This is a genomic window from Mammaliicoccus sp. L-M44 (genome assembly GCF_022386355.1).
Taxonomy (GTDB): Bacteria; Bacillota; Bacilli; order Staphylococcales; family Staphylococcaceae; genus Mammaliicoccus; species Mammaliicoccus sciuri_A.
Map to the genome: position 1 here is coordinate 1 of NZ_JAJNIU010000004.1, position 115,343 is coordinate 115,343.

Genomic DNA, 115,343 nt, shown 5'->3' on the forward strand with positions numbered 1-115,343 from the left:
GTGCTGCCATGAATCTTAAAAAGTTGGCAATGTGGCTCGTAAAAGAGCCACAAATAGCCTAGATTAAACGTAGTTTAATCATGATTTTAGTAGAAAATATTAATCCATATAAAAAAACAAACTGAACTTATAAATTTAAGTTCAGTTTGTCCACAGTCTGAAACGCTAAGACAAATGGCTTTGTCTTAGCGTTTTAAATTACTCTATTTTTTCTTACTCATTGCATAATAAATCACAACTAAAATGACTAATGCTAATTGTGGTATCAATGTTTCGTATGTTGGATAAAATCCTATTAAGTCTATGAATGGTAAGTGATTAATTGTATGTTGTGGTACTATGTTTAATATTTGTAATGTATGGATACTTACGCCTAATATTTTAAATGCCAATATAAATATGAATAATGACATGATAAAGAATAAGCGATGTATTGGTATCCATTTTGTAATTTGGTTAAAGAAGATTGCGATTAACGCCAGTATGACGGATGCGACGATAATTCCTAATATTAATGACCATGTTGAGATTTTCCCAACGATACCTAAATAGAAGATAATCGTCTCTGCACCTTCTCTAAATACAGATAAGAATGCGACTAACCCGAAAGTAACGATACTTCCTGTAGACATAGCTTTATCCATATTTTTATTGATGAAGTTCTGCCACGAATCTAAACTTGATTTAGAGTGCAACCAGATACCTACGATAATCATTAATATCACAGATCCAATACCTACTATACCTTCTGTTAATTCTCTTGTTGAACCTAGGTTTTCAAATATCGCTTTAAATATGAAAGCTAACGCAATACTTAATACAACACCGATGACACTGCCTGTAACAATCCATTTTGATGCTTTTCTTTGTTCAGATTTACGTGTTACAGTAAGCAATGCCATAATAATGAGCAGTGCTTCTACACCTTCACGTAATAAGATTAAAGCTGCATCCCAAAATGTATAGCTCGTCTTAGAAATGGTTGATTTAATTTCTTGATTGAGCGTTTCTAACTAGCTACCAATGTCATCTTTATTATCTGCATCAAGTTGACCTGCATATTGAGGAATTTTCTGTTCTATTTTAGTGTACAACGCACCATTTCTCGTGCTAATTTCACTCTCAACATTTGGCCATGCAATAATAAATTGTTGTAAAGCTTGCTTTGATTTAGCTAAATCATCATTTTTTATATTTTTAATCGCAGTATCTAAATGTTCATTTAGAATATTAACATCTTGATCGCTTGTTTTAGCATCTGATTTTTTCCCTGCATGATAATCATCAAGTTCTTTTTTCAATTGATCAACTTGCATTTGTGCACTACTAGCGTCTACTTTATCTTTCGTTAATTCAATTCTTGTAAACATTAATGCAGTTTCAACTTGACCATATCTGCCAATATCTTCTTCTCGCACAATTTTTTCATTCTTTGTCCAAGTCGCATTTAATTGATTGTTAATCGTTTTTGCTTTTTCAAAATCTTTATCTGAAATCGCCTTTGTTATATTTTTAATCAATGGTTGCATTTCATTTTGTAACTGATCTCGTTTCTTCTGTTTATCAACAGGATTTAATACTTTTTCATAATGAATTAAATCAGAAGTCAGTGTATTTAGCGCACTTTCTCTATCTTTTTGAGACGTTGTTTTTTCAACTTTTTCAATATCTTGATCTATTTTTTTCACAAGTTTATGGTCTTTTTTATTCGTACTTTGCCAATTATCTTTAATCTCTTTGAAATGCTTGTCGAATGCCTTTTCGTCTTTATCTTGTATCGCCGATTTGGCATCTGTCACACTAATATAAATATCGCTTAAGCTCGTTTCTGCTTTAGCGGTCAAAGATAGTAGCATAAATAGTATTGCGACTAAACTAAATACGATTGAATAACGTTTCACCTAAATATCCTCCTTCTTGGACACCTGGTAAACATAGAAAAATACCTGAACCTCGATGTGTAATATATTCATTTAATTTATCAATAGCCCCCATTTTACTTTGGATTTTAATAAATTGTTCCGGTGATTTTTGAAATGCTAGGAAGAGTAATCCTGCATCAAAAGCACCTGTATTTGCGTTTATACCATCTGAATATGAAAAAGATCTTCTTAATAAATTCGTTTTAGATGCTTTTGCTAAACTGACATGTGATTCTTTTTCTATCAAGTTCTCGCCATTTTTATCTTTAATATCAGGGTCAAATGTATCAAATTCTTTTTCTTTACCAATTGGCGCACCAGAATGACGGTATCTACCAAATGTGGCTTCTTGTTCACCTAAAGCCGTTCTATCCCATGTTTCTAACAACATTTGAATTCTTCTTGCGACTAAATATGACCCATTTTTAGCCCAGCCATCTTGTATAAAGACGTATTCATTCAAATCACTTTTATTTTGGACATTAGGATTACCTGTTCCATCTTTAAAAGAGAATAAATTTCTAGGTGTTTCTTTCTAACCATCTTTTTCTTCAAATGAGTTAAATCCTGCTTGGCTCCACTTCATTGAAACTTCACCTTTAGCCACTCTAATTAAATTTCTAATGGCATGAAAATTAACTTGTGGATCATCTGAGCATGCTTGTATACAAATGTCTCCACCTGAATAGTTGTCATCAATTTGATCTTTAGGAAAATGTGGTAAATCTTTTAATAAATCTGGTTTATGCTTTTTCAATCCAACTTTTTCAAAGAATGAAGGACTTATACCAAAAGTAAGAGACAGACGACTGGCGTCTAAGCCAATCGTCTCCCCTGTATCTGGACTAGGTAACATTTTGTTTTTACCAAGTTCTTTTACAAATTCACCATTCATTAAATGAACACTATAATTTGTCCATATTTTAAACATTTCTTTAACATCTGAAATTGACATTTTGTTAATGCTCAGAACGACAAAGTATACATGTTTTTGTTGTTCTGTCGTGATGCCAGACTGATATTTACCATAGAAATTGATTTTATTTTTACGCCTGTTTTATCTTTAGCAAAGTATTGAGATGCAAGAAAAGTACCGCCTACACCTGTAAACCTATCAGTAATCCTGCGCCACCAACACCAGCGATCTTAAGAAAATCCCTTCTAGCTATATGATTTTCATTATTAGACATCAATCATCACTCCGTAATAACAGCCATTTGACTTAAAGATTCCCCTAATTTATCAACAGCTTCAGAAAGTTTTTTCGTTTCATCTTTAGATAATTTCGTATAGTCTTCATATCCACCATCTTTAGTCTTATATTGATCTAATAATTTATTAACATTATCAAATCTTTCTTGAGTTGTATCAGCAAGTTTTTTATCTTTATCTGCTACTTTATCTTTAAATATTTCAAAGATTTTTTCTGCACCTTCGATGTTAGCTTTAAAGTCATATAAATCTGTGTGTGAATAAATTTCTTCTTCACCCGTAATTTTAGAACTAGATACTTCATTTAATAAGTCGATTGAACCTTGTAACATTAATTTAGGTGTAACATCTACTGTATCTACTTTTGCACGTAACTCTTTAGTGTCTTTTAATAATTGATCAGCAACTGGTGCCATACCTTTAGTTGTATTATCTTCCCATAATGCTTTTTCAATTTTGTGATAACCTGACCATTCGTCTTCTTTATTTTCTTCTTTCATATCTGCTAAACGTGCATCAATTTTTGGATCTAAATCACCGAAACTTTCAGCAACTGTCAGCAACTGGCTCAGATCTTTCGTAGTACATACGAGCTGTAGGATAAATTTCTTTTGCTTTTTCGATATCGTCTGCTTTAACCGCTTCAACGAATTTTTCAGTATCGGCTAAGAATTTATCTAATTGTTCTGTTGTAAAATCTTTATAAGCTTTTGTTTCTTTAGAGAAATCCGCTTTTTCAGACTTTTTCGTTTCCTTTGTTTCTTTTTTATCTTCATTTTCTTTCTTATCAGCGCTATTCCCACACGCTGTTAAAATTAAAGTACTTGCTAATAAAGTTGTTGCTAACTTTTTCATCATAACACTTCCCATCTAATTGATTATCATTATCATCTTTAATTTATGCCTATAATATGTAATATTCAATAAAAATTTTATAGAATTAATCAAAAATACAAATACAAGACTTTACCTACAGTGTTTATGTAATCAAAAATTTTTCAGACTTCTTCTGAATTATTAATTGAGAATGATAATCATTTAATGAACATAAAAAAACATAGGATAAAATGAATTATCCTATGCTCTATAATAAATTAATCTGTTTCTTGTTCTAGTATTTCTTTAGACTTAGCATCAATTGTAAAATCTGTTGATTCTTTATTACCTTCTTTTAGTTCAATAGAATAAACAAGTTTGCCGTTATCTTCACTTAATGACCATTCTTTAATATCACCTTTAGCTTTGTCTTGTGCTACTTTAAGTACATCTTCAAATTTAGCAACATCTGATAATTTGAATGTTTGATCATTATCATCGCTATCTTCTTGTTCTTTTTCAACATTCGTAACAGATTTATCATCTGCATTTATCAGTACTTTATTTTCATTTGTTCCATCAACTAACTCAACTTTATAACTCCACTCGCCTGTTTCTTTTTCAAATGATAGATCTTTAAGTTCACCTTTTGATTCTTTTTGTGCAGCTTTCACAGCATCTTCAGGAGAGACTTTAACGTCATCCCATTTCACTGTATTTTCAGTTGCTTTGTCTGAACTTTGATCATCATCTGTGTTTTGATCATCGTTACTATTTTCTTTAGTTGTTTGTTCAGTTTTTTCATCATTTTGATTATCTTTTTTATCATTGTTATCATCGTCACTATTACCACATGCTGCTAACACGATACCTGCTGACAATAATAAAGAAAGCATTTTATACTTCATATTCTATTCCTCCTATGCTTCATATTCATTTAATATATAGACCTTCTTAAAATTTTTAAACATTTAGATTTTAAAAAATAGACAAAATACAATTAATTCGTTATGATAAAGAAACAATAAAATAGCTCGTAGTCTTATTAAGAGTAGGCGGAGGGAATTGGCCCGATGAAACCTCAGCAACAGGCGTATGTACTGTGCTAAATCCAACAAGTTTAACTTGAAAGATAAGAAGATTCTCTAAACAGCTCTTCTTAATCTTAAGATGAGCTGTTTTATTGTAACTATCAAATTAGGAGGCAATAAGTATGAGAACAAGAGACGATATTTTATCAGAACTATTAGAATTAAAGGCAAATCCACCAAAAAGCTTTTCAGGCTCAATAGCTAAGACCCAGAAGAAGAACGCTTTAATCCAAGAGTTATGCAGAGTTGAGAACACAATACTTCAACCAACTTCAGATTCTGAACATCAAAATGTTCAATTCGGTGACTTTGAAATTAATATTAAAATAACTAAAAAATAAGCATAATAAAGGAGTAGGACTATATTTTTCGTCCTACTCCTTTTATTTATGATTCCATAATGATTTGCATTGCTACAAATTTTGCGACTTGATTACCATTTGCTGCTGCGTCTATAAGTTGAGATGCCATGAAATCTTTACTTTCACCCGCTACAAATAACCCTGGTACAGATGATTCACCTAACTCGTTAATTTTTATTTTTCCGTTATCTTCTCTTTCAATATTGAGCGCTTTTAAAAATTCAAAATCAGTATCCCACTTCACACCAATTATTGCACCACTTCTATTGATACGTTCACTATTTTTAAAGATAACTTCATTAATTTGTCCTTCATAATGTTTAAATTCCGCTACTTCGCTTTCCACTAATGTGATATGTTTACTTTCAATAAACGCTTTATCTTCTTCAGTTAATAATGAAAAATCACGACTACTTATAACGATATCGTCTGTCCAATTGTTAATGAGCATCGCCATATGTTTCACATGTTCAGGTTGAACAGCTACTAGTAATGGTTGATGTCTCAATTCATACCCATCACACCATGGACAATAAAAGACAGATTTGCCGTAACTTTCTTTTAACCCTTCAATTTCTGGTAGTGTTTCTCGCAATCCTGTACATACCATAATTTTTTTAGCTTTATACTGTTGATTGGCTGTTTCAACAATAAAATAATGCTCTTCTTTCAATATGTTTAACACAGTGTCATTGATACGTGTTACATCATCATATTGATCAACATCATGTTCTCCTTTAGCTCTCAATTCTTCAGGTCTTACACCGTCTTGTGTTAAAAATGCATGTGAATGCTGTGTCACTTTATTTCTCGCATTATTATTGTCTATAACTAATGTCTTCTTCAAAGCTCTTCCTAATGTGAGTGCACTCGCTAATCCTGCTGGCCCTCCACCTATTACGATACAATCAAACATAGTATTTCCACCTTTCATAACTATTATAGAGTCGTAATATCTATAATTGATAGATAAAAAAAGATTTAACTTACATTAAATCTTTTAAAGTTTTATTTTTTAAAGCTTGCGTCATTTCATCTTCAGCTGTAGTTAATATCGCTTGTATTTTACATTCTGGACCGTGATCAAAACTATCTTCAAGCGTACTTTGATGACCATCAATTGCTGTAATAATATCATAGACAGTTATGTCTTCCCAATTATTAACTAAGTAATAACCACCTTTTGCACCAGATGCAGATTTAATAACACCTGCTTTTACTAATTGCGTTAATATTTTAGATAAATATGTTACAGATACATTTAACGTTTCAGATAAACTTTTAACATTGATGGGTTGTTGGTCTCTTTTAGCAATTAAATATGCCAATGCATGTAACCCATAATCTGATCCTTTAGAAATCTTCATGTTACACCTCTTAATCATAGATATTACCACTCTATAATAACAGCTTTGAAATGAAAGTCTATTATTTAGCTCAAAATATAAAAATACAGAGACCTTTTTCTTCAAAAAGATCTCTGGTAATATGTTAAAATTCATCGATTTGTTCAAACTGTGACATGTATAAATCTTTGTATTTACCACCTTTATCCATGAGTTCATCATGACTGCCCATTTCTTGAATTTGACCTTGTTCGATATATACAATTCTATCGACATGTCTAATTGTACTCAGTCTATGTGCAATAATCAGTGAAGTTCGACCACGTGATAAATTCTTAAATGCTGATTGTATTTTATTTTCTGTTTCAACATCTAAAGCACTTGTTGCTTCATCAAGAATAATAATTGGCGGATTCTTCAAGAACATTCTCGCAATTGAAATACGTTGCTTTTGTCCACCAGATAGTTTTGTACCGCGTTCCCCAACAACAGTATCTAAACCTTCTGGCAATTCATCTACAAACGTTCTTAATTGTGCTTGGTCAACTGCGTAATTAATTTCTTCTTCTGTCGCATTTAAATTACCATAAATAATATTATCTCTTAATGTTCCACCGAAAAGAAATACATCTTGTTGTACGATACCAATTTGTTTTCTTAATGATTCCAACTTATAAGATTTAATGTCTCGATTATTGATTTTAATCTTACCTTGTAACGGGTCGTAGAACCTTGGTAATAACGAACAAATTGTCGTTTTACCTCCCCCACTCGGTCCTACTAGTGCTATTTTTTCACCTTGTTCAATTTTGATAGAAAGCTGATTTAAGATTAATTTCTCTGAATATTTGAATGATACACCTTCATATTCAATTGTATCTGGTTCATCTATAAATTCGATAGCGTCGTCATTATCTTTAATTTCTGGATCCATATTTACAATTTCTTTGAAATTTTTGAATCCTGCAATACCTTTAGGAAATAGTTCAATAACCATATTAATAGACTCTAACGGTTTAAATAACAGATTTGTAATCATAATAAACGCTACAAATCCACCATATGACAACGATCCATTTAATACAAAATAACTTCCTAAAATCAGCACAAAGATTAACGTTAATTTTTGAGCAATATGACTAATTGACAAGTTCCAAGACATATATGAATATGCTTTTAATTTTGTCGCTCTAAAATTATCATTGACCTTTTTAAATCTTGCTAATTCGTGACCCTCATTTGTAAATGCTTGTACAAGACGCATACCACCAACATTATCAGCAATAAGCTCATTAAATCTCGAAACATTGCTAAATAAGTTCTTAAAAGCACCTGACATCTTTTGATTAAAGTAAATCGTTAATACAAAAATAATCGGTACAACACAGAACGTAATAAGCGCAAGTTTCACATCGATCGTCAACATAATGACAAATGAACCGACTAGCGTCATCACAGCTACAAACACATCTTCAGGTCCATGGTGAGCAACTTCTCCAATATCCATTAAATCGTTCGTTAATCGCCCAATGATTTTACCTGATTTTTGGTTATCAAAGAATCCAAAATTCATTTTTTGAATATGCTCATAAAGCTCATTACGAATATCTCTTTCAATATTAGTCCCCAGTTTATGCCCCCAATACGTCACGATGAATTTTAATACAGATTCAACAACGTATATGAATAATAAAAGAAAAACAAAAATCACAATCCAATTCCAATTCTTAGTTGGCAATAGCTGGTCAATAAATATACTCGTTATAAGTGGAAACACCAATTCGAGAATACCTACGAAAACAGCCGAACCAAAATCTAAGAAAAACAATCCTTTATAGGGTTTATAATATTGGAAGAATTCTTTCATAATGGACCTCCTAAATAAATTTCGACCAAATTTAATTATACTATAGAATTATATTTTTTCTGCACTTTTTAAGAATTTATTTAAAATTGTTTTTGTATCCGAAATAAAAGTGGTAACGAGTGACGGGGGTGGATTTTCGGGTCGATATTTATCTTTATCGACCTGTAAATCCTGTTTTCGGGTCGATAATTTATTTTATCGGACTGTAAATCCCGTTTTCGGGTCGATAAATTTTTTTATAGGCCTGGTAATTCCATTTTCGGGTCGATAAATTTTTTTATCGGTCCATATTTCCCGTTTCTGGACCGGTAAATGGAATTACCGGTCCAGAAATCACACAACACAAAAAGGAAGAGGCAACGCCACCTCAGCGTTGCCTCTTCATCTCAAACTTCTATATTAATGCGTCGTTTCCTTTTTCTTGTTCTACTAATTTTTTATCATATATCTTAATAAATGGGAACCAAATTAAGAATGCTACAAATCCACAAATTAATGAAACAAGTACTGCCATTAGACTTCCTGCTGTTCCAATAAATGCCCCAAATCCAATCGGTGATGGCCATGGTACTTGTGCAATAATTGGTTTCACAAGTTCTAATTTAATTGTCCAATACCCTATTGAAGCTGATACCATTGGTGCTAGGAAAAATGGAATGGCTAAGAATGGGTTATAAACAATTGGTAATCCAAATACAAGTGGTTCATTAATGTTAAATAATCCTGGTGCTAATGATGCTTTTCCTAATACACGTAGTTGCTCTGATTTAGCTAAAAATGCGATAAACACACATAGTCCTAATGTCGCACCTGATCCACCCATAACAACGAATGAGTTCTGGAATTCTCCTGCAAATGGAATATTCGCTCCTTCAATATTTAATTGCATGTTTGATAAAACAATTGGTGTAATAAAAGCACTGATAATATTTGCGCCGTGAATACCTACAATCCAAAGTGCATGAATTAAGAAGTAAATCACGAGTATACCAATCCAACTACTTGTTAAGTTAACAACAAATCCAAATGGTACAGCAATAATTTTGAAAATATCCGTATCAAAAGCTACTAATATTCCCGTAAACGCCAGTATAACGAAAGCAACTAAGAATGCTGGAATTAATGCTGTAAATGATCTTGAAACCCCTTCTGGTACCGCTTCTGGCATTTTAATAATCCATTGACGTTTCACACATAGTCTATATAATTGAACGGCTATAATAGACATGATAATTGCTGTGAATATCCCAGTCGTACCTAGCCTACTGACACCATCACCAGACATTTCCCAACCATTAAAGATATTGACATCTTTTTTCATAATATTAACTAAGACCATTTTACCGTCATCCATTACTAACTGTGGAATGGCCATAAAGTAAGCAAACATAGACAATAATGCACCGTTAAGTGGATTAACATCTAAATCTTCTTCATCTGCGTAAATTTTAGTATATTCATAACCAATAACTAAACAGAAATACAGGGCTAGTATCCCCATCGTTGCTTTATTGGCTAACATGTACAAATCACCAATTTTTAAAAATGTACTATTCCAAAATCCTTCTAAAAACGTAAAAGTCTGTGGAATAACGTTTAACACTAAAAACATTGACCCTACAATTGTAAAAGGTATACATGCCATACCAGCTGCCATAATTGCTCTTACAATTCTAAATGAAGCAATTTTCCCCATTGGACCCATTAAATACTTCTCTAAAAAAGCAAAAACTTTATTTTCTGATCCCATATCAAGACCCCTTTTCTTTGATTAGTTTATTGCATTTTCAAATCTTTGTAGTCGTTTATAATGCCAGTCTTTATCATGTCGAATATTGTGTAATCTAAATAAGATGAATCCACTGATGCATAAACCACATACCAATATGCCAACTACGAAAAGTCGAGATGCTGATTGATCCACAATAAATGGATATAAATATTGGAATAATGGTGTGAATAATATAATTGGTATAAGCAATAGATTGACTGCGCTTATACTTAAAAAGCAATAATAAGTATATTTCGCTTGATTTGTATGATTACCATACATTCTGACTTGTTCTGCAACGCTGATCAAAATCACAATCATCAACACAAGTGGCAGTATCAATGCTAAAGAGCGACTCATCACAAGCGTAAAAAACCAATATAAATTAGAAAAGAAGAACAAAGCAGACATATATCTCACTAATAAAAATCGATTGAAGTACATAGCTTTGAGACTTGTTTCTCTTCTATTTTTTTCAATTTTATTTTTTGTTTCTTGATCCATTTTTCATCCCTCGTTTATACTGCATCATTTACTTTTTGATACAAATACAACATCTCAATTGCGACTTCTTTTAACGTCATTGTTGTCATAAGATGATCTTGTGCATGAACCATAATAATTTCCATATTAATAGACTCACCTGATGCATATTTTTGTAGTAAATCCGTTTGAGATTGATGCGCTAACGTAATCTCTTGGTTTGATTCATCTAATAGTTGTTCCGCTTCTTCATAGTTGTTTTCACGCATCTTTTTAAAAGCATCATGTATATTTGTACGCGCAGTCCCACTATGTAAAATAATTTCAAAAGCAACAACTTGAATTTCTTCTTGTTCCATAGACTAACTCCCTTTACTTGTGATATTGACCAATCATATAGTTTTTAAAGCTGTTATAATCCTTACAATTCATAAGTTCAGAAATTTTGTCATCTGAATCTATGAGGTTCACGATAATATCGATGATCGTTTTGAGCTCATTGTCGTTATATTTTGAAGGTGATAACATAATGATTAGCTTAATATTTGGAAACTGTTCATTCCAATACACCCCGCCAGGCACAAGTGCTACGGCTATACTTGAATAATCTCCAACTGGATGTGCTGTATGTGGAACAGCTACTTCATCACTGAATACAACTGTACTCAACTCTTCTCTATACCGAAGTTGTCGTTTCAACTTCTCTTCAAAACAAGGCTCTTCTTTAATACTTAATTGCTTGATCAAAAGCTGATATAGCTGATGTTTAGTGATTGGTTCTTCGATATAATTAAACGCATGTTCACTACAATATTGACTAAAGAAAGAACTATATTGTTCAAGTGCCATATTCTCTTCTAACACATGATTATATAAGAATTTTGAATCATGATGATGAACAAATGTATTAATTTTCTTAATATCTTGATCATTGAGTAATACATTCACTTGTATGACAGGTACTTTAAATACGATGGTTGATAAATCAATAGATGAAATAATTAAATCAATATTTTCTAATTTTTCGTCTGTTATTTCATAGTAACTAATCACATCAATGATATTCATCTGCAAACTAAATTCTTTTTCTACTCGAACCTTTAACATCTGTGCACTACCATAACCAGTTGCACAAATAACGAGGACATTTAACTTTTCTCTTTGGTAATATTTTTCAATAGCTGCAAGTAAATGTAATGTTAAATACGCCCATTCCCCTTCACTGACATCTTGGTCTTTTAACTCTTCTAATTCACCAAAATATTTTTTTGTCATCGTAAGTGACGCTTCATTTTGTGATTTAATGTCATTCAAAATCGGATTTTCCAAGTGGATATTATTGCGAATCCGTTTAATCAACGGTTGTAAATGGGTAACAAGCCCATACAATAATTGACTGTCTGACGACATTGGAAATCCAAAATCTGTTTCTATTTTTCCTAATATTTGAGACACACGATGAGATAAATCACTCTCTTCATCGCTTTCTTGTTGTTTTGAACCTTTGCTCATAATATGCAAACTGATATACTTCGCTTCTTCTTCTGGAAACGATATTTGATAAATACGTTCAACACGATTTAAAATTTTTCTCGCGACTGACAATTCATTTTCTGTTAATACCTCTTCATTAGAAGCAATTGTTTTTAAACAATGCCCATCTAACAGTCTTCTAATCATCAGTCCTAAATGTAGTACAAGATTTTGGAGTATATAATCTGATAAATATACTTTAGATTCTCTCGTTTCATCTACAACAATGATTGCCAACTCTTCCATATTAATTTGCTGCAAAAGTGGCGTATCTTGAAAATATTTATTAATAGAATGAAAAAACCTATTTCCTAAGAAATAATCCATTATAAAATGTCTTTTATCTCGTTCATCTCCACCAATTACAATTCCATGTTGCTGTTTACTCACGAGTTCTAAGTTATATTGTCCAATAACCTTTTTTATATTTGCGATATCGTGAGATATTGTGGATCTCGAGATAAATAATTGTTCGCTTAATTGCTCAATCGTAATAGCTGTCTTATTAAAAAGTAATAAATTCAAAATATAATATTGTCTATCTTTTGAATCATTGATACTTTCTTGATTCACAGATTTAGTGCTTAAATATCTTTTTAAAAAGTTTTCAAATTCAATCATTAAATTGATTTTGAGTTGATAACCATATCCTTGTTTAGCAATCAAAGTTGCACCATTTTTTTCAATTTCAGGTTTAAGGGTTTTGATATATTTTCGAATCGTTCTATCTGAGAGTTGCAAGATCGTTGCAATTTCTGAGCTTTTGACAAATTCATTACGTCGCTGTGATAAATAACTGAGTATATCTATTTCTCTTTGACTAAGCATAAGCTTCCCTCATTTCATAGAGAATATTATACTGATTATTCTATGTCTTGCAAAATTACACTTGCCAATTTTTCAATGCCCATTGGAATCGGAACATACGCTTGTGGCGGGATATTTACTACTGGTTTATTAACTCTATCTCCAGCTTCTTTTAACTTTTTAAAATACATTTTAGTTTGTGGACTCACTAAATATAAATCGAAAGATTGTTTTTCAATCATTTTCCCGCCTTCATTTGCTGAAACGGCATCGACTTCAATATCATGTCCTTTTTCTTGTAAGTAACTCGTTGTTTTTTTAGCCATAAGTGATGATGACATACCTGCTGCACATATAATTAACGCTTTTTTCATAATAAAAACCTCCAAATGTTATAATTGTTCTCCGTTACTTGCAATAACTTTTTTGTACCAATAAAATGAATCTTTTTTAGAACGGTCTAACGTACCATGACCTTCGTTATCTTTATCTACATAAATAAAGCCGTATCTCTTTTTCATCTCGCCCGTTCCGGCAGATACTAAATCTATACAACCCCATGGTGTATATCCCATTAAATCGACACCATCTTCATCGACAGCTTTGATAAATTGTTCGATGTGTGTTTTTAAATATTCAATTCTATAATCATCATGAACAATGCCGTCTTCACCAAGTTCATCAATTGCACCGAAGCCATTTTCAACAATAAACAATGGTAAATGATACATATCTGTAAACCAGTTCATCGCATATCTTAAGCCTTCAGGGTCAATTTGCCATCCCCAATCCGAAGCTTGTACATAGTCATTTTTTACTAAATCACGTGTTTCAACATAATCATATTTTTCGTTAGATTTTTCATGTGAAATTGCGAATGACATGTAATAACTAAAGCCAATGTAGTCTACTGTGCCTTGTTTCAAATCTTCAATATCTTGATCTGTAATATCTAAATCGAAAGATTTATCTTTGAAATACTGTGTCATATAACCTGGATATGCACCATGAACATGGACATCCGTAAAGTAATATCTCTTTTGCATCGCTTTTTGAGCCATTAAGATATCTTTCGGATTACAAGTTGCTGGATATATTGGACACATTGCTATCATGCACCCTATTTCAAAGTCTGGATTAATGTCATGACCAATTTTTGTTGCTTGAGCACTCGCAACCAATTCATAATGTGCTGCTTGATACATAATTTGTTCACGATTTTCACCAGGTTGATATTTCACGCCTGAATTCGTAAATGGCGCAAAATCTTCATCAAAGTTAGCTTGGTTATTAATCTCATTGAAAGTCATCCAATATTTAACTTTGTCTTTATATCTTTCAAAACAAACTGTTGCAAATCGAACGAAGAAGTCAATCACTTTCCTATTTCGGAAGCCACCATATTCAGTTACAAGATGATAAGGTAATTCAAAGTGAGACAATGTTACGACAGGTTCAATCCCATACTTCAAACACTCATTAAATAAATCATCATAGAATGCTAAACCTTGTTCATTTGGTTCTTGGTCATCACCTTTCGGAAAAATTCTCGACCATGCGATTGAAGTTCTGAAACATTTAAAGCCCATTTCACTAAACAATTGAATGTCTTCTTTATATCGATGATAAAAATCAATCGCTTCATGGTTTGGATAATATTTACCTTCAATAACGCCGTCTGTAATTTCTCGATTTTTCCCGTGAGAAGCTGCAGTCATAACATCTGCAACACTGATTCCTTTACCATCTTCTTGCCAAGCACCTTCAAGTTGATGCGCCGCTACAGCACCTCCCCATAAAAAATCCTCTGGTAGTTTTGACATTGAAACCTTCCTCCTTTAATCAAACATTTCTTAATACAATTTTATTGTAAACGTTTTCATAAACAAGTAGCATATCGAAAAGTTCCGTAGTATTACGGAAGTCTTTTATAATAGGTAGATTTTATGCATATTTGGATGAATTATTATGGTGAATGGGCAGCAGATTATAGTGAGGTGAAGTTTTCGGGTCGATAATTTTATTTATCGGCCTGAAAATTACGTTTTCGGGTCGCTATTTTTATTTATCGACCTGTAAATCTCGTTTTCGGGTCAATAATTTATTTTATCGGTCCATATTTCTCATTTCTGTACCGATAATTTTTCGTATCGGTACATATTTCTCTTTTCTGGACCGATAATTTTTCGTATCGGTCCATATTTCCCATTTCTGGACCGATACTACCTTTCCAATCAAATATGAAAAGGATGAGACAGCCCACACTGTCTCATCCTCTCCAACTTCCCATTTATCTATTGATTGATCTTGCTATTCTAGATACTGTATGGCGTTGCCCTCTAATAGCTTTACTTAATGCATATATATTTTCGACTGGTGCTAATCCACCATATCCTGCATCACCTATATGTTGAATATCAACGCCTAATGTTTTATTTTTAATAGCCATTTCTCTAATCGTCGCCTCATCCGAACCTTCTTGAGATGTACCGATTGCACTCATCACTAGTGCGCCATGTTTATGCGCTACTTGAACAGCTTCTCTCACTTCTTCTTCACTGACACCCCAAACTGTTCCTACTGCCGGCACTAATATAATATCTGCTCCAGCTTCTACAAAATTCGTTATAGCTTCTAAATTAACGACAGGCTCATCTACACCTGATCCGTGCATCTTACCAGCAATAATAAGTCCATTAAAATGAGATTTCCCTACTTTAATCGCTTCTAAAATATGATTGTTTGTAACACCAGTTGCTGGATTCCCAGTTAAACATACAAAATCAAAGCCTAATTTTTCAGCTTGTATAAAAGTTTCTTTAGTCGCTTTTCTACCAGCAGAAATATCCAGTTTGACTTCTGCCATATTCGCTTTATCATCAACTGGTTCTAAATTTACACCAATAGGTCTTCCGACAAGTTTCTTTAAATCCTGAACAGCATTGCCAGTACCTTGATAAGCATCATGGTATAGACCTTTAATTTCTGGTTCATTGACATCTAAAGCATTCAGTAAAATCATATCCGCTCCAAAAGCAGTCGCCATTTCCGCATTTGTAATATCTTGCACTAAAGCAGGCGTATGTACGACAACATTCTCACTAAGTACCGTTCTACCTTCACTCGCCTTAATACTTTGCTTCAATTCCTCTGATGAAAAGCTCAAAATATCAGACGTATTTGCACTAATTAATCGTTTAACCAAAATATTCACCCCTTCTTTTACTAACACAAACCAAAGATATATTTAAAAAATAACAAAGTCAAATTAATTTAAAAATAAAATATTGAATAATTAATGTTGATTCCTATAATTTAAATGATATTGATTATCATTATCATATTTTTGGGGGGTTAATTTATGAAAAGATTATTAGTTTTTTGCTTATGCTTATTATTTTTCTTAGCAGCTTGTAATAGCTCAGATACTAAAGAAAAGTCGTCAGAAACAAAATCGGATTCTTCATCTGATACTAAAGTATTTAAACAAGATGATGGGGAAAAAATCAAAATACCTAAAGATCTGAAAAGAATTGTTGTATTACATCCGACATACATAGGTGCATTAGTTGAATTTGGCCATAAACCTGTTGGCGTCATAGATTTTGTGAAACAAAATAAAACTTTATCTGATGCTACTAAAGGTGCAAAAATGTTAGGTCAAAATAATGTTGAAGATATTGCTAAAACAAAGCCGGATTTAATCATTACTACTAAAGAAGATAAAAACATTAATAAACTCAAAAAAATTGCACCAACTGTCCAAATGGATGCTATGAAATCAGACTACAAAGCTGCTACTAAAGAACTCAGGGAAATTGTAAATGAACAAGACAAAGCCAAAAAATGGATAAAAGATTGGGAAGAAAAACTTGAAAAAGATAAAAAATCTTTAGGTGATAAAGTAGACGGGAAAACTATTACAGTCCTACAATCAACACCAAAAGGTTTAACAGCTTTCGGTAAAAACTATGGACGTGGTACAGAAATTGTTTACGGTGGTTACGGAATGACACAACCTGAAAAATTAGAAAAAGAAACAAAGAATGCTTATATGGCAACGCCATCTGAAGAAGAACTTTCTGATTATACGGGTGATTATATTATACTAGCAACAATGGGAGAAACACCACAATTCACACAAACAACTAACTGGAAAAACCTTGATGCAGTCAAAAATAATCATATTATCGAATTAGATTTACAACAAACGCAATATAATGACCCAATTTCTCTTGAAAAACAAAGAGAAATTATTTTAAAACAACTAAAAGAAATGAAATAAAATATTACTGAGTATCGCTTTTAGCACACGTATAAAGTTTTCAACTTTATACGTGTGTCTTTTTATAAATATTAACTTGTTCTACCTCTTCTACTTTTTCTTTGCTTTTACTAATAGAAATGGTGGGAATTGTTTCAACTTATTAATACGAGCTTGATCGTACATTTTAAATACTTCCTCAGACTGCCCGAGGTCTTTTACACATTGAATTTCAAAGTCATTTTCTATTAAATTATTGAAGATTGTCTCAATTGTATGATGATATTTATAAACATCCGCACCTAGCCAATTTGCTGAACGAGATGACTCATCAAAATAATGTTCCATTCGTAAAAATATACCTTTGTCATCTTCTAGTGCAACTTCTGGATCTTTAGTGGCTGTTTGTATAGGATGTTCCATTGTAAAGAGTAACGTGCCACCACTATTTAATAGCTGATTCAACTTCTTAGCGCATCTCTTAAAATCTTCAATATAATGAAACACAAGTGAAGATACGGTGACATCATATGTTTCATTCGTCTCAAAATCCATAAATGATTCATGATATAACGTGACATTGTTAGTATTAAATTTTTCGCGACTTGCGTTAATCATATTGAGTGACTCATCTATTCCGGTAATGTGTTTAGAATGTAATTTCAACATATACGCAATCAAATGCCCCATACCACAGCCAATATCAAGTACTGTTTTGCCATTTAAATCTGGCATTAACCGTTTCATCTCAGGCATTTCAACGACTTCGTTATAACTTAATGCATGATTTCTTTTTTGTTTATAGCCTTCAAAGAAATCATCTTGATCATAAATATTCGTCATCTTAACATCCCCCTTTTATTAAATTTAGTATAGCAATCATTTATATAAAAAAGAACCTGAGACCACGTCGGTCTCAGGTTCTTTACTTTAATGTGCTAACATTTCTTCTTTTACTTCGTCTTTAGATAATTTAGATGGATAATATGTTGGCCAGTTATCTAATTCTTTTAAGACTTTATCTTTATCATTGCCTGTGAATATATGGAAATGTGCAGCTTTTTTAGGATAAATATTGTGATCGCTAAATTGTACATATTTCGGTAAGTTATCGTTTGATTCACCTTTTAATTTAAATGTGTATCTTACGCCTCTATTACCTTTTTCATATTTCAAGATATCATAGACATCGTACTCATATTCGCCAGTTGTTGTTTTGCCTTCTTTAGTGAAACTGATTTTATTGCCTTCAATTTTGATGTTTTCGACATCTGTTTTATAGCCTTTATCATAATAAGCTTTATATTCTTTTTCAGACATCTTGCCATCTTCTTCAGCTTTATGTTCGAAGACTTCATCAAGTGTGCCATCTTTTAAATATGGATATACTGATTGCCAGTCACCTTCATAATCTGATAGTTTACGGTCTTTTACTTGTGAATCTTTGAAATACCCTTTTTCAATTGCTTTATCATGAGCTGCAGCTTTCTTGTCATCTTTTGTTGTAATCTTGTCATTTAATGATTTTTCGATATTTTTAATATTTTCCTTCATTAATGATTGATATGAAAAGTCTTTTTCTTTTAATTGTTCTTTCGTTAAAGATTCCATATTATTAAATGTTAATGGCTTAGCATCTGTTTCTTTACGAATTGTGTCTGTAATTTTTGATGAAATATTGCTTTCATATAAGATGTATTTCGCATCTGTATCTTTAATTTCTTTAACAATTTCAGTTAATTCTTTTTGTGATGGATCTTCAGCATTCATACTTTGAACACCTTTTTGAACAAATCTATAACGATTTGCTAAGTAACCTAAAGATTCATGAGAGATAAATACTGTATGGCCTTCATGACCTTTAGTAGCATCTTTTAATGATTGATCGATATCCGATAATTCATTATTTAATTTTTTATAATTTTTCTCATAATCTGCTTTATGGTCTGGGTCTTTCTTAATTAATTCATCTTTAATTCCTTTGATCATTTCTTGGTCGATTTTAGGATCTAACCATACATGAGGATCAAATCCACCGTGGTGATGATGTTCATGTTCGTGTTCATGATCTTCATGGTCTTCTCCATGTTCATGATGTTCATCTTCGTCATCATGATCTTCCCCGTGCTCGTGACCATGTTCATGTTGATCTGTTAAAAGTTCTGATTGATCCATACTATTTTGAAGTGATAATTTTTTATCATCTTTTTTAATAGTTGAGGCAATTTTCTTTGCTACTGGATCTAAATCATCTCCTGTATAAACAAATAAATCCGCTTTACTCGCGTTTAAAATATCTTTTTGAGTTGGTTCATAACTATGTAAATCTGTTCCTGCAGGATAAATTGATTCTACTTCTACATGCTTACCGCCAATTTGTTCTATAAAAGATTTCAATGGGTAAACCGTCGTCTTAATCTTTAATTTATCAGAATCATTATTTTTGCTATCTGTTTGATTACAGCCAGCTAATACCATACAAATTGCAAAAACAACTGTTAGTACCCCAATCCATTTTTTCATCTCGTACACTCCTTATACAAATAGTAACGTTTACGATTTAAAATTATATACGTATATTTATTAAAAAACAAGACCCTATTTAGAATAATTTTTTATAGTATGTTTATTTTGTTTAGTTGAAAACGCTTTAGTATAATGACATCAAGACATACATTAATTAAGAGGACGTGTTTAAATGTTACAAAATAGAAAAATCATCATGGATTGTGATCCTGGGCATGACGATGCTATCGCATTAATATTGGCTGGTGCTCAATCTAGCCCATTAAATATCTTAGCAGTGACAACTGTTGCGGGAAATCAATCAGTAGATAAGAATACAACAAATGCGTTAAATGTATTAGATATTATGAATAGAGGCGACATTCCTGTTTCAGTCGGTGCGGACAGACCTTTAATCAAGAAAGCTGCATTTGCTGAAAGTATTCATGGTGAAAGTGGCTTAGATGGTCCTGAATTACCGAAAGTTCCAAACTTAAAGCCTACAAATCAGCATGGTGTAAATGTCATAATTGATGAAGTACTAAACAGTAACGAACCCATTACACTCGTAGCAACAGGACCATTAACAAATGTTGCGATGGCGCTTATCCAAGAGCCTAAAATTGCTCATAATATAGAAGAAATCGTCATTATGGGGGGGGGAACGTTTGGAAATTGGACTCCTACTGCTGAGTTTAATATATGGGTTGATGCAGAAGCAGCGAAAAAAGTATTTGAAAGTGGCATCCCAGTTGTAGTATTCGGATTAGATGTGACGCATCAATTATTAGCAGATGATGCTGTAATTGAAAGATTTCATCAAATCAATAATCCAATTTCTCATTTCGTAGTTGAGCTCTTAAAGTTCTTTAAATCTACTTATAAATCGCAATTCGATATGGACGGTGGTCCAATCCATGATGCTTGTACAATTTTATATTTACTGCACCCTGAAATATTCACATTACAAAAAACATTTATTCAAATCGAACATCAAAGTGACCTCACATATGGCACAATGTCTGTTGATTTGCATAATACTTATAAACAAGAACCTAACGCCTATTTCGCTACAGAAGTAAATGTAGACTTAGCTTGGGACATCATGGAAAAAGCTTTAAAAAGTTATGAATAAAAAATAAAAGGCTAGGATATCATCGATATCCTAGCCTTTTCTATTTAATCAACCACGTTATACTTCTTCTTTCAACTCACCATCTACCATTTTAAATACTTTATCACAGTATGATGTCAGTCTTTGATCGTGCGTTACGATAATACATAATTTATTTAATTCTTTTGTTTCTCTTCTCAATATTTCCATAACTTCTATTGCATTTTCTGTATCTAATGATGCGGTTGGTTCGTCTGCTAGTATAACGGATGGATTTGTGTAAAGTGCTTTAGCGATAGCCACTCTTTGTTTTTGACCACCCGATATTTCACTTGGTAATTGGGATAAAATTTTATCCAAACCGAGTTGTTTCAATAACCTTGTATGTTCTTCTTCATTCATAACGTCTTTTTTCACTTTTTTAAGTAATTCAAATTGTTGTTGTATGGTTAAAAACGGTATTAAATTACTTGTTTGAAGTATAAAACCGATTTCTTTTAATCGTAGTTTAGATAATTGTTTTTCATTAAATTGATTGATATTTTGACCGTTTAAAGACACAGTACCTTCTGAGGGTAATTGCAAGGCACCTGCCATTGTTAACAATGTACTTTTCCCTGATCCTGATGGTCCAATAATGGCAACTAGTTCGCCTTTTTCTAATTTAAAGTTGGTTGATTTTACTGCTTCTATCGTTCTATTACCGTCTTTAAATGACTTTGTGACATTCTCAAATGCTAACATGTTTCCGCCTCCTAACTAATGACTTTCAATGGTTCTACTTTTCGTATACTTAATACTGAGAATAAACTACCTAAAATTGCGACGATAATAAGCACGATACCGTATAATAACATTGTTAAATAATCAAATTTAATAGGCACTGCTTCTGGTAAGAACGAACCTGTTAACACCGTTAATCCAAAGCCAATCAATGTACCGATTAAAGCGATAATAATCGTTTGGCTCATGACTGAACGTGCTAAAAAGCCATTCGTTAATCCTTGCGCTTTTAAGACACCAAATAAATTTCTCTTTTGTAACGTAATAATGTATAAGAATATACCAATAACCATTGCTGAAATCGCAAATAAGAACACAATCATAAAGTTTAATGTTAAATTTTGCGCTTGATAGCCTGGTAATTTCGTAATAAATGATTCAATGTCATCTACTTCTAAATCTTTGTTTAATTCAACATCTTTCCAATTTTTATCTTTAACGACTAGCGCATTGATTTTATCGCCTTTCAGCATCGGATTTAATTTCCCAATCGTTTCATTATTTGTAAATAAGACAGGTGATGCATTAAATTTAGAACTCACTGAAAAACCGACAATTTTTAATTCTTCATCACTATTTGAAAGTGTTAATGTGTCCCCGATTTTAAATCCTTTTGTTTTTAAAGTATGATCTGCAACGACTTCATTATTCTTCTCAAACAGTTTGCCGTCTTCTATTTTAGGCATTAAGAAACCTTTTCCATCGATACCAAAGACTGTCGCATTCTCTTTGTTTTTACCGTCTGAAGCTATAACAGCCGTTTGCTTTAATCCTTCACTTTTATCAAATTTGCCTTTAACATCATCTGTATTAATAGATGATTGTGCAACTGTTTGATTGGCATCTTTATTCAATACAATCGCATCTGCTTTCCATAAATCGACTGCTTCCCTATTCATATTCATTAAACCGTTTGCTAATCCTGATAATAAGAATAAAAGATAGCTAATCATAACTAATACGCCAATGATCAGACCAAACTTCGTCTTATTTCGTCTCATTTCATTCCAAGCTAAAAACATACTTCCAGCCCTTTCCTGAATCTAAATTTTCTATTATTTAATTATAACATTATTATTTAATTATCTTAAAATAATAGCAACATTGTATTTATAAAAACGTTCATGTATTATTGATAACGATTATCAATTAAGGAGGTGTCAAATTGGCACAAAAAGAAATTTGCATCATTGGTACGCCACATATTCGGTTAGACCAAAGCAATCAATATTTTTTAGAGACTTATCAACGATACTTAGAAGACGCTACCGTCATTTTGAATAAATTAGAGCAATACAATCCAGATTTAATCGCAATTGAATGGGATATTAAAAATAAAAATCAATTAGATAAAGACTTTAATCAACTATCCCGTAAACATTTGCCGCTTCAACTCAACGAACATCATTTTTTAGCGATACCACTCGCATTGAAATTAAATTTACCAACTGTTATTCCAATCGACAACAATCAAATGCAAACACGTAAGATTCGTGCAGCATTTGCAGATGAATACCTTGAAAATGATAACCCTATACTATACCAACATTTAAACGAAGCAAAACAAAGTCATCAAAATAAAAAGGGACAAGATTTATCATTATATGAACAATTAACTGAATATCAGGATTCAGTCATTCCTTTAGAACAAGTTTTTGCCATTCGTTCACTTGCAGATAGTCCAAGTATCGCCTTTTCACTTGAATGGTTAGAACGTAATCAATTTATGGCCAACCACATCATGAAAAATGCGCTCAACCATGATAGAACAGTTGTCTTTACAGGTATGAGTCATGTCAGAATTTTAAAATTCATGTTAGAATCAACAGGTTTATTTAAAGTCGTTCCATCTATAGATATATTAAAATAAAGGAGCATACATATGAAAAAGTTACTTTTATTAATGGTCATCACACTTATATTAGCAGCATGTGGTCAAACAAAAGGAACAAGTGATTCAGACAGCAAGAAAGAAACAGTCACAGTTAACCAAAAATATGAATTACGTGGTAAATATAAAGACGGTAGAGATGCAGAACAGAAAGACGAAAAAGTTAAAATCACGAAAGATCCTAAAAAAGTCGTTACATTTGATTACGGAGCAACAGACATCATTAAAGCACTCGGTAAAGAAAATAATGTAGCCGGTATTTCAATAGGTTCAAGTGATTCTATGCTACCTAAAGAATTAAAATCTTTTACGAAAGATAAATATACAAATGTCGGTGAATTAGGAAAACCAAATTTTGAAAAAAATAGCTGAAATCGATCCAGATTTGATTATCTTTTCAAATCGTACAGAAACATTAAAAGAATTTAAAAAAGCTGCCCCTAACGCATCACTTCTTTATATAGGTTCAGATGATAATGCCGTCGTAAAATCCGTTTCAGATAATACGACGAAACTCGGAAAGATTTTTGGAGAAGAAAAGAAAGCTAAAGAACTTACAGATCAACTTAAAAATGAAGAACAAAAAGCTAAGAAATCAGTGAAAAATATAGATAACAGTGTCATGCTGATGCTTACAAGTCAAGGTGAATTATCAACATACGGACCAGGCGGAAGATTCGGTGGCCTACTCTACGATCAACTTGGATTTAAACCAGCAGATAAAAAAGTGAAACCAAATCCACACGGCCAACCCGTCAGCTTTGAATACGTCGCTTCAAGAGATCCAGAAGTCATATTCGCTATGGATAGAGACAAAGCAACAGATGGAAAAGGAACAAGTAAGAAAGTACTAGGAAATGACGTACTTAAAGACGTAGATGCCATAAAAAATAATAACATCATTAACTTAGACGCAAAATCATGGTACTTCTCATCAGGTGGAATCAAATCTACAACGAAACAAATACAAGAAATACAACAAATCGCGAAGAAATTACAATCACAGAAATAATAAGTGTGGATGGTGATGTTGAAGTTGTGGCTAACTTCCACTATTCGGAATTCTGGTAATTAGAACGTTGTAACTTCCATTATTCGGAATTCTGTCCCTTACAGCATGCAAACTTCGACATCTTATACGACAAAAAACGCCACTGACTCCTTCCAGTGGCGTTTTCCTTTATCTATTCTGTTTCACTTTCATAATATATCCAAACAATCCGATTCCCCATAATAAAAATAGTGGATCCCACACGAATGCTTGTCCGAAGGCTGTAAAATAGTTATGGTTTTTGATTATTTTACACATTTTCAATATGCCAATTATCATGTTTAATCCACCATAAATCATTAGAAAAATACTGCCTATTAAAGATATGATATATATTTTCTTATCAAAATGATTGGTTAATGTTAATGGCACGATGGTCGCTAAAAATTTAAATACACCTATTAGCAACAGCGCGATATTAATCCATATTCCAAACTGTGCACTTAACGTGAAGACCCATGAGCCAACTGTTATGAGACCCGCTTCTCCACCAAGTCCCCAATACAATGAAAATAGTGCATGCACACTTCCTGCTATGATAAATAATGATATATACTTTTTCATTCAATCACCTATTTATAATCATAAATTTTCTTCGATATATATTTTTATATTTCGATAACTTGTATTGTATTTTTAATTTCAGTTGCTAAATCAGTCGTTCGCCATTCTCTTTGATAACCGAGACATGGACATATATATTGAATACCACTTTCTTCTATTATATTACGAAAATGCACATGCCCCATAATACTGTATTTGATTGGATATGCTTCATAGAACTTATCAAAGTCTGATGTACCTATAAATGCATTAAAATAATCAAATATTCTATGTGGCATTGGAACTGCAAATTTACGATTGGTCACAATATGCGTCATTAATATAATGTTTTTATCTTTCACCTGTTCTAAATCATTTTTCACGGATTCGGCAGCTAATCGCGACATTTCTAAGTCTGACTTACCCCAATCGATATGTTCTTTATCTAACCATGTAGAGCCGTAATATTTTCTACGTTCTAATCTTTCCAAACTAAATTTGTTTTGATCTGCAAAGCTATAATCATACCATCCACTATGCCCGACAATCGCCCAATCTTCATTCACAATATATGGACTTGCTATAATACTTTCAGGTTGTGCTTTATAATATTCAAAAATTTCATATGAACTTTTTTCTTCTTGATCTTTTTTCCAATAATCATGATTGCCTGGTATAAACAGCACTTCAACTTTAGAATGACGCTTAACATTATTTACAAACTGCATCGTCTGTAAATAATGATTTGAAACATCACCTGCTATTAATAAAAGGTCTAAATTCAAATGTGTAATTTCTTGCGCTAAAATATACTCAAAATCTTGAGGATAGTAATCTTTACTTCTATCTATATGCAAATCTGAAATGGTACCAATTCTCATATGCATGACCTAGCTTTCTTTAAAATAACGTTGTATATCAATTTTATATTAACATATTCTACCCATGTATCCTTTATAATAGAATTAAGATTTAAATGGGAGGTTTTAAGTTGAATATTTTACAATTTGAAGACTACTTAAAAATAGATACAGAATCTTTTAATCAAATAGATTTGCGCACTTTGAACCACTATATCGAAAGATTCATGTACACTGTACCTTTTGAAAATATTAGCGTTCAAAATAAAGAACCGATTTCAGTGAACATTGATGACTTATTTAATAAAATTATACAACGCCATCGCGGTGGATTTTGTTATGAATTAAATACGATTTTTCAATATTATTTAAAAGAAAAAGGATTTCACGTCGAGCGTGTGTCAGGAACGATTCATACACCAGATGACAATTGGAGTAGAGATGGTTCACATATGTCGACAATCGTACATTTAGATCAATCTTATATTGCAGACGTGGGATTTGGTGACTTACCAACAAAAGCTATTCCAATTTCTCAACCAGATAATATTCAAGTCATTGATGATGTTAATGGTCATTACCGTGCTATTTTAGATGAGGATAGTGTCATTCATCTTCAAAAACAGTTAGATGACCAATCATGGCGCACATCTTATTTAACAAATGAAATCAGTAGAACGTGGGACTTCTTTATAGAACATTTAGATTATAATGAACACAATCCTGATTCAATATTCGTTCAGAAACTAATTATTACAATGGCTAAAGAATATGGTAGAGTAAGCATGTCTTATGATCATTTAACCATTACGTCTAAAAATCATAAACAAAAAGAAATCTTCAAACGTGATCAATATAAAACCATATTAAAAAAATATTTCGGAATAGATGAAACAATTCATACGTTGGAAAGTTGAGGTTTTAAGTGTGATATCAAATAGTGAATTACAAGAACTAGATTTATTTGATTTAATCAGTGAACGTCACGGACTTGTACGTTCAAGATTAGAAAATATGTGGAACGAAACACATGACATGCATATTTCAGGATCTGAATGGTACATTATGGCTAAAATTTATAAACATAAAAGAACGATGGCATATATTAACAAGCACGTTAATATCTCTAGACAAGCCGTTCATAAATTTGTAAAACAATTAAACAACAAGGGCCTAGTCGATATACAAGATGTTGAAGGTAACAAGAAAGAAAAGTCCCTACAATTAACTACTCTCGGTGAATCTTGTTATCTTGAAAGTAAACAACATAAAGCGTTGTTAGAACAACAAATTATAGAAACAATTGGTGAAGATAACGTTCATAAATTAATAGAAATTATGAAAATGGATTGGAAAATAGAATAACTTTTTTGTAAACCTAGTTGACAATATAACGAAATTTCTGCTAAAGTAAATGAGTTATTATTTTAATAATAATACTAATAATTCAAACTATGCTTTTGCTAGTTGCATACGCTCTCAGCAAAATATTAATACACATTCATCGTGTATTCACTAGTAGAAGGAGATTAAAGAATTCATGATCAAAGCAGAAGTAGAAGTTAAAAGTCCAAAAGCAATGGCCTTAATATTAATGTTAGGTGCATTTATAGGCTTATTTGGAGAAACAGCATTAAACATGGGTTTAACAAATGTTATGGAAGATTATCATATAAGTGCACCACTGGCACAATGGTTAACAACTGGTTATCTATTAGTACTTGCTATACTCGTTCCAATTTCCGCCTATTTAACACGTTGGTTTACAACACGTCAGCTTGTTTTAGGTGGATTTATTATTTCATTGATCGGTACTTTGCTTGCAGCCTATTCACCTATCTTTGCCATATTGATGATTGGCCGTCTCATTCAAGCTATTGGAACAGGTATTATCCTGCCAGTTATGATGACCGTTATGCTCACAATATTCCCAATTAATAAACGTGGTATCGTAATGGGTATAATGGGGTTAGTCATTACGCTCGCACCAGCTATCGGACCAACACTTTCTGGGATTATTATTTCAACATTAAGTTGGCATTTTATTTTTTGGTTTAGCGCATTATTTTATATCGTTTTATCCATTTTCGCTTACGCTAAAATCAGCAATGTTTCAGAAATTACAAAACCAAAAATCGACTTTATATCTATCATTTTATCTACCGTTGGATTTGCAGGATTAATTTACGCATTAAGCACGATGGCAGAAGTTTCGATCAGTTCTCCTGTCGTATGGTTACCACTTATCGTTGCGATAATAGCGTTAATACTTTTCTGTATGAGACAATTAAAAATGAAAGAACCTATGTTAAATCTATCGGTCTTTAAACATCCGATGTTTACGTTAGGTGTCATAATGATTTTCTTATTAATGTTGATTATATTATCAACAGCTATTTTATTACCTATTTATTTAAAAGGTAGCCTACTTTTATCAGCTGCACTCGCTGGTTTAGTTCTATTACCAGGAAATGCAACAAACTTTGTATTATCTCCTGTTATCGGAACATTGTTTGATAAATACGGCGCAAGATATTTTGGTATAGCTGGATTTTTATTAATATTAATTTCGAGTATTGGATTTACAATCGTACTTTCATCATCTACACCTGTCTGGGTGATCATTTGTTTATTCATCGTACTATTTCTAGGTGTAACGATGGTTATGATGCCAGCTCAAACGAATGGTCTTAACCAACTACCACCAAACTTGTATGCAGATGGTTCAGCCGCTATGAATACATTAATGCAAGTTGCAGGTTCTGCTGGTACAGCACTAGCTATAACACTTTATACTATCGGACAACAACAAGTAACAGGTGGCTCAAGTGATTTAAATGGAAGAGAAATAATCGCACATGCTGTACAATTTGTATTTTATTTTATAAGTACAGTTGCAGCATTAGGACTCATCACGTCATTATTTGTTAAAAGCAAACATTAAAATAAGCCGGCGACGTCATAAACGTCCCGGCTTTCTACATATATTAATCTGTTTTTATTTTACCTTTTTGTATTTCTTGTTCTGTCCACCATAGTGCATCTTCAGGATTTTTAACGGCATGTTCGAAATCTTTTTTAGAAGATACTGTTGGATATGATCCTTTTAATGCTTTACCTGAAGTTGTTTCAAACAGGAATAGTATCGTTACAAATCCTATAACACTTACAGCTGTTAAATAATAAGCTGGTGCTAATGGATTTTGTGTGACATGTACTAACCATGTTGAAACTAATGGTGTTGTACCACCAAATATTGAAACAGATACGTTAAATGTAACTGCTAATGTACGGTAACGAACATCTGTATAGAAAATACTTGGTAATAAACTTGGCATTGCACCTTCATATGTTGATAAGAAGAAACCAAGAATAAAGATACCTAATGATATAAACATTAATTGGTTAAGTCCTATGAAATAGAACGCTAGCATTGAAAATGCTGTTAAACCAAATGTACCGAATAACACAACTTTTTTGTTACCGATTTTGTCACTTAAACGACCGAATATAAATGCTAATGGTACCATAATAACCATTACACTTGTAATCAATACAGTACTAACTGTAGTTGAAATACCAATTACTTCGTCTAAGTATGACGGCATATAAGAAAGTAACATATAGTTTGTAATATTAAAGAACGCAACTGCTATAAAGCAAACGATAATATCTTTTTTATGATTTTGAATAATTGAAATGAATGGTTCTGGTTTTTCATCATTCTCAGAAATATCATTTTCAAAAATTGGTGTTTCATCTAAATGTCTTCTTAAATAAAGTCCAACTAAACCAAGTGGTGCACCTAGAATGAATGGAATTCTCCAACCCCATGCTTGCATTTGTGCATCTGATAAACCAATAAATAATCCACTTGCTAATAACGAAGCTAAAATATAGCCACCTAACGTACCAATTTCTAATCCACTACCTAAAGCACTTCTTCTATTGTCTGGAGAAGATTCTGCAATATATACCATTGCACCTGCATATTCCCCACCAGTTGAGAACCCTTGAATAATTCTCGCTAATAGTAATAAGACTGGCGCCCAAATACCTATTTGATCATAAGTAGGCAATAATCCAATTAATAACGTTGAAGCTGCCATCAATACGATAGTAGTTGTAAGAACGGTTTTTCGTCCAAGTTTATCGCCGATTTTACCAAATATAATACCACCAAGTGGTCTCATTAAGAACGCAATCGCAAATGTAGCGAAAGTAAATACTAATTTCAGTTCATCATTTTCAACTGATGTAAAGAAATTCTTACTAATGATAATTGCTAAATAAGAATAAAGACCAAAGTCAAACCATTCCATAGCATTACCAATACCTGTAGCATAAACACTTTTTTTAGTTTGTTTCATATCTACAACATTTATTTTATTCTTGTTGAATTTCATGTTTTTATAAACACCCTTTCAATATAGTTATGTATACTACCATATTGAAAAATAAGCACAACCGTAATTTTACACTTTGTTAAGTATCCACTTTTGTGAAAAACACCACAAGTATATAACCTTATTAGCCTCATAAGTGGTCGACCAATGTTGTAAAATCACTCATATTTCTTGGATAATTTTATAAAAAAAACAGAAAAAAGCTTTTTCAAAGCTTTTTTCTGTTCTAATTATTTTAAATTATTTCAATCTTTGAACCTTCTTGAAGTTTCACGATTTCTTTGTCTTCTAAATATAATGACCCAGATTGTTCTGCATTTGTACTTCCATCAAATTTTAAAGTAATATGCCCTAAATCATTTAAATTTTTATTTACTGCAGATCCTACTTTTGTAATTTCATATTCTGTTCCATCAATGAATAATTTATTTGATTCAGTAATCTCATTTTCAACTGGATTAATATCAATAATGTAACAAAAATCTACTAATTCATTTGGTGCGTTATCACCAAATAATATAATCATCTTTTCTGCTTCAAATGCATTAGCATCTTTTCCTATTTTTTTAATCTCTGTTTGATACATGTCATTTACTCTCCTTATTTATTTATATAGACCGAAGCTTGCTAACCAGGCGACGAATACCCTAGGCACACCGTTTAAGAATCGTGAATATAGAACAGATGGCACACCAACTTCAATCGTTTTAGTTTCTGCTTCTGCTAAACCTAATCCAACCGGAATAAAGTCTGCAGCATTTTGTGTATTTATTGCAAATAATGCTGGTAATGCTAAATGAGGTGGGATGTTACCTTTACCAATTTCAACACCAATAAGTGTTCCTAATACTTGGCCGATAACGCCACCAGGTCCTAATAATGGACTTAAGAATGGTAATGAACATATAAGTCCAATAGCTAATAATCCCCAAATATTACCTGCTAATGGTGACATAAATTTAGCAAATAAATCACCAATTCCTGATCCTTGAATAATACCAATTAGTAATGCAACAAATCCCATAAATGGAATGATTGTATGCAACATCGTTTCTACTGCATCACGAGCAGCTTGGTAGAAAGTATTGATTACTTTACCTGCACCTAAACCTATTTTAGTTAAAAGTGATTTATTCTCTTGCTCTGCTCTTGTTTCCATAATTTTTTTATTCTTAGAATAAGTCGTTTTTTCTTCTGAAGTATCTGCAGAATTGTTAGAGTCAGTATCATTACCAGTAGAATTACTTTCTCCAGCTACTGTCACTTGATCAACATCCACATTAGAAACATAAATTTCTTCAGTAATATATTGTCTTAATGGACCACTTTTACCAGTTGCCATTATATTTATTGTAGGGATACCTTTTTGAGGATATATACCACATCTCAAAGTTCCACCACAATCAATAACAGCAACTATGATTTCATCTTCAGGTACTGATGTTTCAAAACCATTAACTGGTGTTCCTCCAGTTATTTCACAAATTTTATCAACGATATCTGGTTTATGACCACCAGTAACATACATAACTTTATCTTTTTTACCTTCAATACCTATTTCTAATGGTCCACCAAATCCACCTGAACCTTTTACAATTTTAGCTTTTTGACTCATTTTATGTCACCTCACCCTTCAAGTTTAACTTCAGTACTTAATTTAACTTTTTGTTGTTTCTCAACATAACTTGTTGTAAAGTCTGTTACCCATCCACCAATAAAGTTCATAATAAGACCAACTAGTAAATATCTAACTGCTAAATCTGTCATTGGTAACCCCAACTGTTGAATACCATTTGCAATACCCATAAAAATAAATAACTCTGCTGGGTTTATATGTGGGAAAATACCATTACTTGTATGTGCAAATTGTGCAGCTGATGCAAAATAACTTGGTTTATATTTTTCAGGCATAAATCTACCGAGCGAATGTACCATTGGATTTGCTAACATAAACGATCCTAAGAATGGTAATACTAAATATCTTAATAATGGGTTTTTGGATGATTTTTGAGCAATAATATTAATACGGTGTTCTCCTATTAATTGAATTAAAGTATTCATTGCAATTAATAACATTAAAACGAGTGGTACAATTGTTGTCATCCAGTCTATAAATGTATCTGCACCTGTTTGAAATAACTTAATAAATCCTTCAGCTAACTTAACTATGAAGTCCATGATGATTTACTCCCTTCTTTTTTAAACATTCCATTTATTTTTTTAACTGCCTTCATCATTGGAGATGGAATCTTCTCAATTTCTCCACCTGATTGAATGACGTTAAATGTATGTTGTGCGTCCAATATTGCTTTAATTAACAATTTGTTATATTTTTTCAAATCTGTATCTCTTAATTTATTGATTTTATAACCATCTAAACCTTTTAATTTTTTAAATTTAGAAAATACGGTTACCCCTTGCATATATCTTGCTTCTTCGATTTCATTCCGATTATTTATTTGTAGTAAAACGAGTGTCCCAGCTTTAAAAATTGCTGGTCTTCTCCCTATTGCTACACGACCATTTTCACGCATGCTCGTATAATGCTTTGTAAAATTTTTAATTTGAAGTAGTCCTAATAAATACTGAATTACAAATCCAACAGCTAACATGATAATCAATATTATAAAAAACATAACTAACCTCCGATTTCTTTATTTAGTATATGTGCAAGCGATATATAATCCGTATCACGATTGATTTTTTCAATGATATAACTGTTAGCTGTAATTGCTAATATTTCTTCATATAATCGAATTAGTACCGCTTCATTACCTTCATTTTCTGGTGTTGCTACCATTACAATAATTTTTACATTTTCATAATCTAATAGAGGTTCATCTAATATACAAAACTTCACCCATATATCATTTAGACTATGGCTAGTATGAGGGAAGCCTAATAAACCAGTTATGGTAGATTTATTATCTTCTCTTTCTAGTATTCTAATCGAAAAGCCAGAATCTACTTTCTCTTCATCAATCATTTCAAGTGATAAATACTTTATGACATCTTTGTAATTCATTCTTTTACTAATATGATAAACATCAGACTCGTTGATAAAATCAACTAAAATACTATTATTAAATAATTGGCGATTATTAACATCTTTATATATTAGAAACTGCTCTATTTTAAGCTTCAAAGCTTGTTCATCTAAAATATTATCTACATAAATAATTTTATTAAATAATCTATTACTTTTTATTGTTGAAACTACTAGATCAAATTGATCTATATCATTCAATTGAATTTGATTTTCATTTATTACTTTCACTTGAATATCTTTACCAAAAATTCTTTCTAACTGCACTGTGACCAATTTTCCACTACTTAATCCCTGATCTGTTATAAACGCAATCGACTTTATTTCTTTTAACTTTTGTTCTAATTGCTGCAAGTAAACACTAAAATATATAGATAAAAATCCAAGTTCATTTAAAGGAACTTCTATATCTAATTCTTTTTCAATATTTTCTGCAAGTACCTTTGATAATTCATAAGCAAATGGGTATCTCTTTTTAACCTCATCTATTAAATCATTATGAATATTAATCTCGAATATGAGTCTATTTATGAGATATTTGATATGAAGTTTTATATCATTACTGAACAGTTGCTCATCTATTTTTATAGTGTAGTAAAAGTTAATGTCTTTAATAGTATTTTCAATAATACTATTAAGTATGGTCTGATCGTGTTCATTTATCATTTCATCTATAATCGAAGCTCTCCTACCAATAATTTGAAAGACGATTAATAGAATTTCTAAGTTAGGAAATACAACTTCATAATGTTTCTTAATATAATCCTTAATGCCACTGACAACTTTGAAGTCTTCCGATTCATACACTCTCTCGTCTATTTGAACATTTTGTTGAATATTAAATCCTTCGTCCAATCTAGTTAATATGACCTGTGTAGAAAGTCTTAATCTTCTATAACTAGTAGCATCTAAGTTAAACTTATCTTGAATATTTTTTAAAGTTTCATTTATATGGTCGGGTAATATAGCACTTTTATATTGATTCGGAAAACATTCAATCAATACTTTCCTTACTTCAATTTCACTACCTTCGATTCTGAGACCAACGTTTTGAGTACCTTTAATTTCAACTTTGTAATTTTTTAATATGTTTTTTATTTCTATCAACGTATTATTAACGATACTTTTACTTATATATAGTTCTTCAGCAATGTCATCGATTGTACAAACACCATTATTCAATAAATAGTAAAAGACACTTTCTTCTCTAGCTTCGACTTCATGAATGCTTTTACTTATATTATTTTTCAGTTTTTGTAAAATATTAAAGAATACTGATTCATCTAATACAATCATCGATATTTCATGATGATCTTTAATAATACTGATTGAACCACCAAAATGTGTAAGTAGTTGATTAATATAGTTAGATAACGTTCTTTGAGATATAGAAAGTTGGTGGGCAAGTTTATCAGTTGATATGTGTTCTTTCTGCAATACTTCTATTATTAATAAATGTTTTTTATTCAATAACATAACTTCCCCACCTTTCTATCTCTTAATTTAACCTCTTGATTTACCACCAGAAATGTTAATTGTTGTCCCCGTAATATAGCTTGATTTGTCTGAGCTTAAATAACAAACTAAATCAGCTACTTCTTTTAATTCTCCTACTCTTCCTAATGGTATAGATTTTGAATAATCACCATTAAGTTTATCGACAGTTGTATTTCTACTATAAGCTAATGCTTCCTCATATTGTTTTGTACGTAATCCAGTTTCTTCTAATATTCCTGGAGCAATTGCTACAACTTTAATATTATATTTACCTAATTCTTTAGCCCAACTTCTTGTAAATCCAATTAATGCAGCTTTTGTAGCAGAATATATACTTTGACCTTCTGAGCCTTCTTGACCAGCTTCACTCGCAATATTAACAATAATACCTTTATTATTTTTGACGAATTGTCTACTTACTTCTTGGCTAAATAATATAGGTCCTTTTAAATTCACGCCAAACATTAAATCTAAATCTTTCATATTAATTTCGTATTCTGGTTTTTCACCTTTAACATCCACTAATAATCTAGGTAAGTTTATGCCTGCATTATTAACAAGTACATCAATTTGAGATTGCTCTTCTAAAATTTGACTAACTGTACTTTGAACCGCTTCTTCATCTGTAACATCCGTTTGAATAAAATGATAATGTTCATTATCAATTGGATTATCTTTTAAATCTACATTATATACAATTGCACCATTTTCTAATAGTGAATTCACAATCTGTCTACCGATTCCAGATGTTCCACCTGTAACAATTATTACTTTACGTTCTATCTCTAACCAATTATTAGACATATCTATTGCCTCCTATGTAATTTGTAAATTCATTATAGTATTAAACGCTTTCATAATTAATTTAGATTTTTATGCATAAACTTGAAAACGGTAAAATAATAGAAAACTTGCTAACTGATATTGAAGCATCCTACACAGATTTACACCTCAAAAAGCGTTATACTAAATATAAATCATCACAATTGGAGGTTTTGTAAATGAAACGATTTGATATGTTGATTATTGGTTTTGGTAAGGCTGGTAAGACGCTTGCTAAAGATTTTGCAGGGCAAGGTCAAAAGGTCGCGGTTATTGAGCAAGATTCAAAAATGTATGGCGGAACTTGTATAAATGTTGGTTGTATTCCGAGTAAGACATTGCTCCATGAAAGTCTAGAACATCATTCATTTTCTGAAGCGATGGATCGTAAGAAAGATGTTGTTGCTGCTTTAAATAAGAAGAATTTCAACAATCTTAATTCTGATGACAATATCGAAGTGTACACTTATAAAGCGCATTTTAAAGATAACCAAACAGTGGTACTTTTAAATGATCAGAATGAAACGGTTGAAACGATTCAAGCGGATAAGATTGTGATTAATACGGGTACGCGTTCAAATATTCCTGATATAGATGGTATTAAGACAACTGAAAATATTTATGATTCTAAAGGGATTATGGCATTAGATCACTTACCTGAAACGCTTGTTATTATTGGCGCTGGTTATATTGCTTTAGAATTCGCGACAATCTTTTCAAAATTAGGCAGTAAAATTAAAATCGTACATCCTCGTAAGCATGTATTAGTAACTGAAGATAAAGATATTGCTTCTCTTATTTATGATGAAATCATTAGTCAGGATATTGAATTTATTGATGAAGCTGAAGTAACAGCCTTCTCTACCGAAAATAATCGTCCTGTTGTGCATACTTCTCAAGGTGATATAACTGGGGATGCGGTATTACTAGCGACTGGTCGTGTGCCTAATACGGATTTAGCTTTAGAAAATACAAATATCGAACTTGGAGAGAAAGGTGAAATTAAAGTTAATGAACATCTACAAACTTCTGTAGATCATATTTATGCAGTTGGAGATGTTAAAGGTGGTCCTCAATTTACTTACATTTCATTAGACGATTACCGTATTGTTAAAGATCATTTAGTTGGTGAACAACATCGCACAACGGAAAATAGAGGTTATGTGCCTTATACTGTATTTCTAGATCCTCCACTTTCAAGAATTGGCTACACTGCAAGTAAAGCTAAGAAAAATGGTCACAATATTTTAGAGGGCAAAATTGAAGTGAAGAATATCCCTCGTCACAAAATCAATCATGATGACAGAGGTTTATTTAAAGTTGTTGTAGATGTAGATAGTAAACTCATTCTAGGTGCAAGTCTTTACGGTAAAGAATCTGAAGAATTGATTAACATTCTGAAACTTGCAATGGATCAACAAATTCCATATACCGTTTTAAGAGATAACATTTATACGCACCCTACGATGGCTGAATCATTTAACGATTTATTTAATATTTAATTTAGTCAAAATAGGTCAAATTATTTGAAATCAAAATCGCACTCGTTCACAATAGTAGTATCAATCATTATAGGAGTGATTTCATGTCTGAAGAAAAACATAACGAAAAAGATATACTTACTGAAAAGTTATTAGAAACACGTACGGTTATTATTACCGGGGAAATCAATGATAAAGTTGCAAAAGAAGTCGGTAATCAACTATTACTATTAGAAGCAATGAGCGATGAACCTATCAATCTATTTATTTCAAGCCAAGGTGGTCATGTAGATTCAGGTTATTACATTCATGATATGATTAATTTCATTAAACCAGAAGTTAATATTATCGGTTCTGGTTGGGTAGTAAGTGCAGGCGTTATTATTTATTTAGCTGGTAAAAAAGAAAACCGCTACAGTTTACCTAATACAAGATTCATGATTCATCAGCCTTCTGGCGGTGTACAAGGTCAATCTGTTGAAATGGAAATTACAGCTAAAGAAATTATTCGTACAAGACAAAAAATTAATGAATTAATCGCAAGAGAAACTGGCCAAGATATTGAAAAAGTAGAAAAAGACACTGGCCGTGACTACTGGTTAAGCACACAAGAAGCAAAAGACTACGGATTTATTAACAAAATCATTAAATCTCGTGATGAAATAAAATAACGTAACATGAAAGGCAGGGGCTGCGATAGTTGCCCCTGCCTTATCTATATTACTTAATATTCTCATCTATCATACGTTTCATAATAGACAATGGTCCTGTTGATGCGATTGTTGAGACATAATTTACAAGTTCTTCTACGGATACTCGATTTTCATCTGATACCCAGTATTTGATCATCGACATCATTGAACCTACTACATAACTTAAGTAATAATTTTCTGGAATGCCGAATACATTATCCTTATTACCTATTAAATGTTTAATATTACTTCTCACAATATCTGCTAATTGTTCTTCGATTTGACTTTTACGTTCTAAGTTGAGAATCACTTGATAAAATTCAATATTATGCTCAATATGTGTAATGACATTTTTAATAATTTTATTCGCAAAGTCTTCAATAAAACGATCACTATTCTTAGTGGATAAATCCATCTTTCTAATATCTACAAATCCTTTGATTTTCTCAATTTGTTCATTTTCCATTTCATCTAACAAAGCATATTTATCTTCATAATTTAAATAAAAGGTTCCTCTATTTACATCTGCTAAATCTGAAATTTGTTGTATCGTAATACGATCAAGGTTATTTTCTTTTAATAACTGGATAAATGCTTGTTTAATTGCTCTTTTACTTTTTCTTACGCGTCGATCTTCTGCCATTTTTAACCATTCTCCTTATTTTAATGAACAATTTTCATATATTTGTTGATTAATAAACGTATCGTAAGTAATTGACGATTGTAACTATCTTAAATTCTATTATAATAAACAATGTTATTAATAATCAACACAATGTTCATTAATAAGGAGGAAAAAATATGAATATTTTCAAAAAGAAACTTTTTTGGATGACACCTATTCTAGTAATCGTCATACTTTTATTATTAGCGATTGCTTTTATTCCAGCATATAATCCAGAACCTAAATCAGTACCAATTGCAATTGTGAATCAAGATAAGGGTACAACAATGCAAGACAAAGATGTCAATATCGGGAAAACTTTTGCAGATAAAATTAAAGATAATAAAGATTTATCAGATAAAGTTGAATGGATAGATGTAGATAATAAGAAAGATTTAAAACAAGGCTTCAAAGACAACAAATATTATGGCGCCTTAATTTTAGATGAAAATCTTTCGAAAGATTCAATAAGTAAAGTTCAAAAGACTGTTCAAGACGCAAAAATTAAAGAAATGCAGTCACAAATGAAAGAAAAAATCGAAAGTGGACAAATTCCACCTGAACAAGCTAAAAAAATGCAAGAACAAAACAAAGTTGAACCTGTTAAAGTTAAACAAGGACAAGTTGAAATCATCGTTAACGAAGGTTCAAGCATGCAAGGTGCACAACTTGCGAATACAATGTTAACGACTATCGGTGATCAACTGAATACACAAATTTCTAAACAAGCTATCCAAACTTTAGATAAAATGGATGTCGACGTTTCAGCTTCAGATATTCAAGGTATCACAAATCCAATTAAAGTGGATAAAACAAACATGAACGCTGTTAAATCACATCAAGCTAACGGTAACCTACCACTCTTAATGTTCACACCAGTATGGTTAGCATCATTAGTTGGCTCAGTTGTTCTATTCTTCTCATTCAGAACAAGTAATAATATCACTATTAAAGACCGTATTATCGCTTCACTTGGCCAATTAGGCGGTGCAATCGTTACAGCATTAATCGGTGGATTTGGATATATTTACTTTATGACGCAAGTATTAGATGTAACAATTAACGAACCAACTAAAATCGGTTTATACATTTCAATCGCGATTCTTGCATTCATCAGTCTAATCTTAGGATTTATGACATGGTTAGGTGTCAAAGCTATTCCATTATTTATGGTATTGTTATTCTTTAGTTTGCAACTCATCATGTTACCAACACAAATGTTGCCACAATTTTATCAAGAGTATATGATTGGATGGAATCCATTTAGACATTATGCAGAAACATTACGAGGACTATTGTATTTACACCACGATATCGAACTTAATAGTACAATGTGGATGTTTATAGGCTTTATCATCTTCGGTGGGGTATCAGCTATATCAGCAGCTATCCTTAGAAAACATAGCGGAAAAAGAACAGAAGTACCATCATAAAATATAAAAATCTCATGTGACTGAATTATTCAATGCCACATGAGATTTTTTATTATGTTATTTTTTCTCTTTGAATCCTTGCGATATGGTGTGCTAACGATCTTGTTTCGTTTTCTTGATCGTTAGCCACTCCCCACTCTCCCTCACACAAGAAAAGACCAGCTCACCCGAGCTGGTCTTCTTTTTATAATATTTCTCTTGCTTTTAGTACCGCTTCTTGCGTAATTTCATGACTGTTAACCCATGCTTCTGTCACGGTTGCGTTACGTTCTTTAAATATTTCTATCACGCGCTCGCTTTGTGCGTTTGTAACGATTGGATCTCTTGCACCCATTGATAAAAAGACTTTAAAATAAGATAAATCTTTATGATTATTTTCTAAATCTAATGGATAAAGAGGTGCAAAGAGCAGTGCTTTTTGGAATGGTGTTTGTTCTCTTAATATGAGATTAATCGCCATATTAGAACCATTAGAGAATCCTACTGGTATAACATCTTCTAAGTTAAACCCATATTCTTTAGAGGATTCTTCTATAAATTGATACAGTTCTTGTCCTCTATATTCTAAATCTTCTAAATCATATTGCCCTTCTCCGAGTCTTTTGAAATATCTAGCCATACCATTCTCAGATACTTCACCTTTAACACTCAAAATACTATAAGTCGGATCAAGCATTTCTGCTAATGGTAATAAATCCCTTTCATCTCCACCTGTTCCGTGAAGTAATAGAAATACTGGTTTACCTTGTGCACCTTGTTTAAATATATGTTTCATATTTACTATCTCCCATCATATTATGGTCTTTCGATTGTGAATGTGTGTCCAATTTCAGCATAATCATTCCCGGCTAGTCTGCTTACCGCTTTGAGCTTTTCTTTATTAATATAGCCATCATCATAAATACCTTCGTCAAAGTGATAATACTTCACTTCTAACAGCAATAAATCTGAAATAGGTTGTCCGTCTTTTTCAATTACAATATCATCATATAGAACCGCTTCAAATCGAACCTTACTTTGCTTCAAGCCTTTCACAGATACTTCAACTGAATCTACTGTTTCAAAATTCGTACGTTCGAGTTCACTTTCTTCATGACTTAACAAAGCCGCTGTTTGATTCGCATCACGTACATTATCTGTATCTACAATATGCACGACCGCTTCTTTATTCTGAATGATATTTCGTGCAGTATCTTTCATTTCACCATTCACTCTTTGTACTGCGATAGAAAGAATCGGTGGGTCTGAAGATACAACATTGAAAAAGCTAAACGGTGCTATATTCAGTACGTTATCATCTGATTCTGTTGTGACTAATGCAATTGGTCTAGGAATAATAGATCCTATTAACAATTTATAGTTTTCTTTCTGCGATAAGACTTCTGGTCGTATCTCCTTCATCTTAAACCACACCTTTTCTTATTAATGTTCTCTACTAGTATCAAAAGCTTTAATTTCAGATTCAATGTAGTCACGTTTTGCTTCTAAGAATGGCGGTAATGCAAGACTTTCACCTAATGTTTCATAAGGTTCATCTCCCATAAATCCTGGTCCATCAGTAGATACTTCTATAAGAATATGACCAATTCTTGCGTATAGCGCTTCAAAATAATATCTATCGACATTACCTGAGTTACCAATGCGAAGTTCATTATATTTTTCTTCCCATGCTTTAATCGCTTCATGGTCTTTTAATCTGAATGATACGTGGTGTACTTCACCGTAACCTTGTCTTGCTTCAGGACCTTGGTCGTCTTTTCTCAAAATAACTTGACCACCGTTACCGCCTTCTCCAACTTCTAACAATGTCACGTTCTCTTCTTCAATAATTGGTTTCATACCATAAACTTGTTTCAATACAGATTTGAAGTCTTCATAATAGCTCACTGTAATTTCAATTGGTCCCAATCCATAAATTGCTTTATCTTCAGGTACTGGACCATTTTTCCAAGGAATACCTGGTTTAACACCTTCATTTAATTCATCTGAAATTAATTGATATCTTTGACCGTCTTCTTCTTCAAAAGGTAATACCTTTTTACCGAATAGATCTTGAATACCGTCATGTTTAACGCCAAATTCTTCAAAGCGATTTAAATAATATTCAAGCGCAGCATCGTTTGGCACTCTAAATGCTGCACGACTAATTGAATTTGTACCACGACTACCTTTCGGGTTATTTGGAAAGTCAAAGAATGTCATGTCTGTACCAGGAGACCCTTGATCATCTGCGAAAAATGTATGGTACGTATATATATCATCTTGGTTTACTGTTTTCTTAACTAAACGCATACCTAGTACTTGTGTGAAAAATTCATAGTTTCTTACTGCATCATTTGTCATTGCAGTTACGTGATGGATACCGATAAGTTCTGGATTACTCATTATAGTTTCCTTCTTTCTTTATTTTTATTTCGAATTCGAAATAATAAGTTGTAAAAAAATTTGCGCTATCCACTACTTAGTAGAATTTGCGCTTATTTTTTTAAGTGCTCTACGAAAAATCGCTAGCTCTTCGTCATCTAATATAGAAAATGCTTTTTCAATTGTTTCGGCATGTTGTGGAAAAATACGTTCCATCAATTCATGGCCACTTTCAGTCAGAACAGCATACGTAATACGTTTATCTTGCTCATCTTGTCGACGTGTTACATATCCTTTCTTAACAAGTTGATCGATGACATAAGTTGTACTACTGCTTGCAATTAAGATGCGTTGTTTTACTTTTTGAATAGGTTGATCACCTTTATGATACAAAAGTTCCATTACAGCAAATTCAGTAATATTTAAACCGTAGTTCTTCATATCTTGTTTAACAATACGATCTAACGTATCATTGGTACGTTTTATACCTACTAGCGCTTTTAATGATTCTTTCGTTCTATCCATGTTCATCACCTATTCAAATATTATTTCGATTTCGAGATAATTGTAACGCTCTTCCAAATAAATGTCAACACTTTTGAGTATAAAAAATATACTAACTTTGTTTTTATTATATTTTCAATATTCTAACAAATTTAATTTAGTTGATTTTTAATAATGTTTAACCTATAATTCTTATTGAAAAACTAAGATATTTATTAATTTAAATTGGGGTAATGGGATGAAAGCATTTGATTTAATCGGGAATACGCCACTTGTCTTATTGGAACATTACAGTACAGACAATGTGAAAATATTTGCGAAATTAGAAAGTTATAATTTAGGTGGCAGCATTAAAGATCGACTAGGCAAGCATCTGATAGAACATGCACTAGCTGAAGGTAATATTCGTTCTGGAGATACGATAGTTGAAGCCACTGCCGGAAACACAGGTATTGGACTTGCTATCGTAGCGAACCATTACAATATGAACTGCGTTATCTTTGCACCTGAAGGATTCTCGGAAGAAAAGATGAACATCATGAAAGCTTTAGGAGCTGAAGTAAGAAGAACACCACGTTCTGAAGGTATGTTAGGTGCACGTCAACAAGCACAGTCTTACGCTGAACAATACGGCGCTTATTACATCAATCAATTTGAAAATGAACAGAATCCACAAGCATATGTTCATACTTTAGCGACAGAAATTCTTGAACAATGTCCAGACACCACACATTTGATTGCTGGTGCTGGTTCTGGCGGAACTTTTACAGGAATGGCTACAGTCATGAAAGAACATCAAGTACGTAATATCATTGTAGAACCTGAAGGAAGCATTCTTGCTGGTGGCGAAGCGCATGCTCACGATACTGAAGGAATTGGCGTTGAAAAGTGGCCACCATTTCTAAAGCGAGATTTAATCGATGATATTAAAGTCATTTCGGATCAAGATGCATTTACAAATGTATCAGGTCTTGCATTAAATGAAGGTATTCTTGCTGGTAGTTCATCAGGCGCAGCATTACAAGCAGCAATAGACGTTTCAAAACAAATCGAACAAGGACATATTGTCGTCATTTTCCCTGATGGCAGTGATAGATATATGTCTAAAAATATATTTAATTATGGAGGAAAAGATTATGAATAAAAAAACATTACTCATCCATGGCGGTAAAACAACAGATGCATATACAGGTGCGGTAACAACACCAATTTATCAAACAAGTACTTATGAGCAAGACGGTATCGGAAATTTAAGACAAGGTTATGAATATTCTAGAACAGCTAACCCTACTCGTACAGCATTAGAAACATTAATCGCGGATTTAGAACACGGTACAAATGGTTATGCGTTCGGTTCAGGTATGGCAGCAATCTCAGCAGTCATCATGTTATTAGACAAAGGTGACCATATTTTAATTAATTCAGATGTATACGGTGGTACTTACCGTGCATTAACAAAAGTATTCTCTCGCTTCGGTATTGAATTTGATTTTATCAATACAACTGATGTGAGCAATATAGAATCTTCTATTAAAGACACAACTAAAATGTTATTTATTGAAACACCATCAAATCCGTTACTTCAAGTAACAGATATTAAAGCAGCAAGTGACATCGCTAAAAAACATGACATGTTAACTGTTGTAGATAATACATTTATGACACCTTATTACCAAAACCCATTAGACCTAGGTGCTGATATTGTTCTTCACTCAGCTACTAAATACTTAGGCGGACATAGTGATGTTGTTTCAGGATTAGTCGTAACAGCTAACGAAATCCTTGGAGAAAGAATTGGTTTCATCCAAAATTCAACTGGTGGTATTTTAGGACCTCAAGATAGTTATTTATTAACACGTGGTATCAAAACATTAGGTTTAAGAGTAGAACAAATTAATAGAAACGTTAAAGAAGTCGTAGCATTATTAAACAAACATGAAAATGTTGTTAAAACAATTCATCCATTAAATGAAGACCATGTGAATCGTGACATTCACTTCGAACAAGCTTCAGGATACCCAGGTATCATTTCATTTGAAGTTGCTGATGTAGAAAAAGCAAAAGAAGTCATTAAACATACAAAATTATTCACATTAGCAGAAAGCTTAGGCGCAGTAGAAAGCTTAATTTCAGTACCAAGTCTTATGACACATGCATCAATACCAGCAGAAATTCGTCATAAAGAAGGTATCGCAGACGGCATGATCCGTTTATCTATCGGTATAGAAGATACAGAAGACTTAGTAGAAGACTTAAACCAAGCATTAAACCAAATATCATAAAAAGAAAAGCTGAGGTAGCGGAATTTAACCGCTGCCTCAGCTTTTTCATATTAGAGGTTTAGTGGATGGGTATATTTTGTGAGCGATGGCGGTATGTGAGGAGTGCGAGGATCGTATGTTGCTTGTTTAGTCAGTCTTGCAATATACGAGCGAGCTATGTTGCTTGTTTAGATAGTCTTGCAATATACGGCGGCTCTATGTTGCTTGTTTGGTCAGTCTTGATAAATACAGCGCCTCTATTTATCTTGTTTGGCCAGTCTTGATAAATACAGACCTCCTAATTTTCTTGTCGCCCCCATTTCTATAAATACATACCTCTCCATCCATCTCACTTTCCCCAACTTACTCCTCCCCCCATTTACTTCTCCCAAAAAAGAAAGTCAGGGACATCACGCGAGGTGTCCCTGACTTTTTATTAGAATTTTAATTTATCTGGTCTATAAAATGCGATGATAATTGAAGCGATGATAAAGAATGCCATGGCTATAAATAACGGGAAGTCGATTTTAATATCGAATGCTGCTCCGGCTACTAATGGTCCTATCAAGTTACCAACGCTAGTGGCTGCTGAGTTCAAGCCCCCTGCTGTTCCTTGGTTATTACCTGCTAATTTAGAGAAATAGTTCGTCATAGATGGTCTGATCAAATCAAATCCTATAAATATTACGAAACTGACTAACATCACTGTAATGTAGTGAGAAGCATATACAAAGGCTCCTAGAATTAACACTGAGTAGATTAATGAGAATAGCGTTAATTTAATTTCACCAATCTTACCGACAAGTTTCTCGAATAAGAATAATTGGAATATAACCCCTACTATAGCGCCACCTGTAATCGCGATAGAAATATCTTTCGGTTCAAAGCCTACTTTCTCTGCTGTATATAATGAGAACATTGTTTCTGTAGATGCTAAACCGTAAGACAATATCAACATAATGATGACCGGTACGACAAATAATTTATATGGAAATGACTCTTTGACTTTTGGACGTGCTGTTTCATTTGAATCATCGTCACTTGCTTCTTTTAAAAGGAATACTGAGAATAACAAAGCGATGATGCCAAGTGCACCAGCAAAATAAAAAGGCATTCTATGCGAAATTTCTGCTAAGAATCCTCCTACACCCGGTCCAACTATGAACCCTGTATTAATAACGGCTGACATATAACTAAAGTTCTTTGCTCTATTTTCTGAAGTGGACAAATCACCTATCATACCATTTACACCAGGCATGACAAACGCTGCACTAATGCCACCTAATACTCTTGAAACTAAAAGTATTGAAAATGTATTACCCATCGCGAAAATAAATTCTGAAATGGAGAATAATAGCAGGCCGATAATGATAATATTTTTTTTACCAAACTTATCTGCAAATCGTCCTCCAAACGGTGAAGCGATCATTTGGAACATTGCAAATACTGCGACCAGCATGCCTAAATCACTTCCATTTAAATCTAAATCATGCAAAATTGTAGGTAATACTGGTATGACAATACTAATACCTAAAAACATTAAAAATATATTAAAATATAAAACGTTTAACTTATTATTCATTTTAGACCTCCTTCTTCATTACTTTTACAAATATTAAGTGATTTTCACTATATTCTAATCTATTTATTTTGATTTGCATAACATAATGCAATCTTTAATATATACAATTTATAGTGTATAGTAACTATACAGTCAATAGGAGGAACTTAATTTATGCAAAAAATTAATCAAATACCTATAAGTGAGTTTGCAAGCTTAACAAATGTTAGCCGTCAGACACTCATATACTATGATAAAATCAATCTTTTCAAACCAGATTATAAGAACGAAATTGGCTACCGATATTACTCCATTAAACAAATCGAACTTATAAGTGTAATAACTTTATTGAAAGAACTCGGCATGCCATTGAAAGAAATTAAAGAATATACACAAAATAAATCACCAGAGCACTTTTTAAATTTAATGACGCAACAGAAGAAAACGATTCAAGAACAGAAGAAGCATTTAGAATACAATGAAATGATCATTGATAGTAAGATTCAACTCATTAGAGACGCTATGGAAACATCCTTTAAAAAAATTGAAATTGAAGAATATGATGAAATGACTTTCTATATCAGTGACAACATCGCGAATGCTTCAGAACTCGATTTCTTAATATCGATTAACCAGTTTATTGATGAGCTGAAATCACACGAAATTTTTTCTAGTCAGCCAATCGGTGTCGTAACCCATAAAAATGATATTTTAAGTGGTAATTACTATCATTATAGTTATCTATACGTGAATATCCCAAATTCTAAAAAGTACTATAAAAATACCGTTACGTTAAAAGGTAAATATTTAGTCGGTTATTATATAGGAATTGATGAACATGTTGAAGAAGCGTATAACAAAATGTTAAATAAAATAGATGAATTGAATTTAACAATGGGTGAATATGTATATGAAGAATATGTATTTGATTCAGTTATTAAAAATAATGAGAATGAATATATCACTAAAATTATGATTGAAGTCATATAAAAAAGCATAGACTCCGGGATATCATCTCCCAGACTCTATGCTTTTATTTTATTGGAAACATCTTAAAATACGTACCGATTTTCCATAAGTATTCTAACGGACCATATTTAAAGTAACTTAACCATAAACTTGAGAATATTAGCTGTATCACAAGAATGATTAAACAAAGATTGGCCGTATGTATTAAACGACAATCTGATAATCCTAATCCATAGCTAAATAATAGTATCAATAACGTCTGCCCGATATAATTCGTAAGTGCCATTTGCCCATACGTTCTTAACGGTTTCAATAATTGTTGCACAACTTTATATTGTAACAACGTGACGAGTACACTAAAGTAACAGATCGTCATGATAGGACTCAAAATTAAAATAAATTGATTTGTTAAAGCGTATTGTTTCAAATATTGCACTTCAGTAATACCTGTATATTTAATCGCTTGATAAGAAGCGCCAACATAAATTTGATTTAAATAATAGATGCCGATTACCGAAATGATCATCGAAATTACCGCAATAATGGCATAATACTTTCTATGCTGGAACATTTTTTGATGTAGACCAAATTGAGCAAATGTTAAACCTAAAGTAAACAGTGGAAGCGGCATTAATATTTTTCCACCTAAGCCAATCGCTACGCATAAGAGCATGATAACGATTGCGAAATTCACCCACTTATTCACTTTAAACAGTGGTAATAGCACTAATCCAAATATGGCGTACACGAGCAATACCTCTCCCGGTTGGAGTTGCATATGCCCTAATCCTAATAGCGCCAATATCACAATTCTTCTCAAATAAATCACATATGGTTGTTCACTTTTCGCTTTTGCACGATTAATAAAAATATAAAAACCAACACCAAACAAAAATGAAAAAATCGACATAAACTTTGATTCAATAAATATATCTAAAAACTTCTGATAACGAACTTCTACTATTGAAAAATCAAATGGTACTTGTATAATGCTCGAAACATTAAGAAAAATAATACCTAATAAAGCAAATCCTCTAATATAATCTAATTCATAAATACGATGATTCGATGCAGTCGGATTCATGACATATGCCTCCTTTAATTCCTTGTTATAATTTATCATTTATACAAAGAAATACAACGAACAATATTGTCACATGCCCTGTCACATCACATCAAAAAAGACTAGGACAACTAGCCCTAGCCTCAATATAATACTATGCCTTCAATCTTGCTTGAATCATAATTGGATAGATACATAATGCTGATATAATTCCAACTGCGCCTAATATATGGAGCATTTCATAAATATGTTGATATACCCATTTGAAGAATGGCGTAAAATCACCGAGTACAAACCAGATAAATACGATGACACCTAGAAATAGTACACCAATCATTGTTGGGATAATACCTACTCGGTACATAATCGCACCGAGTAAGAAACAAATTCCTGCGATAAACAATATAGCCAGGAAATCCACCCACATACTATCTAATCCACTAGCATTAGGTAGTATATCTGATATTCTCATAAGTGTTACATCACTATTTGCCGCACTTGCTACACGCTCTAATATAAAGCTGATCACTTCTTGAATGATAAGCATCATAACTATAAATATAATGTAACTTAGCCATAAACTTACGATATACTGTCTTCTTGTCGCACCAAGTTCAATTGATGATTTAAGTGGATCACCAAACATGAATAATGGTAAGAAACCTAATATACCGTATACCGGTCCAGATAATAAAGGATTAAATGAATCTGATGGTCCAATATAAAATCCAATTACAAAGTATATCGCGGCTAAAACAACAAGTACGATACTAAACGTATATAATTGTACTTTTAGTTCTTTAAAGATAATCGAGAAAGACCCTTTTAAATTACCCATGTTTAGCCTCCTTTGTCATTGTCATATTTACTAAATAATCTTGAATACTTGCTTTATCAACTTTCACATTCAACGCTCTACACTGTTCTTGTAACGCTGCATCATAAGGGATATCCGCCATCACTTTATGCTGACTCATAATCGTTGATTGCTCGATAATAGCATCCTCCGAAGTAATTTGATGGATATCTTCTAATTTACCAACTAAAATCGCACCTCTAGATTGAAAGTATTCTATTGGCTCATGTAACTTCACACGATGATCAGATATCACGATGAGCTTTTCACATATCTGCTCAATTTCTTTAATATGATGAGAAGCAATCATGATATATCTCGGATCCGCTTCGAACGATTCTCTCAACGCTTGCGTAAACAACTTTCTCATATAAGCATCCAATCCGTTTGTCGGTTCATCTAACATCGTCACTGGTGCATGACTTGCGAGCCCAATCACACTTTGAACCATTGACTTCATACCTTTAGAAAAAGTTCGAATCTTCTTCTTTCTTGGTAGTTCAAATAAATCTATTAAATAATCCGCTTCTTCTTGATTCCAATTGTCATTGAACATCGCTGCAAATTTCATCGCGTCATTAACATTCCATGACTTTCCGAAAAAGTGATTCTCTCTTAAATACGTAATTTGCTTTGAAGCTTCTGCATTGTTATATGGTTTATAGTTTAATATTGCTATGTCACCTGAATTTTGTTTTTCTTGACCTGACATGAGTTTCATTAACGTCGTCTTACCAGAACCATTTCGTCCCCATAAACCAATAATCATTGGTTCATCATCTTGAAGTGTTAAATCTTGAAGTACATATTCATCTTTGTACTTAAACGACATGTTCTGAATATCAATGATTGTCATAGTCTTGTTCCACCCTTCTTATGAGTTCTTCCTTACTTATATTAAGTCTCTTAGCTTCTTTAACCATGTTTTGGATATAAGAGTTTGAGAAGTCTTGCATTCTTGTATTTACGAGCTTGTCGCGCGCATCTTCAGCTATAAATACACCAATCCCTCTCTTCTTAGCTACAATGCCTTCATCCATCAACAGTGCAATACCTTTTTGAGCCGTCGCTCGATTAATATTGTAAAAGTTTGAAAGTTCCGTTGTGGAAGGTATTTGTTCGCCTTCTGACAAAAGTCCTTCAACTAAATCATCTTTAATCATATCTGCAATTTGCAAAAATATAGGTGTATCTTCATTTAAAGTAGGTTTCATTTTCATTCTCCTTATCCTATAACATGATTGGTTGATTAGTTGTGTAATCAACTATAATATCATTCATGTTATTTGTCAAACATTCTTCATTTATTTCATTCGTCCTAAACGATGTTAACCCTTATTATATCAGCAATTCACATACGTTAAATTTAATTTATTAAAACAAAAAAAGACTTAGACACCTCATCATGTCTAAGTCACTTATAATAATTACATCTAAAACAACGTATGAATCGCTTTGTCGAAATATTTTTCAAAGTATTCATGTCTATGAATGCCTTCTTTATCTGTTATAAACGTTAAAGTCGACGCATCATTGACCAGCTTACCTTTCACCAACTCAACCGCTTCATACGTATTCGGTACCATCCATTTTAAAATATTAGGATATTCTACCCCTTCTTGCTCTCCTACATACCAATAAATATGGCGTGGATACTCTATCGGTTTGCTATTTTTAATAAAATCTAAAAAGTTCGGATACCACATAGAAGCAGACATTAAAATATAGCTACCAAATAAGTGTGGACGTGTTAGTAAAGCATATAATGAGACTAACGCGCCGAAAGATCCACCACCGATTGCTAAATATTCCGCTTCATCAAAGATATGATAATGTTCTTTAAGAAATGGTATTAATTCAAATTCCAACATATCTAAATATTGATCAGCATCTCCCGCATAATGTGCTTGATCAACTTGCTCTTCCCATGGCGTATATTCCCTATTTCTATCAACCGGTTCAATACCGACATACATAATATCTCGTGGCTTATCTTCAATCAGTTTATTAAATATATAATCCCCGTCTTGAACGATAATTGTCTTGAATGGTTTAGGATTTTGTTCATCATAACCAACTGGCATAGCCACCGTTAAGAACCGATCATTCCATAAAAATTTTTGTACTACTTGCATAACTTTTCACTCCCGTTATATTCCCTTCTATAATTGAGAAACGTTATCATTTATTACATCATACCACAAATACCGTTAGTTATCATTTGCATATGAGATGCCTTTGTATCATGATAAAAATAATCTTTAAATAAATTTAACAAGGGGTGTTATTTTTATGAAAAAAGCGTTAATCGTTCTTACAGAAGCATATGCAGATTGGAAAGTCAGTTACGTTGCTGCAGAACTTGCAATGTCACACGGATTTGAAATCGATACAGTATCATTAGGTGAATCAACTGTGACATCTATCGGCCAATTGAAGACAATCGTTGACTATACAATTGATGACATTAAAGACCCTTACGATGCTTTAATTATCATTGGCGGTAACAATTGGTCACAAATTGAAAACGAACAACTCGTTCAACTCATTAAGACATCATTAGACAACAATTTCGTTGTAGGTGCAATATGTGCAGCTGTTGACTTCTTTGCACGAAATGGATTACTTACGGGATATAAACATACAGGAAATGATTTGAACCAATGGACGACAGAAGAGAACTACAAAGCCTATACAAACGCATTAGACTTTATGAATGAAGATAGTGTTGTTGATAAGAACCTCGTCACAGCAAACGGATCAAGCGCTGTAGACTTTGCTTTTAATGTGATTCGCGCATTAGGACTTCTGGATTACAAAGAAGCTGAAAAACAAAAATACTTTTATAAATCAGGTTATGTATCTTATAAGATGAAATACGGAGAAATTGGATAAAAGCTAAGAAATCTAAAAATAACCTTTAAGGAGCGCTCAATATGACACAACATGAAAACATTGTCACGATTGCCGCAGAATGTGGTTTAGATATTCAACCTGAATCAATTACAATAAACGAATCAGGACTTGATTTTCAAGTAGCATTTGCTGGAGATAGACATGGTGTTGAATGGGTATTACGCATACCGAGAAGACCAGAAGTGTATGAACGGACAGACTCAGAAAAAGAAACCGTAGACTTCGTACAACAACATGTATCATTTGAAGTACCTAACTGGCAAATTCATAAAGAAACATTAATTGCATATCCTAAACTAACAGGCGTACCTGCAGCTACAATTGATCCTGAATTACAACAATACGTATGGGAAATAGAACATAAACCCGTGCCTCAGAACTTTATTGATACACTGGCAGAAGTACTCGTTGATTTGCATCGTATAACAGATGAAGAACTCGTTTCAAGTGACATTAAGACGACAACGATTCAACAAATTAAACAAGACTATCAAGAACGTATGCATAAAGTGAAAGAAACGTTCGGTGTCTCCCCTGACTTATGGAATAGATGGCAAACATGGTTAGAGCGAGATGAGCTATGGCCAAATCATGTCACGATGATACACGGAGACTTGCATCCAGGTCATATTATGGTGGATAAAGAAGCAAATGTGACAGGTCTTATAGATTGGACAGAAGCAAGTCATGCAGACCCGTCCAATGATTTTATGGGACATCACCGTGTATTTGGCGATGAAGGGCTAGATGATCTGATAGAAGCTTATGATAAAGCTGGTGGTACGACATGGCCACATATGAAAGAACATATTATTGAATTAAATGCAGTGTTTCCAATGTTTATTGCTGAATTTGCGCTTGCCTCAGGAGAAGCGGCATATGAGAAAATGGCAAAGAAAGAATTAGGCGTTGATGAATGAGATCGTATCAAAAAAGGTTAGCTCGCGTGAGCTAACCTTTATATATGTGTTGCAAAGAAATTATTTAAGATGGTTAATTGTTCCGGTACGCTATTTCTTGAAACTTCAGGATGTGACGTAATATGTTTATCTGCTAAGTTGATTTTATAAATCTTAGATGCATCAATACGATCTGTCTGCTTATAATACAATTCAACATTTTCACTACATATCACAAATTTCGTATATTCATTTCCATCATCTAAATGCTGATTAATTTGAGGCACTAAATCGTCTTTTCTCAAATTCTTTAAGAACCTTCTATTCTTTTATAATTAAATCAATCATTTTTATAAAGTGTATAAAAGCAGTCAGAGATTTTATGTATTTGAAATTGTAAATGGTTTTTGCTGTGTATACTCACTTACTAATAATTGTTATGTATCGCATGAAAGATTAAGAATTACAAAGGTGCAATAAATTTAAAACCTAGCTTAATAAAAAGGGTTTTTTTATGTAAATAAATGATACTATGATAAATAGTTAAATAAACTTGTAGGAGAATGAAAAATGAAGAAATTAATAAGTATTAGTATAATAAATTGTATATTATTAGCTGGATGTGGGAACAGCACTTTAGACAAAGACTATTTAAACATAGCTCACAGAGGCGCAAGTGGTTCTAAACCAGAACATACATATGCATCTTATGATAAAGCAATAAAACAAAATGCAGATTATACAGAGTTAGATTTACAAATGACTAAAGATAATAAATTAATTGCTATGCATGATAATAAAGTAGATAGAACTACAAATGGAACTGGATTAGTTAAAGATAAAACTTTAAAAGAAATAAAAAGCTTAGATGCTGGATCGTGGTTTGATAAAAAATATAAGAATGAAAAAGTACCAGAATTAAATGATATCTTGAATAAATATAAAGATAAAACTAATTTTTATATTGAAACTAAGCATCCAGATATGTATCCAGGAATGGATGAAAAACTAATTAAAGATTTAGATAATAATGGCTTGCTTAAAAAAGAAAGTTTGAAAAAAGGTAACTTAATCATTCAATCATTCTCTGAAACGAGTCTCAAAAATATACATAAACTAAATGAAAACATACCGTTAATTCATTTAATAAATGATAAAGATGTAAAAAAATTAAACGACAAAGAATTGGAAAGACTATCTAAATTCACATATGGACTTGGTTTCAATAAAGATATTATTAATGAAGAATTAGTAGAAAAAGTACATAAACACGGATTGAAAGTTCATGTCTTTACACTAAATAATGAAAAAGAAGTTAAAGAAATGAAAGAGTTTAACGTTGACGGTGCTTTTAATAATAATCCTTAATAAGTTTTGATTTAAATATATAAAGAACTAGATTTACTTTAATTATTTGATTTTCTTAATGTTTTAATATTTATAAATATCCAATAGCCCTATCACTATTATATGAAGGGACTTTTATTATTACTACTATATCCTAAAACAAATTTCATTATAAACAATTCAAGTCTAAATAGTACTTTAGTTATACAAATAAAAGTTCTTCATTATAAAGTAATGAAGCAATAATTGTTAATAATTTACAAAAGTTAAATTATTCTTTATAAAAAGAAACTCAGTATTTAAAAATTCACAAAAAAATCTTTACTTAATTCACAATTAAGTATATTATAAAATAAGTTTGATTCAATTTAATTGTGAAGGATGATAATTTTGAAGTATTATAAAGAAATACCTGTTATTAGGGCAATAGCAGCAATAATGATTGTTATAGTACATCTTACGGCTAATTCCTATCATAGAGATAATATTTTTGCTAATGATTGGCTCGGATATTTAAACCAAATAAGCAGGTTAGGGACACCTATTTTTGCAATAATTAGTGCTTTTTTATTAACTGCGTCAGTATTAAATAGAGGGTTTGATTTAAAGTATTTTGTTAAATCAAGGTTTTCTAAAATATTTATCCCGTATTTAATTTGGACTAGTTTCTATCTATCATATCGTTATTTTTACTTACATAATTTAGATGAAAATATAAATGTATTTTCATATTTTATGAAAGGTGACGCCCAATACCATTTATATTTTATTTTAACTGTTATTCAGTTTTATGTTTTCTTTCCTATATTACACAGGGTAAAAAAAGGTGCTCCAATGATAGGTGCATTATGTTTGTCGGCTATTATAAATCTATGGTGGATAAATAAAGAAAATTTCGTGTTACATTTCAAACCTCTAGAGGAATTACTTAACAACCAAGCATTCTTATTTAATTGGATATTCTATTTTATGCTAGGGATAGCACTAGCAAAGTATTACAGTGAATTTCAAGAATTTATAATTAAATACAAAAAAGTGCTAAGTGTCTGTATAGGGATTATGTTTGTTGATCTAATAATAAGTATTGATATAAACAATTTATTTACATCAATCCATAGCTATAATTTAATTTATATTCCTTTATTCTTTATTTTTCTAACATATATCTATTCCTATATTGAAAAAGAACCTATTTTATTTAATATTTTGACATTAATAGGTAACTATTCAATGGGGATATACCTAGTACATGTATTTGTAATGTATACACTAAAAAGAACAAAGTTGTTTGAGAATATAGGAGAAACTTATATGTTTGTACCTACGTTAATTTCAATTTTATCTGTTTCAATTTTCATAGTCTTCCTAATTTCTAAATTGCCCTACGGAAATTATATTGTTCCAATTCCTAAAAAGAAAGCAAAAAGCAAAAAATTTAAATCACCAATCTCAACAATGGATTCCAATATAGGAAGATCATAAAACCTTGTAAGAGAAAAAAATTTGGTTTTAATTACACAAAAAAGGTCAGTCCATATCTGGAACTGACCTTTTTACATAACAATATTTTATTTTCAGATTAATCAATAGGTCTAACAAATTCTTTATTTGCCGTAATAAAACCGTTTCGAGTTTTAAGCCTTGGAGTTAATTTTGGTGACATAACAATACTCTCAATATCAACTTCATCATTAACTTTATAGCCTCTAATTATTTCACCTTCAAATTTAGGTGAATTGTATTCTTTACATTTTTTTAATATACTCACTCTTTTAGGAATATCATATAAATACGAATCTTTATATTCTGCTATTTCTTTAACAAATAATTTATTTGCAGTTATATAGGTACCATTTGTTAAATGAAGTCTTGGTGTTCCTTTAGATGAAAAAGCAATAGCTTCTACATCCACTAGTTCTCCAATACTAAAACTTAAATCCATTTTTTCATCAAAGTTAGGATCATTATATACATTTAACTTTTTAGTGATAATAACTTTAGTCGGATTTTTAATGTAATATTTTTGACTAAATTTATCTTCAACAGACATCTCATTTTGATTATTAACTTTAAATTCAGCTTTAAAATTTTGCCTATTAAGCTTAATATCTTTATTCCCATTAGGTAAAAGCATATTTACAATAAAAGGAATATATTCATTATAAATTATCGTAATATTAAAATTATAAGAAGCTTTATTTAAAGAGTCTGATTCTACAAGAATGTAATTATCTTTTTCTATGTAATCTACTTCAAATTGATTAGGTTCCTTATTAATCTCTGTTAACAATACCTTCCTAATTTTCACTTCATCTTCTTTATACACATTAATTTTTTCATATTTTTTATTATTAATCATATATGTACCATTATATGTCGCATAGAATTCATCTATTATAGGTAAACATTCACTTAATGATTCAGGCATATCATAATGGATTACATTATCTTTAATATACTTACTTGCATTTCCACCTTTAACATGAATATTGATTAATCCATTCAATTTTTCATATTCTTTATTTTTCAATAAATTATAAATGTTTATTATCTTTCTATCGCTTATATAATCTTCAATATTCTTGCCATAATCCTCTAATACTTTTAGCATTTCATCGAAAATATCATAAAAAGGTTGTTTGTTAAGTCGATTTAAAAATCGTTTTCTATTAAACAATCTAGTTATAAAATCAAGTTCTATAATTCGTGATAATGCCTGATATTCAGCCGTTTCTTGTAGATTTAACTTTAATACTTCTTTTAAAACATCTAAATTCAAATATGATTTTTCTATAATATCGGTTTGTTTAACTAAAGAATCATTTTCACGATATCTATTCACATGATAAACTGGTACATCATTCATTGATGCAGTTTTGCACTTAGATATGGCTTCGATAAAGAATAATTTATCTTCACCATACTTCATATGTTTAAATTCAATATTATTATCAATGATGATACTTCTCTTCAATATTTTCCCAGGTGGTCCAACTGCTCTAAAAATTTTATTTATTTCATAAGGTACAAGATTATTATCTACTTTAAATGAAGTAAATCTCGCTGGCTTTGTTATTGACTTATCCTCGTGTTTTATACTTTGGCCAAACCCAATATCTGAATTATTTTCTTTTACTTGATTTATTAATATTGGCATCCCCTTAGTATCTAACCAATCATCTGCATCTAAGAATGTAACATACTCCCCTTTAGCCTCTTTAATACCAACATTTCTAGGCTTCGATGGACTTCCAGAATTTTCATTTAATTGAATTACCTTTACAAAATCATTCTGTTTCTCATATTCTTTTAGAATTTCATAAGAATTATCTGTAGAAACGTCATCAATAAATAATGCTTCAATTTTATCTTTACTAATCTCAAGATTCCCAATTGACTCTACACATTCTTTAAGAAACATTTCTTTATTATATACTGGTACTATTATTGATAAAATCTTCTCCAATATATTACACTCTCTTCTATTTATTATTCATTTCTTTATTAATTAACTCACCAATATACTTAGATGATTCCCCTTGTTCTAAGCTACAGAACCTTTCATAAAATTCATCAATTTTATCTTGATAAGATTCTTTGATTAAATCTATATCTTTCAAACTATCAGCTAAATCAAACGGATCTTCAATAATCGGTCCTGGTAAATCATTAACATAATCTAAATAAAATCCTCTTAAATTTTTATCATATTTTTCAATATCATATGCAAAGAAGAATTGTGGGCGTTTCAATATACCATAATCAAACATTACTGATGAATAATCTGTAATTAATGCATCTGTAATAAGATACAACTCTGAAATATCATCATAATTAGAAACATCTATCGCAAAGTTTTCATATCCAGATAAATCTATAGCATTCGATATTAAATAATGCATTCTTAGCAAGATAACATATTCTTCGCCAATACTTTCATAAAGGTTTTCTAAGTTAATTTTCAACTCAAATAAGTACTGACCTTTCTTAATAAACTCATCATCTCTCCAAGTCGGCGCATACATTAAGACCTTTTTACCTTCAGGTATATTCACATTTTCTCTTATTTTAGAAATAAATTCTTCATCATTTGCATGTGTGACAAGTAAATCATTTCTTGGATATCCAATTTCTAGTACTCTTTCTTCATCCATCCAAAAGGCAGATTCAAATATTTCAGTAGAATAATGGTTAGGTGAAACTAAATAATCCCATCTCGAAGTTTCCATATGGAAATTCCTTTTATATTGTGGTGTTGTTGTACTTGGCATTCTTACAACTTTCATATCATTTGCTAATTTTTTCAAAGGTGTTCCGTGCCAAGTTTGAATATATTTTTGATTATCTTTCTTATTTAAAGCTAATGGCAACCTTGCATTATTAACCCAAATTTTAGCTTTAGAATAAGCTTTATAGTACTCTAAAGATCCTTTTTTTATCTTTAAAGGATTACCTGGTATCACTGATTTACTAGGATTTTTAAGTATCCACACATACTGATTCTCAGGATAATTTCTAAGCATATATTCATAGATATATTTAGGGCTATCACTATAGTTTTTACCACCAAAAGCTTCAAAAACAACTACATTATTATCAACATTTGATTCATTATCAAACAAGGAATAGATAGCTTTATTTTTATTTTTTGTTTTAAGAGCAATACTTTTAAAATGTCTAGCATATTTTCTGAATTTGTTAATTTTCAAAGCAAGTTCTGGCTTTTTCATACGTAATAAGAACATTTCTGTTTGGAATAAGTATTTACCTTCATTTAAATTAGGTGCTCTCAATTCTTTAGCTATTCTACTTAGAAGTTTTCCATGCTTTTCATATCGAGATTGAACATCTCTATGAATAGGACTAAACTCTTTCATAATATATGTTTTCATTTGTTCTAATAAAAATGTTCTATGGACTTTATTTTTATTTCTCTTCAATGAATCAAAGAAACTTTTTGCATAATCCACAAATAAAATATCAAACTCTTGTTCAGTTAATACTTTTCCTTTAAACGGATCATAAACTTCACCACGATAATAAAATGGGAAGTTAAATATTCTAATAAATTCATCTACATGTGATGCATAATCTATAATAAATGAATTATCAGTATAAATTTCTAACTCTTCATTAAATTTAACATTATATCTTTTTGCGATACTTGTTTTAAAAATAATGTTGCATGCTGAGTTCTTTCTCAAGAATGAATTAGCATTTGTTTCATATTTATACCTTTTTACTTTTACTACATTTTGATTAATATATTGTGGTTTGCGTAATGTGAATTTATGAATTGGTGCAATTAACGCATCAAGTCCACCAATATTCTTTAAATAATAGCCAATTGCATAAGAAGCAAGTTGATCATCAGCATCTAAAAACATAAAGTAATCAGTATTTACATTCTCAATAGCTTTATTTCTTGCTTTTGCATGACCTTGATTCTTATCAAAATTAATAATTTGAACATCTTTATCATAAGTTTCTAATTCTCTTAATAATATTTCAGTAGTCTTATCTTCTGAGCCATCATTAACAATAATCACATCAAAATCTTGATTTCTTTGATTTTTAAGACTTCTTATACAATCCTGAATATATTCCTCTTTATTGTAATATGTGATAATGACTGTTAATTCATTCATTCTATTTCTCCTTATCTACTCTAACTAGTTACAAATTGAATTTACATTTAAAACTAAACATTTTAATTCCTGAGCTCGATATCTTTAGAATAATTTTTAACTATTTTTTCTGTTTAATTTTTACGATTTTAAAATTTCTAATAACGTAAGAATGCAACCTTACATAAACTATTAAGGTTGCTTAATATTAGTATTTTATTATAATAGAAAATATAATTAGTATATTTTATAAGTAAAGATCTACTACTCTAATTCAGCTTCTTTTACTTCTCCATCTCTAATTTCTACGTAATCTTGCATAATATTTTGAATATAAATCAAAATTGATATTGATACTAATGACATACTCATTACTTTTATAAATTTGCTCATTATTAATCCTCTTCCCCGATTATTTATATCTCGAAAACTTCTTTTATTTCCCTCTATATATGAAAGTTATCTATATTTCTATGTAATCTCATACAAATTCAACATAATATTTAAACAAAAGAATTACATAAGATAATTATACCATGTAACTATTAAATACATATATATAATTTCAATTAAGTAAATGTTTTTAATGGTTAAATATTATTTCAAGTTTTACAAATTGCACTATTTTAACTTTAGCAAAATTTATTAGAAGTTGTTGTAAATTTATAGATTAATAACTATAGATTAATTTCAAATAATTAATACTTATAAATTACATTATCTCCTTAGGTTTGTAATATTTTGACTTTTAAACATAAAAATGGTTTTATTCGCATACATAAATCATGTAATATCTAAAACAGAATTATTTTACGCTTAAAAATTTATAAGACGGAATAAAAAAAGAGATTAATCAACACAAAGTTGCTTAATCTCTTAAATTCAACAGTCCAATTTGGTGGCGTCCCATTATTATTGAAGTTTTTAAATTAACTTAAAAAATGTATTAGAAGAAGATGAAATTCTTTTTATTTATGTTTTAAAAATATGTTTTACAATTCGTTCGCTTGAATTACCGTCTAGATAGGTAAAACGTTTTTTTAAAAACCTATCTATTTTTTCTTGGTCAAAATCATTTCTATATAATGAGTCTATTAGTTCCTCAAATGTATTAACAATTTTGCCTGGTACAAATTCATTATACGGTTCATAAAAACCCCTATTAGACGAATACTCTTCTAAATCAAATGCATAGAATAACATTGGTTTTTTTAAAATAGCAAATTCATATATTAATGAAGAATAGTCGCTAATTAAGATGTCTGCTACTAATAGAAAATCATTTATCTCTCTATACTTTGAAATATCTATAAAATACTCATTATAATTTTCAGGTATTTCAATCCCTTTTCTTACGAACGGGTGCATTTTAAGTAATATAATTGAATTTGTTTCAGAACAATACCTCGCCAATTTTTCAAAGTCAAGCATCTCATAAGGATAGAAGGCTGTATAATGACCACTTCCACGAAATGTAGGTGCATATAATATTATATTTTTATTTTTTAATATAGGATAACTTTTTTGTACTTTTTGAACTGCAATTTTTTTATATTGATCATCAAAAAACATATCCGTTCTTGGTATTCCTAGAGGATATATTTTTGACTCTAATATACCAAATGCTTCAGCATAATTGGCCACATCTTTTTCCGACGAAACATATACTTTGGTGTAATTTCTATGGTTAACTGAATTAAAAAACGGTCCATCTTTCATACCTGTTCTACTATATCCAACTGTTTTAAAAGAACCTACTGCATGCCAAAGTTGTATTATTTCTTGGTTTTTTCTAAAATTCAGATGATATAGAAGTGGATGATAATCATCTAAAAATATATAGTCAGCTTTTCCCAATAGATATGGAAATAAAAATTTATCAACCTTGCTTCTTCTAAGAGACACATTAGACTTATAAATTTCATGAAATTTATATTTTTTGTTAAGACCTTGTTTCATCATTTCCTCATAAATATATTTGATATTTCCAGATCTATTTCCTCTAGAGTCAGAAGTAAATAAAACAGTATCACTATTTTTTTTATTTATAGTTTTAGATATAATAAATATACTATTAAAAATTACTTTTCTCATCTCATAAGAAATATTTTTATAAGGTTTTTTTAAAGATTTTAATTTTTCATTTATCATTTTTAATATTTGATTGGGATTTGAAAATTCAACTTTCAAAAGTAATTTATTTGATTTACCTGAAATTATAGGAACTACTTTATATACTATGTCTTTTGTCTGACTTTTTTTAGTAAATACATGAGTAAAGTTCCTCAACAAAAAATTAATTTTATCATTATCGTTTTTTATTAATTCATATTTTTTTCTGTTTTCATCATTCATATCATAAGTTAAAGGATCAAATAATTTTCCAGATAGATTAGCAATATATTCAATGTCCTGTTTAAAAATAATGTTAAATTGGCCACTTGGTAAATAACTTCCATCATTACTAATCGCTATATTAAATCTTAATCTAAAAGACCCTTTTTCAAAAACTTTAAATTCATTAGGTTTAAAAATTTTATTAGTATAAACATCCTTTAAAAAAAACTCACCATCATTGATATCTAAACCGTGAGTATGCCCTTCAATATAGAGTTGAATGCGTTCCCAATATATATTATCTATTTTTATATTATATTTGTTCAATTTATTCAACTCCAACAAGTTCATTTAGTTAATATTAATTTATAAGTCCCATTTAATTATTGTCTTACCCCATGATTTAGATAAGTCATATTCAAATGCATCGATAGCATCATTGATATTTTTAACTTCAAATTCTCTACTTTTAAGTAATGCTAATTTCTCAATTACATCAGGATTCTGTTTGTAAAAAAGCGCAACTTCTTGGAAATCTTTAGCACTACTTCTACTACTTCCTATCATTGTTATACCTTTTTCAAGTACTAGCCTAGTATTAATTTCAATCGGATATTCACTTACACCAAGTAAAGATATACTGCCTTCCGGAGAAATTAAATCTATTATTTGATTTATTGCTGACTGACTTCCTTTACCACCCACGCACTCAAAACCATGATCAATTTTAATGTCTTTTGGCAAATGATTAATATAAAATATATCATCTACAAATGAAAAATGACTTAATTTAAAGTCAGTTTTACCAAACACATATATTTTTGCATTTGGATATAACTTTCGTAATAAAATTGCAGTAATATAACCTAAGTTACCATCACCCCATATCCCAAAACTACTTCTATTTGAAATAGATTTTTTTTCAAACCTTTGTATTGAATGCCAACTGACTGTAACTAATTCAGAATACGATAAAATACTCAAATCTATTCCATCTGGAATTTCTACTATTCTATCATAATCCATAAATACATAATCTTGCATGAAACCATCATAACCACTAGATCTAAATTTACTACTAGGCAAATAGTTTTCTCCAATAACCTTATCTGTCTCCACTGGTGAATTTGGTACTAAAATAACCTTAGTACCTTTTTTATATCTGCCATTAAAATCATATACAACCTCTCCTACTGCTTCATGAATCAAGGACATAGGAAGCTTTTTTTCTAACACGTCTTCATTTCTATTCCCAGTATAATATCTTTGATCTGCTGCACAAATAGATAAATAAAGTGGTCTGATAACCACTTTATTATCTGTTATAGATTCATTGTTGTAAGTAATCTCAAATTGGCGTGGAGCTACAAGTTGATATACTTGATTAATCATTTATGATTCCACCTTTTATGATTGAGTTTGCAACTTTCAAATCATAGGGAGTAGTAATTTTAATATTATAAAGTTCGCCTGAAACAATTTTAACATTTTGATTTGAAACTATTAAAATTTTACAAGCATCAGTAAGTATTTCCTTATCTTGATCTGTAAGTCTATTATAATTTTCAAGTAATAAATTTATATTAAAAGATTGTGGAGTTTGACCTTGATACATAGTATTTCTAACAGGTATATCTTTTATGTGTTCTCCATCTTCAGAACTAATAATTGTATCTGTAGCAGGAATTACTGTATCGACAGCACCATATTCTAAAACATAATCAATATTCTCTTTTATTATTCTTCTTGTGAGAAACGGACGAACTGCATCATGAGTAATAATTACATCTTCATCTGTTAAAGTATTGTGCTCATTTATCGAACTTATAATATTCATAATTGTTTCATTTCGATCTTTCCCGCCAGCAACTATTTCTATTCTATTATCTAAAATATTATGCTTGCTTAGTGTGTCTTTAGTATGAGTTACCCATTTTTGTGGAGTAGCTATATAGATTTTATCAAACTCTTTAGTAAGTATAAATTTTTCGAGTGTATGGACAATAATCGGTTTTCCATCCAATTCCAAAAATTGCTTTGGAAGTGGAACGTTTCCCATTCTAGAACCAATTCCTCCAGCCAATATACCTGCATATATCATATTTATATCTCCTATCCCGAATTTATTTATCTCTCTTAATTACTTTTTAAATCTGTGTCTTAATTTTGTTAAGCTTTTATACACTAATTCATTTCTTTTTATAGTATTTTTTATCGGCTCTAGATTACTTTTTGGAGTAACATACTTAAGGTTTGCTGAGATATATCCTTTGTTAATCTTTAACCTTGGCACACCATTTTCTAACCATTCTATTCCTTCAATTTTATATTGTGAATATTTAGATAGCTTATTTAATAATTTTGTTTTCTCATTAAAATGTATTGAGTTAAATACCGCTGTATCATCTTTTAATTCAACATAAGGGAATTTCATATTATAAATATAATTTTTATAACTATTATTCACTTCTATAAATTCAATATCATCAGCAGCTATATATCTGCTCTTAATTCTCAAATACACTATTTGATCCTCACCTGTGAAAATTTCATCAATAGTATACAATTGCGATATATCGTTTTCAATGTGTTTAATTGAAGTTAGTGATGGCTTCTCATACCAACTAAAAGGCTTTTTAAAAATAACGTTTTTACTATTAAATGCTTCATGTTTGATATTTGATTTTGTATTGTCGATACTTATCGAAATACTTTTATTAGATAATAATATATATCCTTTATTTGTTAGCAAAACATGATAATTATTAGAGTTTATTGCATAGTCTAAAACATCTAGTTTCTCATTTTCACTAGTTACATATATTTCATCTTTTAAATCTGATAATCTAAATAAAGTTTGTACTCCTTTAGAATATACAAATTTAATATCACTTATTACACCAATAAATTCTGTACTTGCAGTTATAAACCCATCTTCTATTCTAATTCTAGGGACTCCTGAATGTGTCCATTCGTATCCTATCGCTTTAACAATTTCACCTTTTCCAATTCTCTTTGTAGACTTAGAATTTGCAGACCAATTAACATTTTCAAAAACAGGTTGGTCTTTCTTATTGATTATATATTTTGGAAATTCATCAATTTGAATATATTTATTTAAATCATTAATAATAAAATACTTGTTTAAACCTTTATAATCACTTCTATAATGTGCATTAATTCTCTTTCTAATACTATCGCTAGATCTTGCAACTGACATTTCAAGATTTCTAGTTAGCAATCGAATATTATTAATCCCTATTGTTTTAAGATCATGTTCAGTAATTTGTGGGGCAAACTCTCTTGTTTTACCATACATACCGATATTATCTTTAAACTTAGAAAATACAGTTGCAATATAATAATCCGTTGGATTTGCAAACTGATATGAATATGATAAATCAGCTAGATTTCTTTCATAGTCTTCTGTAAACTCAGGAACTAATTCCGCATACATTTTAGCAAACCTTTTAATTCCTTCACTAATACTTTCATGGAATTCATTATTTTGTGGAATAATTAATGGTTTTACAGTACCCTTGTCATCATTTTCATAACCTGGAATACTTAAATAAGGTGTTTGAGCAAATATCGGTTCAAAATAACTATAATTAGATGGTTTTACAGTAAATCGATGACGTATCGAATTATCAAAATTAGGTGTAAAGTTTCTTATATAATAAAACGGGTTTAGTACTTTTCTACCCGCAGCATTGTCTAATAGTCTAGTTAAAGTGTCTTGAGTATAACCTCTTCCCCAAAACTCAACAAATGCAAATTTTTGAGAAAAATCAATATTCTCTTTCAAATATTTTGTAACTAATTTTCGTTTTTCTGTCGCTAATTTTAGAACTTCATTATGATAATCATGTGATTCACTTAATATTCTTCTAATTTCTATTAAATCACTTTCTCCAATTGTTTTTTCTTGATATTTGTTAAGGCTAGGTATTAGATCTAGTAATTTTTCTTTAGAAATTTGGCTACTTGAAACTAAATCATCAAAATTTGTTATATTTGAAAACATTCCAAATGGTGTAAATGATTCATCATCAATTTTATCTATAAATGAAGCCACTCTCCATGCCTTTCTTGATCCATAAATGTACTTAGTTTTTATCGGGAGATTTAATTCTTTTATGAGTACATCAGCAATTTCCTTCAAGAAATGACCATCTCTTGAAATAAAGTACAATATTTCATACCCTTGCTTTATTGCATGTTTTATTGCCCAATGTACATAAGGAACAAATGCAGAACCAATGTATGCAAAACTATAAAACAACTTATCATCAAACGTCATACTTTTAGCATTTAAGCATTCCCATCTAAATCTTTGGATTTTAGTAGCTATTTTATAACTATCCCATTTATATTCGTGAGTAGATTCATTTATCAAATATCTTTCGAACGGAATATAAGTATCCATATCATGAACAATCGTTTTTATGCCATATCTCCTAGGTACGTTACCATCTGCATGATTATTATCACCATGATGCACCCACTTCGTGAAGTTATATGAATCTACATTAAAAAATAGATATTCGTATAATTTACCTGTTGATTTTTGATAGCCTATTTCACTAGAAACATAAAGTTTTATACTATTAAATCTTTTATCAACTTTCATGAGCATTTCTTTAATTATATTTTCTGGCAAATACATATCACTTAATAATATTATTTCATGTCCATTAGCTTTTAATGAAAATAATTCTTCAATTTTATCATGTAATGGTTCTACATTTTTTATTTCTTCATCTACTTCACTTTTATATAGAAAATCAACCTGTTCATTTGATAATTCGAAATTTTCTTGTAATCTTTTTAAAAGTTCATACAGTGATATTTCTAACTTATCTGTCTCTCTTTCAAATACAGTTTTTCTAAATACATCCCTTAAATCCATTTCAACTTGATGCCTTATTTTAGGATATTCTTCTACAAAAAACTTTGGAAAAGAGATTTCACTTCTCCTTAAATTCTGCTGTACTTTATAAAATATACTTCTAGGCTCGAGAGTTTTTCTTCTAAATAAAGTATCAAATATATCAAAAGTATGTAACTCAGGGAGCTTTGCTTTTTTGGGAGTAAACGAATCAGCTTCATTAATTATGTTATCAATACTGAAATTTTTGCGATGCTCAAAAAATTTATTTAATAAATTTTCAATGTTATTAACCGGCTTGATGTCACCTTCAATTACAGTTAAGAGGTCATTATATGAGTTTACAATTTCGCCATCTGTATTTTCAAAATAATCAGCAATTAATTCTGAATCATTAATATACTCATCATAATCAGGTATATAACGGATATATTTGTCAACACCAGCTTCCAATAAATCGTAAAAAATAGATGAATAGTCAACTATACCTATATCAATTTTGTTGAATATTTCATATATATCAAATTCATCATTCCATAAAATTATATTTGAATATTCTTGTTGATTTGTTATTACGTATTGGTACTCAGGATCTTTTGTCATAAATGGATGGACTTTAATAATCATGCATGAATTTGTATTAGCTAAACTTCTATTAAGTTTTGCTAAATCAGGGATTAATGAGCTAAACACTCCATTTATCTGTCTGTATCTATAAGTTGGTGCAAATAAGTATACTTTATTATAATTATCTAATTTAGAAAGCTGAGTATAATTTTCAATTTGAGTTAAATCAGAATCCTTATAGACTATATTCCTAGGATATGGACCTTTAATAAAATGCTGACTGTCAATTAAAGTATCATTTTTAAAATGCTGATCCATAAATGGGGATGTAGATAAAAATAACGTGTTCTTTTTATACAAATCAGTATTCTTTATATATTTTTTTACAATATCTTGACTAAGAGCTGATTCCATCCCCAAGCCAAGTTCAATATGTTTAATACCTACACCATGCCACATATTTAAAATTGTTATATTTTCATTCATACTACTTGGATATGTTTGTCTAAAATTTTCATTAACATAAACATCAGCATTCTTGAATAAGTAATTTGAAATATCAGAATTCAAATATGTTGAATTGAATCCTAATGATTTTACTTTTTGAGCATCTTCTTTGTTATCTGCTATCCACCATAGTTCATGGGTTTTTTTATAATGTTTGTTCATATACATAAACAAGGCTTTTGGATTACCCTGCCATTTATACGTACCAAATAACCATAATTTCATTAACTACCTCAACCTTTATTTTTTTATTTTTCTATATACTTTTTTAATAACTTTATTTTTCTTTATTAATTTATTGTAAATATTATATGCTGCTTGAACACCTTTTGGTGATCGCTTAATAGACATAATCTTATTTTTTGTTTTTAATGGTACCTTTTTTCCAATTAGTTTTTTGGAAGCCATTTTATAAGTAATTGGGGGTGCATATTCTACTTCTGGTTCAAATAGAATTACAGAGTCTTTAAGGGGTGCAAAATATTTAATAATAAGTTCATCATCTGGTTTATTTCTAAAATAATCTACTCCAAAATCATAAAAGTTTCTCTCAATTTCATCTTGGTCAATAAAATTTAATTCGTAAAATTTCTCTATGAATTTAGGTAACCAGTTGTCCATAGACTCATATAATTTCCTATCATTTGGTTTATATTCGATATTAGGAATTATAGTTTCACCCTTATATTTATAATTACTAATAGTTTTATATGGGATATTAGCAAATATTGATTCTATAAATATCAAAGAAGTCATTTTTGAAGTGTAATTATATCTAATTATATTACCAGTCGACTGATATATACTTCTAGCATAAAAGAAAATTGTACTAACATTATCTTTAGTAATATTAGATAACAGTCGATGTAAACAATCTTGTGTATAACCTCTACCCCAGTATTCTATAAATGCAAATTTTTCATTAAAATCAATTTCTTGAATCAGATATTTGTTAACTATTTTTCTATCATTCGCAGCTTTTGATAATAAATATTCGTTGTATTTTTGATTTCGCTTTGCTGTTAATCTAATAAGTTCTTTTGTTTTATAATCAAATTTTTCATTATGTTTTAAAAACATCAGATCTGGAAAAATATCGGCAAACTCATTCTCTGTAAGGTACAATGCTTCTAACATACTTTTGTAGTTTGTTAAACCAGCAAAATTTCCAAAAGGTGAATAAAATTCTTCATCTATTTTATTAATAAATGACGGTATTCTCCATGCCTTTCTAGAACCGTATATATATTTAGTTTTAATATCATAATTTTGATGACTAATTATTTCATCTGCTATTTTTTTAAGTAATTCACCATCTCTAGATATGAAATATAAAGTTTCTATTTTTTTATTTATGGCTTTTTTTATACACCAATGAACATAAGGTACAAAATAACTACTTATATAACTAAAAACGTAATAATCTCGGTCAGATGCAACTTCATTTCTAAATCTTGCAAGTAATGTAGCAAGTAAATAAGTATCATAATTTTTATTACGATTTATAAGTTGGTTTTCATATTTATTATAAGACAACAGCTTTTGTTCATTCGTTTTTATATTTAATTTTTGAGGTACATTTACATCTGCATGTCTATTATCTCCATAATGTATCCAATCTTTGTAATCATATTCCAAGTCTTCAAAAATATCTAAGTATAGCAAGCTAGTAGACTTTTGGTTGCCAATTTCACTAGATAAGTAAAGCGATAAATCTTCAAGGATAGGACTAACTCTAGTTAACATTTTCTTAATAACATGCTTTGGTAGGTACATGTCACTTATTAAAATAACTTTTTCACCGCTATTAACTAGTTTAATTAATTCATCTAACCCTTCTTTTCTCGCCTCAACATTTGACAGTTCTGCTTGAATCTCTAATTCCATTAATAAATTAGTATCTTTATTACTCAAACTATATATATCTTGTATTCTCTTAAAAATGTCTTCAAAATATATTTCTAATCTATTATCTTCCCTTATAAACTGAGATTTTTTATAATAATCTCTAACATACTTCTCAGCTTGTATACGAACTCTAGGATAGTTTTGAATGACATAGAAGGGTACTTGAGTATCTTCTCTTAATAATTTATCTTTGACATAGTAAAAAATACCTTCTGGTTTTAATGTTTTTCTTTGAAGAATTGTGTCAAAAACATCAAAACTATATAAAGTATTTAAACCTTTATCTTTTATTTTGAAATCCAGAGTCTTACTTATAATTTCTTCAAAACTACCTTTGTCATAACCCCAGAACTTTTCTTTTAGATGTTTTAAATTATCATAATCTTCTTCATAACACCTTATATTATCCAAAGCATCTAGTAATTCATTGAAATCATTTGATATAATACCTGATGTGTTTTCATCGTAATTTTCAATAAGATTACGATTGGAAATGTATTTTTCATAATCATAAATATATCTAATGAATTTTGTAACACCCGAAGCTAATAAATCGTAATAAATAGAAGAATAATCAACTATACCAATGTCAATATCTTCAAATAATTCATATATATCTTTTTCTTCATCCCAAAAAATAATATTTGGATTGCACTGATATTTATTTTTAATATTTAAATACTGTACATCCTCTTTAACAAGATAATGCATTTTAATTATCAAGAGTATATTATTTTTTTGTAACTTCTCTAATAATAATGAGAAGTCAGGAATCGCCTCTCCAAAAAAACCTTCCATAGAATAATCACGGAAAGTTGGAGCATATAATGCAATTTTCGTATCCTCGTTTTTTCTTTTTTCTATAAGAATACTTCTATTTTCACTATTAAACCTTTTTTTATCATACATTACTGATGGATATCCACTTTTAATTATTTGATCACTATCTAATTTAATCATCTTTGAAAAGTGATTTTTCATAAATTCAGAAGTGACTAAAAACAATTGATTATTACGAAATACATCATTGTATTTTATATATTTTTTATAAGTTCTATATTTTATACCTGGTGATTCAACAAATCGCTCAATAGGTTTTAATCCTACTCCATGCCATAAATTTAATATAATCACTTCGTCTTTAAATTTATTAGGAATATGCTCTTTAACTTGATGTACAACAAAAACACCAGCAATCTTTTTTATCTTTTCTGCTTTTTTTGAAGAATATAACTCTGCATTATACCCCAATTGTTTAATATTATTAACAACCCGTTCATTGTCACACATCCAATAAGCTTCTATATCTTCCCTATATTTATTAATATATATAAATAACCATTTTGGGTTTCCAATAAATTCATTTGTTGCGTTAAAAATCCAAACCTTTTTATTTCTCATATATTTGTTCTCCACGTTTTTAATGTATATCATTCAATCAATTTATTATAACTAACAATAGTACTTATTTCTACCAAATTTAGTATTTTTAATTGTTTTTTAACCAAACTGATTCTTCATATGCATATACTGATTCTTGATAATTATTACTCCTTGGTAATATCCCGTTTTTGACTGCTTCGTTATAGGCATTCATCTTCGTTTGCTCGTCCTGCTTACTGTATATAATCTTAGCTAAATCTTCTTGTGTCTTTATTTCAAACTCTTTTTTTTGATTCTTTTGAGTTTTCTCTTTTTTTTTAGCTGCTTGTTCTATTTTTTCCTGTTTTGTATCTTTACTACCTTTCGTATCATCAGTTGTCATCATTAGAATTGCAGACAGTACAGTTAGACAAAAAATAGTTGTTACAAGAAATATATTTTTCAATGATCTATCTCTCCCCTATGTGAACATTATCATTATTAAACTACAAATTATTACATTTGTAAATTTGATTTTTACATTTTTAATTTTAATTTTACATTTCACCATAATTAAATCTATTACACTAAACAATTTAACTATATTACTAGTATATATATTAATGTTCTACTTTTACTAAATTTAATAGTGCAAAAAGCAACCTTTTACTTATTTGAAAGGTTGCTTTTCATTATATATCTATTTCATATTAAACCTTTCTTCAAATCTCTCAATTACATCCTCTAAAATCTCAACATCTAATGAGAAGTACAGTTTCATTTTAGGTTCTGTGCCTGATGGTCTGACTGCTATGAATCCTTCTTCGAATATGAACTTAATGAGATCTGTTTGTGGTAATTGAATGGTTTGGATCTTACCTGTTTTTACATTAAGTGATTCTTTCGTAATATAATTTTCTATAAACAATGGTGTTAAATTCTCTATATCGATTGTTTCTAACTGTTTAAAGTCATTCATAATTTGTTTAATCTTCTCTCGTCCTTCTGCACCGTCAAATGTTGGTGAGAGGGTCTTATCTTTATAATGACCGAGTTCTTGATATATATTATCTAATACATCTTTGAACGTCTTGTTTTCTTGTGTCAGTTGTTCTTTATATTTAATCAATAGTGCTGCTGTTTGTATCGCATCTTTATCTCTTGAGAAGTCGTCAACTAAATAGCCATGGCTTTCTTCATATGCTAATACTAGTTGGGATGCGTTATCTTCTAAATTCTTTAATTGCTCTGATATATATTTGAAACCTGTTAACACGTTAATGACACCAATATCTAATGATTTGGCTAGTTTTTCACTTAATGCACCTGTTACAACAGATTTGATGATGTATTTGTTTTTAGTATCTACTAATTGATTATTTCTCATTTTCAAAAGTAATAAACCTATTTCATTACCATTAAAATATCTTGTTGCACCATCTTTATAACGTTCAACAATACCGATTCTATCTGCATCTGGGTCTGTTGCGATTAATAAATCTGCATGTTCTTTATCTGCTAATTGTTTGCCTAAATTAAAAGTATCTTCTTCTTCAGGATTCGCGATACGAACTGTTGGAAAGTCACCGTTTGGAGTTGATTGTGCTTCTTCTATGAGGTAGTTAGTATATGATAAATCATCCAGTACATCTGATAATATTGGAAGACTTGTTCCGTGCAAGCTAGTGAGTATTGTCTTTGTCTGATTTGTTTCAAATAATCCTACTAGGTTCTTCACTGCTTCTTTATAGGCTTTCGTTACCTTCTCATTAAATGGCAAGATCATTTTATGTTCTTTTAACGATTCAAAGTCATCGGATTGTATGTTTAATGGATCATTTACTGAATCTATATAACGACTTAATTCTAATGATGGTTCAGTTAACAATTGCCCACCTTCTGGACCGTACACTTTAATACCATTATAATTTTTAGGATTATGACTTGCAGTAATCATAATACCTGCTGTTGTTTTTAAGTATCTTACTGCGAATGACAGTTCTGGTGTCGATTTATATGTTTCTGGCAAGATAACTTCGATACCATTTGTACCTAAAACTCTAGCTATTTCAAGCGCAAATTCTTTAGATAAGTGTCTCGTGTCAAAATGTATGACTACTTTAGATTTTTCTGTTATTTTGTTTAAGTATTTAGCTAACCCTAATGAAAACTTTTGAATTGTAAATTTATTTAACCGACCTGGTCCGATACCAAATGTGCTTCTTATCCCAGCTGTTCCAAAAGATAATAGGTCTGTAAATCCATCCTTAATTTCTTGTTCTGTTTGAACATTGTAGAATGGTTCTACTAAACTTTCAGAAATTCTTTTTTCCCATTGTTCTTTCAAAGTTCTAACCCCTTTGCCTAAATATCTAATGATTGTATATATTGTTTAATTTCTTCACGCATTTCTTTATCTTTTAATGCATATTCTATTGTTGTCTTCACAAACCCGATTTTTTCACCAACATCATAGCGTTGCCCTTCAAAGTCATATGCATAAACTTTGTCATCTTTATTTAAACGTTCTATAGCGTCTGTCAACTGAATTTCTCCTCCACTACCTTCATTTTGATTTTTAAGGTAATCAAAAATTCTTGGTGACAACACATATCTTCCCATAATAGCAAGGTTAGATGGCGCAGTACCTTGTTCTGGTTTCTCAACAAATCGATTTACTTCGTATAAGTGTTCGTCTTGTGATTTAGGTTCAATAATACCGTAACGATGTGTTTCTGTTTCTGGCACTGTTTGCACGCCAATTACAGATTTACCTGTCGCTTCATATTGTTCCATTAATTGTTTAATAGCTGGATTATCTGATTCAACAATATCATCACCTAAAAGTACAGCAAATGGTTCATTTCCGATGAATTGTTTCGCTGTGTAAATCGCATGCCCTAATCCCTTTTGTTCTTTCTGTCTCACATAAAAGATATTTGCTAAATCTGTAGAGTATTGTACTTTTTTTAATAATCCTGATTTACCTTTTTCAGACAAGGTTGTTTCTAATTCCTTTTGAATATCAAAATGATCTTCTATCGCCCTTTTATGTTTCCCTGTCACAATAATTATGTCTTCAATACCAGCACGCGCTGCCTCTTCGACAATATATTGTATTGTTGGTTTATCTAATATTGGCAACATTTCTTTAGGCATTGCTTTAGTAGCAGGTAAAAATCGTGTACCTAAACCTGCTGCAGGTATAATTGCTTTTTTTATATTAGCCATAGTAATCTCCTTTTCTTAATCACACTTATATAATCTATTAGTATTTTTAGTAATTCAATTTTAATTATTAATCGAAAATTCCACTATATTATATATATACTTTGTGTCTATAATGCTGAATTAACACATATATTTGACTAAATATTTTACACATTTACTAAAAATTAGGGAAAATAAGTCATTTTACTTAATTATATTATATCATCAATACTAAAAATAAAAAGTATTTTATTTAAAATCACAAAATCTAAATACACATTAGTCAATTTATTACTTATTATTTATTTTTATAATTACAATCACATAAAATTTAATTTCACTTTACTCAAAATATAAAACTGCACTTATATTTTGTAAACCAATGATATTTTTATAGTCAATGTACAAATTAATTCATATTATAAAAAGCATTCTAACTAAATATAATAACTACATCTAGAGAATATTAATTCATTAAAACACACTTATTTAGAAAAAATTCAAAATTATCTTTATGAATAAGATTTTAAAAATTCAATCAACCCAAGAACAATTGCTACATTATTGCTTATATTTTTTTATCATTTTAAATAAAAATATACGATTTTAGATTGCGTTTCATATTATATAACACAATAAAACTGGTTTTTTATAATAACTTGTAATAAAATTAAGTATATTATTAAAAGAAAGGAAATAAATAATGATTAACACGGTTACTGCACAATGGATGTTAGAATTAGAATTAGCTTGGCGTGGTGGTGCAAGAGGAACTTCATCTGGCGTTACTGATCATATAATAAACGGTTTAAACGATTCGTATTTGGAACTAATTGATGTTCAAGACTTATTAAAAGTACATCATAATACAGCATTTATTAAATATAACACTTTAGTATTCTTATGTGATAATTTGCGTTATCTTAAAGAAACTATCAAAACTAGACCGGAATTAACTAATAAAAAAAATGTCTTTTTATATTGGAATACTGGATGGGATAACCCACCTATTATGATTCGGTCAGTAAAAAAACAAGTAGAAAAGATATTTTTTGATTGTAATATAGTTTTTCTCGATGACAATAACTATTTAAAACACTTAAATTCGGAAACAACTAAATTTCCAAAAAATCTTGATATTTTAAAATCAAATTCAGTTGCTCATTGGAGTGATTGGCTAAGATTAAGTATACTTCAAGAACACGGTGGATTATGGATTGATGCGACTGCTTTTCCTACTGAACAACTGAGAGAAACTATTAATATAATCAATAGTTCAGCAGCTAAAGTATGGACACAAAGAGCAATTGGCAATTATCAAATATCTAACTGGTTAATTTATAGTAAAGAAAAAAATAATTATTCAATATCTTTAATGTTAGCCGCAATAAATTTGTGGTTAGAAAATCATGAATCATTCATTGAATATTTTCATTTTCACACTTATTGGTATTTTCTTAGTCAAATAGATACGGAATTCAAGGAACAGTGGAAAAATGCTCCGAAAATGAATTCTGCACCTACTTTCGAATTATGGAAAAAATCCCAAGAAGTTATTAGTAATGAGGACTTTAATAATTTGTTTAATAATACCTACATCCATAAAATGAATGCTTCATATAAACACAATAATATACAACCTGACACAGTTGCAGATTATCTTGTAAAATTAAGTAATCAATAAATAAAATTTATCACTCCTTTAAATTAATTTAAAACTATTATGACAGACACTATTTCTTTTTATTCATTTTTAATCGCACACAAAAAAGCAACCTTTCGTTTTCTTGAAAGGTTGCTTTTTATTTTTTGTCCTTATATCAAATGAAATTTTCTTTCGAACTCATCAATTACATCATCTAAATTCTCAACGTCTAATGAGAAGTACAGTTTCATTTTAGGTTCTGTGCCTGATGGTCGGACTGCTATAAATCCTTCTTCAAATATGAACTTAATGAGATCTGTTTGTGGTAAGTGAATGGTTTGGGTCTTACCTGTTTTAACATTAAGTGATTCTTTCGTAATATAGTTTTCTATAAACAACGGTGTTAAGTTCTCTATATCGATTGTTTCTAACTGTTTAAAGTCATTCATAATTTGTTTAATTTTCTCTCGTCCTTCTGCACCGTCAAATGTTGGTGAGAGGGTCTTGTCTTTATAATGACCAAGTTCTTGATAAATATTATCTAATACGTCTTTGAATGTCTTGTTTTCTTGTGCCAGTTGTTCTTTATATTTAATCAATAATACTGCTGTTTGTATGGCGTCTTTATCTCTTGAGAAATCGTCTACTAAATAGCCATGGCTTTCTTCATATGCTAAGACTAGTTGCGATGCGTTATCTTCTAAATTCTTTAATTGCTCTGATATATATTTGAAACCTGTCAACACGTTAATGACGCCAATATCTATTGATTTAGCTAGTTTCTCACTTAGTGCACTTGTTACAACAGATTTAATGATGTATTTATGTTGGTCATCTGATAATTGTTGATATCTCAGTTTCATCAACAATAACCCTATTTCATTACCATTGAAATATCTTGTGGATCCGTCTTGATATCTTTCAACAATTCCTATTCTATCTGCATCTGGATCTGTCGCTAGTACAAGTTGTGCATCTTCTGTTGCTACGAGTTGTTTACCTAAGTCAAATGTATCTTCCGCTTCTGGATTCGCAATATTAACTGTTGGAAAGTCTCCATTCGGCTTTGATTGTGCTTCTTCAATTACATAGTTTGTATACGACAAATCTTCGAGTATATCTGACAATAGAGGCAAACTTGTTCCGTGTAAGCTTGTTAACACTGTTTTTGTTTGCGATGTTTCAAATGAACCGACAAGTTTCTTAACCGCTTCTTTATATGCTTTAGTTGTTTCTTCTTTAAATGGCAGAATCAATCCACGTTCCTGCAATGTTTCCAAGTCATCAGTTTGTATATTTAATGGGTCTTCCACCGTATCAATATAACGACTCAGTTCTAATGAAGGCTCTGTTAATAACTGTCCACCGTCTGGACCGTATACTTTAATACCATTATAGTTCTTAGGATTATGACTTGCTGTAATCATAATACCTGCTGTTGTTTTTAAGTATCTCACTGCGAATGACAGTTCTGGTGTCGATTTAAATGTTTTTGGCAAGATAACTTCAATACCATTTGTACCGAGTACTTTTGCGATTTCATTCGCAAATTCTTGAGATAAGTGTCGTGTATCAAAATGAATCACCACTTTAGGTTCATTCGTTATGTTTCTTAAATATTTAGCTAGTCCTAACGCAAACTTTTGAATCGTGAATTTATTTAATCGACCTGGCCCGATTCCGAATGTACTTCTTATACCTGCTGTTCCAAATGATAATACATCCGTAAATCCCGCTTCAATTTCTTCTTCTGTTTGAACATTATGAAACTGTTCAACTAAACTTTCAGATATTCTTTGTTCCCATTGTGCTCTCAAAGTTCTAGCTCCTTTACTAAATATCTAATGATTGCAGATAACGTATAATTTCGTCACGCATTTCTTCATCTTTCAAAGCATATTCTATTGTCGTCTTCACAAATCCTATTTTCTCTCCGACGTCATAACGTTGACCTTCAAAATCATACGCGTAAACTTTATCATCTTTATTTAAACGTTCGATGGCATCTGTTAATTGAATCTCTCCACCGCTTCCTTCTGTTTGTGTTTCTAAATAATCAAATATTTTTGGAGATAATACATATCTACCCATAATTGCTAGGTTTGATGGTGCAGTACCTTGTTCTGGTTTCTCAACAAATCGATTTACTTCGTATAAGCGTTCGTCTTGTGATTTAAGTTCAATAATACCGTAACGATGTGTTTCTGTTTCTGGCACTGTTTGCACGCCAATTACAGATTTACCTGTCGCTTCATATTGTTCCATTAATTGTTTAATAGCTGGATTATCTGATTCAACAATGTCATCACCTAAAAGCACGGCAAATGGTTCGTTTCCGATAAATTGTTTCGCTGTGTAGATCGCATGTCCTAATCCCTTTTGTTCTTTCTGTCTTACGTAGAAGATATTCGCTAATTCTGTTGAATATTGAACTCTATCGAGCAATTCTAGTTTGCCTTTTTCATATAATGTTGTTTCAAGTTCTTTTTGAATATCGAAATGATCTTCAATCGCACGTTTATGTTTTCCCGTCACAATAATAATATCTTCTATGCCAGCACGTGCTGCTTCTTCCACGATATATTGAATCGTCGGTTTATCTAATATTGGTAACATTTCTTTAGGCATTGCTTTAGTCGCAGGTAAGAATCTTGTTCCTAATCCTGCTGCAGGTATAATTGCTTTTTTTATTTTATTGTTATCCATTTTAAGTTCCCTCACTAACAAGCTTTTTAAACTATCTATATTAATCGTCACTTTTTATTACATCATTACACATTATAAATTACATTTTCATAATTCGCGAGTAATGACATAAATAATGACGCTTTTTAATCCCATATTATTCAATATTATCGTCAATCACTTATTCTCCTGTATCATCTTATTATGCGTCACGCGGTTATCGAAATTTTTAGCGATATTGATTTTATAATCTGTATGTTTGTCATAATCTGTTCCATACACGCAAGCATACAAGATATCCATTAAGAAACTGATAGAATCTCGTGTTGTGAAGTTGCTGATTTTGGAATATAACTTTTCCCTTGTTGAGATACGCAATGTACTGTCTGCGTATTTGGTTACTGTATTTTCACCAATACTTGTGAGTCCGATAATTGGAATATGCTTTTTCTTTAACATCGGTAATAATTTCATGATGCTTTGATTTTCACCACTATATGAAATAAAGATGGCACATGTATGTTTCGATGACTTTTCAATTTCAAAATGGGGTTCGAGTGCACAGAGTTTAACGGTCTTGCCAATTTGATTCATTCTCATTTCAAAGTCTTCGCATATCATCAAATTATGATACAGTCCAAATATTTTAATGGTTTCCGCTTCTTTTAAATACGTGACTGCTTTATCCAATTCTTGATGATCGATTAAATGCACAGTATCGTCTATCGTTGTTTGATTGAGTCTCGCTAATTTATGGCTAATGGACATGTTATTATCTGATGCATCAAATGGGAAGTTTGCATCTATTGATTCATAATGTCGGTTTAAGTATTCTACTGCTTCTAAATAATGATCTTTCAACTCTAACCAGCCGTCGAATCCTAACTTTTTAGCTATGCGGATACCAGTAGAAGGATGTGTATATGTTTCTTTAGAAATTTGATTTAACGTCTTAGACTTAATCTTCTCTCTTTCTTCAAACAAATATTGAATAATACTTTGTTCTGCTTGTGAAAATATATCTTCTTTCATTCTTTCTGTTAAAAGCATATTGATATCTCCTTTTGTAAAAAGTCATTACAAAAATCCCGTTTATTTTTAAGAAATTTGTAAATGCCATTTGATAATGCCCGATTTGCCTTTTTAATGATTACTTCTATTTTATACTTAACGTGTATAAGAAAGAAAATATTAGGAGGTCATTATAATGGAAAAAGGGATAAAAATTGTAACTATCGGTGGTGGCAGCAGTTATACGCCTGAATTGATGGAAGGTTTTATTAAGCGTTATGAATCTTTACCTTTAAGTGAAATTTGGTTGGTGGACATTCCTGAAGGCAAAGAAAAATTAGAAACTGTCGGCAAAATGGCACAAAGAATGTGGGATGCTTCTCCATATGATGTCACAGTAAATTTATCATTAGATAGACGTGAAGCTTTAAAAGATGCCGATTTCGTTACGACACAATTTAGAGTAGGTTTATTAGATGCTAGAATCAAAGATGAACGTATTCCTTTATCACATGGTTTCTTAGGTCAAGAAACGAATGGTCCGGGTGGTATTTTTAAAGCGTTAAGAACGATTCCTGTCTTATTAGATATTGTCGAAGATATGAAAGAACTTTGTCCAAATGCATGGTTAATTAATTTTACAAATCCAAGTGGTATGGTTACAGATGCTATCGTACGATACGGCAAATGGGAAAAAGTACTTGGTCTATGTAATGTACCTGTGAATAGTTTGATTAATGAGCCGGAAATGTTGAATGTTGGTGAAGGAGAACTTACGCATCACTTTGCAGGGTTAAACCATTTCCATTGGCATAGAGTTAAAGACGCAAATGGTCATGACGTGACTGATCAATTAAATAAACAATTAGTTGAAGATGCATCATCGTTACCTTCTAATATCTTTGATGTGCCATTTTTCGAAGAGCAATTACAACAAATGCAGCTCATTCCATGTGGTTACCATAGATATTACTACCGTGCAGAAGAAATGCTTGAACATGCACTTAAAGAATACAATGATCCAGAAATCGGTACGCGTGCTGAACAAGTTAGACAAACGGAAAAAGAATTATTTGAACTCTATAAAGATGAACATCTCGATCATAAACCAGAGCAATTAAGTCAACGTGGTGGTACACATTATTCAGATGTCGCATGTGAGTCAATTGCATCTATTGCTTCAAATAAAAATACACATGTCGTAGTATCTACTGTTAATAAAGGTGCAGTACCAGATTTAGCACCTGATGATGTGGTAGAAGTGTCAGCATATATCAACGCGACAGGTGCACAACCAATCTCATTCGGTTCGTTACATCCAGCAGAACGCGGATGGTTACAAGTAATGAAGAATATGGAATTATGTGTAGAAGAAGCAGCCGTTACAGGAGATTACGGATTACTATTACAAGCATTTATTATCAATCCATTAATTCAAAGTGGAGAATCTGCGAAACAAGTGATGAATGAATTACTTATTGCTCATAAAGCATACTTACCACAATTTGCAGAAACAATCGCTCACTTAGAAGCACAAGGTGTCACAATTAAAGATGACAAAGCAAGAGCATTGAGTGCAGAAGCATCATTGAAAGAAGTATAAGTAAGAAGATAGAAGTCTTGGATGAAGCGTGAGGCAGTAAAGTGTCTCACGGTTTTTTGTGTGTGAGTGTGAGTGAGTGTTGATGTGGTGCGCTAACGATCTTGTTTCTGTTTCTTGGACGTTAGAATTTCTAACGATCTTGTTTCTCACTCTTGATCGTTAGCGCCCCATCAAAATACAAAAAAGCCGATTGTGCCCCTGCACAATCGGCTTCATTACTTTCCTATATGATAATATTATCTATTAATCTTGCTTGGCTAAATTTAACGGCTAGTGAAATAAAGATTTGTCCTTCTATTGTATGTTGTTCTTCTAATTCTGGATAACTGTAAATTGCAACTTCTACTATATCTCCGCTCACGTTACTTTCTAAATATTGCGTGATGGCTTGTATTAAGACGTCGCTATTTCTCTCACCTTCGTCATATTTCTTCTTAGCTAATGCTAAACTTTTAGATAAGTGTACAGCTTCTTTTCTTTCTTCATCTGTTAAATAGATATTTCTTGAACTTTTTGCTAGCCCATCTGCTTCTCGCACAATATCTATTGGTACGATTTGAACTGAGTGATTAAAGTCTTCTACCATTTTTTCTATTATAGCGAGTTGTTGTGCGTCTTTTCTACCAAAGTAAGCGCGTGTTGGTTGAATAATATTAAACAACTTATTAACAACTGTTACAACACCATCAAAGTGACCTGGTCTTTTCTTACCTTCTAGCACTTGTGCTAAACGACCTACAGTAATCGTCATCTCTAGTTCTCCTGGATACATTTCTTCAACTGTTGGATGAAATACATAATCTACACCAATTTGTTTAAGCTTCTCTAAATCAGATTCAAATGGTCTTGGGTAATCATCAAAATCTTCATTAGGTCCGAATTGTAATGGATTCACAAAAATACTCACTGCAGTAATATCATTTTCTTCTATTGATTGTTTTATCATTTTTAAATGACCATCGTGCAATGCACCCATCGTTGGTACGAGCCCTATTGTTTTACCTTGAGATTTAAATTGAGATACGATTGAATTCATATCTTTAATACGTTCTACTACTTGCGTCACTACTCTGTCTCCCCCATCACTTTCTTCTTATATGTGTGTGCTTCTGAAGGGAATGCACCACTTTTAACTTCTTCATGATATGCTTTTAGTGCATCTACACCATTTGAAAAATCACCATATTGTTTCACAAATTTAGCAATATGTTCTGAACCGTAATTTAATAAATCATGATATACCAGTACTTGACCATCTGTACCTTTTCCTGCGCCTATACCGATAACTGGAATTGTCAGTTGTTCCGTAATCACTTCAGCTAAATCACTTGGAATCGCTTCTAATACGAGCATCACTGCCCCTGCCTGTTCAACTGCTTTCGCATCTTCTATCAATTGTTCAGCTTCTCTTTTTGAACTTGCTTGTAATTTATAACCTGTAATGCCGACACTTTGAGGTGTTAAGCCTAAATGAGATACGACTGGCACACCAATTTGAGTACAACCTTGGATCAATGTCGTATGCACACCTTCGATTTTCACAGCGTTTGCTTTAGTATCTTTATACAATTGAATCGCATTTTTCATATCCGTTGTATGGTCGATACCTACTGCTCCAAAAGGTACATCAACGATTACGTAACTTTCTGGTGCACCTCTTCTAACAGCTTTCGCATGATGTATCATATCTTCCATTGTCACTTCGACTGTACTATCGTAGCCCAACACAACCATTCCTAAAGAATCGCCTACTAAAATAGTGTCTATTCCTGCTGCTTCTGCTTGTTTAGCACTTGGATAATCGTATGCTGTAATCATGGATATTTTTTCTTTTTGTTCTTTCATGGACAACAATTGTTTAATGGTTTTCATCCCGTACCACCTTCTTATATTTGTTATTATGTATATATTAACATTGAAAGGAAAATAATAAATGAAAAAGTTTGGAATAATCGGTCCTGGCGCTGTGGGTACAGCCATTACATTTGCTTTAACGCAATCAAACCTTGATGTTACGCTGTTTGGAAGATCAAATGCTACAGTCTATTTCCAAGAATACAATCAAGATGTGCAACATTCATTTCCCGTTCAATCTTTAGAAGATGCACATGAAAAAGTAGATATCTTATTTATTGCTGTCAAAGCAACGCAACTCGACGCAATCATCCCGTATCTTCATCATATCCTACATGCTAATAGCGTTATTATTTTAGCTCAAAATGGCTATGGACAGTTAGAAAAAATTGATCACCCGCACAAATTTCATGCTGTCGTATATATAAGCGGACAAAAAGAAGACAACGTCGTCACGCACTTTAGAGATTGGACTTTAAGATTACCTATTCACGCGCAAACATTAGATATTAAAAGTTTAACCGAAGATAGTTTACTTAATATTGAATGTCTCGAAGATTATGATCAACACGTTTGGTATAAATTAATTGTCAATTTAGGGATTAATACGGTAACTGCTCTTACGAGACAACCAGCTCGTGTACTTAAACACAATCAAATACATTCACTTTGTTACAACTTATTAGTTGAAGGTAATCGTGTCGCTAAAGCTGAAGGTATTTATTTTGATGATGATTTTGAAGAGAGCATAATGAAAATTTATGAAGGATACCCTGATGATATGGGTACAAGTATGTATTACGACATGATAAGTGAAAGACCTTTAGAAACAGCATTTATACAAGGTTATATCTACAAAGTTAGCCAAAAACACAATTTAACAACACCTTATATAGATAGTACTTATGCAGTTTTAAGTACTTATTAATGCATCCATATTAATAGCCCCTATACCACGGGAATAATGGTATAGGGGCATTTTTTATACGTTTAACTCCTATTTAATATATCTTCCATCATCAACCAACCTTTTTGATCCGTGTTGTCTGGATCATATGGTTCGAAACCATAATTTAAATACATATTAATTGCTGGATAACTCGTTGTTTGTGTCGTTAAATATACTTCTTTATGACCAAGCTCAATTATTTTGTTAAGTGCTGCACTTAATAATGGCTTTGATAATTTCTTACCTTGATATTCTGGTTTAATGGCTACGAAATGTATTCTACCCAAATGTGAGTCCGTTAAAGGTAACTGACCGAACCATGCTGTCGTCGTCCCTATTACATCACCTGATGCATTCTCAATAAATAAACATCTATATTTCATTTCTTCTATATGAGAGCCAAATTCTTTATGAAACCTTTGCAATGCTTCGTCTATATTTGAAAATTCCTCTGCAGCAGTTTCAACTTCTGCCCAAAGACGTTCGTCCCCTTCTTCAAACATTCTAATCGAATAACCTTCTGGTAATTCATATTCAGGTATGTTGTCTAAATGATTTCTAATCATCTTAAGCTTAATTCTTTCCATAATAATACACCTCTATTTCTATAAAGTTACTGTAAACGTTTCAAATTACAACTTGTCATATGCCTATTATCTTTTTAATCTGACTGTCATAAAAGAAATTTTATTTTTATTCTCCTGTAACCTATGATATCAAAAATGATGTTAGAGTGTATGAAGTAATAAAGATACAAAATTTATAAATGCTTTAAATAGCACATGGAGGATATTTTTTTATGAAGAAATTATTATTTGCAACAACAGCTGCAGCAGGAATTATTGCTTCTGGATTTGGCGCTCAAGCAGATGCAAGTGAATATACAAACTACTCTAATCAAAATACAAACTATAACTATACAACTACACAAGTCGCTCAACCGACTCAAGTAACTCAAACTACAGAATCAACTGATTCATCTAATACAAGTGAAGTATATAAAGAGTTTATCGCTGCTGGCGGTACAAAAGCATTATGGGATAACATCGTAATGCCTGAATCTAGCGGTAACCCAAATGCCGTAAATGAACTTGGCTACAGAGGTCTTGGTCAAACTAAAGAATCTTGGGGTACAGGTAGTGTTACTGAACAAACTAAAGGCATGATCAATTATGCTAAAGAACGTTACGGTTCAATCGAAGCTGCAATTGCTTTCCGTCAAGCTAACAACTGGTGGTAAGATATAAATAAACAAACTTCTGCTATGTGGATTTCCACATAGCAGTTTTTTTATACACAAAATCTTTGACAAAACCAGATATACATATTATGCTCAACTTGTATCTAAATTAAATACAAGAAAGAGGTTATGTAAAATGAAAATAGGTATTATAGCAGCAAACGGTAAAGCAGGTAAATTAATTACAGAAGAAGCAATTAACAGAGGTTTAGATGTAACAGCCATCGTTCGTAACGAAAATAAAACAGTGGCAACACAATCTATTATTAAAGATATATTTGATTTAACAAGTGAAGACTTAACACAATTCGATGTTGTTGTAGATGCTTTCGGTGAAATTAGAGAAGGCAAACTTCATTTACACCAAGACTCTATTCAACATTTAAGTGATATTTTATCAAACACAAACACACGATTAATCATTATCGGAGGCGCTGGTAGTTTATACGTTGATGATCAATTAGAAAATCAACTATTCGATACACCTGATTTTCCAGAAGTATTTAAACCACTTGCAAAAGCTCAAGGTAAAGCACTTGTAGACCTTCGTAAAAGAGATGACGTACGCTGGACATTTATCAGTCCTGCAGCAGAATTCATAGCTGATGGAGAAAGAACTGGAGAATACATTTTAGCTGGGGAAGTCTTCACTTTAAACGATAAAGGTGAAAGTAAAATAAGCTATGCTGATTACGCCATTGCATTAGTAGATGAAGCAACTGAAGGTAACCATATCCAAGAAAGAATTTCTGTATTATCAAAATAATACACATTTACTATCGCAATTCTCATCTCTCAAAGTTATAATAAATAAGGAATCTAAGAGGTGAAAAGCGTGAATACACAAATATCAGTAGCAATTCATATATTATCATTACTATCTGTGAACAAAGAACCTATATCTAGTAAATTTATAGCAGGTAGCATTAATAGTAACCCTACACTTGTAAGAAAAATATGTAAATATTTAAGAAATGGTAACTTAATCGAGAGCCAACAAGGTAAATCAGGCTATCGACTTGCTCAATCAGCAGACCAAATTTTATTAGGCGACGTTTATAAACTTATTCAAGATGAAGAGCATTTCGCTAAAATTCATCAAGACACAAATCCAGATTGTATCGTCGGACAAAATATACAGTCTGCATTAGATGATGTTTACACACAAGTAGATCAACAAATTATTGATACACTCAATCAAACATCCATATTAGATTTAACATCTAAAATGACCGAAACTGTACAGTAATTTTAATTATATAGAAAAAGCTGGAGACATCTTTAACAACAAATGGCTCCAGCTTTATTTTTGTTTAAATGAGAAACGCACGATATCTAATTAAAAAACACTAAATATATAAGAATATGTATTAAATTATTTAATCCATGCGCTACTATGGCTACTTCTAATCGATTAGTGTTTAAATAAAGTGCACCAAATAATAATCCTAATCCAAAGTAAATGATAAACTCACCTATACTTGATGGTCCATGTGACAATCCAAATAGTACGCTAGATACGATATATCCTATTAATAGATGTCCTTTAAACATCCCTTTTAGCATGAAACCTCGAAATATAAGTTCTTCAAATATTGGTCCTAGTATTACAAATATAATAATAGATATGTATAGGGGTAATATATTTAAATCTTTATATACTTCCATTTGATTTTGTGGTTGTCCTATAATTGCCGATACAGTCCAATACATAATAAGTGCTATACCTAATGTACGCAATGTATATTTGATATCTTCTTTCTTTAAAGCTTCAATTTTAATGAGTTGTAATTGGAATCTATGTATTAAATAAAGTAACAGAATAAATAATACACACCCTATTAATACAATGAACCAATTGCTTGCTAGCGCAATCGATGTATATGCACCCATGCATATTATAATGAGCAAACACGATTTCAAGGTCACATACTTCGTTTGTTCTTGAAAAATTGGCTCATTATCTTTGAATATCTGTTTCATACTCATTTATTTATCCTCATTTCAATAAATTAACAAATTCTTTTTATAAATAAATGTATTTCATTTATTATAACAAAAATTTCGAAACAATAGCGATTTATACTTTCTTTTAAAACGAACTGTTTGTAAATTTTTAACAAACTACACTAACATTACCACAAAAAATGGCGTATATTATATGTATATAAAATTTTATTTTGTAGGTGATTTCAAAGTGAACTATTTTATAGTGAATAATATCAATCATAAAATAACAGGTATAGAAAAGTCTGTCATGAATAGACTAAAACTATTTAACGATTTCGACTTGGAAGCTAAAATTATCACGTTAGCTTGGAATTCAAGTTTACATAAAAATGCCCATACGTTCGGCGTAAGTAAACAAGTCTTTTCTATGTATGATTTCTTCCAAGAATCCATCAACGTTCAAATTAATACGGTTAGAGACTGGATAGCATTCTGGGAAGATGACCTTAATTATGAGATTAAATATGTTCCTAATACAAACGATTTAAGGGTTTATCAAAATGGTACAAGAATTATATATGCAAGCTTTCGTGATTCAAACTATAAATTATTAGACTATGTTAACTATTTTGATACGAGAAATGTCAAAATGAAACGAGAATATTACGATTCTAGAGGTTTCTTAAGTCGTGTTAGATATATGCGTACGAAAGAAATGCCTGTATGTGATACGTATTTAACACCAAGTGGGAAAATAAAGCTTGAAGTTTATTTCGATCCTTATCAAGAAAAAGAAGTTGTCACACGAATAATGCTCTTTGATTATAACGCTAAAGATTATACATTTGATAATACAAATGAACTGATAGCATTCTTCTATGAACAGTTATACAAAGATGGTGACTTGTTCTTTAGCGATAAGACAGCCATCACTTCTCCACCATTTTTAATCACAGACAAAAAAGTACCGGTTATTTCTGTATTACACAGTACACATGTGAAAAACAACAATGATATTGAAGGTTCAGATATTAAAAATATTTATAACTGTGTATTTGATCATTTAGACCGTTTTTCTGGCATTTTAGTATCTACTGTTCAACAAAAGAAAGATGTAGAGAAACGTATTCAATCGAAAATACCTGTCTTTAATATTCCAGTTGGATATGCTCAACAAAAAGAAGCGAATTTCACACCAGTTGTGCCTCATGGTCCTCTGAAATTAATGTCTATAGCACGATATGCACCTGAGAAACAACTTGATCATCAAATTCGACTCATCAATAAACTGAAAGACGATTTCGATCAAATTGAACTTCATTTATTTGGATTTGGTGGCGAATTGAATAAACTAAAAGAATTAACGGATTCATTAAACTTAGAAAACCATATTAAATTCCGTGGATTTATACCTAACATTACTAATGAGATGCATCATTTTCATGCGAGCATGATTACAAGTAATATGGAAGGATTTTCGTTGGCATTACTGGAATCTTTATCTAATGGATTACCTGCGATCAGTTATGACATCCCTTATGGACCAAGTGAACTGATTGTTAACGGTAAAAATGGTTATCTTGTTCCTAGAAATGATGAAGACAAACTTTATGAAACCGTTAAGTCTTATTTAAGTAATCCTGACCTGCAAAAAACATTCCGAGATACCTGTATGACGGAATCACAAAAATATGCACAAAGTGAAATTATTAAGAAATGGCTTCATTTATTAGGTGAAGTAACATCATAAATTCAAACAAAAACCCCCAATTCATCATTCTGAATTGGGAGTGTAAAATAAACTGTGTAAGTAGAGAACGTACGACTCTACTTCACAGTTTATTTTACACTCCCTAATTTAGCACTACCGAATACAACATGTGCTTTATCACAATAAATTGTCACTTCATTATATTTAGATGTGTCCATGTCTTTTAAATCAAATGTTTGTTCCACCTTATCGTAGTCTACTTTATCAATTTTCATTCCTTTTTTAACATCGCCATCTTTAGTTAAATAAACATGTAAGTCAGGTCCTTTTGATGATTTGAAATCTGTTAACATTAATTTACTATCTTTAATCATTGCTTTACCTTCTACTTTTTCACCATTCATAGATTCAAACATACCAGACATTATCATGTCTTTCATGTTTTCTTTACTCATGTCTTTATCTTTCATTTCAGTTTTCGTATCCATCTTATCGTCTTTATGCATATCATTATTACCACATGCACCTAATAATATAGTTGTTGTTAATGCAAATGCTCCAAATGTTGTTTTAGTTAAGTTCATTTAACACATCTCCTCTTTAGTTGATATGTTAAGTTTATGCCCTATATCATCAATAAACCATTAACTGTTTATTAACTACTATGAACTCATTATTAATTCTCGATTATAACGACACTTTGCGTTTCAGAACGACTCATGAATACTTTGTTCGTCATATTAATAAATAATCCAGTCTCTACAACGCCTATAATAGATATTAAATCTTGATTTAATTGTTCTGGATGATGAATCTCTCCAAACTCACAATCTAATATGTAATGATCGTTGTCTGTCACATATACATTTGAATCTTTCATTCGCAATGTCGCTTGGCAACCTAAACTTTCAATTGCACGTGCTGTGATTTCCCATCCAAAAGGCACAACTTCTACTGGTAGCTTAAACTTACCTAACGTCTTAACGTATTTCGTTTCATCTATAATCACAATAAAATTATCCGTTGCATTCGCAACAATTTTTTCACGTAGTAGCGCACCACCGCCACCTTTAATCAATTGAAGATTTTCATCCACTTCATCAGCACCATCTATAACTAAATCTAAATGGCTCACTTCTGAAAAATCAGTAAGCGGAATTTGATGAATACGCGTTAATTCAGCAGTATCTTCAGATGTTGGTACACCTTTAATTTGAAGGCCATTTTTAACACGTTCACCTAACTTCTCTATTGCATAACGCATAGTTGAACCTGTACCAATTCCTATCGTCATACCATCTTGAATATCATTAACCGCTTCATAAGCAACTTCTCTCTTTAGCTCATTTTGATTCACGTTGTACACCTCATTCAATTTTTCAATTATTGTTTCAAGTTTAACACACCAAAAATATATGTTCAGAGTACAAAAAAGCTGAGGCAATCAAATGCCTCAGCTAATCAAAACTATATATATATATATATATAAAATTATGGATTATTTAGTTTGAGAAGTTTCTTGATCAGTTCTTGGTAATGGGTAGAAACCTGCTACAAACTGTTTCCATAATGGGTCTGGTAAATCATGTTTATCTACTCTTTCAGGATCGAATACAGAAACGATTTCGTCTTCTTTTCCTTGTTCGATTTTTGAAACGAATTGGTAATCAAGTAACAATTCTCTACCAAGTGCAATAAGTGGTGCACCTGTTTCAATTGCTGATAATGCATCGTCAGCAGTAAAGATTGAACCAATTCCTATTAATGGCACACGACCATTTATCCATTCTAATAATAATTTAATACGTTCTTCACCTTTATATTGACCTTCTCTTGTTGTTGAATGAATATCCATTAATGATACATGTAAGTAATCAAGTGGTTTTTCAGATAAAGTCTTAACAAGTTGTTCTGTTAATTCCATAGAAATACCTGGAGATTCTACTTCTTCAGGAGAGAAGCGATAACCTACGATAAAGTCAGGTGTTGCATGTTCACGTACAACTTTAAGTACAGCATCAACAACTGCTAAAGGATATTTAATATGTTCGCCCCACTCATCATCTCTTCTGTTGTAATATGGTGAGAAGAATTGATGAATTAAATAATGGTTCGCACCATGAATTTCAACACCGTCAAAGCCAGCTTCAATTGCTATTTTAGTAGCGTTAGCGAAAGATTCAATAGTATGTTCAATTTCTTCTACAGTTAATGCTCTCGCAACATGTGTTTCTTGTTGTCCGAAGCCTTTCACTTCAACTTCACTAGGAGCAGCCGCTTCACCAGTTGGCGTTAATCCAGGTAATGACATCGCACCACCATGATGGATTTGAATTAAAGCTTTCGCACCATTTTTCTTCATAACTTCAGCTTGTTTCTTAAGCCCAGCAAGATCCGCTTCTTTAGAAACAGAAGGTTGTCCAGGAAAAGCTTGGCCAAGCGGTTCAACATAACTCGCAGCAGTAATAGAAATACCTACATCTTGAGAACGTTTTTCTATATATGGAATTTCAATATCAGAAATCGTACCATCTTCATTTGATGAAACATGTGTTAATGGCGCAAGCACAAATCTATTCTTTACTTCCACACCATTCGGTAATTTTAAAGATTTAAATAAAGGTTCATATTTTTTGTTCATTTTCAATAACTCCTCCTTATGAAATAACACTATACCACCATCAGAAAATAACATGCCAATTAAATGCTTATAGAAATGGTATGAAATAGAATTTTTTGATCAACTCGTGAGTTTATTGAGCCTTTAACTCACATCTTCAGCGATCTTGTGTGTTCACTCCACCTTTAACTCACATCTTCGGCCATCACATATACCTATTAACTCCCAACACACGAAAAAACTGAACTTAATTTAATAAGTTCAGTTTTTCCTATTATATCCTAAGCCTTTTTCTACTTTTCTTCGGATAGTTTTTTATTTGTACGTTGTTGTAATAATACGGCTACTGCTCCAATGATAACGATGATTGCAATAACGCCTGCGATCCCTAAGAATTTCGCGATATAACCGACTACAATTCCGACTGCTAAGAAGTCTGTGTCTGAGAACGTAGTGGATGCTGCGCCTAAATCACCCATGAATGGTAATAGTAATAATGGTAAGAATGTTACTAAGATACCATTTAATGCTGAACCTGCGATTGCACCTTTAATACCACCTCTTGCATTACCGAACACACCTGCTGTTGCACCTAAGAAGAAGTGTGGGACAACGCCTGGTAATATAACGACGCCACCAATTAAGAACATAATAAACATACCGATGACACCTGTAATGAAACTTACAAAGAATCCAATTAATACTGCATTTTGTGCATAAGGAAATACGATAGGACAGTCTAATGCTGGTTTCGTATTTGGTACAAGCTTTTCAGAAATACCTTTAAATGCTGGTACAATTTCAGCTAAGATCAGTCTAACACCTGTTAAAATGATAAACACCCCTGCAGCAAATGTCACACCTTGAATAATAGAGAAGACAATAAAGTTAGTGCCATCACTTAATTCAGAATGAACGAAACTTGGACCTGCAAATAGTGCTGCTATGATATATAGAACAATCATTGTTAGTGAGATACTGATTGTACTTTCTCTTAAGAAACTCAATCCTTTAGGGAAGTTAATATCTTCTGTTGATTTTGATTTCCCAGAAAATAATTTACCGACTTCACCTGCAGCCCAATAACTAACTGTTCCAAAGTGACCAATTGCCACTTGATCAGACCCCGTAATTTTCTTCATTGTAGATTGACCAAGTGCAGGTAATACAGCCATAATCAATCCTAAAATAATAGATCCCATAACAACTGTCATCGTACCTGTAATGTTACCAACAGTTAGAAGAATCGCTAGAAACGCTGCCATGTAAAATGTATGATGCCCTGTTAAGAAAATATATTTCAAGTTCGTAAATCTTGCTATAAATATGTTAACAAGCATACCGAACATCATAATTAATGCTGCTGTTGTACCATAATCTTTCAGCGCAATTGATATAATGGCTTCGTTATTTGGCACGACGCCTTGAACACCAAATGCTTCTTGAAACATTTTTCCAAAAGGTTCTAGTGAATTTGTTACAACGCCTGCTCCAGCACTTAAGACTAGGAAGCCGAGTATCGTTTTAATTGTGCCTGACGTAATGTCTGCTGCTGATTTCTTCTGTACAATTAACCCGATTAACGCGATAAGCGCTACGAGTATAGCTGGTTGACTAAATACATCTACAAAAAATCCTAAAATTGAATTCATGTTGGTGTCTCCCCTTTGCTTATAATATGTTCAATCCTTTTAATTTTTCTTCAAGTTTGTTTTGTAATTCTTCTTTGTCTAAAATATTATCTAACACAACTACTTCACCTAAACGTTGCGCATTCTCTTCTAAGTCTCTTCCACAAATAAATATATCTGCCATATCTGGACTAGCTGTCATAATATCACTGTGTTCTACTTCAATATCAGATGGTGCTTGTAAATTCTTCAAAGCTTCTTGTGCATTCATTTCTACCATGAAACTACTTCCTAAACCGTGTCCGCATACTACTAAAATTTTCATATTAATCATTCTCCTTAAATATATTGATAATTTCTGATTTACTGTTCGCGTCAATCAGTGATTGAACTGTTTCTTTGTCGCTTAAAATAGTTGCTAATTTCCTTAAAATTTCAAGATGTGCTTCGTTATCAATTGCACTTAAAACAAATATTAACGATGCATAATGGCTGTTATCCGAGAAATTAATATGTTCATTTAATTTAAGTAAGCTCAACCCTACTTTATGAACATCATCATTCGGTCTTGCATGTGCAATCGCAATCTCTGGCGCAATAACAATGTATGGACCCATATCATGCACACTTTGAATCATTGAATTGATATAAGCTTGATTAAAATAACCCACTTCCAATAACGGTTGAGCTGCAATTTGAATACCCTCTTCCCAATTGGATACTTTTTCTTTAATTTGAATGTGTTCTTCTTTTATAATCAAGGTCAAATTTAGACACTCTCCTCACTTTGGCTTGCTTTTTTTATGAGTTGTCGTATTACTGCTTTTTCTCCTTTCATTAATTCTGCCCTTGCGTCTTCATCCATAATAATTTGACTCAACTGACCAAGTGCATTCAAATGTATTTGTGGTTGGCTCGTCGCAAGTGTAATCACAACTTTTACAGGATCAAATCGATCATGACCGAAGTCTATGCCATCTTCAAAATGTGTAATAGACATGCTCACTGGTACATTTACATTTTCAAAATTCGAATGAAGTAAAGCTATATTCGGACCAATGACCATATACGGTCCAAATTTATCTAAATGCATCATAATATCGGTACCATATTGAGCATTTACATGGTTTGAATTCACCAACATTGCAACACTCTTTTGGATGGCTTCATTTCTACTTCCAGCTTTCACATGTGTTTCGATATGTTCTTCTGGAATGACATCTTTTAAACTCGGACCGACCGTTTTGAAACTGGATATATATCGTTCTCTATAATCATTAATCATTTCATTGATCTTGTTTCTATCATCTTTATTCAAGAATGGTGATACTTCTATCGTTGGCACTGAAAAACCTTCTACTGGAACGGTCGAAAGTATATAATCTACACCGTGAGATTTAAGAAAACTTTCTGAAATGTCATATATTGAAAAGGCATCTAATATTTCTAACTCTGGGTAAATATTTTTTATTCGGCTTTTCAACAATTGTGATGTCCCAACACCAGAACCACATAATAAGATGACCTTAATATGTGTCGTTTCCTCGTTAGACATGCGTTCTATTGAAGATGCAATATGAAGTGCTAAATATGCAATTTCATCTTCGTTAAATTTAACGTGATAGGCTTCTTCAAATATCCAAACTTGTTGTTTAATCGCTAAAACAACTTCATAATACTCTCTTAATATCTCTTGCTTTAGAGGATTCTCATGTTGCATATTGAACGACATGCGATGAATTGCCGGTTGTAAATGTGTGACAAGTCCGGTTATCAATTTATGATCATGCATAAGCGGAACACCTATTTGAGCACTGACTTTTTGGATAAATAATTTAGATAGTTCCGTAATATTCTGTTGTGATTGTTCTTGATGATACTTGTTTACACGTGCACCTAATAAATGCAAAGTTATAAATGCCGCTTCACTTTTAGGAAATACGATATCAAATAACTTTTCTAACTCAGCAGTCATTTGAATGGCAATTTGAAATGCCTCTGTCTTACGCAGCCGCTCATACTCTTCATCAGGGATTTCAAATACAAATTCTGCTTTGGCACGATGAATCGCAATAATAATGTGATATATTAAGCCATCAATACCAACTTGAACTAATTGAAAATCTTGATTATTAATGGTCGTAATCACAGCTCGTCGTATTTTCTCAAGCTCTTCTTTCGAGAATACTTCAATACCAATTTGTGCAGTAGATTTCTTAAAGTATTCATTCACCACATGCGCATACGCTTCTCTGAGTTGCTTTTCATTACCTTCAATTACAAAGCCTTTATTCTTTTTATATTCCAGCATAAGCCCGTATGTTTCTAACCAAGCTTGAACACTTTTCAAATCATCTACAACTGTTCGTCGTGATACATTTAACAAATCTGCTAAACTTTGAGAACTGATTCGATGTGTAGATTCAAATAATCTTAGAATAATCTGTTCTTTTCTTTCATTCTTGGAATAATGAATATCTAACTCAACATCAGATGATGCCATGTAGCTTTCTTTATGTGATAATTTGACGCCTAAACTTTTATTTCTTTCAACATCAATATTCAATTTGTCTTTAAACGATTCGATATACTCTAAATCATATTGAATCGTACGTTCACTCACTTGAAATAAAGATGTTAATTCAGAAATCGTGACGAAGTTGTTCTCAGATGATAAATAAGACAATATATTTCTCTGTCGTTTACTCAGCAATCAAATAACCTCCCTGTATTTATTGTAAGCGTTTACTGATTGTTATAGATGTGTAATCTACTTCGTTATATAATCCGAAACATTTCACATCAATGCAACTGATTGCATTATTGCATAAAAAATCCGCATAATCTGATTGTGGTCAGATTATGCGGATATTCATTAAATCAGCTATAAAGTTGTACATACAATGCTATAATTGCGCGCCGTTTGTTGAGATAACGCCTTTATACCAGTCGAAAGAATCTTTTTTAGACCTATTGCCTGTTCCGTTACCATCGTCATCTTTATCGACATATATAAATCCGTAACGTTTACTCATCTCACTTGTAGACATAGATACTAAATCGATTGGGCCCCATGCTAAGTAGCCTATTAAATCTACACCGTCTTGTACGGCTTTTTTCATTTCTTGTATATGTTTTTGTAAATAATCTATTCTATAAGTATCGTGAATGCTTCCGTCTTCTTCTACGACGTCTTTCGCACCTAATCCATTTTCTACGATGAATAATGGTTTATGATATCTATCCCAAAATTCATTTAGCACGATACGGAGTCCTATTGGATCTATTTGCCAACCCCAATCTGATGCTTCCAAGTATGGATTTTTCAAACTATTCATCAAGTTGCCTTCTGTTACTTCTCCTTCTTCACTGTTTGCGGATAATAACGACATATAATAACTAAATGAAATATAATCTACTGTATATGCTTTAAGAGTTTCTAAGTCACCGTCTTCAATATTTAATGAAAAATCATTTTCTTTTAAAAATTGTTTATAGTAGTTTGGATATTCTCCTAACGCATGAACATCTGTATAAAGTAGATTCATTTGATCTTCTTGCATAGCTTTTAGTACATCTTCTGGATTACATGTATATGGATAATGTTTCATTCTCGCTAACATACAACCAATTTGTGCATCTGCATCAATTTCTCTAAGTGCTTTTGTTGCTAAACTAGATGCTAATAATTGATGATGTAACGCTTGATATGATGCTTCTGTCGGATTCTCTAACTTATCTGAAATGATACCGCCACCTGTAAATGGTGAAATATTAATAATATTGATTTCGTTAAATGTCATCCAATATTTCACTAAACCTTTATATCGATTAAACACAGTTTTAACATAATGTTCAAAATGTCCAACCACTGCGCGATCTACCCATCCATTATATCGCTCTGTTAAACCATATGGCGTTTCATAGTGACTCAAAGTGACAACAGGTTCGATATTATATGATTTTAATGTTTTGAACACATTCTCATAAAATGCTAATCCCGCTTCATTTGGTTCTTCTTCATATCCTTTAGGGAAAATTCTAGACCAATGAATAGATAGTCTAAATGCTTTAAATCCCATTTCAGCTAATAATTTAATATCCTCTTCATAACGATGATAAAAATCAATACCTTCTCTTTTAGGGAATCGACCGGTATGTTCACCACTCAACACTTTCTGAATATGTTCAGTTGTCACTTCCATATGATTATCTTTCGTTCTTTGATCTTTCGGAATATATTCTACAAAGTCCGCGCTTGATAAACCTTTACCATCTTCATCAAATGCACCTTCTATTTGATTGGCTGCCGTTGCGCCACCCCATAAAAAGCCTTCTTTAAACCCAGTGTTCGTCTCCATATTCATTACTCCTTTAATAGTTGAAATTTAATAGCTTAAGTCTTCACCATTTGTTTGGATCACTTTTTGATACCAATAGAATGAATCTTTAGGTGTACGGTCTAAAGTACCGTTACCTCGATTATCACGATCAACATAGATAAAGCCATAACGTTTCTTCATTTCTCCGCTTCCAGCTGAAACAAGATCAATACAACCCCAAGACGTATAACCTAATAATTCAACACCATCTTTAACCGCTTCAATCATCTGGTCTAAATGTTCACTTAAATATTTAATTCGATATTCATCATGAATCTTACCGTCTTCAGTTACTTCATCTTTCGCACCAAGTCCATTTTCTACAATAAATAATGGCTTTTGGTAGCGATCATAAATTTGATTCATTGTAACGCGTAAACCTACTGGGTCAATTTGCCAACCCCAATCAGAAGCTTCTAAGTAAGGATTCTTTAATGATGCAAATGCGTTGCCGGCACCTTTTTGTTTATTAACTTCTTCATCGCCACTTTCTAATCTGCTTGAATAGTACGAGAATGAAATAAAATCGACAGTATGTGCTTTTAATATTTCTGCATCGCCTTGTTCTTGTTGAATCTCTACACCTAATTCTTCAAACATGCGTTTACTATAACTTGGATATTCACCTCTTGATTGCACATCAATAAAGATATATTGTTCTCTATTTTTCTGAAGTGCTGCTAACATATCTTGAGGATGACAAGTATTTGGATAAACTTCTCCAGCAGCTAACATACAACCAATTTGGAAATCTGGATTAATTTCTTTACCGACTTTAGTAGCAAGACTTGAACCAACTAATAAATGATGTGCAGCCTGATATTTAATTTGTTCAGCATTAGCTTCATCTTCAATAATGAGCCCACCACCAATATAAGGTATGTGTAAAATCATGTTGATTTCGTTATGTGTTAACCAATATTTCACTTTATCTTTGTAACGGTCAAATACAACTCGACTGTAGTTCACAAAGAAATCAATCGTTTTTCTGTTATACCAGCCACCGTATTCTTGAGCTAAATAAAGTGGTGTATCAAAATGATTTAATGTTACTAAAGGTTCAATGTCGTAAGCTTTTAAAGTGTCGAACACTTTATCATAAAAAGCTAAGCCTTGTTCATTTGGTTCAGCTTCGTCACCTTTCGGGAAAATTCTTGGCCATGAAATAGACATTCTCAACACTTTATAGCCCATTTCTGCAAATAGTTTAATATCTTCTTCATAACGATGATAAAAATCAATCGATTCATGACTTGGGTAGTAATCAAATGTTCCTTTTAAACCTTTAGCTGGATTGAATAATGGAATTTGTCTTTCTTCTCCTGCTGGTAGAACATCCACTAAACTTAATCCTTTACCATCTACATCATATGCACCTTCACATTGATTGGCTGCTACTGCGCCACCCCATAAGAAATCTTTACTTAAACTCATTTCAAATCCTCCTCTATAAAATAACCGTTAATATATGTTTACCTGATTCAATCGTTTGATGATCTTCAAGAACGACATCTTTTGCTAAATTTGAATTTGTGACAACAACTGGAATTACTGTATCGTATCCTTCTTGCTTAATTGCTTCTCTATCGAATTCAATTAAAGGTTGTCCGATTTCAACTGTTTCTCCTTGTGATACAAGCGGCTTGAAATACTTGCCTTCTAATTTAACTGTATCAATACCAATATGAATCAATACTTCAGCACCGTTGTCTGATTTTAATCCAATTGCATGACCAGTCGGGAATAAACTTTCGACAACACCATTAAATGGTGCCACAACAACATTGCTATCCGGTTCAATCGCAATACCTTTACCCATTGCTAAAGATGAAAAGACAGGATCTTGAATCGTTGTTAAATCTACAATATTACCTGATACTGGTGATTCTACTAATACATCATTTACGACTGCTTCTTGTGCAGTTTCTCCAGCGTCAGCACCTTTATCGATTGTTGCTTCTTTCTTATCACTATGCGTTAAATAACCGACAATTAAACCAAGTATCACTGCTGAACCCGTTGCGATTAATGACATCCAGAATGCCATATCTAAACCTGCTTTGCCTATAAATGTTGTATATCCGAAAATACCAAGTCCACCCATAAAGAACATTTTCGTACCTGCCCAACCGATCATAGCGCCAGTTATACCTGCCACTATACAGCTATAAATAAATGGTTTCTTTCTAGGTAAAGTAATACCATAAATAGCAGGCTCTGTTACGCCAAAGATACCTGACACAAATGCTGGAATACTTAAAGATTTAAGTTGTTTATTCTTTGTTCTAAAGAAAATACCTAACACAATACCTGTTTGAGCAAATGAAGCTGCAAATGTTAAAGGTATAATAATATCGAAACCTGATGTTGAAATATTATTAATGGCAATGGCTACTAGTCCCCAATGTAAACCGAAGATAACAAGGACTTGCCAGAATGCACCTAACAATAATCCAGCAAATAATGGGCTAAAGTTATATAAACCTATTGCACCTGCACCAATTAAATTGGCTGCCCATGAAGAGATAGGTCCAATAATTAAGAACGTTAATGGCACAATAACAATTAATGTAAAGAATGGTACTAAGAACGTCTTCACGACATCTGGTATAACTTTCTTCAAGAATTTCTCTAATTTAGATGCGAAGAATACTGAGAACACAATTGGAATAACACTTTGTGTATAAGTCATTGATATGACTGGGATGCCTAAAAATGTTAAAGCACTTTCTGATTCAAAGAATGTGCCACTAAAGAGCATCGTTGCATTTTCATTACCTAACGCCATCGCACTTACAAGTGTTGGATAAACAAGTGCTGCACCTAATGCCATACCAATAAACTGATTAGAGCCAAATTTTTTCGCTGCTGTTAAACCTAAGAATATTGGGAAGAAGTAGAATAATGCATCACCAATTGCATGCATGATTTGATATGTTCCCGACTTTTCAGTAAGCCAACCAATTGCTAAAAATAGTGCTGCAAAACCTTTAATCATCCCCGCTGCAGCTAACACGCCTAAAATTGGTTGGAATATACCTGAAATCAAATCAATAAAGCGATTAAATAGTGATCCGTTGCTTGATGAACTACCACTAGAAGCACCATCACTCATATTTGCTTCTTTACGAACTGCATCATATACATCTGGAACGTGATTACCAATTACAACTTGATATTGGCCACCCGATTCCATGACCGTCACAATACCTTCTTTATTCTTTAAATATTCTGTATCAGCTTTCCCCGTATCTTTCAGCTGAAATCTTAATCTTGTAATACAATGTGTTAAAGAATTGATATTTTCTTTACCACCGACTTTCTCTACGATATCTTTTGCTAACGCTTCATACTTCATTTAAATCCCTCCATTTTCATAGAAAAAAACCCAGAATAATACATACGAATCCCAATGTTCGTTATGCATTACTCTGGGTTTTGCCTACTTAAAGTTACAATCCCAAACAGCAATTTGACTTGCCGTTTAAAGTAATTGTTTATTAATTTAAATTTATTATAACGCTTACATTTTATTTGTCAACGCTTTCATGAAGATTTTAATAATCGAGCAATATGTAAAATAAGATAAACCCTTTCGTCATTAGATAAATCGTGATTATAATTTCTTTTTAGAAAATCACCAATTTTATCGACACAACGGTTGGATTCGCTATATTTTCTCTGTAAAGATGCCAATAAAGATATATCCATCACTTCTTCTAAACTTTCAGAATTAATTAATCGTTGACTGAAGAATTTTAAATGTGTAATAAAACGCGCGTAACTTAATTCTTCTTCAGAAACATCTAAATTAAAGTGATATCTTACAAGATTTACAATACTCTGGGTGATTTTTGTAATTTCATAAACGTTTGAGATAGACTCGTTCATATTCGCGTTTACGATATGCATCGCGATAAAGCCAGCTTCGTCTTTAGGCATATCGAGATTAAAATGTTTAGCTACTCTATCAATACCGAACAAACCAATTTTATATTCATCTGGATATAATCGCTTAATTTCATAAAGCAATGGATTATTAATAACTGTCCCTTCTTTATGACGTTTAATTGCATAATTAATATGATCCGTTAACGCTATGTAAATAGATTCAGACAATGGTTCCTTATAAAGTTTATTTGCTTCAACAATAATTTCCTGAGAAATGAGTAACACATCATCATCTAATTCTTTAATTAAAGTAAGCATTCTCTCTTGTTCATCACTCGTCATTCTAAAAATCTTATCAATTTTATCTTTCTCAATCGCCTGGCCATTCTTCTTCCCAAAAGCAATACCAGCCCCCATAACAATGCGCTCTTCCCCATTAATCTTAGAAATCACAACATTGTTATTTAAGATTTTCGTAATCTTCACGACATTCACCCTTCCAATAAATGTACTGACTTTTCAATTAATTATCATTATAGCAAGAATTAAAAATAATGAAATAATTTATATAGTTGTTTTAATTCATTTCTTATATTTTTGGTGAGTCTTTGCCTGGGGATTATATAAGGTCATATGGGGGCGTTGTGAACACTTTCGACCAAACTTGTTCGTAACAGGGGTGTTAGTTACAAAAGTCGGCTGAAGTGTCACTATGAGCAGCCTTAATTACAAAACTACTGAGAATTGTAATTACTGAGATCCTTATTTGCACTTCTTACCAAAATTGCTAATAACGGCACTAGTATTTGCACTTCTCACCAAACTTGCTAATAAAAAAACGGGACATACTCAATGTCCCGTTTCAAATCATTACTTTTACGCATGTGTTCTCTTAAATCTTAAAGTATATTCTTTAAAAGTAATGAAGCATTTATTTTTCTCGTCATATAATTTATATTTCAGTGATTCTAAACTCTCTTTAATTGTTATGGTTGTTGCGTGATGTAATGGTGGTGTCTTTTCGTGTGCTTGTTCTAATTGATAGTTTGGAATTCTTGGACTTAAATGATGAACATGATGGTAGCCAATGTTCCCTGTCATCCATTGAAATACTTTTGGTAATTTATAATATGAACTGCCTTCTATAGCGGCTTTTACATAATCCCACTCTGATGATTCTTCGAAATATGAATCTTCAAATGTATGTTGAATATAAAATAACCAAATACCTAACATACCTGCAATGAACAGCATTGGTAGAAATACAAGTACAAATGGAACTGCACCTACAATAAAGAAAATACCGACATAAAAAACTAGCAAGATTATATTATGCAACCAAGTGTTACGTTTTTCTTTAGCTTTCGCATCTTTAGCATTCATTCTGTTTGAAATAAACATAAGGAATATTGGTCCTAAAATAAACATCACAAACGGATGTCTATACATTCTATATTTAAATTGAGTGAACTTTGAAGCTTCATGATATTCTTCAATAGTCATAACCCAAATATCACCAATACCACGCTTTTCTAAATTCCCGCTACTCGTATGATGTATAATATGCTCTCTTCTCCATTTTTCATATGGGAAGAATGTTAATAACCCAGTTATATTTCCTAACAAATCATTGTTCTTTTTCTTACTCAAAAATGATCCGTGGCAACAATCGTGAAAAATGATAAATGTTCTAATAATAAAACCAGATGCCAATACACCACATAGGACCGATAATGACCAATGTAATTGATAACTTACCAGGCCAACAACAATAAGCACAATTAATGGGATGATTGTGTTTATAATTTGAATTGTACTTTTCTTTAAATTGTTATTTTCAAATGGTTTAACCATTTTTCGAAGTAACCTTTTCTTTTCTTTTTCGATGATTTACACTTCCTTTTTATTCAATAAATATAAAAAAAGAATCACTTGAATGAATCAAGTACTTCCATCTCTATTAATCATGATATAGCATATTTACAAGCTTTACAAACAAAAAATAAACCCAATAAAACGATTACTATACTACTAAAATTTATTTTATTATAATAACAAATTATAACTTGGTCATAACAGTTGATATACATACTATATTCATCATCGGATACATATACAAAATGATACAATAATAGTATAATACTTTATATTTTATGGAGGTGTTTATGTGAAACTAATCGAAAATAAACATAGCAACAACACATCTAAACATATAAATAAACAATTACAAATACAACCAAAAGAAGTATTAGAAGACAAAGATACTAGAAAATCTCTTGTACTCGAAAAAAAGAAATCTATATCTGATTTGACAATCGAAAATATCTTTGAAAATTACAATGAAAAACCTGAAAATACATTACTAGTATCTTTTGAAAGTATAGGCAATGAAAAATGGTAAAATAATAATCAATCTAAATATTAAAAAGTACCAAGAAAGCGATTATGCGTTTCTTGGTACTTTTTTTAAATCATTCTTTAAGATTTCTTACCACATAATATTTTTAACTGTTTCATCGTTTAATGCTTTTACGATTTCAGCTACTAATTTTACTGCGTTTAAGTAGTCTTCTTTATGAAGGATTGATACATTTGAGTGCATATAACGTAATGGAACGCCGATTGAGATTGTTGGTGTACCTTCATTTGCTACGTGAATACTACCTGCATCTGTTCCGCCACCTGTTATGTTATCCCATTGCACATCAATGCCTTTTTCTTTTGCTACGTTTTTGATGAATTTTCTAAATCCAACGTGACCGATATTCGTACCATCCATTAACAATACAAGTGGTCCGTTACCTAATTTCGTTTCGTGATCTTGCCCTTTCATACCTGGTGTATCATAAGCAATACCTACATCCACTGCGATAGATAAATCTGGCTTAATTTTGTTTGCAGCAACTTTCGCACCACGTAAACCAACTTCTTCTTGTACAGTTGCACCTGAAACTAAGTTAATACCGAGGTCATCGTTTTTAAGTTCATTTAATACATCAACACTTAACGCACAACCGAATCTGTTGTCGAATGCTTTTGCTGTTAAGTAGTTTCCGTCACCTAAAGTTTCAAACTCAGAATAAGGTGTCACCATATTGCCGATTTCAATACCTAGACCTTCAACCGCTTCTTTATTATCAACACCTATATCAATAAACATCTCTTTAACGTCGACAGGTTTTTTACGTTCTTCTGGACTTAACACGTGAGGAGGTTTAGAACCAATAATACCTCTGATTTCTTTACCTTCATCTGTTGTAATGGTTACTTTTTGTGAAAGCATAACTTGGTTCCACCATCCACCAATTGTTGTGAATTTAATGTAACCATCATCATCGATACGCGTAACCATAAATCCTATTTCATCTAAGTGACCCGCTATTAAAATTGTTTTAGAACCATTTTTAGCGTTCTTTTTCCCGAAAATACCACCTAGGTTATCTTCAATAATTTCATCACTTACAGGTTCTAAGTATTCTTTCATTTTAGCTTTAACATTATACTCAAATCCCGAAATACCATTAATATCTGTAAGTGTTTTTAATAATTTTACTGAATCTGCCACAAAAAATCCCCCTTAAAATTAATTAACACTTTTACTATATCATTCTATTTCCAAAATGTATCAAACTAAGGTTTAATTTAATTAATTTTTCAGTATTTTAAACAAATCATTTGAATGATCAATGACAATATCAAAATTTTCAAGAAGAGGATGCATAAATAATTCATATTGAATACGTCTTTCATCTTGAGATGCCTTTAAAAACTCTATATCTATTCCTCTTACACGAACATCACGGTCAAATCTTCTTTTCAGCTCAGTTTCATTGTCCGTATAAATGTAGATAGATAAATCAACCCATTTGGAATCTATAAATGTAGTAGTCATACCTTCTAAGATTGTTACTTTCTTTGTGGCATCTAAACGTTCAGATTGTTGCCACGGTGTTTCAATAGTCATGATATCTATACCATTTCGTAACGCACGAATATCCCGTTCTAGAATATCTACATTATGCGCTTCAGGCATACAAGCCGTTACTTTCGCTTCATGCTCTATACAGTTATACATATATTTCGCCTTTGTATGTTTTCTTAAATTCGAATTAACTATATAAGTATCTGTGCTGATCAAGTTATATTCTTTAGGATCTAGACTTTTTATTAATTCCTGACAAAATGTACTTTTTCCTGAACCACCATGTCCACCAATTCTAATCATGATTTGATGGTTAGAACGCTTTATAAATTCCACGACTTCTTCAATCACAGCATTCATATTCTCACTACCCTCACTCATCATTTAGCCCTTTGCCTTCCAATATATGTTCAATATATTTTTCTACTCGACTAACGCGTGTTGCTGGGCGCTTTGCTTGGCTAATATAGTAAATGTATTGGCGTTGTCTTCCTGGCGTCAAATTATAGAAAGCTTCTTTTAAGTTACTATTTTGATCAAGTTGTTCTTGTAGTTCAACTGGCATTTCGTATTCTTCTGTTTTCTTTAATTCTACTTTAGCCCCTGATTTTTCAAGCTCAATTGCTTCTTCAACATATGCTTTAATAATATCTCGTTGTTCTTTGATTTGATCTACATTTGTGAATCTCAATTGTCTTGCGGCTTGAACATTTTTCGTTTGTTGAATGAGTAATTTTTCAGGATCTTTAAGTAATGAACCTTTATGAAATAAAAGTGCACAATATTCTTTAAATCCATGTATCAATACAACATTCTTATCTTTCAATGTATAACATGGATGCATCCATTTATAATCTTCTTCTAAATCACATTCACGTATAATTTCTCTTAATAGTTCAAATTCATCTTTCCACTTTTTTTCACGTTGCATAAAAGCTTCTACTTTAAGATTATTCTCCATTACTTCACTCCTCAACATTATTTCCTGAATGATTTTAATTTATTATATACTAAATTATTAAAAAAGAGCAGATATCCTTATTTCTAAGAAATTTCTGCTCTACTTAGTGCCTAATTTATTAATTTTTGTCTACTTTTATCATACTTTTATCCGTATCATGATAAATTTCATCATTCATTTCTTGCATTTTGCGTTCTACATTTGTTATTTCTATTGAGCATTCTTTTAACTTTTCTTCATATTGTTCAGTAGATACATGCGAATTCTTATATCTTAATTTATGTTCTAAACTCGCCCACATATCCATACCAATTGTTCGAATTTGAATTTCAACAGGTATTACTTGAACACTCTCTGCTAAAAATACAGGAATAGATACAACTAAATGTAAACTTTTATATCCATTCATTTTAGGATTTTCTATATAGTCTTTTCTTTTTAATAATTTTACGTCAGCTTGTCTAAGTAATAATTTTTCAATTGTATAGACATCTTCTAGATAATTACAAATAACTCTTATTCCCGCGATATCTTGAATATTCTCTTTTGCTGAGTTCGCATTTAAAGGAAATCCTTTGCGTCTTAATTTCTTAATGAGACTTGGAAATTCTTTAACACGCTTTTCCATATGGTGAATTGGATTATGTTTATAAGCAACTTGGAATTCATCGTCCAATATTTTCAACTTTGTCCCGATTTCTTCTAATGCTGCAGCATATTGATGTTGTAGTTCTACAAAATTAAACAACTCTTCTAGCGCTTGTTCAGAAGACTGCGCATATTCAATTTCACCTAAATTATTCGTAAATTCCTTCTTTAATTCTGCTAAATTGATTGTTGGTTTTCTTTCTATATACATAGATATGCTCCCTTATATTTTTAAATAAAAAATATATATCACTTCATCTAATTATATCATTTAAAAGTTTGCGATTAAAGAAAGTCGCTATACGATTTATTGTTCTTAAATGGATGTAACACAAAGAAAAACGTGCAAGGCTGGTGTGCCTTGCACGTTTATAAATAGTAATTCAATTATTATTCCTACTTCAATTCTGGCCAGTATTCTTTATTTGCTTCAATGAGGTCATCTAATATACTTTTAGCTACAGATGCACTCGGAACTGTGCGAGATAACGTTAGTGCTTGCCATAGTTTTTGATAAGATTGTTCTTCATAAGCTTCAACTGTTAATTTCTCAACACCTACTTGTTGTTCCATTAAACTTTTTTGGAATCTCGGTATTTCACCAACTGATAAAGGTTCTGGACCTTCGCTGCCAACTAAACATGGAATTTCAACCATCGCTGTTGGGTCAAAGTTTGAAATAGCACCTTTATTCTCAACAATCATTAACATTCTTTCTTTTGTATTAAAAGCAATTGCTCTTGCTAAGTCTACGATATATGATGCATGTTCATCTATTGTTAATTCTGTTCCTTCAGCAGTACCTTGATCAATGATTTTTTGACATTCACCGAACACAAATTTTTCTCGTCCTGCCATTACTTCATTTGCTCTTGTATAGTCTTTGTTTGAATGTTCCACAACGTAATCAGGGAAGAAGTAATATTTTAAATATGTGTTAGGTAACGTATCTTTATCAAGCGCTTGTACATCACGCGCTTTCTTAAACGTATCATTCCAACTTGCTTCTTGTTCTATATCGCTGCCTGTGTCAGTCGAATATCCAAATTGTTCAACGTGTTTAATGATACTTGGCATTAAATCATTACCTGACTTATCTCTTATATCTGTCCACCAACCGAAGTGATTCAATCCAAAATATTTAACGACCATTTCTTTTCTAGATTTCAGCCCAATATTTGTTGCCATTAGTTCTTCAATACCAATTGGCATATCACAAATATTTAAAATTTTTGAATGAGGTCTTAATTTTCGAGTTGCTTCAGCTACAATTGCTGCTGGATTCGAATAATTTAACATCCAAGCATCTGGTGAATATTGTTCCATGTAATCCACAATTTCTAGTACGCCAGTAATAGAACGCATACCATAAGATATACCACCAGGTCCACACGTTTCTTGTCCAACGACACCATGTTTCAACGGAATCTTCTCGTCTTGTTCTCTCATCGCATATTTACCAACACGTATGTGTGCCATAACGAAATCTACATTTTCAAAAGCTGTTTTAGGATCCGTACTCGCCTGTAACTTAACACTTGGCGCTCTTTCATGAAGTAATATTTCACAAGCATCCGCAATGGTTTGTTGTCTATCACCATCATTGTCGTATAATTTAATCGTATCAATCGGAAAATCTTCTAAATGATCCAGTAACATTAATATAATGCCTGGTGTAAATGTACTTCCGCCACCTGCTATTGTTATGTTAAATTTCTTCATTATTTATGACCTCCATATTTTTTATATCATCGTTTCAAATGAATCTCTTACTTGAGGTACACTGAGTCCTACAATTACTTGAACATTTGTACCACTTTTCGCTACACCATGTGCCATTTGATTATGCGTGAAGTAGTCGTTATCTTTCACTAAACTTGGATCTTTAACCGTTACTCTTAATCGTGTCGCACAATTTGTAACGTCTTTAATATTGTCTTTGCCACCTAATCCTTCTAAGAAATAAATAGCTTTCGTATCATATTCTGATGCATTGTCATCCATTTGTGTATCAGCACTTGCTTTTTTAGACTTATAATCTTCTTTCGTATAAAGCTTAGCGTCACCATCATCAGGCACACGCCCAGGTAATGGTACATTAAACTTCTCAATAATAAACTTAAATACAAAGAAGTAAATCACAACAAAGATGATACCAATGATAAATTGTGCAACGTAAGTCATACCGTGATTAGAGAATAATGGAATCCAGTTTATTGCCGCGATTTCTATCGCACCGCCGCCTTGAATACCAACTACACCGAATAGGTACATAATTGTAACCATTGTTGCACCTAATAATGCATGAATTAAGAATAAGTAAGGTGCAATAAATAGGAATGTAAATTCTAATGGTTCTGTAATACCTGCGAAAATTGCTGTTAATCCAGCTGGTAATACTAATGCCAATACTTTTTTCTTGTTCTCTTTTGGTGTTGAAGCGTACATCGCTAATGCTATACCTAAACAACCAAATATTTTAATGTTACCTTGTAACAAGAATCCATATGGATAAAGTTCTTTAAGAGATTTAGCAGAATTAGAGAATTCTGTTAAGTGTTGAATCCAATAAGGTTTCAATCCACCATTAACCGCTGCTGGTCCATATTCAAATGGCGTGTATATGAAATGATGTAACCCTGTAGGAATCAATATTCTTTCTAAGAAGTGGAATAGCCAAACCCCTACAAATCCTGATTTCAACATGACACCTTGTAATGAACCGATACCTGCTTGTACTGTTGGCCATACCGCACATACGATAAAAGCGATTGGGATCATAACAAAGAATCCAATAATAACAACGTATGGTAGACCTTGGAAAATACCAACCATTTCAGGTAATTTCTTATCATAGAAACGATTATGTATCCAAATGACGATTGCTGATATGAAAATTGCACCAATGATACTTGTATCTAATGTTGGAATACCAGCTATTTCTTTTACTCCGGTTAAATTTTCAACACCCTTTGATAAATCTACTCCGAACGTCTTTGGCCAAAGGGTTAAAATTGCATTAATAAAATTGTTAAATACTAAATAAATCATTAAAGCTGCTAGTGTTGCTCTACCTTGCGCTTTTTTAGCAAGTGAGATTGGAAGTCCAATCACAAACGCTAGTTCCATATGGTTGAATATAGTCCAACCACCCGCTTCAATCAAACTCCAAATTTTAAACCACATTGTGCCATCTTCAGCTATTGAACCCATAATATTTGGATTTTTAAATAGTGTTGCAAACCCTACAACAATACCGAAAAATGCAAATAGTAATACCGGTACAATCATGGCACTACCAAATCGTTTAATTGCATTCATATTTTAACCCCTTTTCCTCATCAATTTATCTCAACAATATAGGAAGCGCTTACATTTGCCAAGAGGTTTGACGTAAATAGAAATCACATAGTAAACTTAGATTATATTTTCATAACATGAAAATTTTTTCACTTCGAATGGAGGATTATAATGATTTTGGATAAACTGATTAATGAACATTATCAACAACTTAATGACAACGATATACATATCATACAAATGATTAATCAAAATATTCACTTGATTCATCGATTAAAAATACAAGAAATCGCCGATATATCACATACTTCAATTTCTTCTATTCACCGACTCGCTCGCAAACTTGGCTTTGATGGTTATAGTGATTTTAAAGCATATATTAAATTAAATAGACAAACATCTAACCCATCGACAGATATCATTGAAAGTTTAGAGCAAGATTTACAACAAACTATGAAACATTTAAAAATGATCGACTATGATTATATAAGCGAACAAATCAACCAAGCGCCATACATCTATATATATGGTACAGGTGTCGCACAATTAAACGTCGCACGTGATGCTCAGCGACACTTTCTTTCTATTAATAAGAGAGTAATGGTTATTAACGACGAGAATGAACTTAAAATTGCTATGAATCAAATGAATAAAGACGATTTAATTTTCATCATTTCATTATCAGGCGAAACATCACATTTAAGAGATAACGTCGAGATTATGCATACACGAAATATTAGTTATATTTCTATTACTACATTAAAGGATAACTATTTAGCCCAGAATGCGAGTTACAATATATACGTTAATAGTTCTCCGATAGAACTATTTAACCAAACATCTTATTCCAGCTTCTTACCATATCACATCGCTTTTGAAGTCATCGTACGTAAATTCAGTGAATGGAAACTTGCGCATTAGGGTATAGTGATCATATAAACGTATGAAAAGTTCTATAGGAGGTTACATCATGAATAAAGTATTCATAACTGGAGAAATTCCAACAGAAGGATTAGAAATGTTACAAGAACATTTTGAAGTAGAAGTCTTTGAAGGGGATAAATTAATTACGAAAGATACTTTACTTCAAAAAGTAACAGACGTAGATGCGATTATTAGCCCACTATCTACAAATATTGATAAAGAAATTATTGATCATGCGCCAAACTTAAAAATCATCGCAAATTATGGTGCTGGTTTCAATAACATAGACGTTAAATATGCGAGAGAAAAAGGAATCGATGTCACAAATACACCAAAAGCTTCAACAAATGCTACAGCAGATTTAACGATTGGTATATTACTTGCCGTATCTAGAAGAATTGCTGAAGGCGACCAACTTTGTAGAACAACAGGATTCAACGGTTGGGCACCATTATTCTTTAGAGGTAGGGAAGTCTCCGGTAAGACTATCGGCATAGTTGGACTTGGTGAAATTGGTTCTGCTGTTGCTAGACGTGCCAAAGGTTTCGACATGAACATCCTATATACTGGACCACATAGAAAACCAGAACAAGAAGCTTCATTAGGGGCTACTTATGTCAGTCTTAATGAGATGTTAGAACAAGCAGATTTCATTACAATTAATGCTGCCTATTCAGATGATTTACATCATTTATTCAATAAAGAAACATTTGAAAAAATGAAAAATACAGCATATGTTATTAACGCATCTCGCGGACCTATTGTAGATGAACAAGCTCTAGTTGAAGCACTACAATCTAAAACAATCGAAGGTGCTGCATTAGATGTATTTGAATTTGAACCAGAAATTACAGATGCACTTAAAACAATGGACAATGTCGTCATAACACCCCACATCGGAAACGCTACATTTGAAGCACGTGATGAAATGGCAAGAATCGTCGCAAATAATACGATTAAGAAACTACAAGGTGATACACCAGACTATATTGTGAATAAATAATATAAAAAGATCCTCGGTCTCATATTAAGAGTTCGAGGATTTTCTTTTATTTAACAAGTTTTCTTTATCGATGATAGTTCTTAGTTTATAAATACTTTCTTTTATATTATGTTCATCAATATATGAATAAGAAAATCTTAAACTATGTTTTTCTCTTTCTGAATAAATCTCCCCTGGATGAATGAGCAATCCTTCCTCTAAGGCACGTTGGAATAACCTTTTCAAATCAATACTTTCATTGAATTTGAACCATATATAGAAAGACCCTTCTACTTTAGACCATCTACCAATATCTGAGAAAGATTCTGTTAAAGCATCTTCCATCAAATCTTTGCGCCTTTGTAAATTACGTTTAATGTCTTCAATATGCTTCTCATGGTAATGTGCCAACCATTTAGTAGCTATAAATTGAGAAATCGAACTTGCACCATAGTCATTTTGCATTTTTAAATCTGCTAAATGATTAATGACCCGTTCGTTGCCAATTAACCACCCTATTCTGAGACCTGGACTAACTGTTTTAGATAGGCTACCTAAATACAACACATTATGACTTGTATCAAGCTCTTTCATCGATTTAGGAATCGAACCTTCAAACCACAGCTCACTATAAATGTCATCTTCCACAACTGGAATACCCTTTGCTTTACACTGTTCAAGAATTTGTTCTTTCTCTTTCAATGTATATGTGTGCGATGTAGGATTGTGCAAAGTAGGATTACAATAAAATATACTATTGCTGTAATCTTCATCTTCTTTAAAAATCGCATGAATATTATTGCTTATATAATCAATTGATAAAGGTATCATTTTGGAATGAATTTTGTGCCACGTTCTAATTGAATTGATATAAGAAGGTGTTTCAACGATAATTTTTGATTTAGGAATTAATAATCCATCTGCTATCAACTTCAAACCTTGTAATGAACCAGAAGTGATACAAATTTCTTCTACACTACACTCAATACCTCTTTTTTTAACAATTTCTTTAACTTGTTGTCTCAACTGAATATTCCCTTTAGGCGCTTCGTAATTTGAAGTCAATTGACAACTTAAATCTTTCGAAATGATTTCATGAAATGCATCATTAGGTATTAATTCTGGCGAAAGTTCACCCGTCCCTAATCTCACCATGTCAGGTATAAATTCGCATCGATTAATTTCTCTAATGTAATATTGATTGTTCTGGTTAATACTATTACCTATATAATCTTGCCAATTTAAATTGTTACTCACATACTCATTCCATTTATTTTTCGAAACGTATATCCCTTTTCTTTCTTTACTTTCAAGCACGCCATAACTTTTTAAAATATCAATCACATGTACAATTGTTGATCTATTTACACCATACTTTTGTGTTAAAGCTCTTTGCGAAGGGATTTTCATACCAACTTCTAATTGACCATTATTAATATCTCTTAACATATCATCTATAATTTTTTGGTAGATAGGTTTTTCCATAAATGTAACTCCAATCTGGTTGGGCATAAATTTAATTCTGGATGATTTCATTGTAGCTTATTTCTTTTATACTATACAAAAAGGAGGTTAAATCAAATGTTTCAAGCAGTCATCCACGGTCTTTTATTAGCACTCGGTTTAATTTTACCATTAGGTGCTCAAAATATATTTGTTTTTAATCAAGGCGCAAATCATAAAAGCTTAAATAAAGCTTTACCTGTTGTTATTACAGCTGGTCTATGTGACACATTACTCATATTACTTGCGGTGTTTGGCGTATCACTCATCTTAAATCACTATCCATCACTACAATTAATCATATATATCGTCGGATTAATTTTTCTATTGTATATGGCTTGGACGTTATGGAACGAAAAATCATCAAGCAATGGCTCAGACATAGCAATATCAGCAAAAAAACAAATCAGCTTTGCATTATCTCTATCATTACTCAATCCACACGCCATAATGGATACAGTCGGTGTTATCGGTACAAGTGCATCACTATATTCAGGGTATGAAAAAGTCGGGTTCACAG

General features: G+C 31.6%; 106 protein-coding genes, 2 pseudogenes and 1 riboswitch (1 of these 109 running past the window's edge). Of the genes and pseudogenes, 31 read left to right on the top strand and 77 right to left on the bottom strand.

Annotated features, from left to right (window positions below; all coding sequences use genetic code 11):
- Positions 1-203: 203 nt before the first annotated feature.
- The 5 genes and pseudogenes from LQ611_RS02940 to LQ611_RS02960 form a co-directional block, all read right to left on the bottom strand.
- Positions 204-992 carry an FTR1 family iron permease gene (locus LQ611_RS02940; protein WP_311403077.1) on the bottom strand — a complete coding sequence of 263 codons (789 nt, stop codon included), beginning with the start codon at positions 990-992 and terminating at the stop codon, positions 204-206.
- 21 nt (positions 993-1,013) lie between these two features.
- Complete coding sequence (locus LQ611_RS02945) at positions 1,014-1,901, bottom strand: hypothetical protein (protein ID WP_239709329.1); 888 nt, start codon at positions 1,899-1,901, stop codon at positions 1,014-1,016.
- Positions 1,876-3,112 (bottom strand): annotated as a pseudogene (efeB, locus tag LQ611_RS02950) (iron uptake transporter deferrochelatase/peroxidase subunit). Before efeB ends, LQ611_RS02945 begins: the two are co-directional and overlap by 26 nt.
- A 6-nt stretch (positions 3,113-3,118) precedes the next feature.
- A pseudogene (efeO, locus tag LQ611_RS02955) lies at positions 3,119-3,989 on the bottom strand (iron uptake system protein EfeO).
- A 239-nt stretch (positions 3,990-4,228) separates the two neighbouring features.
- The gene (locus LQ611_RS02960) at positions 4,229-4,858 is read right to left on the bottom strand and encodes a PepSY domain-containing protein (RefSeq protein ID WP_204181006.1); all 630 of its coding nucleotides are present in this window, start codon (positions 4,856-4,858) and stop codon (positions 4,229-4,231) included.
- Positions 4,859-4,989: 131 nt separating this feature from the next.
- Positions 4,990-5,089: riboswitch (SAM riboswitch) on the top strand.
- Positions 5,090-5,163: 74 nt separating this feature from the next.
- On the opposite strand from LQ611_RS02960, the gene LQ611_RS02965 reads away from it, so the two are divergent.
- Positions 5,164-5,382: a hypothetical protein gene (locus LQ611_RS02965; RefSeq protein ID WP_049319643.1), complete on the top strand. Its 219-nt coding sequence runs from the start codon at positions 5,164-5,166 to the stop codon at positions 5,380-5,382.
- A gap of 46 nt (positions 5,383-5,428) precedes the next feature.
- On the opposite strand, the gene LQ611_RS02970 is transcribed toward LQ611_RS02965, so the two are convergent.
- The 10 genes from LQ611_RS02970 to LQ611_RS03015 all read right to left on the bottom strand — a co-directional run bounded on the left by LQ611_RS02970 (position 5,429) and on the right by LQ611_RS03015 (position 16,415).
- Positions 5,429-6,319 carry an NAD(P)/FAD-dependent oxidoreductase gene (locus tag LQ611_RS02970; RefSeq protein WP_107572811.1) on the bottom strand — a complete coding sequence of 297 codons (891 nt, stop codon included), beginning with the start codon at positions 6,317-6,319 and terminating at the stop codon, positions 5,429-5,431.
- A gap of 70 nt (positions 6,320-6,389) precedes the next feature.
- Positions 6,390-6,770 carry an RrF2 family transcriptional regulator gene (locus tag LQ611_RS02975; RefSeq protein ID WP_058611565.1) on the bottom strand — a complete coding sequence of 127 codons (381 nt, stop codon included), beginning with the start codon at positions 6,768-6,770 and terminating at the stop codon, positions 6,390-6,392.
- A 124-nt stretch (positions 6,771-6,894) separates the two neighbouring features.
- Positions 6,895-8,619, bottom strand: a complete 1,725-nt coding sequence (locus LQ611_RS02980) for an ABC transporter ATP-binding protein (RefSeq protein ID WP_182461739.1) — start codon at positions 8,617-8,619, stop codon at positions 6,895-6,897.
- A 391-nt stretch (positions 8,620-9,010) separates the two neighbouring features.
- Positions 9,011-10,366: a PTS cellobiose transporter subunit IIC gene (celB, locus tag LQ611_RS02985; RefSeq protein ID WP_049319640.1), complete on the bottom strand. Its 1,356-nt coding sequence runs from the start codon at positions 10,364-10,366 to the stop codon at positions 9,011-9,013.
- 21 nt (positions 10,367-10,387) lie between these two features.
- Positions 10,388-10,891, bottom strand: a complete 504-nt coding sequence (locus tag LQ611_RS02990) for a hypothetical protein (RefSeq protein ID WP_107572814.1) — start codon at positions 10,889-10,891, stop codon at positions 10,388-10,390.
- Positions 10,892-10,905: 14 nt separating this feature from the next.
- Positions 10,906-11,229: a PTS cellobiose transporter subunit IIA gene (locus tag LQ611_RS02995; protein ID WP_049319638.1), complete on the bottom strand. Its 324-nt coding sequence runs from the start codon at positions 11,227-11,229 to the stop codon at positions 10,906-10,908.
- Positions 11,230-11,242: 13 nt separating this feature from the next.
- Positions 11,243-13,231, bottom strand: coding sequence for a BglG family transcription antiterminator (locus tag LQ611_RS03000; protein WP_107572815.1), 1,989 nt, complete (start codon positions 13,229-13,231; stop codon positions 11,243-11,245).
- Positions 13,232-13,266: 35 nt separating this feature from the next.
- Entirely contained in the window at positions 13,267-13,584 is a 318-nt protein-coding gene (locus tag LQ611_RS03005) for a PTS cellobiose transporter subunit IIB (RefSeq protein ID WP_037589330.1), read from the bottom strand.
- Between the two features lie 18 nt (positions 13,585-13,602).
- Complete coding sequence (locus LQ611_RS03010) at positions 13,603-15,033, bottom strand: 6-phospho-beta-glucosidase (RefSeq protein ID WP_119494756.1); 1,431 nt, start codon at positions 15,031-15,033, stop codon at positions 13,603-13,605.
- 467 nt (positions 15,034-15,500) lie between these two features.
- A complete protein-coding gene (locus LQ611_RS03015; protein ID WP_107572817.1) occupies positions 15,501-16,415 on the bottom strand; it encodes a DUF7916 family protein in 915 nt (304 codons plus the stop codon).
- Between the two features lie 156 nt (positions 16,416-16,571).
- Here LQ611_RS03015 and LQ611_RS03020 point away from each other — a divergent pair, with 156 nt between their 5' ends.
- Positions 16,572-17,495 (top strand): ABC transporter substrate-binding protein, encoded by a 924-nt coding sequence (locus LQ611_RS03020; RefSeq protein ID WP_119650985.1) that lies wholly within the window; start codon positions 16,572-16,574, stop codon positions 17,493-17,495.
- Between the two features lie 90 nt (positions 17,496-17,585).
- On the opposite strand, the gene LQ611_RS03025 is transcribed toward LQ611_RS03020, so the two are convergent.
- Together LQ611_RS03025 and adcA are read right to left on the bottom strand one after the other, a co-directional pair.
- Positions 17,586-18,317 (bottom strand): class I SAM-dependent DNA methyltransferase, encoded by a 732-nt coding sequence (locus tag LQ611_RS03025; protein WP_119494758.1) that lies wholly within the window; start codon positions 18,315-18,317, stop codon positions 17,586-17,588.
- A gap of 87 nt (positions 18,318-18,404) precedes the next feature.
- A complete protein-coding gene (adcA, locus tag LQ611_RS03030) occupies positions 18,405-19,997 on the bottom strand; it encodes a zinc ABC transporter substrate-binding lipoprotein AdcA (RefSeq protein ID WP_204170619.1) in 1,593 nt (530 codons plus the stop codon).
- Positions 19,998-20,172: 175 nt separating this feature from the next.
- Between adcA and LQ611_RS03035 the strand changes: the two genes are divergently transcribed.
- A complete protein-coding gene (locus tag LQ611_RS03035; protein ID WP_204169137.1) occupies positions 20,173-21,114 on the top strand; it encodes a nucleoside hydrolase in 942 nt (313 codons plus the stop codon).
- A gap of 57 nt (positions 21,115-21,171) precedes the next feature.
- Here the strand turns inward: LQ611_RS03035 and LQ611_RS03040 are convergent, their stop codons facing one another.
- Both LQ611_RS03040 and LQ611_RS03045 read right to left on the bottom strand, forming a co-directional pair.
- Complete coding sequence (locus tag LQ611_RS03040) at positions 21,172-21,837, bottom strand: ABC transporter ATP-binding protein (RefSeq protein ID WP_204169136.1); 666 nt, start codon at positions 21,835-21,837, stop codon at positions 21,172-21,174.
- An 11-nt stretch (positions 21,838-21,848) separates the two neighbouring features.
- Complete coding sequence (locus tag LQ611_RS03045) at positions 21,849-22,898, bottom strand: ABC transporter permease (RefSeq protein ID WP_191836264.1); 1,050 nt, start codon at positions 22,896-22,898, stop codon at positions 21,849-21,851.
- A gap of 143 nt (positions 22,899-23,041) precedes the next feature.
- Between LQ611_RS03045 and LQ611_RS03050 the strand changes: the two genes are divergently transcribed.
- From LQ611_RS03050 to LQ611_RS03060, 3 genes are read left to right on the top strand one after another with little or no spacing between them, the layout of a single operon-like run.
- Positions 23,042-23,746, top strand: a complete 705-nt coding sequence (locus tag LQ611_RS03050) for a DUF5694 domain-containing protein (protein WP_204169134.1) — start codon at positions 23,042-23,044, stop codon at positions 23,744-23,746.
- 12 nt (positions 23,747-23,758) lie between these two features.
- Positions 23,759-24,139: a substrate-binding domain-containing protein gene (locus LQ611_RS03055; RefSeq protein WP_233670660.1), complete on the top strand. Its 381-nt coding sequence runs from the start codon at positions 23,759-23,761 to the stop codon at positions 24,137-24,139.
- Positions 24,123-24,779 (top strand): ABC transporter substrate-binding protein, encoded by a 657-nt coding sequence (locus tag LQ611_RS03060; RefSeq protein ID WP_204182876.1) that lies wholly within the window; start codon positions 24,123-24,125, stop codon positions 24,777-24,779. Before LQ611_RS03055 ends, LQ611_RS03060 begins: the two co-directional genes overlap by 17 nt.
- A 168-nt stretch (positions 24,780-24,947) precedes the next feature.
- Here the strand turns inward: LQ611_RS03060 and LQ611_RS03065 are convergent, their stop codons facing one another.
- Both LQ611_RS03065 and LQ611_RS03070 read right to left on the bottom strand, forming a co-directional pair.
- On the bottom strand, positions 24,948-25,382 hold the full coding sequence (locus LQ611_RS03065) for a DUF3995 domain-containing protein (protein WP_204169131.1): 435 nt from the start codon (positions 25,380-25,382) through the stop codon (positions 24,948-24,950).
- 44 nt (positions 25,383-25,426) lie between these two features.
- Positions 25,427-26,242 (bottom strand): metallophosphoesterase, encoded by an 816-nt coding sequence (locus LQ611_RS03070; RefSeq protein WP_204169143.1) that lies wholly within the window; start codon positions 26,240-26,242, stop codon positions 25,427-25,429.
- 110 nt (positions 26,243-26,352) lie between these two features.
- On the opposite strand from LQ611_RS03070, the gene LQ611_RS03075 reads away from it, so the two are divergent.
- The 3 genes from LQ611_RS03075 to LQ611_RS03085 all read left to right on the top strand — a co-directional run bounded on the left by LQ611_RS03075 (position 26,353) and on the right by LQ611_RS03085 (position 29,165).
- Entirely contained in the window at positions 26,353-27,138 is a 786-nt protein-coding gene (locus tag LQ611_RS03075) for an arylamine N-acetyltransferase family protein (RefSeq protein WP_204169130.1), read from the top strand.
- Positions 27,139-27,148: 10 nt separating this feature from the next.
- Positions 27,149-27,586 (top strand): MarR family winged helix-turn-helix transcriptional regulator, encoded by a 438-nt coding sequence (locus LQ611_RS03080; RefSeq protein WP_204169129.1) that lies wholly within the window; start codon positions 27,149-27,151, stop codon positions 27,584-27,586.
- Between the two features lie 175 nt (positions 27,587-27,761).
- The gene (locus LQ611_RS03085) at positions 27,762-29,165 is read left to right on the top strand and encodes a DHA2 family efflux MFS transporter permease subunit (protein ID WP_267919472.1); all 1,404 of its coding nucleotides are present in this window, start codon (positions 27,762-27,764) and stop codon (positions 29,163-29,165) included.
- 43 nt (positions 29,166-29,208) lie between these two features.
- Here the strand turns inward: LQ611_RS03085 and LQ611_RS03090 are convergent, their stop codons facing one another.
- The 7 genes from LQ611_RS03090 to LQ611_RS03120 all read right to left on the bottom strand — a co-directional run bounded on the left by LQ611_RS03090 (position 29,209) and on the right by LQ611_RS03120 (position 35,974).
- Complete coding sequence (locus LQ611_RS03090; protein ID WP_204169128.1) at positions 29,209-30,627, bottom strand: MFS transporter; 1,419 nt, start codon at positions 30,625-30,627, stop codon at positions 29,209-29,211.
- A gap of 235 nt (positions 30,628-30,862) precedes the next feature.
- Complete coding sequence (locus LQ611_RS03095) at positions 30,863-31,213, bottom strand: PTS glucitol/sorbitol transporter subunit IIA (protein WP_204169127.1); 351 nt, start codon at positions 31,211-31,213, stop codon at positions 30,863-30,865.
- Between the two features lie 18 nt (positions 31,214-31,231).
- Complete coding sequence (gene srlE / locus LQ611_RS03100; RefSeq protein WP_204170617.1) at positions 31,232-32,242, bottom strand: PTS glucitol/sorbitol transporter subunit IIB; 1,011 nt, start codon at positions 32,240-32,242, stop codon at positions 31,232-31,234.
- 11 nt (positions 32,243-32,253) lie between these two features.
- The gene (gene srlA, locus LQ611_RS03105) at positions 32,254-32,805 is read right to left on the bottom strand and encodes a PTS glucitol/sorbitol transporter subunit IIC (protein WP_204169123.1); all 552 of its coding nucleotides are present in this window, start codon (positions 32,803-32,805) and stop codon (positions 32,254-32,256) included.
- Positions 32,793-33,263: a transcriptional regulator GutM gene (locus LQ611_RS03110; RefSeq protein WP_049319612.1), complete on the bottom strand. Its 471-nt coding sequence runs from the start codon at positions 33,261-33,263 to the stop codon at positions 32,793-32,795. Before LQ611_RS03110 ends, srlA begins: the two co-directional genes overlap by 13 nt.
- Positions 33,264-33,265: 2 nt before the next feature.
- Positions 33,266-35,149 (bottom strand): BglG family transcription antiterminator, encoded by a 1,884-nt coding sequence (locus LQ611_RS03115; RefSeq protein WP_204169122.1) that lies wholly within the window; start codon positions 35,147-35,149, stop codon positions 33,266-33,268.
- A 27-nt stretch (positions 35,150-35,176) separates the two neighbouring features.
- Entirely contained in the window at positions 35,177-35,974 is a 798-nt protein-coding gene (locus tag LQ611_RS03120) for an SDR family oxidoreductase (RefSeq protein WP_037589348.1), read from the bottom strand.
- 197 nt (positions 35,975-36,171) lie between these two features.
- On the opposite strand from LQ611_RS03120, the gene merA reads away from it, so the two are divergent.
- Both merA and LQ611_RS03130 read left to right on the top strand, forming a co-directional pair.
- Complete coding sequence (merA, locus tag LQ611_RS03125; protein ID WP_204175589.1) at positions 36,172-37,494, top strand: hypothiocyanous acid reductase MerA; 1,323 nt, start codon at positions 36,172-36,174, stop codon at positions 37,492-37,494.
- 83 nt (positions 37,495-37,577) lie between these two features.
- Positions 37,578-38,144, top strand: a complete 567-nt coding sequence (locus LQ611_RS03130; RefSeq protein ID WP_037589350.1) for an ATP-dependent Clp protease proteolytic subunit — start codon at positions 37,578-37,580, stop codon at positions 38,142-38,144.
- A 49-nt stretch (positions 38,145-38,193) separates the two neighbouring features.
- Here LQ611_RS03130 and LQ611_RS03135 read toward each other — a convergent pair whose 3' ends face one another.
- Positions 38,194-38,808, bottom strand: coding sequence for a TetR/AcrR family transcriptional regulator (locus LQ611_RS03135; protein WP_103361939.1), 615 nt, complete (start codon positions 38,806-38,808; stop codon positions 38,194-38,196).
- Between the two features lie 158 nt (positions 38,809-38,966).
- On the opposite strand from LQ611_RS03135, the gene LQ611_RS03140 reads away from it, so the two are divergent.
- Positions 38,967-40,262 carry a YhgE/Pip domain-containing protein gene (locus LQ611_RS03140; protein ID WP_107565294.1) on the top strand — a complete coding sequence of 432 codons (1,296 nt, stop codon included), beginning with the start codon at positions 38,967-38,969 and terminating at the stop codon, positions 40,260-40,262.
- A 184-nt stretch (positions 40,263-40,446) separates the two neighbouring features.
- Here LQ611_RS03140 and mhqD read toward each other — a convergent pair whose 3' ends face one another.
- From mhqD to LQ611_RS03160, 4 genes are all read right to left on the bottom strand, one after another.
- Positions 40,447-41,037 carry a methylhydroquinone degradation carboxylesterase MhqD gene (mhqD, locus tag LQ611_RS03145; protein WP_107565295.1) on the bottom strand — a complete coding sequence of 197 codons (591 nt, stop codon included), beginning with the start codon at positions 41,035-41,037 and terminating at the stop codon, positions 40,447-40,449.
- Positions 41,038-41,057: 20 nt separating this feature from the next.
- Positions 41,058-41,663 (bottom strand): flavin reductase family protein, encoded by a 606-nt coding sequence (locus LQ611_RS03150; protein WP_103361936.1) that lies wholly within the window; start codon positions 41,661-41,663, stop codon positions 41,058-41,060.
- 21 nt (positions 41,664-41,684) lie between these two features.
- The gene (mhqE, locus tag LQ611_RS03155; RefSeq protein ID WP_037559987.1) at positions 41,685-42,647 is read right to left on the bottom strand and encodes a ring-cleaving dioxygenase MhqE; all 963 of its coding nucleotides are present in this window, start codon (positions 42,645-42,647) and stop codon (positions 41,685-41,687) included.
- Between the two features lie 72 nt (positions 42,648-42,719).
- On the bottom strand, positions 42,720-43,151 hold the full coding sequence (locus LQ611_RS03160; RefSeq protein WP_103361934.1) for a MarR family winged helix-turn-helix transcriptional regulator: 432 nt from the start codon (positions 43,149-43,151) through the stop codon (positions 42,720-42,722).
- A gap of 217 nt (positions 43,152-43,368) precedes the next feature.
- On the opposite strand from LQ611_RS03160, the gene LQ611_RS03165 reads away from it, so the two are divergent.
- Together LQ611_RS03165 and LQ611_RS03170 are read left to right on the top strand one after the other, a co-directional pair.
- Positions 43,369-44,274: a PLP-dependent cysteine synthase family protein gene (locus LQ611_RS03165; protein WP_103361933.1), complete on the top strand. Its 906-nt coding sequence runs from the start codon at positions 43,369-43,371 to the stop codon at positions 44,272-44,274.
- On the top strand, positions 44,267-45,412 hold the full coding sequence (locus tag LQ611_RS03170) for an aminotransferase class I/II-fold pyridoxal phosphate-dependent enzyme (RefSeq protein WP_107565296.1): 1,146 nt from the start codon (positions 44,267-44,269) through the stop codon (positions 45,410-45,412). Before LQ611_RS03165 ends, LQ611_RS03170 begins: the two co-directional genes overlap by 8 nt.
- A 415-nt stretch (positions 45,413-45,827) precedes the next feature.
- Here the strand turns inward: LQ611_RS03170 and norA are convergent, their stop codons facing one another.
- Positions 45,828-46,973 carry a multidrug efflux MFS transporter NorA gene (norA, locus tag LQ611_RS03175; RefSeq protein ID WP_239709330.1) on the bottom strand — a complete coding sequence of 382 codons (1,146 nt, stop codon included), beginning with the start codon at positions 46,971-46,973 and terminating at the stop codon, positions 45,828-45,830.
- Positions 46,974-47,126: 153 nt separating this feature from the next.
- Here norA and LQ611_RS03180 point away from each other — a divergent pair, with 153 nt between their 5' ends.
- Positions 47,127-47,942 (top strand): MerR family transcriptional regulator, encoded by an 816-nt coding sequence (locus LQ611_RS03180; protein WP_239709331.1) that lies wholly within the window; start codon positions 47,127-47,129, stop codon positions 47,940-47,942.
- Between the two features lie 43 nt (positions 47,943-47,985).
- On the opposite strand, the gene LQ611_RS03185 is transcribed toward LQ611_RS03180, so the two are convergent.
- From LQ611_RS03185 to LQ611_RS03205, 5 genes are all read right to left on the bottom strand, one after another.
- Positions 47,986-49,005, bottom strand: a complete 1,020-nt coding sequence (locus LQ611_RS03185; protein WP_204175941.1) for a DUF418 domain-containing protein — start codon at positions 49,003-49,005, stop codon at positions 47,986-47,988.
- A gap of 133 nt (positions 49,006-49,138) precedes the next feature.
- Positions 49,139-49,822: a hypothetical protein gene (locus LQ611_RS03190; RefSeq protein ID WP_107596889.1), complete on the bottom strand. Its 684-nt coding sequence runs from the start codon at positions 49,820-49,822 to the stop codon at positions 49,139-49,141.
- The gene (locus LQ611_RS03195) at positions 49,815-50,696 is read right to left on the bottom strand and encodes an ATP-binding cassette domain-containing protein (RefSeq protein WP_119475207.1); all 882 of its coding nucleotides are present in this window, start codon (positions 50,694-50,696) and stop codon (positions 49,815-49,817) included. Before LQ611_RS03195 ends, LQ611_RS03190 begins: the two co-directional genes overlap by 8 nt.
- Positions 50,683-51,054, bottom strand: a complete 372-nt coding sequence (locus LQ611_RS03200; RefSeq protein WP_025905784.1) for a GntR family transcriptional regulator — start codon at positions 51,052-51,054, stop codon at positions 50,683-50,685. The genes LQ611_RS03195 and LQ611_RS03200 overlap by 14 nt, the downstream gene beginning before the upstream one ends.
- A gap of 219 nt (positions 51,055-51,273) precedes the next feature.
- Positions 51,274-51,975, bottom strand: a complete 702-nt coding sequence (locus LQ611_RS03205; RefSeq protein WP_239709332.1) for an alpha/beta hydrolase — start codon at positions 51,973-51,975, stop codon at positions 51,274-51,276.
- A 157-nt stretch (positions 51,976-52,132) separates the two neighbouring features.
- Here LQ611_RS03205 and LQ611_RS03210 point away from each other — a divergent pair, with 157 nt between their 5' ends.
- Both LQ611_RS03210 and LQ611_RS03215 read left to right on the top strand, forming a co-directional pair.
- Positions 52,133-52,735: a DJ-1/PfpI family protein gene (locus LQ611_RS03210; protein ID WP_239709333.1), complete on the top strand. Its 603-nt coding sequence runs from the start codon at positions 52,133-52,135 to the stop codon at positions 52,733-52,735.
- Positions 52,736-52,776: 41 nt separating this feature from the next.
- On the top strand, positions 52,777-53,676 hold the full coding sequence (locus LQ611_RS03215; protein WP_239709334.1) for a macrolide 2'-phosphotransferase: 900 nt from the start codon (positions 52,777-52,779) through the stop codon (positions 53,674-53,676).
- A 38-nt stretch (positions 53,677-53,714) separates the two neighbouring features.
- On the opposite strand, the gene LQ611_RS03220 is transcribed toward LQ611_RS03215, so the two are convergent.
- Positions 53,715-53,960: a hypothetical protein gene (locus tag LQ611_RS03220; RefSeq protein ID WP_204180991.1), complete on the bottom strand. Its 246-nt coding sequence runs from the start codon at positions 53,958-53,960 to the stop codon at positions 53,715-53,717.
- A 52-nt stretch (positions 53,961-54,012) separates the two neighbouring features.
- Here LQ611_RS03220 and LQ611_RS14255 point away from each other — a divergent pair, with 52 nt between their 5' ends.
- The 3 genes from LQ611_RS14255 (at position 54,013) to LQ611_RS03230 (ending at position 56,484) form a co-directional block, all read left to right on the top strand.
- Complete coding sequence (locus LQ611_RS14255; RefSeq protein WP_422731125.1) at positions 54,013-54,135, top strand: hypothetical protein; 123 nt, start codon at positions 54,013-54,015, stop codon at positions 54,133-54,135.
- A 90-nt stretch (positions 54,136-54,225) separates the two neighbouring features.
- Positions 54,226-55,023: a glycerophosphodiester phosphodiesterase family protein gene (locus LQ611_RS03225; RefSeq protein ID WP_204180990.1), complete on the top strand. Its 798-nt coding sequence runs from the start codon at positions 54,226-54,228 to the stop codon at positions 55,021-55,023.
- A gap of 360 nt (positions 55,024-55,383) precedes the next feature.
- Entirely contained in the window at positions 55,384-56,484 is a 1,101-nt protein-coding gene (locus LQ611_RS03230; protein ID WP_376750406.1) for an acyltransferase, read from the top strand.
- A gap of 97 nt (positions 56,485-56,581) precedes the next feature.
- Here the strand turns inward: LQ611_RS03230 and LQ611_RS03235 are convergent, their stop codons facing one another.
- From LQ611_RS03235 to galU (LQ611_RS03280), 11 genes are all read right to left on the bottom strand, one after another.
- On the bottom strand, positions 56,582-58,468 hold the full coding sequence (locus tag LQ611_RS03235) for a glycosyltransferase family 2 protein (RefSeq protein WP_204180988.1): 1,887 nt from the start codon (positions 58,466-58,468) through the stop codon (positions 56,582-56,584).
- Positions 58,469-58,484: 16 nt separating this feature from the next.
- Complete coding sequence (locus LQ611_RS03240; RefSeq protein ID WP_204180987.1) at positions 58,485-60,650, bottom strand: bifunctional glycosyltransferase/CDP-glycerol:glycerophosphate glycerophosphotransferase; 2,166 nt, start codon at positions 60,648-60,650, stop codon at positions 58,485-58,487.
- Between the two features lie 243 nt (positions 60,651-60,893).
- Positions 60,894-61,022: a hypothetical protein gene (locus tag LQ611_RS14105; protein ID WP_262492420.1), complete on the bottom strand. Its 129-nt coding sequence runs from the start codon at positions 61,020-61,022 to the stop codon at positions 60,894-60,896.
- 579 nt (positions 61,023-61,601) lie between these two features.
- Positions 61,602-63,293: a CDP-glycerol glycerophosphotransferase family protein gene (locus tag LQ611_RS03245; protein WP_204180986.1), complete on the bottom strand. Its 1,692-nt coding sequence runs from the start codon at positions 63,291-63,293 to the stop codon at positions 61,602-61,604.
- Positions 63,294-63,332: 39 nt separating this feature from the next.
- Complete coding sequence (locus LQ611_RS03250; RefSeq protein WP_204180985.1) at positions 63,333-64,358, bottom strand: alcohol dehydrogenase catalytic domain-containing protein; 1,026 nt, start codon at positions 64,356-64,358, stop codon at positions 63,333-63,335.
- Positions 64,351-65,067: a D-ribitol-5-phosphate cytidylyltransferase gene (locus tag LQ611_RS03255; RefSeq protein ID WP_204180984.1), complete on the bottom strand. Its 717-nt coding sequence runs from the start codon at positions 65,065-65,067 to the stop codon at positions 64,351-64,353. The genes LQ611_RS03250 and LQ611_RS03255 overlap by 8 nt, the downstream gene beginning before the upstream one ends.
- Before the next feature lie 39 nt (positions 65,068-65,106).
- Positions 65,107-69,156 carry a CDP-glycerol glycerophosphotransferase family protein gene (locus LQ611_RS03260; RefSeq protein ID WP_204180983.1) on the bottom strand — a complete coding sequence of 1,350 codons (4,050 nt, stop codon included), beginning with the start codon at positions 69,154-69,156 and terminating at the stop codon, positions 65,107-65,109.
- 15 nt (positions 69,157-69,171) lie between these two features.
- Entirely contained in the window at positions 69,172-72,240 is a 3,069-nt protein-coding gene (locus LQ611_RS03265; RefSeq protein ID WP_204180982.1) for a CDP-glycerol glycerophosphotransferase family protein, read from the bottom strand.
- 88 nt (positions 72,241-72,328) lie between these two features.
- Complete coding sequence (locus LQ611_RS03270) at positions 72,329-72,667, bottom strand: hypothetical protein (RefSeq protein WP_204180981.1); 339 nt, start codon at positions 72,665-72,667, stop codon at positions 72,329-72,331.
- A 234-nt stretch (positions 72,668-72,901) separates the two neighbouring features.
- Positions 72,902-74,548 (bottom strand): phospho-sugar mutase, encoded by a 1,647-nt coding sequence (locus LQ611_RS03275; protein ID WP_204180980.1) that lies wholly within the window; start codon positions 74,546-74,548, stop codon positions 72,902-72,904.
- 17 nt (positions 74,549-74,565) lie between these two features.
- The gene (galU, locus tag LQ611_RS03280; protein WP_204180979.1) at positions 74,566-75,432 is read right to left on the bottom strand and encodes a UTP--glucose-1-phosphate uridylyltransferase GalU; all 867 of its coding nucleotides are present in this window, start codon (positions 75,430-75,432) and stop codon (positions 74,566-74,568) included.
- A 682-nt stretch (positions 75,433-76,114) separates the two neighbouring features.
- Here galU (LQ611_RS03280) and LQ611_RS03285 point away from each other — a divergent pair.
- Positions 76,115-77,095 (top strand): capsular polysaccharide synthesis protein, encoded by a 981-nt coding sequence (locus LQ611_RS03285; protein ID WP_204180978.1) that lies wholly within the window; start codon positions 76,115-76,117, stop codon positions 77,093-77,095.
- 131 nt (positions 77,096-77,226) lie between these two features.
- On the opposite strand, the gene LQ611_RS03290 is transcribed toward LQ611_RS03285, so the two are convergent.
- From LQ611_RS03290 to LQ611_RS03300, 3 genes are all read right to left on the bottom strand, one after another.
- Positions 77,227-78,873 (bottom strand): phospho-sugar mutase, encoded by a 1,647-nt coding sequence (locus LQ611_RS03290; protein WP_204180977.1) that lies wholly within the window; start codon positions 78,871-78,873, stop codon positions 77,227-77,229.
- Positions 78,874-78,889: 16 nt separating this feature from the next.
- A complete protein-coding gene (galU, locus tag LQ611_RS03295; protein WP_239709336.1) occupies positions 78,890-79,762 on the bottom strand; it encodes a UTP--glucose-1-phosphate uridylyltransferase GalU in 873 nt (290 codons plus the stop codon).
- Between the two features lie 156 nt (positions 79,763-79,918).
- Positions 79,919-80,791, bottom strand: coding sequence for a MurR/RpiR family transcriptional regulator (locus LQ611_RS03300; RefSeq protein ID WP_239709338.1), 873 nt, complete (start codon positions 80,789-80,791; stop codon positions 79,919-79,921).
- A 157-nt stretch (positions 80,792-80,948) separates the two neighbouring features.
- Between LQ611_RS03300 and LQ611_RS03305 the strand changes: the two genes are divergently transcribed.
- Positions 80,949-82,355 (top strand): 6-phospho-beta-glucosidase, encoded by a 1,407-nt coding sequence (locus tag LQ611_RS03305; protein ID WP_204186308.1) that lies wholly within the window; start codon positions 80,949-80,951, stop codon positions 82,353-82,355.
- A gap of 223 nt (positions 82,356-82,578) precedes the next feature.
- On the opposite strand, the gene panC is transcribed toward LQ611_RS03305, so the two are convergent.
- Positions 82,579-83,421, bottom strand: a complete 843-nt coding sequence (gene panC / locus LQ611_RS03310) for a pantoate--beta-alanine ligase (RefSeq protein WP_107565433.1) — start codon at positions 83,419-83,421, stop codon at positions 82,579-82,581.
- Complete coding sequence (panB, locus tag LQ611_RS03315) at positions 83,421-84,227, bottom strand: 3-methyl-2-oxobutanoate hydroxymethyltransferase (protein ID WP_065380910.1); 807 nt, start codon at positions 84,225-84,227, stop codon at positions 83,421-83,423. The genes panC and panB overlap by 1 nt, the downstream gene beginning before the upstream one ends.
- Before the next feature lie 61 nt (positions 84,228-84,288).
- Here panB and LQ611_RS03320 point away from each other — a divergent pair, with 61 nt between their 5' ends.
- The gene (locus LQ611_RS03320) at positions 84,289-85,137 is read left to right on the top strand and encodes an oxidoreductase (protein ID WP_239709339.1); all 849 of its coding nucleotides are present in this window, start codon (positions 84,289-84,291) and stop codon (positions 85,135-85,137) included.
- 62 nt (positions 85,138-85,199) lie between these two features.
- On the opposite strand, the gene LQ611_RS03325 is transcribed toward LQ611_RS03320, so the two are convergent.
- Positions 85,200-85,745: a GNAT family N-acetyltransferase gene (locus tag LQ611_RS03325; protein ID WP_025905749.1), complete on the bottom strand. Its 546-nt coding sequence runs from the start codon at positions 85,743-85,745 to the stop codon at positions 85,200-85,202.
- Between the two features lie 212 nt (positions 85,746-85,957).
- On the opposite strand from LQ611_RS03325, the gene LQ611_RS03330 reads away from it, so the two are divergent.
- The 3 genes from LQ611_RS03330 (at position 85,958) to LQ611_RS03340 (ending at position 87,647) form a co-directional block, all read left to right on the top strand.
- Positions 85,958-86,398 carry an aggregation-promoting factor C-terminal-like domain-containing protein gene (locus LQ611_RS03330; RefSeq protein ID WP_025905747.1) on the top strand — a complete coding sequence of 147 codons (441 nt, stop codon included), beginning with the start codon at positions 85,958-85,960 and terminating at the stop codon, positions 86,396-86,398.
- Between the two features lie 136 nt (positions 86,399-86,534).
- Positions 86,535-87,164, top strand: coding sequence for an NAD(P)-dependent oxidoreductase (locus tag LQ611_RS03335; protein WP_025906346.1), 630 nt, complete (start codon positions 86,535-86,537; stop codon positions 87,162-87,164).
- 69 nt (positions 87,165-87,233) lie between these two features.
- Positions 87,234-87,647, top strand: a complete 414-nt coding sequence (locus tag LQ611_RS03340) for an Rrf2 family transcriptional regulator (protein ID WP_025906348.1) — start codon at positions 87,234-87,236, stop codon at positions 87,645-87,647.
- Between the two features lie 86 nt (positions 87,648-87,733).
- Here LQ611_RS03340 and LQ611_RS03345 read toward each other — a convergent pair whose 3' ends face one another.
- On the bottom strand, positions 87,734-88,387 hold the full coding sequence (locus LQ611_RS03345; protein ID WP_025906350.1) for a CPBP family intramembrane glutamic endopeptidase: 654 nt from the start codon (positions 88,385-88,387) through the stop codon (positions 87,734-87,736).
- A 208-nt stretch (positions 88,388-88,595) separates the two neighbouring features.
- Between LQ611_RS03345 and LQ611_RS03350 the strand changes: the two genes are divergently transcribed.
- Positions 88,596-90,098: a glycosyltransferase gene (locus LQ611_RS03350; RefSeq protein WP_107565432.1), complete on the top strand. Its 1,503-nt coding sequence runs from the start codon at positions 88,596-88,598 to the stop codon at positions 90,096-90,098.
- An 89-nt stretch (positions 90,099-90,187) separates the two neighbouring features.
- Here the strand turns inward: LQ611_RS03350 and LQ611_RS03355 are convergent, their stop codons facing one another.
- From LQ611_RS03355 to desA, 12 genes are all read right to left on the bottom strand, one after another.
- Entirely contained in the window at positions 90,188-90,643 is a 456-nt protein-coding gene (locus LQ611_RS03355) for a DM13 domain-containing protein (protein WP_119475256.1), read from the bottom strand.
- A 92-nt stretch (positions 90,644-90,735) separates the two neighbouring features.
- Entirely contained in the window at positions 90,736-91,416 is a 681-nt protein-coding gene (rpiA, locus tag LQ611_RS03360) for a ribose-5-phosphate isomerase RpiA (RefSeq protein WP_107565430.1), read from the bottom strand.
- A gap of 141 nt (positions 91,417-91,557) precedes the next feature.
- On the bottom strand, positions 91,558-92,700 hold the full coding sequence (locus LQ611_RS03365; protein WP_025906356.1) for an NADH-dependent flavin oxidoreductase: 1,143 nt from the start codon (positions 92,698-92,700) through the stop codon (positions 91,558-91,560).
- 272 nt (positions 92,701-92,972) lie between these two features.
- Entirely contained in the window at positions 92,973-94,331 is a 1,359-nt protein-coding gene (locus LQ611_RS03370; RefSeq protein ID WP_025906343.1) for a PTS ascorbate transporter subunit IIC, read from the bottom strand.
- A 19-nt stretch (positions 94,332-94,350) separates the two neighbouring features.
- A complete protein-coding gene (locus tag LQ611_RS03375) occupies positions 94,351-94,635 on the bottom strand; it encodes a PTS sugar transporter subunit IIB (protein ID WP_025906341.1) in 285 nt (94 codons plus the stop codon).
- 1 nt (position 94,636) lies between these two features.
- A complete protein-coding gene (locus LQ611_RS03380; RefSeq protein ID WP_107565428.1) occupies positions 94,637-95,077 on the bottom strand; it encodes a PTS sugar transporter subunit IIA in 441 nt (146 codons plus the stop codon).
- Positions 95,078-95,079: 2 nt separating this feature from the next.
- The gene (locus LQ611_RS03385; protein WP_239709341.1) at positions 95,080-97,023 is read right to left on the bottom strand and encodes a BglG family transcription antiterminator; all 1,944 of its coding nucleotides are present in this window, start codon (positions 97,021-97,023) and stop codon (positions 95,080-95,082) included.
- A gap of 193 nt (positions 97,024-97,216) precedes the next feature.
- The gene (locus LQ611_RS03390; protein WP_103360900.1) at positions 97,217-98,671 is read right to left on the bottom strand and encodes a glycoside hydrolase family 1 protein; all 1,455 of its coding nucleotides are present in this window, start codon (positions 98,669-98,671) and stop codon (positions 97,217-97,219) included.
- Between the two features lie 27 nt (positions 98,672-98,698).
- Complete coding sequence (locus tag LQ611_RS03395) at positions 98,699-100,126, bottom strand: 6-phospho-beta-glucosidase (RefSeq protein WP_103360901.1); 1,428 nt, start codon at positions 100,124-100,126, stop codon at positions 98,699-98,701.
- A gap of 13 nt (positions 100,127-100,139) precedes the next feature.
- Positions 100,140-102,050 (bottom strand): beta-glucoside-specific PTS transporter subunit IIABC, encoded by a 1,911-nt coding sequence (locus tag LQ611_RS03400; protein ID WP_239709343.1) that lies wholly within the window; start codon positions 102,048-102,050, stop codon positions 100,140-100,142.
- A gap of 188 nt (positions 102,051-102,238) precedes the next feature.
- Entirely contained in the window at positions 102,239-103,069 is an 831-nt protein-coding gene (gene licT / locus LQ611_RS03405) for a BglG family transcription antiterminator LicT (RefSeq protein WP_142381244.1), read from the bottom strand.
- Between the two features lie 390 nt (positions 103,070-103,459).
- A complete protein-coding gene (gene desA / locus LQ611_RS03410; protein WP_233670670.1) occupies positions 103,460-104,437 on the bottom strand; it encodes a Delta(5) desaturase DesA in 978 nt (325 codons plus the stop codon).
- Between the two features lie 313 nt (positions 104,438-104,750).
- On the opposite strand from desA, the gene LQ611_RS03415 reads away from it, so the two are divergent.
- Positions 104,751-104,984: a hypothetical protein gene (locus LQ611_RS03415; protein WP_103360905.1), complete on the top strand. Its 234-nt coding sequence runs from the start codon at positions 104,751-104,753 to the stop codon at positions 104,982-104,984.
- Between the two features lie 87 nt (positions 104,985-105,071).
- Here LQ611_RS03415 and LQ611_RS03420 read toward each other — a convergent pair whose 3' ends face one another.
- The 6 genes from LQ611_RS03420 to LQ611_RS03445 all read right to left on the bottom strand — a co-directional run bounded on the left by LQ611_RS03420 (position 105,072) and on the right by LQ611_RS03445 (position 111,435).
- Positions 105,072-106,148 carry a M42 family metallopeptidase gene (locus LQ611_RS03420; protein ID WP_107565422.1) on the bottom strand — a complete coding sequence of 359 codons (1,077 nt, stop codon included), beginning with the start codon at positions 106,146-106,148 and terminating at the stop codon, positions 105,072-105,074.
- Between the two features lie 81 nt (positions 106,149-106,229).
- On the bottom strand, positions 106,230-106,889 hold the full coding sequence (locus LQ611_RS03425; protein ID WP_239709344.1) for an AAA family ATPase: 660 nt from the start codon (positions 106,887-106,889) through the stop codon (positions 106,230-106,232).
- Complete coding sequence (locus LQ611_RS03430) at positions 106,879-107,466, bottom strand: YdeI/OmpD-associated family protein (RefSeq protein WP_107590535.1); 588 nt, start codon at positions 107,464-107,466, stop codon at positions 106,879-106,881. The genes LQ611_RS03425 and LQ611_RS03430 overlap by 11 nt, the downstream gene beginning before the upstream one ends.
- A gap of 118 nt (positions 107,467-107,584) precedes the next feature.
- Positions 107,585-108,325 (bottom strand): GTP pyrophosphokinase, encoded by a 741-nt coding sequence (locus LQ611_RS03435; protein WP_107590536.1) that lies wholly within the window; start codon positions 108,323-108,325, stop codon positions 107,585-107,587.
- A 185-nt stretch (positions 108,326-108,510) separates the two neighbouring features.
- Positions 108,511-109,836 (bottom strand): 6-phospho-alpha-glucosidase, encoded by a 1,326-nt coding sequence (locus LQ611_RS03440; RefSeq protein ID WP_107596581.1) that lies wholly within the window; start codon positions 109,834-109,836, stop codon positions 108,511-108,513.
- A 21-nt stretch (positions 109,837-109,857) separates the two neighbouring features.
- A complete protein-coding gene (locus LQ611_RS03445) occupies positions 109,858-111,435 on the bottom strand; it encodes an alpha-glucoside-specific PTS transporter subunit IIBC (RefSeq protein WP_103360908.1) in 1,578 nt (525 codons plus the stop codon).
- 150 nt (positions 111,436-111,585) lie between these two features.
- Here LQ611_RS03445 and LQ611_RS03450 point away from each other — a divergent pair, with 150 nt between their 5' ends.
- Complete coding sequence (locus LQ611_RS03450; RefSeq protein ID WP_107565418.1) at positions 111,586-112,335, top strand: MurR/RpiR family transcriptional regulator; 750 nt, start codon at positions 111,586-111,588, stop codon at positions 112,333-112,335.
- Between the two features lie 49 nt (positions 112,336-112,384).
- Positions 112,385-113,341, top strand: coding sequence for a 2-hydroxyacid dehydrogenase family protein (locus LQ611_RS03455; protein ID WP_107565417.1), 957 nt, complete (start codon positions 112,385-112,387; stop codon positions 113,339-113,341).
- A gap of 24 nt (positions 113,342-113,365) precedes the next feature.
- Here the strand turns inward: LQ611_RS03455 and LQ611_RS03460 are convergent, their stop codons facing one another.
- Positions 113,366-114,805, bottom strand: a complete 1,440-nt coding sequence (locus tag LQ611_RS03460; protein WP_107565416.1) for an aminotransferase-like domain-containing protein — start codon at positions 114,803-114,805, stop codon at positions 113,366-113,368.
- Between the two features lie 96 nt (positions 114,806-114,901).
- Between LQ611_RS03460 and LQ611_RS03465 the strand changes: the two genes are divergently transcribed.
- Positions 114,902-115,343 carry the 5' portion of a LysE/ArgO family amino acid transporter gene (locus LQ611_RS03465; RefSeq protein WP_107565415.1) on the top strand. The gene runs 170 nt beyond the window's last position, so only the first 442 of its 612 coding nucleotides appear in the window; it begins with the start codon at positions 114,902-114,904; its stop codon lies beyond the right edge, outside the window.

What these genes read in the sequence shown, in the direction of transcription:
- celB (WP_049319640.1), bottom strand. Translation starts at nt 10,366, where the DNA reads ATGGGATCAGAAAATAAAGTTTTTGCTTTTTTAGAGAAGTATTTAATG.
- LQ611_RS03250 (WP_204180985.1), bottom strand. Translation starts at nt 64,358, where the DNA reads ATGATTAATCAAGTATATCAACTTGTAGCTCCACGCCAATTTGAGATT.
- LQ611_RS03135 (WP_103361939.1), bottom strand. Translation starts at nt 38,808, where the DNA reads ATGGCAGAAGATCGACGCGTAAGAAAAAGTAAAAGAGCAATTAAACAA.
- LQ611_RS03005 (WP_037589330.1), bottom strand. Translation starts at nt 13,584, where the DNA reads ATGAAAAAAGCGTTAATTATATGTGCAGCAGGTATGTCATCATCACTT.
- LQ611_RS03085 (WP_267919472.1), top strand. Translation starts at nt 27,762, where the DNA reads ATGATCAAAGCAGAAGTAGAAGTTAAAAGTCCAAAAGCAATGGCCTTA.
- LQ611_RS03330 (WP_025905747.1), top strand. Translation starts at nt 85,958, where the DNA reads ATGAAGAAATTATTATTTGCAACAACAGCTGCAGCAGGAATTATTGCT.
- LQ611_RS02970 (WP_107572811.1), bottom strand. Translation starts at nt 6,319, where the DNA reads ATGTTTGATTGTATCGTAATAGGTGGAGGGCCAGCAGGATTAGCGAGT.
- srlA (WP_204169123.1), bottom strand. Translation starts at nt 32,805, where the DNA reads ATGGACTTCATAGTTAAGTTAGCTGAAGGATTTATTAAGTTATTTCAA.
- LQ611_RS03160 (WP_103361934.1), bottom strand. Translation starts at nt 43,151, where the DNA reads ATGGATAGAACGAAAGAATCATTAAAAGCGCTAGTAGGTATAAAACGT.
- galU (WP_239709336.1), bottom strand. Translation starts at nt 79,762, where the DNA reads ATGGATAACAATAAAATAAAAAAAGCAATTATACCTGCAGCAGGATTA.
- norA (WP_239709330.1), bottom strand. Translation starts at nt 46,973, where the DNA reads ATGAATAATAAGTTAAACGTTTTATATTTTAATATATTTTTAATGTTT.
- LQ611_RS03070 (WP_204169143.1), bottom strand. Translation starts at nt 26,242, where the DNA reads ATGAGAATTGGTACCATTTCAGATTTGCATATAGATAGAAGTAAAGAT.
- LQ611_RS03345 (WP_025906350.1), bottom strand. Translation starts at nt 88,387, where the DNA reads ATGAGTATGAAACAGATATTCAAAGATAATGAGCCAATTTTTCAAGAA.
- LQ611_RS02965 (WP_049319643.1), top strand. Translation starts at nt 5,164, where the DNA reads ATGAGAACAAGAGACGATATTTTATCAGAACTATTAGAATTAAAGGCA.
- LQ611_RS03180 (WP_239709331.1), top strand. Translation starts at nt 47,127, where the DNA reads ATGCAAAAAATTAATCAAATACCTATAAGTGAGTTTGCAAGCTTAACA.
- LQ611_RS03035 (WP_204169137.1), top strand. Translation starts at nt 20,173, where the DNA reads ATGTTACAAAATAGAAAAATCATCATGGATTGTGATCCTGGGCATGAC.
- LQ611_RS03205 (WP_239709332.1), bottom strand. Translation starts at nt 51,975, where the DNA reads ATGCAAGTAGTACAAAAATTTTTATGGAATGATCGGTTCTTAACGGTG.
- LQ611_RS03260 (WP_204180983.1), bottom strand. Translation starts at nt 69,156, where the DNA reads ATGAAATTATGGTTATTTGGTACGTATAAATGGCAGGGTAATCCAAAA.
- LQ611_RS03110 (WP_049319612.1), bottom strand. Translation starts at nt 33,263, where the DNA reads ATGTTTTTTATAATATTGATTATCATGTTAGCTGTTGGATTTGTAATT.
- LQ611_RS03355 (WP_119475256.1), bottom strand. Translation starts at nt 90,643, where the DNA reads ATGAACTTAACTAAAACAACATTTGGAGCATTTGCATTAACAACAACT.
- LQ611_RS03375 (WP_025906341.1), bottom strand. Translation starts at nt 94,635, where the DNA reads ATGAAAATTTTAGTAGTATGCGGACACGGTTTAGGAAGTAGTTTCATG.
- LQ611_RS03040 (WP_204169136.1), bottom strand. Translation starts at nt 21,837, where the DNA reads ATGTTAGCATTTGAGAATGTCACAAAGTCATTTAAAGACGGTAATAGA.
- galU (WP_204180979.1), bottom strand. Translation starts at nt 75,432, where the DNA reads ATGGCTAATATAAAAAAAGCAATTATACCTGCAGCAGGTTTAGGTACA.
- LQ611_RS03095 (WP_204169127.1), bottom strand. Translation starts at nt 31,213, where the DNA reads ATGTATCAAACAGAGATTAAAAAAATAGGAAAAGATGCTAATGCATTT.
- LQ611_RS03230 (WP_376750406.1), top strand. Translation starts at nt 55,384, where the DNA reads ATGATAATTTTGAAGTATTATAAAGAAATACCTGTTATTAGGGCAATA.
- srlE (WP_204170617.1), bottom strand. Translation starts at nt 32,242, where the DNA reads ATGAGTCAAAAAGCTAAAATTGTAAAAGGTTCAGGTGGATTTGGTGGA.
- LQ611_RS03425 (WP_239709344.1), bottom strand. Translation starts at nt 106,889, where the DNA reads ATGATGAGTGAGGGTAGTGAGAATATGAATGCTGTGATTGAAGAAGTC.
- LQ611_RS03430 (WP_107590535.1), bottom strand. Translation starts at nt 107,466, where the DNA reads ATGGAGAATAATCTTAAAGTAGAAGCTTTTATGCAACGTGAAAAAAAG.
- LQ611_RS03225 (WP_204180990.1), top strand. Translation starts at nt 54,226, where the DNA reads ATGAAGAAATTAATAAGTATTAGTATAATAAATTGTATATTATTAGCT.
- LQ611_RS03045 (WP_191836264.1), bottom strand. Translation starts at nt 22,898, where the DNA reads ATGTTTTTAGCTTGGAATGAAATGAGACGAAATAAGACGAAGTTTGGT.
- adcA (WP_204170619.1), bottom strand. Translation starts at nt 19,997, where the DNA reads ATGAAAAAATGGATTGGGGTACTAACAGTTGTTTTTGCAATTTGTATG.
- LQ611_RS03255 (WP_204180984.1), bottom strand. Translation starts at nt 65,067, where the DNA reads ATGATATATGCAGGTATATTGGCTGGAGGAATTGGTTCTAGAATGGGA.
- LQ611_RS03020 (WP_119650985.1), top strand. Translation starts at nt 16,572, where the DNA reads ATGAAAAGATTATTAGTTTTTTGCTTATGCTTATTATTTTTCTTAGCA.
- desA (WP_233670670.1), bottom strand. Translation starts at nt 104,437, where the DNA reads ATGGTTAAACCATTTGAAAATAACAATTTAAAGAAAAGTACAATTCAA.
- LQ611_RS03185 (WP_204175941.1), bottom strand. Translation starts at nt 49,005, where the DNA reads ATGAATCCGACTGCATCGAATCATCGTATTTATGAATTAGATTATATT.
- LQ611_RS03115 (WP_204169122.1), bottom strand. Translation starts at nt 35,149, where the DNA reads ATGTTATTGAATAAAAAACATTTATTAATAATAGAAGTATTGCAGAAA.
- LQ611_RS03200 (WP_025905784.1), bottom strand. Translation starts at nt 51,054, where the DNA reads ATGAAACCTACTTTAAATGAAGATACACCTATATTTTTGCAAATTGCA.
- LQ611_RS03195 (WP_119475207.1), bottom strand. Translation starts at nt 50,696, where the DNA reads ATGACAATCATTGATATTCAGAACATGTCGTTTAAGTACAAAGATGAA.
- LQ611_RS03390 (WP_103360900.1), bottom strand. Translation starts at nt 98,671, where the DNA reads ATGGAGACGAACACTGGGTTTAAAGAAGGCTTTTTATGGGGTGGCGCA.
- LQ611_RS03335 (WP_025906346.1), top strand. Translation starts at nt 86,535, where the DNA reads ATGAAAATAGGTATTATAGCAGCAAACGGTAAAGCAGGTAAATTAATT.
- LQ611_RS03025 (WP_119494758.1), bottom strand. Translation starts at nt 18,317, where the DNA reads ATGACGAATATTTATGATCAAGATGATTTCTTTGAAGGCTATAAACAA.
- LQ611_RS03140 (WP_107565294.1), top strand. Translation starts at nt 38,967, where the DNA reads ATGAATATTTTCAAAAAGAAACTTTTTTGGATGACACCTATTCTAGTA.
- LQ611_RS03370 (WP_025906343.1), bottom strand. Translation starts at nt 94,331, where the DNA reads ATGAATTCAATTTTAGGATTTTTTGTAGATGTATTTAGTCAACCAGCT.
- LQ611_RS02960 (WP_204181006.1), bottom strand. Translation starts at nt 4,858, where the DNA reads ATGAAGTATAAAATGCTTTCTTTATTATTGTCAGCAGGTATCGTGTTA.
- LQ611_RS03215 (WP_239709334.1), top strand. Translation starts at nt 52,777, where the DNA reads ATGACACAACATGAAAACATTGTCACGATTGCCGCAGAATGTGGTTTA.
- LQ611_RS03265 (WP_204180982.1), bottom strand. Translation starts at nt 72,240, where the DNA reads ATGAGAAATAAAAAGGTTTGGATTTTTAACGCAACAAATGAATTTATT.
- LQ611_RS02990 (WP_107572814.1), bottom strand. Translation starts at nt 10,891, where the DNA reads ATGGATCAAGAAACAAAAAATAAAATTGAAAAAAATAGAAGAGAAACA.
- LQ611_RS14105 (WP_262492420.1), bottom strand. Translation starts at nt 61,022, where the DNA reads ATGAGCAAATTTATAAAAGTAATGAGTATGTCATTAGTATCAATATCA.
- LQ611_RS03320 (WP_239709339.1), top strand. Translation starts at nt 84,289, where the DNA reads ATGAAAAAGTTTGGAATAATCGGTCCTGGCGCTGTGGGTACAGCCATT.
- LQ611_RS03210 (WP_239709333.1), top strand. Translation starts at nt 52,133, where the DNA reads ATGAAAAAAGCGTTAATCGTTCTTACAGAAGCATATGCAGATTGGAAA.
- LQ611_RS03090 (WP_204169128.1), bottom strand. Translation starts at nt 30,627, where the DNA reads ATGAAATTCAACAAGAATAAAATAAATGTTGTAGATATGAAACAAACT.
- LQ611_RS03165 (WP_103361933.1), top strand. Translation starts at nt 43,369, where the DNA reads ATGAAAGCATTTGATTTAATCGGGAATACGCCACTTGTCTTATTGGAA.
- LQ611_RS03460 (WP_107565416.1), bottom strand. Translation starts at nt 114,805, where the DNA reads ATGGAAAAACCTATCTACCAAAAAATTATAGATGATATGTTAAGAGAT.
- LQ611_RS03190 (WP_107596889.1), bottom strand. Translation starts at nt 49,822, where the DNA reads ATGGGTAATTTAAAAGGGTCTTTCTCGATTATCTTTAAAGAACTAAAA.
- LQ611_RS03150 (WP_103361936.1), bottom strand. Translation starts at nt 41,663, where the DNA reads ATGAAGGAGATACGACCAGAAGTCTTATCGCAGAAAGAAAACTATAAA.
- LQ611_RS03170 (WP_107565296.1), top strand. Translation starts at nt 44,267, where the DNA reads ATGAATAAAAAAACATTACTCATCCATGGCGGTAAAACAACAGATGCA.
- LQ611_RS02995 (WP_049319638.1), bottom strand. Translation starts at nt 11,229, where the DNA reads ATGGAACAAGAAGAAATTCAAGTTGTTGCTTTTGAAATTATTTTACAT.
- LQ611_RS03400 (WP_239709343.1), bottom strand. Translation starts at nt 102,050, where the DNA reads ATGAAGTATGAAGCGTTAGCAAAAGATATCGTAGAGAAAGTCGGTGGT.
- LQ611_RS03325 (WP_025905749.1), bottom strand. Translation starts at nt 85,745, where the DNA reads ATGGAAAGAATTAAGCTTAAGATGATTAGAAATCATTTAGACAACATA.
- LQ611_RS03440 (WP_107596581.1), bottom strand. Translation starts at nt 109,836, where the DNA reads ATGAAGAAATTTAACATAACAATAGCAGGTGGCGGAAGTACATTTACA.
- merA (WP_204175589.1), top strand. Translation starts at nt 36,172, where the DNA reads ATGAAACGATTTGATATGTTGATTATTGGTTTTGGTAAGGCTGGTAAG.
- LQ611_RS03120 (WP_037589348.1), bottom strand. Translation starts at nt 35,974, where the DNA reads ATGTCTAATAATTGGTTAGAGATAGAACGTAAAGTAATAATTGTTACA.
- LQ611_RS03065 (WP_204169131.1), bottom strand. Translation starts at nt 25,382, where the DNA reads ATGAAAAAGTATATATCATTATTTATCATAGCAGGAAGTGTGCATGCA.
- LQ611_RS03130 (WP_037589350.1), top strand. Translation starts at nt 37,578, where the DNA reads ATGTCTGAAGAAAAACATAACGAAAAAGATATACTTACTGAAAAGTTA.
- panB (WP_065380910.1), bottom strand. Translation starts at nt 84,227, where the DNA reads ATGAAAACCATTAAACAATTGTTGTCCATGAAAGAACAAAAAGAAAAA.
- LQ611_RS03055 (WP_233670660.1), top strand. Translation starts at nt 23,759, where the DNA reads ATGAAAAAGTTACTTTTATTAATGGTCATCACACTTATATTAGCAGCA.
- LQ611_RS03300 (WP_239709338.1), bottom strand. Translation starts at nt 80,791, where the DNA reads ATGCTTTTAACAGAAAGAATGAAAGAAGATATATTTTCACAAGCAGAA.
- LQ611_RS03285 (WP_204180978.1), top strand. Translation starts at nt 76,115, where the DNA reads ATGATTAACACGGTTACTGCACAATGGATGTTAGAATTAGAATTAGCT.
- LQ611_RS03240 (WP_204180987.1), bottom strand. Translation starts at nt 60,650, where the DNA reads ATGAATGAATTAACAGTCATTATCACATATTACAATAAAGAGGAATAT.
- LQ611_RS03395 (WP_103360901.1), bottom strand. Translation starts at nt 100,126, where the DNA reads ATGAGTTTAAGTAAAGATTTCTTATGGGGTGGCGCAGTAGCAGCCAAT.
- LQ611_RS03000 (WP_107572815.1), bottom strand. Translation starts at nt 13,231, where the DNA reads ATGCTTAGTCAAAGAGAAATAGATATACTCAGTTATTTATCACAGCGA.
- LQ611_RS03305 (WP_204186308.1), top strand. Translation starts at nt 80,949, where the DNA reads ATGGAAAAAGGGATAAAAATTGTAACTATCGGTGGTGGCAGCAGTTAT.
- LQ611_RS03445 (WP_103360908.1), bottom strand. Translation starts at nt 111,435, where the DNA reads ATGAATGCAATTAAACGATTTGGTAGTGCCATGATTGTACCGGTATTA.
- LQ611_RS03010 (WP_119494756.1), bottom strand. Translation starts at nt 15,033, where the DNA reads ATGTCAAAACTACCAGAGGATTTTTTATGGGGAGGTGCTGTAGCGGCG.
- mhqE (WP_037559987.1), bottom strand. Translation starts at nt 42,647, where the DNA reads ATGAGTAATCCAGAACTTATCGGTATCCATCACGTAACTGCAATGACA.
- LQ611_RS03365 (WP_025906356.1), bottom strand. Translation starts at nt 92,700, where the DNA reads ATGAACAAAAAATATGAACCTTTATTTAAATCTTTAAAATTACCGAAT.
- LQ611_RS03455 (WP_107565417.1), top strand. Translation starts at nt 112,385, where the DNA reads ATGAATAAAGTATTCATAACTGGAGAAATTCCAACAGAAGGATTAGAA.
- LQ611_RS03435 (WP_107590536.1), bottom strand. Translation starts at nt 108,325, where the DNA reads ATGTATATAGAAAGAAAACCAACAATCAATTTAGCAGAATTAAAGAAG.
- mhqD (WP_107565295.1), bottom strand. Translation starts at nt 41,037, where the DNA reads ATGAAACATATATTTAAACAAGGTGCACAAGGTAAACCAGTATTTCTA.
- LQ611_RS02975 (WP_058611565.1), bottom strand. Translation starts at nt 6,770, where the DNA reads ATGAAGATTTCTAAAGGATCAGATTATGGGTTACATGCATTGGCATAT.
- LQ611_RS03450 (WP_107565418.1), top strand. Translation starts at nt 111,586, where the DNA reads ATGATTTTGGATAAACTGATTAATGAACATTATCAACAACTTAATGAC.